The 104,477-nt window shown below is 42.1% G+C and carries 89 protein-coding genes, 5 tRNA genes and 1 pseudogene; 54 read left to right on the top strand and 41 right to left on the bottom strand.

Annotation, left to right across the window (positions count from 1 at the left end):
* Positions 1-2,690: HYR-like domain-containing protein (locus BUC10_RS15515; RefSeq protein ID WP_222843733.1), on the bottom strand; the 2,690-nt coding region annotated here is incomplete at its 3' end.
* A 449-nt stretch (positions 2,691-3,139) separates the two neighbouring features.
* On the opposite strand from BUC10_RS15515, the gene BUC10_RS15520 reads away from it, so the two are divergent.
* Positions 3,140-3,688 (top strand): ClpP family protease, encoded by a 549-nt coding sequence (locus BUC10_RS15520; protein WP_073181324.1) that lies wholly within the window; start codon positions 3,140-3,142, stop codon positions 3,686-3,688.
* A 237-nt stretch (positions 3,689-3,925) separates the two neighbouring features.
* Here BUC10_RS15520 and BUC10_RS15525 read toward each other — a convergent pair whose 3' ends face one another.
* Both BUC10_RS15525 and BUC10_RS15530 read right to left on the bottom strand, forming a co-directional pair.
* Entirely contained in the window at positions 3,926-4,705 is a 780-nt protein-coding gene (locus tag BUC10_RS15525; protein ID WP_073181326.1) for a zinc ribbon domain-containing protein, read from the bottom strand.
* 3 nt (positions 4,706-4,708) lie between these two features.
* Complete coding sequence (locus BUC10_RS15530) at positions 4,709-5,803, bottom strand: Nif3-like dinuclear metal center hexameric protein (RefSeq protein ID WP_073181328.1); 1,095 nt, start codon at positions 5,801-5,803, stop codon at positions 4,709-4,711.
* A gap of 102 nt (positions 5,804-5,905) precedes the next feature.
* Here BUC10_RS15530 and lpxK point away from each other — a divergent pair, with 102 nt between their 5' ends.
* Entirely contained in the window at positions 5,906-6,847 is a 942-nt protein-coding gene (gene lpxK, locus BUC10_RS15535) for a tetraacyldisaccharide 4'-kinase (protein WP_245812841.1), read from the top strand.
* Here the strand turns inward: lpxK and BUC10_RS15540 are convergent.
* The 9 genes from BUC10_RS15540 to BUC10_RS15580 form a co-directional block, all read right to left on the bottom strand.
* Positions 6,844-8,970 carry a tetratricopeptide repeat-containing hybrid sensor histidine kinase/response regulator gene (locus tag BUC10_RS15540; protein ID WP_245812842.1) on the bottom strand — a complete coding sequence of 709 codons (2,127 nt, stop codon included), beginning with the start codon at positions 8,968-8,970 and terminating at the stop codon, positions 6,844-6,846. The two genes, lpxK and BUC10_RS15540, sit on opposite strands and share 4 nt — an antisense overlap.
* A gap of 92 nt (positions 8,971-9,062) precedes the next feature.
* Positions 9,063-10,073: a type I glyceraldehyde-3-phosphate dehydrogenase gene (gene gap / locus BUC10_RS15545; RefSeq protein ID WP_073181332.1), complete on the bottom strand. Its 1,011-nt coding sequence runs from the start codon at positions 10,071-10,073 to the stop codon at positions 9,063-9,065.
* 27 nt (positions 10,074-10,100) lie between these two features.
* Positions 10,101-10,976, bottom strand: coding sequence for a lipoyl synthase (gene lipA, locus BUC10_RS15550; protein WP_073181334.1), 876 nt, complete (start codon positions 10,974-10,976; stop codon positions 10,101-10,103).
* Between the two features lie 61 nt (positions 10,977-11,037).
* Positions 11,038-11,598: an RNA polymerase sigma factor gene (locus BUC10_RS15555; protein WP_073181336.1), complete on the bottom strand. Its 561-nt coding sequence runs from the start codon at positions 11,596-11,598 to the stop codon at positions 11,038-11,040.
* A 38-nt stretch (positions 11,599-11,636) separates the two neighbouring features.
* On the bottom strand, positions 11,637-11,846 hold the full coding sequence (locus BUC10_RS15560) for a membrane or secreted protein (protein WP_073181341.1): 210 nt from the start codon (positions 11,844-11,846) through the stop codon (positions 11,637-11,639).
* Positions 11,847-11,917: 71 nt separating this feature from the next.
* The gene (locus tag BUC10_RS15565; protein WP_073181343.1) at positions 11,918-12,676 is read right to left on the bottom strand and encodes an anti-sigma factor domain-containing protein; all 759 of its coding nucleotides are present in this window, start codon (positions 12,674-12,676) and stop codon (positions 11,918-11,920) included.
* Entirely contained in the window at positions 12,673-13,239 is a 567-nt protein-coding gene (locus tag BUC10_RS15570) for an RNA polymerase sigma factor (protein ID WP_073181350.1), read from the bottom strand. The genes BUC10_RS15565 and BUC10_RS15570 overlap by 4 nt, the downstream gene beginning before the upstream one ends.
* Before the next feature lie 195 nt (positions 13,240-13,434).
* Positions 13,435-14,448 carry a UDP-N-acetylmuramate dehydrogenase gene (gene murB / locus BUC10_RS15575; protein ID WP_073181351.1) on the bottom strand — a complete coding sequence of 338 codons (1,014 nt, stop codon included), beginning with the start codon at positions 14,446-14,448 and terminating at the stop codon, positions 13,435-13,437.
* On the bottom strand, positions 14,445-15,638 hold the full coding sequence (locus BUC10_RS15580; protein ID WP_073181352.1) for a pyridoxal phosphate-dependent aminotransferase: 1,194 nt from the start codon (positions 15,636-15,638) through the stop codon (positions 14,445-14,447). The genes murB and BUC10_RS15580 overlap by 4 nt, the downstream gene beginning before the upstream one ends.
* 150 nt (positions 15,639-15,788) lie before the next feature.
* Between BUC10_RS15580 and BUC10_RS15585 the strand changes: the two genes are divergently transcribed.
* A complete protein-coding gene (locus BUC10_RS15585) occupies positions 15,789-17,123 on the top strand; it encodes an aspartyl protease family protein (protein WP_313786120.1) in 1,335 nt (444 codons plus the stop codon).
* A 50-nt stretch (positions 17,124-17,173) separates the two neighbouring features.
* Here BUC10_RS15585 and BUC10_RS15590 read toward each other — a convergent pair whose 3' ends face one another.
* Positions 17,174-17,563: a DUF1573 domain-containing protein gene (locus BUC10_RS15590; RefSeq protein WP_084732686.1), complete on the bottom strand. Its 390-nt coding sequence runs from the start codon at positions 17,561-17,563 to the stop codon at positions 17,174-17,176.
* Positions 17,564-17,759: 196 nt separating this feature from the next.
* Here BUC10_RS15590 and BUC10_RS15595 point away from each other — a divergent pair, with 196 nt between their 5' ends.
* On the top strand, positions 17,760-20,384 hold the full coding sequence (locus BUC10_RS15595) for a valine--tRNA ligase (protein WP_073181354.1): 2,625 nt from the start codon (positions 17,760-17,762) through the stop codon (positions 20,382-20,384).
* Positions 20,385-20,464: 80 nt separating this feature from the next.
* Here BUC10_RS15595 and BUC10_RS15600 read toward each other — a convergent pair whose 3' ends face one another.
* The gene (locus BUC10_RS15600; RefSeq protein ID WP_073181355.1) at positions 20,465-22,852 is read right to left on the bottom strand and encodes a TonB-dependent receptor; all 2,388 of its coding nucleotides are present in this window, start codon (positions 22,850-22,852) and stop codon (positions 20,465-20,467) included.
* A 210-nt stretch (positions 22,853-23,062) separates the two neighbouring features.
* Between BUC10_RS15600 and BUC10_RS15605 the strand changes: the two genes are divergently transcribed.
* The 11 genes from BUC10_RS15605 to BUC10_RS15655 all read left to right on the top strand — a co-directional run bounded on the left by BUC10_RS15605 (position 23,063) and on the right by BUC10_RS15655 (position 36,606).
* Positions 23,063-24,061, top strand: coding sequence for a sensor histidine kinase (locus tag BUC10_RS15605; RefSeq protein WP_084732687.1), 999 nt, complete (start codon positions 23,063-23,065; stop codon positions 24,059-24,061).
* 4 nt (positions 24,062-24,065) lie between these two features.
* Positions 24,066-24,758 carry a LytR/AlgR family response regulator transcription factor gene (locus BUC10_RS15610; protein WP_073181507.1) on the top strand — a complete coding sequence of 231 codons (693 nt, stop codon included), beginning with the start codon at positions 24,066-24,068 and terminating at the stop codon, positions 24,756-24,758.
* An 80-nt stretch (positions 24,759-24,838) separates the two neighbouring features.
* Positions 24,839-26,227 (top strand): Gfo/Idh/MocA family protein, encoded by a 1,389-nt coding sequence (locus BUC10_RS15615; protein WP_073181358.1) that lies wholly within the window; start codon positions 24,839-24,841, stop codon positions 26,225-26,227.
* A gap of 17 nt (positions 26,228-26,244) precedes the next feature.
* The gene (locus BUC10_RS15620; protein WP_073181359.1) at positions 26,245-27,303 is read left to right on the top strand and encodes a mevalonate kinase family protein; all 1,059 of its coding nucleotides are present in this window, start codon (positions 26,245-26,247) and stop codon (positions 27,301-27,303) included.
* A gap of 5 nt (positions 27,304-27,308) precedes the next feature.
* A complete protein-coding gene (locus tag BUC10_RS15625) occupies positions 27,309-28,151 on the top strand; it encodes a sugar phosphate nucleotidyltransferase (protein ID WP_073181360.1) in 843 nt (280 codons plus the stop codon).
* A 161-nt stretch (positions 28,152-28,312) separates the two neighbouring features.
* Positions 28,313-28,723 carry a YybH family protein gene (locus BUC10_RS15630; protein ID WP_165614921.1) on the top strand — a complete coding sequence of 137 codons (411 nt, stop codon included), beginning with the start codon at positions 28,313-28,315 and terminating at the stop codon, positions 28,721-28,723.
* Between the two features lie 4 nt (positions 28,724-28,727).
* Positions 28,728-29,597: an RNA polymerase sigma factor gene (locus BUC10_RS15635; protein ID WP_073181368.1), complete on the top strand. Its 870-nt coding sequence runs from the start codon at positions 28,728-28,730 to the stop codon at positions 29,595-29,597.
* A 111-nt stretch (positions 29,598-29,708) separates the two neighbouring features.
* A complete protein-coding gene (locus BUC10_RS15640) occupies positions 29,709-32,000 on the top strand; it encodes an FdhF/YdeP family oxidoreductase (RefSeq protein WP_073181509.1) in 2,292 nt (763 codons plus the stop codon).
* A gap of 31 nt (positions 32,001-32,031) precedes the next feature.
* Positions 32,032-33,303, top strand: coding sequence for a sterol desaturase family protein (locus tag BUC10_RS15645; protein WP_073181370.1), 1,272 nt, complete (start codon positions 32,032-32,034; stop codon positions 33,301-33,303).
* Between the two features lie 168 nt (positions 33,304-33,471).
* A complete protein-coding gene (locus tag BUC10_RS15650; protein WP_073181386.1) occupies positions 33,472-34,128 on the top strand; it encodes a Crp/Fnr family transcriptional regulator in 657 nt (218 codons plus the stop codon).
* A 102-nt stretch (positions 34,129-34,230) separates the two neighbouring features.
* Positions 34,231-36,606 (top strand): spondin domain-containing protein, encoded by a 2,376-nt coding sequence (locus BUC10_RS15655; protein ID WP_073181388.1) that lies wholly within the window; start codon positions 34,231-34,233, stop codon positions 36,604-36,606.
* 69 nt (positions 36,607-36,675) lie between these two features.
* On the opposite strand, the gene BUC10_RS15660 is transcribed toward BUC10_RS15655, so the two are convergent.
* Genes BUC10_RS15660 through rsfS form a run of 6 tightly spaced genes read right to left on the bottom strand, consistent with a single transcriptional unit; the run spans position 36,676 to position 41,373 of the window.
* Positions 36,676-36,936, bottom strand: a complete 261-nt coding sequence (locus tag BUC10_RS15660) for an acyl-CoA-binding protein (RefSeq protein WP_073181390.1) — start codon at positions 36,934-36,936, stop codon at positions 36,676-36,678.
* Positions 36,929-37,594: a phosphatidylserine decarboxylase family protein gene (locus tag BUC10_RS15665; protein ID WP_073181392.1), complete on the bottom strand. Its 666-nt coding sequence runs from the start codon at positions 37,592-37,594 to the stop codon at positions 36,929-36,931. The genes BUC10_RS15660 and BUC10_RS15665 overlap by 8 nt, the downstream gene beginning before the upstream one ends.
* Entirely contained in the window at positions 37,584-38,387 is an 804-nt protein-coding gene (locus BUC10_RS15670) for a phosphatidate cytidylyltransferase (protein ID WP_073181394.1), read from the bottom strand. Before BUC10_RS15670 ends, BUC10_RS15665 begins: the two co-directional genes overlap by 11 nt.
* Positions 38,388-38,391: 4 nt before the next feature.
* The gene (locus BUC10_RS15675) at positions 38,392-39,000 is read right to left on the bottom strand and encodes an LUD domain-containing protein (RefSeq protein WP_073181395.1); all 609 of its coding nucleotides are present in this window, start codon (positions 38,998-39,000) and stop codon (positions 38,392-38,394) included.
* Between the two features lie 45 nt (positions 39,001-39,045).
* Complete coding sequence (ftsH, locus tag BUC10_RS15680) at positions 39,046-40,989, bottom strand: ATP-dependent zinc metalloprotease FtsH (RefSeq protein WP_073181396.1); 1,944 nt, start codon at positions 40,987-40,989, stop codon at positions 39,046-39,048.
* Positions 40,990-40,995: 6 nt separating this feature from the next.
* Positions 40,996-41,373, bottom strand: a complete 378-nt coding sequence (gene rsfS / locus BUC10_RS15685) for a ribosome silencing factor (protein WP_073181397.1) — start codon at positions 41,371-41,373, stop codon at positions 40,996-40,998.
* Positions 41,374-41,454: 81 nt separating this feature from the next.
* Between rsfS and BUC10_RS15690 the strand changes: the two genes are divergently transcribed.
* Positions 41,455-42,198 carry a biotin--[acetyl-CoA-carboxylase] ligase gene (locus BUC10_RS15690; RefSeq protein ID WP_073181399.1) on the top strand — a complete coding sequence of 248 codons (744 nt, stop codon included), beginning with the start codon at positions 41,455-41,457 and terminating at the stop codon, positions 42,196-42,198.
* Position 42,199: 1 nt separating this feature from the next.
* Here the strand turns inward: BUC10_RS15690 and BUC10_RS15695 are convergent, their stop codons facing one another.
* Both BUC10_RS15695 and pyrE read right to left on the bottom strand, forming a co-directional pair.
* Positions 42,200-42,592 (bottom strand): SRPBCC family protein, encoded by a 393-nt coding sequence (locus BUC10_RS15695; protein ID WP_073181401.1) that lies wholly within the window; start codon positions 42,590-42,592, stop codon positions 42,200-42,202.
* Positions 42,593-42,602: 10 nt separating this feature from the next.
* Complete coding sequence (gene pyrE, locus BUC10_RS15700; RefSeq protein ID WP_073181403.1) at positions 42,603-43,241, bottom strand: orotate phosphoribosyltransferase; 639 nt, start codon at positions 43,239-43,241, stop codon at positions 42,603-42,605.
* 7 nt (positions 43,242-43,248) lie between these two features.
* On the opposite strand from pyrE, the gene BUC10_RS15705 reads away from it, so the two are divergent.
* Positions 43,249-43,857, top strand: a complete 609-nt coding sequence (locus tag BUC10_RS15705; RefSeq protein ID WP_073181405.1) for an NUDIX hydrolase — start codon at positions 43,249-43,251, stop codon at positions 43,855-43,857.
* Here the strand turns inward: BUC10_RS15705 and BUC10_RS15710 are convergent.
* From BUC10_RS15710 to BUC10_RS15730, 5 genes are all read right to left on the bottom strand, one after another.
* A complete protein-coding gene (locus tag BUC10_RS15710; RefSeq protein ID WP_073181408.1) occupies positions 43,838-45,640 on the bottom strand; it encodes a M14 family metallopeptidase in 1,803 nt (600 codons plus the stop codon). The two genes, BUC10_RS15705 and BUC10_RS15710, sit on opposite strands and share 20 nt — an antisense overlap.
* Positions 45,641-45,682: 42 nt before the next feature.
* Complete coding sequence (locus tag BUC10_RS15715; protein ID WP_073181410.1) at positions 45,683-46,096, bottom strand: response regulator; 414 nt, start codon at positions 46,094-46,096, stop codon at positions 45,683-45,685.
* A complete protein-coding gene (locus BUC10_RS15720; RefSeq protein ID WP_073181412.1) occupies positions 46,080-47,918 on the bottom strand; it encodes a PAS domain-containing sensor histidine kinase in 1,839 nt (612 codons plus the stop codon). The genes BUC10_RS15715 and BUC10_RS15720 overlap by 17 nt, the downstream gene beginning before the upstream one ends.
* Before the next feature lie 197 nt (positions 47,919-48,115).
* A complete protein-coding gene (gene coaD / locus BUC10_RS15725; protein ID WP_073181414.1) occupies positions 48,116-48,574 on the bottom strand; it encodes a pantetheine-phosphate adenylyltransferase in 459 nt (152 codons plus the stop codon).
* Between the two features lie 29 nt (positions 48,575-48,603).
* On the bottom strand, positions 48,604-49,578 hold the full coding sequence (locus BUC10_RS15730; RefSeq protein ID WP_073181416.1) for a D-alanine--D-alanine ligase: 975 nt from the start codon (positions 49,576-49,578) through the stop codon (positions 48,604-48,606).
* 79 nt (positions 49,579-49,657) lie between these two features.
* Between BUC10_RS15730 and BUC10_RS15735 the strand changes: the two genes are divergently transcribed.
* The 5 genes from BUC10_RS15735 to BUC10_RS15755 all read left to right on the top strand — a co-directional run bounded on the left by BUC10_RS15735 (position 49,658) and on the right by BUC10_RS15755 (position 55,603).
* Positions 49,658-50,245, top strand: coding sequence for a PASTA domain-containing protein (locus BUC10_RS15735; protein ID WP_073181418.1), 588 nt, complete (start codon positions 49,658-49,660; stop codon positions 50,243-50,245).
* A gap of 2 nt (positions 50,246-50,247) precedes the next feature.
* Complete coding sequence (locus BUC10_RS15740; protein ID WP_073181420.1) at positions 50,248-51,276, top strand: RluA family pseudouridine synthase; 1,029 nt, start codon at positions 50,248-50,250, stop codon at positions 51,274-51,276.
* 88 nt (positions 51,277-51,364) lie between these two features.
* Positions 51,365-52,126, top strand: a complete 762-nt coding sequence (gene yaaA, locus BUC10_RS15745; protein ID WP_073181422.1) for a peroxide stress protein YaaA — start codon at positions 51,365-51,367, stop codon at positions 52,124-52,126.
* Positions 52,127-52,297: 171 nt separating this feature from the next.
* Positions 52,298-54,844 carry a phosphoenolpyruvate carboxylase gene (locus BUC10_RS15750; protein WP_073181424.1) on the top strand — a complete coding sequence of 849 codons (2,547 nt, stop codon included), beginning with the start codon at positions 52,298-52,300 and terminating at the stop codon, positions 54,842-54,844.
* A gap of 57 nt (positions 54,845-54,901) precedes the next feature.
* Complete coding sequence (locus BUC10_RS15755) at positions 54,902-55,603, top strand: uracil-DNA glycosylase family protein (RefSeq protein WP_073181511.1); 702 nt, start codon at positions 54,902-54,904, stop codon at positions 55,601-55,603.
* Here the strand turns inward: BUC10_RS15755 and BUC10_RS15760 are convergent.
* The 12 genes from BUC10_RS15760 to BUC10_RS15815 form a co-directional block, all read right to left on the bottom strand.
* A complete protein-coding gene (locus tag BUC10_RS15760) occupies positions 55,600-56,022 on the bottom strand; it encodes a LytR/AlgR family response regulator transcription factor (RefSeq protein WP_073181427.1) in 423 nt (140 codons plus the stop codon). The two genes, BUC10_RS15755 and BUC10_RS15760, sit on opposite strands and share 4 nt — an antisense overlap.
* Before the next feature lie 159 nt (positions 56,023-56,181).
* On the bottom strand, positions 56,182-57,678 hold the full coding sequence (locus BUC10_RS15765) for a M20/M25/M40 family metallo-hydrolase (protein WP_073181429.1): 1,497 nt from the start codon (positions 57,676-57,678) through the stop codon (positions 56,182-56,184).
* Positions 57,679-57,708: 30 nt separating this feature from the next.
* Positions 57,709-58,476 carry a tryptophan synthase subunit alpha gene (gene trpA / locus BUC10_RS15770; RefSeq protein ID WP_073181430.1) on the bottom strand — a complete coding sequence of 256 codons (768 nt, stop codon included), beginning with the start codon at positions 58,474-58,476 and terminating at the stop codon, positions 57,709-57,711.
* Between the two features lie 43 nt (positions 58,477-58,519).
* Entirely contained in the window at positions 58,520-59,701 is a 1,182-nt protein-coding gene (gene trpB / locus BUC10_RS15775; protein ID WP_073181432.1) for a tryptophan synthase subunit beta, read from the bottom strand.
* Positions 59,702-59,703: 2 nt separating this feature from the next.
* Complete coding sequence (locus BUC10_RS15780) at positions 59,704-60,330, bottom strand: phosphoribosylanthranilate isomerase (protein ID WP_073181434.1); 627 nt, start codon at positions 60,328-60,330, stop codon at positions 59,704-59,706.
* Positions 60,327-61,112 (bottom strand): indole-3-glycerol phosphate synthase TrpC, encoded by a 786-nt coding sequence (gene trpC / locus BUC10_RS15785; protein WP_073181436.1) that lies wholly within the window; start codon positions 61,110-61,112, stop codon positions 60,327-60,329. The genes BUC10_RS15780 and trpC overlap by 4 nt, the downstream gene beginning before the upstream one ends.
* A 46-nt stretch (positions 61,113-61,158) precedes the next feature.
* Positions 61,159-62,154, bottom strand: coding sequence for an anthranilate phosphoribosyltransferase (trpD, locus tag BUC10_RS15790; protein WP_073181438.1), 996 nt, complete (start codon positions 62,152-62,154; stop codon positions 61,159-61,161).
* Positions 62,155-62,238: 84 nt separating this feature from the next.
* Complete coding sequence (locus tag BUC10_RS15795; RefSeq protein WP_073181440.1) at positions 62,239-62,805, bottom strand: anthranilate synthase component II; 567 nt, start codon at positions 62,803-62,805, stop codon at positions 62,239-62,241.
* Position 62,806: 1 nt separating this feature from the next.
* Positions 62,807-64,204: an anthranilate synthase component I family protein gene (locus tag BUC10_RS15800; RefSeq protein WP_073181442.1), complete on the bottom strand. Its 1,398-nt coding sequence runs from the start codon at positions 64,202-64,204 to the stop codon at positions 62,807-62,809.
* Between the two features lie 235 nt (positions 64,205-64,439).
* Entirely contained in the window at positions 64,440-65,012 is a 573-nt protein-coding gene (locus tag BUC10_RS15805; protein ID WP_185116264.1) for a YceI family protein, read from the bottom strand.
* 31 nt (positions 65,013-65,043) lie between these two features.
* Positions 65,044-65,676, bottom strand: a complete 633-nt coding sequence (locus BUC10_RS15810) for an NAD(P)H-dependent oxidoreductase (protein ID WP_073181446.1) — start codon at positions 65,674-65,676, stop codon at positions 65,044-65,046.
* A gap of 1 nt (position 65,677) precedes the next feature.
* Complete coding sequence (locus tag BUC10_RS15815) at positions 65,678-66,124, bottom strand: MarR family winged helix-turn-helix transcriptional regulator (RefSeq protein ID WP_073181448.1); 447 nt, start codon at positions 66,122-66,124, stop codon at positions 65,678-65,680.
* Positions 66,125-66,257: 133 nt separating this feature from the next.
* Between BUC10_RS15815 and BUC10_RS15820 the strand changes: the two genes are divergently transcribed.
* The 27 genes from BUC10_RS15820 to BUC10_RS15950 all read left to right on the top strand — a co-directional run bounded on the left by BUC10_RS15820 (position 66,258) and on the right by BUC10_RS15950 (position 89,618).
* Positions 66,258-66,815: a TlpA disulfide reductase family protein gene (locus BUC10_RS15820; protein ID WP_073181450.1), complete on the top strand. Its 558-nt coding sequence runs from the start codon at positions 66,258-66,260 to the stop codon at positions 66,813-66,815.
* Positions 66,816-66,821: 6 nt separating this feature from the next.
* Positions 66,822-67,439, top strand: a complete 618-nt coding sequence (locus BUC10_RS15825) for a thioredoxin family protein (RefSeq protein ID WP_073181452.1) — start codon at positions 66,822-66,824, stop codon at positions 67,437-67,439.
* Between the two features lie 74 nt (positions 67,440-67,513).
* Positions 67,514-67,828: a rhodanese-like domain-containing protein gene (locus BUC10_RS15830; RefSeq protein WP_073181513.1), complete on the top strand. Its 315-nt coding sequence runs from the start codon at positions 67,514-67,516 to the stop codon at positions 67,826-67,828.
* Positions 67,829-67,990: 162 nt separating this feature from the next.
* Complete coding sequence (locus BUC10_RS15835; RefSeq protein ID WP_073181454.1) at positions 67,991-69,271, top strand: DUF2851 family protein; 1,281 nt, start codon at positions 67,991-67,993, stop codon at positions 69,269-69,271.
* 8 nt (positions 69,272-69,279) lie between these two features.
* On the top strand, positions 69,280-69,507 hold the full coding sequence (locus BUC10_RS18000) for a PspC domain-containing protein (protein WP_073181456.1): 228 nt from the start codon (positions 69,280-69,282) through the stop codon (positions 69,505-69,507).
* A 1-nt stretch (position 69,508) separates the two neighbouring features.
* Positions 69,509-70,516: a potassium channel family protein gene (locus BUC10_RS15845; protein WP_073181458.1), complete on the top strand. Its 1,008-nt coding sequence runs from the start codon at positions 69,509-69,511 to the stop codon at positions 70,514-70,516.
* An 86-nt stretch (positions 70,517-70,602) separates the two neighbouring features.
* Entirely contained in the window at positions 70,603-72,210 is a 1,608-nt protein-coding gene (locus BUC10_RS15850; protein WP_073181460.1) for an alanine/glycine:cation symporter family protein, read from the top strand.
* Between the two features lie 19 nt (positions 72,211-72,229).
* Positions 72,230-73,078, top strand: coding sequence for a ComEA family DNA-binding protein (locus BUC10_RS15855; RefSeq protein ID WP_073181462.1), 849 nt, complete (start codon positions 72,230-72,232; stop codon positions 73,076-73,078).
* Positions 73,079-73,116: 38 nt separating this feature from the next.
* Positions 73,117-74,256: an acyl-CoA dehydrogenase family protein gene (locus tag BUC10_RS15860; protein ID WP_073181515.1), complete on the top strand. Its 1,140-nt coding sequence runs from the start codon at positions 73,117-73,119 to the stop codon at positions 74,254-74,256.
* A gap of 69 nt (positions 74,257-74,325) precedes the next feature.
* A complete protein-coding gene (rpsU, locus tag BUC10_RS15865; protein WP_073181465.1) occupies positions 74,326-74,520 on the top strand; it encodes a 30S ribosomal protein S21 in 195 nt (64 codons plus the stop codon).
* 93 nt (positions 74,521-74,613) lie between these two features.
* The gene (locus tag BUC10_RS15870) at positions 74,614-75,504 is read left to right on the top strand and encodes a tyrosine-type recombinase/integrase (RefSeq protein ID WP_073181467.1); all 891 of its coding nucleotides are present in this window, start codon (positions 74,614-74,616) and stop codon (positions 75,502-75,504) included.
* 57 nt (positions 75,505-75,561) lie between these two features.
* A complete protein-coding gene (hpf, locus tag BUC10_RS15875) occupies positions 75,562-75,864 on the top strand; it encodes a ribosome hibernation-promoting factor, HPF/YfiA family (RefSeq protein ID WP_073181469.1) in 303 nt (100 codons plus the stop codon).
* A gap of 101 nt (positions 75,865-75,965) precedes the next feature.
* Positions 75,966-76,039, top strand: a tRNA-Thr gene (locus BUC10_RS15880).
* Between the two features lie 22 nt (positions 76,040-76,061).
* Positions 76,062-76,144, top strand: a tRNA-Tyr gene (locus tag BUC10_RS15885).
* Between the two features lie 81 nt (positions 76,145-76,225).
* A tRNA-Gly gene (locus BUC10_RS15890) sits at positions 76,226-76,298 on the top strand.
* A gap of 168 nt (positions 76,299-76,466) precedes the next feature.
* Positions 76,467-76,538: transfer RNA gene (locus tag BUC10_RS15895), tRNA-Thr, on the top strand.
* A 48-nt stretch (positions 76,539-76,586) separates the two neighbouring features.
* Positions 76,587-77,774 (top strand): elongation factor Tu, encoded by a 1,188-nt coding sequence (gene tuf / locus BUC10_RS15900; RefSeq protein ID WP_073181471.1) that lies wholly within the window; start codon positions 76,587-76,589, stop codon positions 77,772-77,774.
* Positions 77,775-77,844: 70 nt separating this feature from the next.
* Positions 77,845-77,917: transfer RNA gene (locus BUC10_RS15905), tRNA-Trp, on the top strand.
* A gap of 20 nt (positions 77,918-77,937) precedes the next feature.
* Complete coding sequence (gene secE, locus BUC10_RS15910; RefSeq protein ID WP_073181473.1) at positions 77,938-78,126, top strand: preprotein translocase subunit SecE; 189 nt, start codon at positions 77,938-77,940, stop codon at positions 78,124-78,126.
* 6 nt (positions 78,127-78,132) lie between these two features.
* Entirely contained in the window at positions 78,133-78,684 is a 552-nt protein-coding gene (nusG, locus tag BUC10_RS15915; RefSeq protein ID WP_073181475.1) for a transcription termination/antitermination protein NusG, read from the top strand.
* Between the two features lie 151 nt (positions 78,685-78,835).
* Positions 78,836-79,273 carry a 50S ribosomal protein L11 gene (rplK, locus tag BUC10_RS15920; RefSeq protein ID WP_073181477.1) on the top strand — a complete coding sequence of 146 codons (438 nt, stop codon included), beginning with the start codon at positions 78,836-78,838 and terminating at the stop codon, positions 79,271-79,273.
* Positions 79,274-79,291: 18 nt separating this feature from the next.
* Complete coding sequence (gene rplA, locus BUC10_RS15925; RefSeq protein WP_073181479.1) at positions 79,292-79,984, top strand: 50S ribosomal protein L1; 693 nt, start codon at positions 79,292-79,294, stop codon at positions 79,982-79,984.
* 22 nt (positions 79,985-80,006) lie between these two features.
* Positions 80,007-80,525: a 50S ribosomal protein L10 gene (gene rplJ / locus BUC10_RS15930; RefSeq protein ID WP_073181481.1), complete on the top strand. Its 519-nt coding sequence runs from the start codon at positions 80,007-80,009 to the stop codon at positions 80,523-80,525.
* A 54-nt stretch (positions 80,526-80,579) separates the two neighbouring features.
* On the top strand, positions 80,580-80,963 hold the full coding sequence (gene rplL, locus BUC10_RS15935; RefSeq protein WP_073181483.1) for a 50S ribosomal protein L7/L12: 384 nt from the start codon (positions 80,580-80,582) through the stop codon (positions 80,961-80,963).
* Between the two features lie 128 nt (positions 80,964-81,091).
* Positions 81,092-84,901 carry a DNA-directed RNA polymerase subunit beta gene (gene rpoB / locus BUC10_RS15940; protein WP_073181485.1) on the top strand — a complete coding sequence of 1,270 codons (3,810 nt, stop codon included), beginning with the start codon at positions 81,092-81,094 and terminating at the stop codon, positions 84,899-84,901.
* A 44-nt stretch (positions 84,902-84,945) separates the two neighbouring features.
* Positions 84,946-89,244 carry a DNA-directed RNA polymerase subunit beta' gene (gene rpoC / locus BUC10_RS15945; RefSeq protein ID WP_073181487.1) on the top strand — a complete coding sequence of 1,433 codons (4,299 nt, stop codon included), beginning with the start codon at positions 84,946-84,948 and terminating at the stop codon, positions 89,242-89,244.
* Positions 89,245-89,303: 59 nt separating this feature from the next.
* Positions 89,304-89,618: a DUF3467 domain-containing protein gene (locus tag BUC10_RS15950; RefSeq protein ID WP_073181489.1), complete on the top strand. Its 315-nt coding sequence runs from the start codon at positions 89,304-89,306 to the stop codon at positions 89,616-89,618.
* 52 nt (positions 89,619-89,670) lie between these two features.
* On the opposite strand, the gene BUC10_RS15955 is transcribed toward BUC10_RS15950, so the two are convergent.
* Both BUC10_RS15955 and BUC10_RS15960 read right to left on the bottom strand, forming a co-directional pair.
* Positions 89,671-90,102 (bottom strand): hypothetical protein, encoded by a 432-nt coding sequence (locus tag BUC10_RS15955; RefSeq protein WP_073181491.1) that lies wholly within the window; start codon positions 90,100-90,102, stop codon positions 89,671-89,673.
* Positions 90,103-90,203: 101 nt separating this feature from the next.
* On the bottom strand, positions 90,204-91,796 hold the full coding sequence (locus BUC10_RS15960; RefSeq protein WP_073181493.1) for a peptide chain release factor 3: 1,593 nt from the start codon (positions 91,794-91,796) through the stop codon (positions 90,204-90,206).
* A gap of 399 nt (positions 91,797-92,195) precedes the next feature.
* Here BUC10_RS15960 and BUC10_RS15965 point away from each other — a divergent pair, with 399 nt between their 5' ends.
* From BUC10_RS15965 to BUC10_RS15985, 5 genes and pseudogenes are all read left to right on the top strand, one after another.
* The gene (locus BUC10_RS15965; protein ID WP_073181495.1) at positions 92,196-96,128 is read left to right on the top strand and encodes a T9SS type B sorting domain-containing protein; all 3,933 of its coding nucleotides are present in this window, start codon (positions 92,196-92,198) and stop codon (positions 96,126-96,128) included.
* A gap of 14 nt (positions 96,129-96,142) precedes the next feature.
* Positions 96,143-97,093, top strand: a complete 951-nt coding sequence (locus tag BUC10_RS15970; protein WP_073181497.1) for a PorP/SprF family type IX secretion system membrane protein — start codon at positions 96,143-96,145, stop codon at positions 97,091-97,093.
* A gap of 11 nt (positions 97,094-97,104) precedes the next feature.
* The gene (locus BUC10_RS15975) at positions 97,105-99,060 is read left to right on the top strand and encodes an OmpA family protein (RefSeq protein ID WP_073181499.1); all 1,956 of its coding nucleotides are present in this window, start codon (positions 97,105-97,107) and stop codon (positions 99,058-99,060) included.
* A gap of 262 nt (positions 99,061-99,322) precedes the next feature.
* Positions 99,323-103,510, top strand: coding sequence for a proprotein convertase P-domain-containing protein (locus tag BUC10_RS15980; RefSeq protein ID WP_073181501.1), 4,188 nt, complete (start codon positions 99,323-99,325; stop codon positions 103,508-103,510).
* A gap of 443 nt (positions 103,511-103,953) precedes the next feature.
* Positions 103,954-104,477 (top strand): annotated as a pseudogene (locus tag BUC10_RS15985) (hypothetical protein); the annotation flags it as partial.

Below are 104,477 nucleotides of genomic sequence, written 5' to 3' on the forward strand. Positions count from 1 at the left end.
CTGACCCCGTTGCCGGCGCCCCCGTCGTTGTCGTTTATGGTTACCTCTCCAGAATTATCATTAATTGCCGGAGTGTTTACAGCCGATGATAGTTGAACAGTAAAGGCTTCAGTGGTTTCAATAATAGTATCATCGTTAATTGCTACCGAAACAGTTATAGTTTCTCCATGTGTTCCATTGAAGTTCAGATTACCTGAAAGCTGGTTGTAATCCTGAGATTCGACAGCAGTACCATCAGCAGTATTGTGATTTACGGTAAAACCGCCTGTAACTTGTCCAACATGGAATATTTCCAATACCGCATTTCCGGCGGCTTCATCAACGGTGACATCGTTAATGTACAATCCTACCGGGTCACCATTTTCGGTTACAAAAATGTTTTGGGTATGATCTATCGAGTTCCCAGCACAATCCGAAGCGGTCCAGGTTCTAACAATAGTATAAGTTGTACTTGTATTGTCACCTATATAAGTTTCAGATAAACCTACTGAAGCAGCAGGGTCACAATTATCATTAGCGGTTAACACTTCCGTACTTGGAATGGCATCGTAGGCCGCTACTGTATCACCCGGAAGTGATTCCACAAAAGTTGGTGCAGTATTGTCTACCACCGTAATCGTTTGAATATGCTCTGTAAGGTGACCAGCACAGTCCTCTACTGACCATGTTCTTGTAATGGTATAATCAGATGGGCATGCATCGTTATCTGTAATTTGCTCATCAAAAGTTACCGATAGATTTGTGTCACAATTGTCATCAGCCGTCAACACAGCTGCGGCTGGGATATCATCACATTCCACGGTTATATCGGAGGGCAATGCCTCAACAAAGTTGGGTGCTGTGGTGTCTTCAACAGTAATTACTTGGGTAAAGATATCGCTTGTTCTACCGCATGCATCTGTAAATGTCCATGTATTGGTATAGGTTCCTTCACCAGGACAGCTAGGATTTGCTACAAAACTACCCGAAACCTTGTTCAGAGTAAAATTGCAAAATTCTGTAGTTGGTTCCAAAGCTTGGGCAGCATTCAAGGCATCTGTATCATCACAGGAAACGGTGGTATCCAAACCGTTTGCTGCGGTTGACCAATTCACCTGATCAGGTTGATTGATAGCCACAACCGTTGGGTCGAAATTACCAATACCACAACTATCCAAGGTACCTGAACTCTGAGCTACAACAGGATTGGTATTGGTTACTCCACTGAAAGTAGCCGTTGCCTGCATCGCAAAGTTTGTGGAACAAGCTGATTCCAAAAAGAAACATTGGTCCTTTACTTGAACGTTAAAATCCAATGTATAAAGTGGATCCCCGACATCCGTATTGCCGTCAGGCACGAAAAACCGTAATTCTCTAGTCGTTGTATTAAAATTGTAAGTTACCCCGGAAGGCAATGTTTCAGTATCTACAAAATCCACCTCTTGTGGAAGGGTGGTGTAAATTTCAAGATTTTGGATGTCATCATTTCCAGAGTTTTCAACGCTCAAGGTCATTTGAACGTTATCGCCGGGATTGAAGCCAGTTCCAGATGTGGAAGAGGTAAAGTTTAGAGCACCTAGACTAGGTTCATAAACTTCCACACTCAACCCTAAAAGGTAGAGCCCGTAACTCTCTTTGTCTGATGTTATTTTAAATCGAGCAGAGGTCTGATTGTTATCAATAAATTTATTTCCTGTGTTTTGTAGATCAAAGACAGCGGCGTCAAAACCGAGCGTATTGGTACTTGCAGGATTTCTATTAGTGTAGTCCGCATTGTTCAGCGTAATTCTACTGTTGAAGAAGTTGTTTGAATCCCTCAAAGTGGTGGAAAGGTTGGACCAAGTGCTATTGGTGTCAAAAATCTGTAATTGGTCTCCATCTATATCTCGGTCTCCTTCAAAAGAACCTAAAATAATGTCGGCGTTTACATTTCCAGTGGGCACGGTTTGGAAGCCGTTAAAATCAAATTCCACTTCCCCTTCGGTCTTTGTAATATGCACATAACCATCAAAGAGGGTTACATTTTTACCGATGAGACTCGGATTTTCGTAAACAAAAACAATTTGCCATCCACCCGAGGTACCAGTATGGGAACCGGAATGGGAGTATAAATCTCCTTCGGTGGCCTTAACATTGGCAATTTGAAATTTTCCAAAAGGATTTGACAGACCAACTACATCCGTAGTGATATCCTTTACACAGATGTAAGGGTCATTTACAAAGTGCTCGTCCCTACCCCTGTAAATAACTTCATCCGCGGTCACTGTGTTATAGGAAGATTGTCCCGGCATCATCAACTTCACCTGGTTGTAGTTCCAAACAGGCTCGGTTCCTCCGTTCCCGGTATCGGCATTAGTATCATATTCTTTGTCCGCGGCCGCCCAATACAGTAATACTTTTTTAAAGTTCAAACAGCTTAGGCCTGGTTCCGGATTGGAAAAATTGGCACTACTTGAATTAAAAGTTGAATTATCAAAGTCGATATCTACAAAAACATTATTGGAAAAATCGTGGTTTCCGCCCTCCCCGGTATATGCGTTGGTAGCGTGCCTAGAAAGCACATTGTTGGCAATAATGGTAACATCACCTTTAATGGTCTCTGAATACCTTGGAGTAAATGCCTTTTTTACTTGTGCCCCTGCCGTTAGTGAAAACAATAGTGTAACGGACACAAAAATCGACTGGAGTGTTAAAGTAGTTTTGCTCTTCATAGGCTTAAATTTGGGACGACCTGTGGTCGGATTCACTTAAACATTATGAAATGCCTTGCCTGAAGGATTAAAAAATAGAATTGAAATGGAAATCGCTAGAGGTCAAGGTTTTCTTGGTTTAGATTGGAATTATTCTGATTTGGGTTTATAATTCTAATGCCAAAGAAATGACGGAAAGCATGGATCGGAAAAGTTACACGATATAGCTACAGCTTAAATCGATGTACGGTCCCTTTTCCGATGAGCGGACAAATTCATAGATAACTGTGAATCAGTGAATTAAAATGATGTTTTCATCGTTGAATGACCCAAAATCTTCGACCAAGAGTTACCTTTTTTAACTTCAATTCCAATTTTATGTCCTTTGCCAGCGCTTTTGATCTGGATAAAAAAGGGCAACTGTTCTTATCTAGAATTTGATTAATTTTGAAACTTTCAACAAATAAAGAATGAGTTCAAAAAAAGGTAAAGTTCAAGAGTTGATCCAAGAAAAGTTATTGGACGAGCGAAAAGTATTTTTATGGGGAATGGTAGATGATGATTCTGCCAAACATGTTATTGATCGCTTGCTCTATCTGGATTTACAAAACAACGATGAAATCCAACTTATAATTAATAGTCCTGGAGGCTATGTCACTTCTGGATTTGCGATATACGACACCATCAAACAAATCAAAAGTCCTGTTTCTACAGTATGCTCAGGTTTGGCAGCTTCAATGGGGTCCATTTTGTTATCTGTAGGGGAGAAGGGGAGACGCTTTATTCAACCTCACGCAAGAGTAATGATTCATCAACCCAGTGGCGGAGCCCAAGGTCAGGCCTCAAATATTGAGATTCAGGCCAAGGAAATTATTAAGACCAAAGAATTGGGTGCTAAAATTTTGGCTGATAATTGTGGACAGGATTTTGACAAGATCATGAAAGATTTTGACCGTGATTATTGGATGGGTGCCGAAGAATCCGTGAAATATGGTATTGTAGACGGGATCTTGGAGTAATTCAGGTATTCGTTTAAAAAGGAAAAAGTCCTTCGCAAAGTATTGTGAAGGACTTTTTGTTATATATGGACGCCTAAGCGGAATATTTATCTTATATACGACAATTTTGGTGCCAAAAGTTTACAGGCGAATACAAAAAATGCGTTAAATTTTACTTAATTGTCGACTTTGGAGGTCTGGTTAGTAGAAATAAAAAAGCCACCAAAAGGTGGCTTTACTTTTTATTTGGAACCAAGTTTAGATTTTGGTAAACATTTCTTGCATTCTTGCCTGCTCTTCCTCAGCTAAAAGAGGATCTACCAATATACGTCCACTATGTTCGTCGGTAATGATTTTCTTCCTTGAGGCAATCTCTACTTGGACCTGAGGTGGAATGGTGAAAAATGAACCTCCCGAAGCTCCGCGTTCTACAGGAACCACGGCCAAGCCATTTTTCACATTGTGTCGGATGCGTTTGTAAGCTTGAATCAAACGTTCCTCAATTTTGTCTTCAAATTCCTCTGATTTTTTCAAAAGGGCCTTTTCTTCTTTTTCGGTCTCTGCCAAAATAGCGTCCAACTCTCCCTTTTTATGCTTAAGATGGCCTTCTCTTTCGGAAAGTTTTTCCTTGGTTTCGGCAATCACCTCTTTTTTCTGCTCTATTTGGGCTTTGAATTCCTTTATGTTCTTCTCAGCCAGTTGAATTTCCAATTCCTGAAATTCTACTTCCTTGCTCAAAGAATTAAATTCCCTGCTGTTCCTAACATTCTTTTGCTGCTCTGCATACTTTTTAATGAGCGTTTTGGACTCTTCAATAAGATTTTTCTTTGCAGCAATTTCAAAATTGATGGTTTCCACATCAGTTTTTAGCTTGTCTGTGCGGGTTTTAAGACCAAGAACCTCATCTTCCAAGTCCTGAACCTCAAGAGGTAGCTCTCCTCTAACATTGCGTATTTCATCAACTCTGGAATCAATAAGCTGTAGGTCATATAACGCCCTTAGTTTTTCTTCCACAGTGCTTTCACTTTTATTCGCCATAAATTATAAATACTTGATGGGATTTGTAATGCTCTCCGATAAAGAGATTGCAAAATTAGGAATTTTTTTGATAAGATAATCAACCAATAAATCTTTTGTAAACTGCTCAGTTTCAAAGTGCCCAATATCCGCTATTACGAGTTGTTTTTCGGCCTGATAAAACTCATGGTATTTGATGTCTGCGGTGATTAAAACATCGGCCCCTGCTTTTTTGGCGGCGCTAATGGCAAAAGCTCCACTTCCCCCCAACACGGCTACATTCAAAACTTTTTTGCCCAAAAACTCGGAATGCCTGATAACCGATGCATTCATTTTATCCTTTACATGAAGCAAGAAACTTTGTTCATCGAGGGATTCGGGCAAAGCACCGATCATACCCATCCCAATATCCTGATTTGTATTGTGCAGTGTAGTTATTTCATAAGCGACTTCCTCATAAGGGTGGTTGCTTAAAAGCGCGTTTAGGATGGCCTTTTCCCTTTCGAATGAATAAATAACATGGATTTGGGCCTCATTTTCATAGTGGGTCGAACCCTTTTGCCCCAAGGCGGGATTGGAGTCTTCCCCTGGCATAAAACTGCCTACGCCTTCGGTACTAAAGCTGCAATTGCTATAATTGCCCACATCACCCGCGCCAGCGTCAAAAAGTGCTTTTTTTACAGATTCTACCTTCTTAAGCGGTACATAAGTGATCAATTTTTTAATGGTACCGGACTTTGGGATTAGTATTTTGGGGTTTTGAATGCCCAAGACTTCGCAAATTTTGGCATTTACTCCCATTTTACTGTTATCCAGGGCCGTATGCATGCTGTAGATCGCAATATTGTTGGTGACGGCCTTTAAGATCACACGTTCTACATAGGTGCTTCCCGTTATTTTTTTGAGTCCCTTAAATATGATAGGGTGGAAGCTTACAATGAGGTTATGCCCTTTTTGGATGGCCTCGTCAACCACATTTTCCAAGGTATCCAAGGTTACCAAAACCCCGCTAACCTCCTGTTTTGGATTACCCACCAATAAGCCAACGTTGTCAAAATCTTCAGCGTGGGAGAGTGGTGCCAGTTCTTCCAGTATATCTGTTATTTCCTTTACGGTCATTTGGTCTTTATTAAGTAGGCTAAAGATAAAATATTATATTTTCGCCCTATGCTTCAGCTGCTTCGGAAAATTGCGTTTCCTTTCTCTTTAATTTATACCCTTATGGTATACCTTAGAAATTTTCTATACGATATTGGTTTTTTTAGTTCCAGGAGCTTTAACACCCCTACTGTTTGTATTGGTAATTTAAGTGTTGGAGGTACTGGCAAGACTCCTATGATTGAGTATTTGGTTCGCCTTTTGAAAGGTAATAAGGTAGCCGTCCTGAGTAGGGGGTATCGCCGGAAGTCCAAAGGTTTTCTTTTGGCCGAACCTTCATCAGCCGTGGCTGATTTGGGAGACGAACCCTATCAACTTTATAGAAAGTTTCCCCATCTGCATGTGGCAGTGGATGCGGACCGACGGAATGGCATTTCCCAGTTGCAAAAGCTAGTGGAACCGGATATTATTTTACTTGACGATGCCTTTCAGCATAGAAAGGTGAAATCGACCTATGCAATCCTATTGACCACTTATGATAAGTTATATGTAGATGATTGGTACCTTCCCACAGGGAACCTGAGGGATAGTAAACGCGAATCCAGGCGAGCAGATTTGATAATTGTTACCAAATGCCCACATCAGCTTTCAGCTAAAGAAAAGGCCGATATTAAGCTAAAACTAAAACCTAGAAAACATCAAAAACTTCTTTTTAGCCATTTGGAATATGGAAATCTCAAAAGTCCCGAAGGAACTGAAGGCAATCTGGAGCAGTTAAAACATCGGGAAGTAGCTCTCGTTACAGGTATTGCCAATCCCAGACCATTGGTGGACTACCTAAAAGCAAATGGACTGGTGTTTAAGCACCATGAGCATCCGGACCATCACAATTTTACAGAACAGCAGATTAAAAATCTCAAGCGTTATGAAGTTGTCCTAACTACAGAGAAAGACTTTGTACGATTACAGGGAAAGTTAGATAATATATTGTATTTGGAAATTGCACATGCCTTTTCGGAAAGCGACCTTAAAGTGTTGGAAGATGGATTAAAGGCCCTGTTCTAAACCAATCCCTCCATTTTTTTTCGGAAGATGTTTTCTCCTATTTTTTGATAGAAAACTTCAGGTTTAAACGGCTTGGTGACAACATCGTTACAACCTGCTTCGTAAAAGCTGTCCAAACTATCGTCCAAAGAAATTGCAGTAAGGGCTATGATTGGAATTTCTTGATCAAACTTACGAATCTGGCGGGTAGCTTCCTCGCCGCTGATACCGGGCATGTGAATGTCCATTAATATGGCACTGTAGGTGTTGGCCCTTGCCAAATCGATGGCCTCATTACCATTATTGGCAATGTCACATGTAATTTCCTTTTTGGTCAACATTTTCTTTGTGATGACCTGATTGATTTTGTTATCCTCCACAACTAAAACATGCAGGCCTTTGAAATCGAATTCTTCTGGATTGAGTTCAAAAGCGACCTCATTCAGAGCATTGGAATCGCATTTCAAATCCAATTCAAAGAAGAACGAGCTTCCATGTCCCAGTTCACTTTCCAAATGAATTTTGCTTCCGAACAACCCAAGTAAACTCTTCACGATAGTAAGGCCTAGACCGGTACCGCCATATTCTCGGTTGATTTGTATGGAACCTTGTTCAAAACTGTCAAAAATGTTTTTCTGCTGGTCTTCGGAAATTCCAATACCGTTATCCTTGACTTCAAAGTAGAGTTTAACCTCATCTTCTTCCTTTTTGAGCATTTTTGCAATGACCTCAACCTTACCATCTTTAGTGAATTTTAGGGCATTGCCCACCAAATTCATGAAAATCTGGGAAATCTTGATGGGGTCACCTAACAGTTGGCTTGGAATATTGGGATCGTAGTCCAGAATTAGCTTGCTGTTGTTCTCATTGGCGTTTTGCTGTAACGAATCCACCACATCGGTAAGTACTTTTTGCAATTTGAACTCGATGTTCAGAGGTTCCAACTTATCCGCATCTATTTTATTGATTTGAAGAATGTCATTGATGAAATTCAACAAATAATCCCCTGAAAATTTCAGGGATTTTAAATGTTCTTTTTGGTGATCCGCCGGGTTTTCTTCCAACAGCAAATGGGTGAGTCCGGTCACGGCGTATAGCGGAGTTCTTAACTCGTGGGTAACCGTTGAAAGGAAATTGGTCTTGGCTTCCATTGCCGATACTGCGGAATCCCTTGCCAGCTCCAACTCTTTATTCTTGGTGTACAGGAGATCGTTTGTCTTTAATTTGATTTGGTTGTTTCGGAAAAGTGAAACCGCCAATAACGAAATTATTGTTAAAAATGCGGAGGTTAAAATCAAGGTGATTTCCGAACGACTCTTGGATTCGCTCAACTCTTCATTTTTTGCGGTGAGCTTGTTGATTTCCGTCATTTGATGCTCAAACCGCATTTTGTCCGCCGTTTTGGTCTCTAGGGTAACCTTCTCAATATTAAAAATGGAATCCTTGAGCTGTTCTAAGGTTTTATGGTAGACCAGCGCCTGATTATAGTCCCCAGTGCGCTCATAGATATTGGAAAGTCTTTCATTGGATGCTTTGATCTCCTTAAAATAACCATGCTTATCAGCTAGTTCCAAGGCGGCTTGGGAATGAATAATACCTTCCTCCAGGTCATCCAGCTCCAAACTGATTTTGGCCAATTGCAGATTTGCTTTGGTAGCCAGGTAGGCCCTTTCCTTATCATCAGAATTTACAATAAGGGCATGCAGGTTTTTGATAGCATCCTCATACTTTTCAATATTGGTGAAAATATAGGCTTCCAGCAGCAGAATATTGTTGCCCAGATTTCTATTATTGCTCAATTTTCTGGATTCTTCCAGTAGTTTAAGCGATTGAAAGTTGTTGCCTTCGTCAAAGCGAAGGGCGGCGTCCAAATAATTATGGAAGGCCGAACCATAGGAATAGCTAAGGTCTTTCAGCAAAATACTTGCTCGGTCCCAATAAAAAAGTGTGGTTTCCCGATCTCCTTCCTCCAAATATAATCGGGCATATTGGTGGTATGTATCCAGCAGCAGCTTGGCATCCTCATTGTTTTCAGCTATCTCTGCTGCCTGGGCCAAAGTCTCCAGGGCTTTATCAATCTTATTTTGATGGCGGTAGACGGTGAATTCATCAAAAATGGACTGTACTTTGGCGGTGGAGCTCACATCTTTTTGACCAAAAGAAATTTGGATGCAAAATAAGATGCACCAAAACACGCATCTTGGAAAGCCAAGACGCCCATATTTGAGATTCGAGGTCAAACGTAGTTTTTGTTTATAAGCAAAGCTATTAAATCGATAATTCTGGAACAATACCCAGTTTCATTGTCGTACCACCCGATAATTTTCACCATTCTGCCAATAACGGAGGTCATTAAAGAATCAAACGTACAAGAATAACAACTATTGTTTATATCGATGGAAACAATGGGGTCTTCGGTGAAATAAAGTACATTTTTAAGTTCATTATTGGCGTAATGTTTAAAAGTACTGTTTATTTCTTCAATTGAGGTGTCTTTTTTAACATTGAAGGTAATATCGGTAAGCGAACCATTGGGTACGGGCACCCGTATACCACATCCGCCTATCACATCGGACAGATCAGGAAAAATTTTGGTCAGGGCCTTTGCAGCCCCTGTGGTAGTGGGAATAATGGACTGTCCTGCGGCTCTTGATCTCCTTAAGTCTCTATGAGGGCGGTCATGCAGGCTTTGGTCCGATGTGTACGAATGGACCGTTGTGATATAGGCCTGCTCAATTCCGCAAAGCTCCTTGACCACTTTAATCATAGGTGCGGCGTTGTTTGTGGTGCATGAGGCGTTGGAGATAATATGATCTTCAGCCTCAATTATGGATTCATTTACCCCCAAAACCACGGTTTTAATTTCGTCTTCCAGCGGCGGAACGGACAAAATAACCTTTTTTGCCCCATTTTTAAGGTGGTGACTCAATTCATCTTTGGTTTTAAACTTGCCAGATGCCTCCACCACGACATCTATCTGGTGCTTGCTCCAATCTATTTTTTCCGGATGGTTGTGATTGGTTACCACCACTTCGTTTTCACCAAAGCATATCTTATTGTCCCTTGCAAAGATATTTGCCTCCAAGGTACCGTGAATGCTGTCATACTTTAATAAATGGGCCAAGGTGCGTGCATCGGCCAAATCGTTAATGGCTACCACATTGATGTGCGGATGGACTTGAAGCAACCTGAAAAGGGTCCTTCCAATACGTCCAAAACCATTGATTCCAACGTTTATACTTTTCATTAAAGAAGCTGTGAGGGGAATTTGTGCTTAGTGAATATGCTTATGAGCCTTGTAGGACGACCTTACCAAAGCTCCGCTCTCTACGTGTCTAAAGCCCATTTTTAAACCAATTTCCTCATATTTTTTAAACTGTTCCGGTAAAATGAACTCTTTGACAGACAGGTGTTTTTTGGAGGGTTGTAGGTATTGCCCAATGGTAACAACGTCCACATCTACATTTCTCAAATCCTCCATAGTTTGGAGCACTTCTTCTTCCAACTCTCCCAAACCAAGCATAATCCCAGATTTGGTGCGGTTGGCACCATTTTTCTTCAGGTATTCAAGGACTCCCAGGCTACGTTCATATTTCGCTTGAATTCGAACTTCTCTGGTCAATCGCTTTACCGTTTCCATATTGTGTGAAATCACTTCCGGGGCAGCTTGTAATATGCGGTCTAAGTGGGTTTCAACTCCTTGGAAGTCAGGAATTAGGGTTTCAAGTGTGGTTTCAGGGTTCATCCTTCGGATGGCCTTGACCGTTTCTGCCCAAATAATGGAACCCATATCTTTAAGGTCATCGCGATCCACAGAGGTAACCACCGCATGTTTAATGCCCATAATTTTAATGGAACGTGCTACTTTTTCCGGTTCTGCCCAGTCAACACTCTCAGGTCTACCTGTTTTTACGCCGCAAAAACCACAAGATCGGGTACAGATGTTTCCCAAAATCATAAATGTGGCCGTTCCTTCTCCCCAACATTCACCCATATTGGGGCAACTTCCCGAAGTACAGATCGTATGCAGGTCATACTTGTCCACCAACCCTCTGAGTTGGGTGTACTTCTTGCCTGTTGGCAACTTGACCCTAAGCCATTTTGGCTTTCCTTTTGGTGGGAGAACGTTTTCTACAGCTGCTGTGCCCATAAACAAAATTTGAGGTACAAAGATACGAAACTGGGCAGGAAACCTACACCATCGAAAAGGGCTAGTGTTTCTGAATGATCTCTGCCAAAAGCTTCTTGGCTCTGAGGAGTTTAACCTTGATATTGTTTACTGGCTCATTGAGTTCCCTTGCTATTTCTGCATAGCTCAACTCATTAAAATACCTAAGATTAATGACCTTTTGGTATGGAGGCTTTAGTTTTTTGATATCACGAAGTAGGTTGGCTAGGTTCTGTTCCGTAATCAATTGATCTTCGACCGATGGGGTTTCATCCAGAACTTTTTTTACCTCATCTCCGCTGCTCTCCATTTCATCCAGTAAACTGCGCTTTCTTTTACGAATAAGATCTACATGAAGATTTTTGGAAATGGTTATCAGCCAAGTCTTGAACTCATAGGCCTCATCGTAGGAACCAATTTTATCAAAAGCCTTGGAGAAGGTACGGATGGTGATGTCCTCTGCATCGTTTTCATTTTTGGTGCGGGCCAATTGAAAGGCATAGACTTCGTTCCAAAAAGTATCTAGAAGTAGGCTAAAGGCAATCTGGTTGCCCACTTTTGCCTTTTGGATATTTTCTTTAATGGATTGCTCCGTTTTATTCAAAAACCTTCATTTTTAAGGGAATATGGTTCCGCCTAGGTTTACTGAAGTTCGGGGATGGAATCTTTTTTGCATTCTTGTTCACTAGGCAGCTTGCCACAAAACCCGCAGGCCTCTCCCTCTTGGTTCAAGTATGGATTTTGACTTGCGCAAGTACCTGCAAACTTGCCATCTTTTTTTGACCAAATTTTAATGGCTATACCAGCAAATGCGAGTCCTAAAAGACCTATGGTCAACAATGCTAACTTCATGCTTCAGCTTTTGTGCAAAGGTACAAAATACCCTCTAAAGCATATGAAGGTTCGCTATTTTTATAAGAAGTTTAGTAGTTGATGTTGGCTACAATGTTTTGCACTGTAGGGGCACTGTTTCCACCTTCAGGCTCAATAGTGATATACCCAATGGCATTCTCGGCATAGGGGAGGGCCAACAGCTTGTCTTTGTCGTCAAACTCTTTGATTACCCCTAGGTTTACCAATTCTCCATTGACTTCCGCCCACATTTGGAAACATTTGTTTTCGGGAAGTTCGGGAACATTGCTCACGTTGATGTAAGACAATTTCTTCACGGGATTGATGTAGGCGATGGCTTTAAGCTCTTTTCCTTCTTTCTTGCCCATTAAGTTATACCTTTTGGTAGCCGGATTGTTGAGCACAATAAATTGATTTCGAACATCCTCCAACTGATTTTTCATGTTTTCCTCCAGATACTTTATCTGGTTGGTCACATAGGTATTTTCCTTTTGAAGGCTTTGGTTCTGATTCCAGAAGAAATAGGAAGATCCGGCAAAGGCCATAATGGCTATACAGGCTGCAACAGCATACCTATAGAACCTTCGATTTGTCGTCCTTTCTTTCTTGGCACTATGTAAAATGATTTCTTTAAGCCCTTCAGGTGTCTTGCGCGCATACATTTTGGCGAAAGCTTCCAAATTGTCCTGGAGCTGATTATAGGTTTCCCTTACTTCCGGATACATCGCAATATAGCGCTCCGCCTTAAGCGCTTCTTCCTTGGTGGTATCGCCCACAAGGTATTTTTCCAGAATATCGGAATCTAAAAAGTTGTGTATTTTTTCTTTCATGTCAGCAAATTTATCAGTAGCAGCAGGGTCATTGAAGTCCCATAGATTTTTCCAAGTTCCCTAAGGCCGATTTTAAGTCTTGATTTGATCGTACCCAACGGAATATCCAGTTCATCGCTGGCTTCCTGTTGTGTCATCCCTTCAAAAAATAGGGCCTCTAACACAATTTTGTACTTAGGTTCAATCTTGTCCAGATTCTCTTGGACATCCATAAATTCGGGCCTTATGCCGCTTACTCCTAGATTATATACGTCTGAAACATCAATTTGGACTTCTTTATCGGCTTTATTGTTTATGCTCCTTAGTTTGTCAATGGCCGTATTTCTGGTAATTCTAAAGAGCCATGTAAATAGTTTAGCTTTTGAAGCATCATAGGAATCCGCTTTTTTCCAGATTTTGACAAAACTCTCCTGGAGTACATCTTGGGCCAAATCCTCATCCTTAACCACTTTGTAGGCCACACCGAAGAGCGTATCACCATAGTTGTCGTACAGTAACGAAATGGCTTTATCGTCCTTTTCGGCAAGTAATGACACGATATGTCTTTCAATAAGTGTACTCATACTAGGTTGTTTGGTAAAACTTTCGGGGGCGAAAATCTAAAATAAACTTTATCACGTATATACAGTAACGCTAAGTTAGAAAAACGATTATTGGCCTGCGTTAAAATATAGGATAAAGACATTATACATATATAAGTATTTAAAATTTGGTTAGTTTGGTTTGGTATAACCCCTGTTTTCACTTTGATGCAGGGGTTATTTTATGATATTAACTTCAGGTGTAATCTTGATTTTAAAGGTATTCAAAACCTCTTCCTGTATCTTTTCAGCCAACTCAAGGATTTCCTGTCCAGTGACATTACCAAGGTTTACCAATACCAACGCCTGTTTTTCATGCACGCCGGCATTGCCAAATCGTTTTCCTTTAAAACCACATTGTTCAATAAGCCAACCAGCCGGAATCTTGAATCCCTCATCCGTTTTATAGCTTGGAACTTTTGGATGCGATTTTTTTAGTTTTTCGAACGTTTTTTTTGAGATTACCGGGTTTTTAAAAAAGCTTCCACTGTTCCCAATCTCTTTAGGGTCAGGTAATTTGCTTTGTCGTATGGCTATAACAGCGTCGGAAACATCCCTAATGGTGGGATATATTACATTATTTTTTTTGAGTTCTTCCTCAATGGCACCATAACCTGTATGCAACTGATGATTTCCCTTGGTAAGTTTAAAAGTTACCGAGGTAATGATGTATTTGCCTTTTCCTTCATTTTTGAAGAAAGAATCCCGATATCCAAACTTACAGGACTCTTTATCGAATGCAACCAATTCCCCACTTTCAATTTCCATAGCGGCGCAGCTCACAAAGACATCCTTTAACTCAACACCATAGGCCCCAATGTTCTGTATGGGCGCTGTTCCGGTGTTCCCAGGAATGAGCGACAGATTTTCCAACCCTCCATAACCTCGCTCCAAGGTCCACAGTACCAGTTCGTGCCAGTTTTCGCCGGCCATGACCTTTAAAATGACTTCGTCATTGGTCTCCTCAACAATTGAAATGCCCTTTAAGTTGATGTGCATTACCAAGGCATCCAAATCTTTGGTCAGCAACACATTGCTTCCACCACTCAAAATAAACTTTTCAGGATACGCCTTTAGCTCCAATACTCTTTGCAATTGTACCAAACCGTTGATTTGCACAAAGGATTTTGCCTTTACATCGATTCCGAAGGTATTATGGTGTTTTAAGGATATGTTTTCCTGAATGTTCACTGGACGTTGTACTCTTTTAAGGCTGCTGCAAGGATGTGCACTGCTTTTATTAATTGATCTTTGTGCAACACATAGGCAATTCTGATCTGATTTTTTCCCAATCCCGGGGTCGCATAGAAGCCAGCTGCTGGTGCTACCATAACGGTTTCACCATCCATTTCAAATTTTTCCAGAAGCCATTGGGCAAAATCATCCGAATTGGATACAGGTAGTTCCACTACACAGTAGAACGCTCCTTGGGGTACGGCAACCTTGACCCCTTCAATTTTCTGAAGTTCAGCTACCAATAAATCCCTTCGTTCCACATACTCCTTGCTCACGGCATCAAAATAGCTTTGGGGCGTGTCTAAAGCGGCTTCACTTGCTATTTGCGCAAAAGTGGGTGGGGATAATCTGGCTTGGGCAAATTTTAATGCGGTTTGGATGACTTCTTGATTTTTGGAAACCAAGCAGCCTATCCGTGCGCCGCACATGCTATATCTTTTCGAGACCGAATCAACCATAATCGCCCTGTCTTCCAATCCAGGTTCACGTAAAATGGAGTAATGTTCCCTACCGTCATAAGCAAATTCCCGGTATACCTCATCCGCCACCAAGAACAGATTGTGTTTTTTGACCAATTCTGCCAATTGTTGAATCTCCTCCTTACTATACAAATAACCAGTGGGGTTTCCAGGATTACAAATTAGGATGGCCTTCGTTTTTGGGGTAATAAGCTCCTCGAATTCCGCAATGGGCGGCAAGGCAAAATTACTTTCGATACTTGAAGCAATTGGTACTACCTTAACTCCAAGTGCTGTGGCAAATCCATTATAATTGGCATAAAACGGCTCCGGAATAATAATTTCATCCTCAGCATCCATTATGGTGCCCATTACAAATGATAGCGCCTCCGAACCTCCCGTGGTAACTATAATATCATCGGCACTCACGGCAATCGAATTTTTGGCATAATAGGCTGCAATCTTTTTTCGATAGGTTTCAGAGCCTTCCGTCATGCTATAAGCAAGCACTTCAATCGTATGATTGCGAACAGCGTCAAGAGCAATCTCAGGGGTTTTAATGTCAGGTTGACCAATGTTCAAATGAATGACCTTAGTACCCCTTTTTTTGGCCGCTTCGGCGTAGGGAACCAACTTTCTTATGGGCGAAGCCGGCATTTGCCTTCCTTTTTTTGATATACTGGGCATGCACAAAATTTTACGCAAAAATGGGAAAACCAATTCTTGCAAACAACTCCTTACCGTATTATTTAAACCGTTGTCGGAATGTTAAATTAGAATCATCTTTTTTCAATATTTTGTATATTTAAGAAGGATAACCCACTAGAAGCAAGTAATTTGAAGAAAATCCTCGGTTTTATTGCACTTCTTTTAATGTTGTTGCCATTTATGGTTTCGGCACAGAGCTTCAAATTGCCAAATGATCAGGAATTTCAGAAAATCAACTTTGAGCTTATCAACAACCTCATTATCATTCCTGTTGAAATCAATGGATCCAAGCTTACTTTTGTGTTGGATTCCGGTGTTAGTAAACCCATCCTCTTTAACCTTTCAGACCAGGATTCGGTGCAGATTAATAATGTGTCCGAGGTCACAATTAGGGGATTGGGAGATGGTGAGCCTATGAAAGCCCTTAGTTCTCAAGGAAACGCTTTTAAGCTGGGCAAGGCCAAAAATTATAATCAAGACCTGTATGTGGTCTTGGACAAGGATATAAATTTTTCAACTTCTTTAGGTATACCGGTACACGGAATTTTGGGATATGATTTGTTCCGGGATTTTATTGTGGAAGTCAATTACAGTGGAAGAAGCATCAAACTGCATAATCCAAGCTTGTATAAACACGTAAAGAATAGAAAATCACAAACGCTACCATTGACCATTGAACGCAAAAAGGCCTATGTGGATGGGGCGGTATTGCTCAAGGATGAGGAGGATGTCCCTGTAAAGTTATTGGTGGATACAGGCAGTAGCGATGCCCTATGGCTGTTCCATGCTCCTGAAAAGGGGTTGGAAATACCCGAAAAAAATTATGAAGATTATCTGGGTAGGGGACTTAGTGGCGACATTTTTGGAAAACGTACCAAGGTAAATGGAATCAAGATAGGGGATTTCGAGTTGAAGGATGCCAAGGCCGCCTTTCCGTATCGTGAATCGTTTGGTTCCATTCAGAACTGGGGAGATAGAAACGGAAGTGTTGGTGGTGAGATCCTGAAGCGTTTCAACATGATTTTTGACTATAGAAGGGGAACGGTTACCTTAAAAAAGAATGGAAATTTCAAAGCCCCGTTCCAATACAACCTGGCGGGAATAGAACTTCAGCATAATGGACTGCGTTATATCGCGGAAAGCATTGCGGATTTTACGGGAGTCGTACGAGATGATGATTCTACCTTTGGAAATGTTCAGATTTTACTTGAAAACAAAACCAGATTGAGTTTGGTTCCTGAAATTATCGTATCGGGGATTAGGGCGGGAAGTCCCGCGGCTGAAGCTGGTCTGCAGGAAGGTGATGTAATTCTGGCCGTTAACGGAAAACGAATCCATCGCTACAAGCTACAGGAGGTCCTTAAACTGCTCAATGAGAAAGAAGGAAAACGCATTCGAGTGCTAATAGAGCGGTACAACACGGATTTGATGTTCTCCTTTGTGCTCAAAAAGGTATTTGATTAAAAACAAAAAACCCCGGATTTCCGGGGCTTTTTTAGTATAATCTTCTTTTTTTATTTGGCACCTTCCGCCTTAACATTACCTTTAATTTTCAACACCTTGGTAGGCGTATCAGCGTTGGATGTAACCGTAATGGCCTTTCGTATAGGTCCAACTCTCTTGGTGTCGTACTTTACTTGAATCTCACCAGTTTTTCCAGGCAAAATTGGGCCATCTGGCTTTTTTGGGATGGTACACCCGCAGCTGGACTTAACATTACTGATAACCAAAGGGGCAGAACCCGTATTGGTAAATTCGAATACTCTAACACCATCACTGCCTTTTGCAATTTCACCATAGTCAATGGTCTCACTCTTAAATTCAATCTTTGCTGCAGCATCTTGGGCATAAACTCCTAAAGAAAGAAGCCCTACAAACAACATGAGTACAGTTTTTTTCATCATTTCTAGTTTTGGGTGAATTTCAAAAATAAATGTTTTCACACCTGCTTCCAAAATTCTTTTGTTATGTAATAACGTTACTTATTTTTGTTTCGTATTTCGGAATTGGCTCTCAGCCGAAGAATAGCGTTAAATTAACATTGCGACTCTCCTTCAAAAATCCAATCCGGTTCTAAAAAGACAAAAACTATACCGAAAAATGGAAATTCCATCAAAATATGAGCCCAAAAGGGTTGAAAAACAGTGGTACGATTACTGGAAAAAGCATGATTTTTTTAGTTCAAAACCCGATGATAGGGAGCCCTATACCATAGTAATACCACCGCCAAACGTAACCGGAGTCTTGCATATGGGCCATATGCTCAACAATACTATTCAGGATGTACTTATTAGAAGGGCGCGCCTTTTGGGTAAAAATGCATGTTGGGTACCAGGGTCAGATCACGCAGCCATTGCTACAGAGGCCAAAGTTGTGGCCAAACTGAAAGCAGAGGGTATTGAAAAATCAGACCTTACCCGGGAAGAATTCCTGAAACATGTTTGGGACTGGACCCATGAATATGGGGGCGTTATTTTCAAACAACTAGAGCGTTTGGGCTGTTCTTTGGACTGGAAACGCAAAAAGTTCACCATGGATGACGATATGTCAGCCTCGGTAATCAAAGTTTTTGTGGATTTATATGAAAAAGGACTGATTTACAGAGGTTACCGAATGGTCAATTGGGACCCACAAGCTAAAACGACTCTTTCGGACGAAGAGGTAATCTATGAGGAAAGACAGGGTAACCTTTACTATTTGGCCTATGCGATTGAAGGTTCAAATGAGAAAGTTACCATAGCCACCACAAGACCGGAGACGATTTTGGGAGATACTGCCATTTGTATCAATCCAAATGATGAAAGATACCGACATCTAAAAGGAAAAAAAGCCATTGTTCCTATATGCAACAGAATCATACCCATTATTGAGGATGATTATGTTGACGTAGAATTTGGAACGGGATGTTTGAAGGTCACACCGGCCCACGATGAAAATGATAAAAACCTGGGGGACAAACATAAATTGGAAGTGGTTGATATTTTCAATGAGGATGCGACCTTGAATTCATATGGATTGCATTATGAAGGAAAAGATCGGTTTGTTGTTCGTAAAGAAATCTCCAAAGAATTAGAGGAAAAGGGATATTTGGTAAAAACCGAACAGCATACCAACAAAGTTGGAACTTCGGAGCGTACCAAGGCCGTCATTGAGCCTAGGTTATCCGATCAGTGGTTCCTGAAAATGGAGGGCCTGGCAAAACCGGCCCTTGAAGGGGTTTTAAAGACAAACGATATCAAGCTTTATCCAAAAAAGTTTGAAAACACCTATCGCCATTGGATGGAAAATATACGGGATTGGAATATTTCCCGACAGCTATGGTGGGGACAGCAGATACCTGCGTATTATTATGGCGATGGCAAGGAAGATTTTGTAGTAGCTGAAACCAAGGAAGAGGCGCTTGATAAAGCCAGATCCAAAAAACCGAATACCCAGGCATCAGATTTACGCCAAGACCCCGATGTATTGGACACTTGGTTCTCTTCTTGGCTATGGCCCATCAGTGTTTTTGGGGGTATTTTGGACCCTGACAATGAAGAAATCAACTACTATTATCCAACCAGCGACTTGATTACCGGACCGGATATTCTATTTTTCTGGGTAGCTCGGATGATAATATCTGGTTACGAATACCAAGGAAAGCGACCTTTTGAGAACGTATATCTAACTGGTTTGGTAAGGGATAAACAACGTCGGAAAATGTCCAAGTCCCTTGGAAATTCCCCAGATGCCCTTCGGTTGATCGAGGATTTTGGTGCTGATGGGGTTCGCGTGGGACTTCTATTGAGTTCGCCAGCGGGTAATGACTTGTTGTTTGATGAAGCACTATGCCAGCAAGGAAAAAACTTTGCCAATAAAATATGGAATGCTTTCCGATTGGTGAAGGGCTGGGAAATAGCGGATATTCCACAACCCGAAGCGGCGAAAATTGGTGTTGAATGGTACACGGCGAGGTTCAACCAGGTTTTGGCCGAGATTGAGGATCATTTCTCAAAATACCGTATTTCAGACGCCTTAATGGCCATTTATAAGTTGGTGTGGGATGATTTCTGCTCGTGGTTACTGGAAATTGTAAAGCCTGCCTATCAAAAACCTATTGATAAAACAACGTTCGAGGCTGTAATCCACTTGTTTGAACAGAACCTTAAGATTTTGCATCCATTTATGCCGTTTCTGTCCGAAGAAGTTTGGCAGCATATTGCTAAAAGAACCCCGGAACAGGCCCTGATTGTAGCTTCCTGGCCTAAAATTGAAAGGGTGGACAGCAACTTGATCACGATTTTCGATTTTGCCACAGAGGTAATTTCAGGGGTGCGTACCATTCGAAAGGAAAAGAACATTCCCCAGAAGGAGGTCCTGGAACTTTCGGTGCTAAATAGTGAAGGAGTGAGTAGTCAAATGGATGCCATTATTACCAAGTTGGCCAATGTTTCCCAATTACAATCCGTAAAATCCAGTTTGGAGGGAGCACTTAGTTTTAGGGTAAAGAGCAATGAATATTTTATTCCGATATCTGGGGCCATTGACATAGAGGCTGAGATCAAGAAGATTACAGAAGAGTTGAACTACACCAAAGGCTTTTTGCAATCGGTTCAAAAGAAACTGAGCAACGAACGTTTTGTTAACAATGCACCGGAAAAGGTAGTGGCCATTGAAAAGAAAAAGGCTGCGGACGCCGAAGCTAAGATAGAGACCTTGGAGAAAAGCCTGGCAAGTCTGGGCTAATCGTTTGTACGGTTTAATTTGACTCTTGACTCTTGGCTCTTGGCTCTTGGCTCTTGACTCTTGACTCTTGGCTCTTGGAATTATCTCCTACGCCCCCCAGAATACTGCATGGCTTCACCTTTGCCAAAGCCGTAGCTGAATCCAAAGGCCACAAAACGACCTCTTTGGCGTCGATTGTAAATTTCAAAATCGGCTTGCGCAATCTGGTTCTCATTGATACGGGAGGCAAAAACATCACGTATGCTGAGGTTCAGAATGGCCTTGCCCTTCATCAATTTTTTACGAAGTCCCAAATCCATGAAGATGTTCTCGCTGATTTCACCTTGCACGGTTTGATACCTTGATCGGTAATTTCCAGTGGCCTCGAGATCAATTTCTGCGGGAAGTTTCAATTTGGTCATCAGTTTTGAAGACCAACGGTTCGCATTAAAATCGAAGTCAATATCCTGTAAAACACCTTCTCTTGAGAACTGACTATAGTTGAAGTCGGCGTTAAAAGTGAGCCATTTTGCCGGACTGTATTTGGTGTTGAATTCAACACCAGTAGTTGCATTGGTACCAATATTTTCTGGTCTGGTAGTATTCACATTATTTTCAAAGGAGGAAACCCTTTCAATCACATCAGTGGTATACCGATGATAAACCCCTAAGTTTAGAGCTGTTTTTCCAATAAAAAATATACCAGTTACTTCGTAGGAGTCGGTGAATTCCGGTAAAAGATCGGGATTCCCTTGACGGATATTAAAGTTATTTCGAATATTGAAAAAAGGATTTAAATCCCATAACCTAGGACGGTAAATCCGTTTAGAATATCCAGCCTGGAGCGAAACCCGCTCCGAAAACTTGTAAGATGAATGAAAGCTGGGAAATAGATTGGTGTAATCCTGTTCGTTATCCTCCCCAGTGTTGGCCAGCAGTGTATTAAGATTGGTCTGCTCCATCCGGACCCCAGCTTTTAATCCCCATTTTTCACCTTCATAGGCCCCGGTGCTATATAGACCAAGCACCTTTTGATCGTACTCAAAAATATTGGTCAGTCCAGGATCTACAACAAATGTCCCATTGATCCAATCTTGGACCTCAAAGTCGTTGCTGACATCATTGAACACATACTGCGCACCGGTTTCAAGGGTAAGGGTTTCGGAAAAGGGCTTTGTGTAATCAAGTTTGAAGGTAAATACAGATTCCTTGAAATCGGTTCGGGTGAGTTGAGCGTCATCATTATCAAGCCCGGAAATGGTGGTATCCGTAAACTCAGAGGACTGATCTTTACCAAAGAAATTGCCCAAGGCACTGAAAAGCAGCACATGATCTTCATCGCCTTTGAAATCTTTCTTATACTGAAGCTCATATTGAAATTTGGGATTTGTGGCATCCGTAATTTCAGTGCGCTCCCATTGCGAAGTCATATTGTTTCCCTCAAAGGATGAAAAATTGGTGGTGGATGGTTGATCTTCAATTTCAAGAGCGAAATTTCCAGAAAGTGTCAGAACACTCGTGGAGCTTAAATAATAATCGGTGCCAAGCACAAAATTGTAATAAGCTTCGTTGCGAAATTCCTCGCCACTTGTAAAAACAGCAGTGTCATTGATCAAATCTGAATTTCTACTTTCTATATCATTTGGAAGCTCCCGATATCCTGCACCAATTTGGGTGAAAAGATTGAGTTTTTCGGTTCTTTTATTGAGGCTTATCCCAATGCTATGGTTATTAGGAGCGCCTGTGTTTACCGATATAGAGCCATTGAGCCCTCTGCGTTCCTCCTTTTTGATAACAATATTGATAATTCCTGAAGTACCCTCCGCATCATACTTGGCTGAGGGATTGGTGATGACTTCCACCCGATCGATCATATCTGCAGTGATGGTTCCCAATGCATTACTTTCATCACTCGCAATAATGGAAGGTTTTCCATTGATAAGCACCTGCACCCCTTGACTTCCGCGTAGACTGATTTGTCCCTCAATGTTTACATTGACCGAGGGCACATTGTTGAGTACGTCCAAGGCGCTGGCGCCAGCACTACTTAGATCTTTGCCTACATTAAAAACTCTTTTGTCCAGTTTAAACTCAGTTTTGGAAACTTCCCCTTCTACCACAACTTCTTCCAATTGTTGGGCATCTTCTTGAATTTCAAGCCGGCCTAAATCGATTCTAGGACCTATGAGCGACTTGGGCCTTATAATCCGTTTCTCAAAGCCTATGAAACTAACCTCAATGAAAAAATTGGATGCTGTGGTCTCCAACGTAAACGACCCGTCTTCCAAAGTGGTGGTTCCGGAAATTGCCTTTTTTGTTTGATTATCGGCAATCATAACTGTGGCATAGGCAACCGCTTGTTGTGTGGATTTATCGACCACCTTTCCGGTAAAAGTAATTTGGGTGTTCTGCGCATGGCCTACAGAAGTAGAAAAAAAAGCCACTAAAACCAACAGGTAGTTATAATATATGGACCAATTCAATTTCATAATTTGTTTTGCTTACCCAAATATGGCATGGAATCGGAAAAAACGGGAAGCAAATTCTGTGAACAACAAGCCTTATGCCCTAATCAACAAGGTTTGGGAAAATTTAATGCAAAATGTCGTTGGAGGAAACAATATGGTTGTTCACGGCATAACTTTTTATTTCTTAACAAATATCGAATAGTTTTATACCTACTTTAAATCAATGGGGACTTGATAGCTAGAAAAGAACTCTTATTTCAGATTGCACTCCATCTACTGGTCTTTTTGTTTTATTCATACGACAGATATCATCCAGGGGTGGATTTTCACGAGGTGGTTTTTTTTCTGACCTATGTATTGGCAGCTGCCGTGATCAACTACTATCTAATGCCTAAGTTCCTCTATCAAAAAAAATATTGGGCATTCTTTGGGAGTGTTCTTCTAGTTATAGCCACCCTAATCCTGTTGGAAGAATTGGTTTTGGAACAAATCTTGTTCCCAGGAACCCGAAGGGCAAGCAGATTCCCAGGGGTTTTCTATTCCTTGGCCGAAGTAGTTCCGGTAATGGCCATCTTAAGTGGATTCAAATTTGGATGGGATGCTTTACAAAAGCAACGCCAGATAGATGAGCTGGAAACAACCGTAAAAGAAAGTGAACTTCAATTCCTTAGGTCGCAGATAAATCCCCATTTTTTATTCAACAATCTGAACAACTTATACTCCTATGCGCTGGAGAACTCACCAAAAACACCTGAAATTATTTTGGAAATGAGCGGAGTGCTCCGCTATATGCTATACGAATGCAAGGAGGATTATGTTCCGTTAAAAAAAGAAGTGGAGCAACTGGGTAACTTTATAAAATTGTCCAAATTGCAGATTGAAGAGAGGGGAAATGTTCGGTTTACCTCGGATAAGATTAAGTCAGATTATAAAATTGCCCCTCTTATCTTAATCGTTTTTATTGAGAATGCGTTCAAACATAGCCAATCTGGTCAGTCTTCCGATATAGAAATCGAGGTTGGGCTACGTCAGGATAAAAATAAGTTGGAACTTAGCTGTAGGAACAATTATAAGCCTGCAGATGGAATGGATTCCGTTGCCAAGGGCATAGGTTTGCAAAACGTAAAAAAGAGATTGCAACTTTTGTATCCCGGCAAACACAAACTGGTAATTACGGAAAAGGACAATCAATTTGTGGTGATTTTGACCATGGAACTTGAAAAAGCATAATGGAATGAACTGCGTCATTATCGAAGATCAGCCACCGGCCCAACGAATCCTGAAAAAATTTATATCGGATGTGGGCTCTCTTAACTTGGTTGGGGTATTTCCAGATGCTTTGGAAGCAATGGAATTCTTGAAATCGGAACAGGTTGAACTACTTTTCCTGGATATCCATTTGCCAAAGATTTCAGGAATTGAGTTTTTAAAGACAGTACCCAATCCTCCCAATGTAATCCTCACGACCGCTTTTTCCGAATATGCACTGGAGGGTTATGACCTTAATGTTGTAGATTACCTGTTAAAACCCTTTTCGTTTCAAAGGTTTTTAAAAGCGGTTGCCAAGGTCCCTACACAAAACAACCTTATTGAAGGAGAAGTAAAAGAAAAAACAAAAGACTATCTATACATCAAGTCCGGCCACGAGCATGTTAAGATTTGGTTGGATGCTATTCTGCACATCGATTCGGATTCCGACTATACCGAAGTGGTGACCAAGGAAAAAAAGTATTTATCACATGAGCCATTACGCCATTGGCTAGAGAATCTTCCTGAAAAACAATTTATCCGGGTGCATAAATCCCATATTGTAAATACGGAAAAGATTGAAAAGCTAGTGGGTAACCAAATCCATCTTTTAGGAGGTATTAGAATTCCCATCGGTAGGGCGTTTAAGGAGCACTTTATAAAAAACGTACTGGAATAGTATAAAAATTAACACCCCTATACTTTTTTGTGGACCTTCTTGTGTAAATTCGCGGTTCACAACCTTATCCATTACATTATATGAAAAGTATTAACAGGCGGAATTTTCTAAGGAAAACATCCTTGTCCGCTGCCGCAATTTCGTTGTTACCCCGAACGTTAAAGGCAGCCACCCTAAGACCTTCACAATCCTTATATATGGGGAACTTTGCAGCTCCCAAACTGGAAAACATTAAGGCAGCATTTATTGGTGTTGGAGCCAGAGGGGGTACCCATCTCAAATTCTTTGCAGCTTTGGAGGGAACAGAGGTGGTGGCCATATGTGATCTTTACGAGGACCTTGTGAAGGAGAAAGTTGGCTGGGTTAGGGAAGTGGCTAGTGAAGAGAGGCATAAAGATATAGCTCAATATTGGGGGGAAGAGGATAAATGGCGAACCATGTTGAAAGAGGTAAAACCTGATGTGGTTTTTATTGCAACCAATTGGTTCAATCATGCGCCAATGGCCATCGAATCAATGAAGCAAGGGGCGCACGCTTTTGTTGAGGTGCCCATTGCTGTCACCTTGGATGAAATGTGGGATATTGTGGATACTTCTGAGCGTACCCAGAAGCATTGTATGATGATGGAAAATGTGAATTATGGTCGGGATGAACTTATGTTTCTGAACATGTGCAGACAAGGAGCAATTGGTGAGATTATGCACGGGGAAGCCGCCTACATCCATGAACTTAGATTTCAGATGGAAGAGCAGGAGCGGGGGACAGGCTCTTGGCGTACCTACCACTATGCCAAAAGAAATGGAAACCTATATCCAACCCACGGTTTGGGACCTGTGGCCCAATATATGAATCTGGGTCGAACGGAGGATAACTTTGCTAGCTTGGTCTCTTTTTCAACACCAGCTCTTGGTAGGGAGGCCTACGCGAAGAAAAACTATCCACAAGACCATAAATGGAACAAACTGGACTATCAAGGCGGGGATCTAAATACTTCAATAATTAAAACGAAATTGGGGAAAACCGTTATGGTACAATGGGATGAGACCAGTCCTAGGCCCTATAGCAGACTTAATTTGATTCAAGGGACCAAAGGCACATTAACTGGTTTTCCAACCAGGGTGGCCCTAGAGGGAGGAGTGGAAGGCGTAACCAAAGATCACCATTCATGGGCACAAGATGAACAGCTGGCTGCGGTATATGAAAAATATGACCATCCCTTGTATAAAAGACTAAACCAAAAAGCCAAAGGAAGTGGTCATGGAGGCATGGATGGTATCATGGTCTATCGCATTGTTGAATGTCTTCAAAAGGGACTGCCGCTAGATCAAAATGTTTACGAAGGTTGTTATTGGAGTGCCGTTGCACCACTAAGTGAACGTTCCGTTGCTAGCGGAGGCTCCCCCCAGCCCTTTCCAGATTTTACAAGGGGCAACTGGAAAACCACAGAACCTTTACATATAATTGCCTAATTCTTTCAAATAGATTCATGATTAAGATTTCGGTGCCCGCACGCATTTGTTTTTACGGCGACCATCAGGATTACTTGGGCTTGCCAGTTATTGCTGGAGCCATTGACAGATATATTCATATTTCCGGTTCCCCTAATGAGGATGCCTGTTTTTCGATTGCACTCAACGATATTGGAAAACACATTCGCATTGATTTGGATGACCCCTTGCAAGAAATTCCAAACGGGGATTACTTTCGGTCTGCAATGTCGGTGTTGAAACAATACGGACTTAAGCTGAATAAAGGTTACAATTTGGAAGTCCAAGGCGATATCCCGGTCAACGCCGGATTATCAAGTTCTTCAGCCGTTACCGTAGCATGGATTCGGTTTTTGCTGGCTTCCCAAAAAGCGGATTTTTCCTGGGATAACAAACAAATTGGTAGATGGGCCTATGAAGCGGAAGTGATCTATTTTAAGCAGCCTGGAGGGCTAATGGATCAATATTCCATTGCCCAGGGGGGATTGCTTTATATTGAGACCAAGGAGGGAGGAACGGAGCCCTTAAATGCCAATTTGGGAAAGATGGTTGTAGCCGAGTCAGGATTGCCAAAGCAAACTTTGGATGTGCTTAAGAATGGAAGGGTTTATGGCCAAAATGCAATCTTGGCAGTGAAAGAGAAACATCCAGAATTCAATATGGATAATGCTACTGTAAAGGACTATGAGACTTATAAGCACCTGGTGCCAGAACAATATCAGGATCACTGGTATGCCGCAGTGCATAACTATAACATTACCCTCACCGCCAAAGCAGAGCTCTTAAAGTCGGAACCGGACAGCAAGATTTTGGGGTCATTGATGGACAAGCATCAAAATATACTTCAAAACCAAATCCAAAATACACCTAAGCCTATGGCTGAAATGATGGAAGCTGCTAGGGAAGCTGGTGCATTGGGGACTAAAATCATTGGTTCGGGCGGGGGTGGATGTATGGTGGCACTTGTATCAGAAGAAACTAGCCAAAGTGTAATTGAAGCTTTTTTGGAAGCTGGGGCAAAGTCAGCATATGAAGTTAATATAACCTATAACGAGTAATAGCTATGCAAAATGAGAGTTTGATCATCATGGTGGGTGGAGCTTCTTCCCGAATGAAGAGAAGTCTTCAAACCGCCAATTTGGATGAAGCAACTAAAAACGCGGCCCAGAAATTACATAAAAGCCTAATTCCCCTTGGTGATGATGGAAAGCCACTACTTTTCTATCTAATTAGGAATGCCGTTCAGGCTGGTTACAAACATGTGTACCTTATTACGAGTAAGGAAAATGAAGGTTTTAAGGATGTGGTTGGGGACCAGCAAAGCAATAACAAGTATCAAGGAATTTTGGTTCACTTCGCCATACAGGAGATTCCTGAAGGTCGTGAAAAACCTTTGGGTACTGCAGATGCATTGGAACAATGCATGGAACAATATCCAGAACTGAAATCCAAGACGTTTACGGTTTGCAATGGGGACAACCTATACGCAATCGGGGCTTTGGAAGATTTGAGACAACCTAGAAAAGCGTCCAATGCACTGATTAGTTATAGCAGTGAGGGCTTGCGTTTTTCTGATGAGCGGATTGCCAAATTTGCCTTGATGGACATTTCAAGTGAGGGCTTTTTAAAAGGAATTATCGAAAAACCGGAACAGAATCGCGTAAATGACTATCGGGATTCAACCGATGCACTTAGGGTAAGTATGAATATTTTCAGTTTTCTGGGAAGTGATATTTATCCCTACCTCAAAAACTGTCCAATACATCCAGAACGTAAGGAAAAGGAACTTCCGGTTGCTGTCCGAAATATGGTAGAAGATAACTCGGAAAGCGTTTACTGCATTCCAAGATCGGAATACATTCCTGATCTTACCAGTGCGGAAGACATCAAGCTTTTTGAGATTTAATGCTCCAATTGTTTTTCCGATTCATTATCAAACTGTAACAGTCGGGTTTTGGGAAGTGTCTAAGTCATAAAGCGAATTTTATGATTTACAAGAGACACATTTACATGGTAATGGCCCTTGGCCTAGGATTTACCACAACTATGAATTCCCAAAAACAAAAGATGATGAAAACTTCAATTTCGAAAGAGCAACAAGAAGTATTGTATGCCATTGAGTCCATGACCAAATCATTCAACGATAAAGACATTGATGGTGTAATGTCGAGTTATGAGGATGGGGCCCTGGTTATTTTTGAGCCAGAGACTCCGGTCAGGGACGTCAAAATTTTAAAGGAAATGTTCCTTGGGGCTTTCGGCATTAACCCACAATTTGCATACCCCAACGGGCATGAGGTTTTTGTGAACGGAGACGCGGCCACCCATATTGCTCCATGGGTTATGACCGGAAAGGCTCCAGATGGAACCCCTATAAGGCAAACTGGACTTTCAGTTGCCAATCTGAGAAGACAGAAAGATGGTAGATGGTTACTTATCTTTGATAACCCTCATGGTAGCTTTCTTTTGAATCAATAGCCAGATGGAGAACAAAAATCTTTCAGATTCACTTCTTATAAAAAAGGCCTTGTCTGGAGATAAGGCCTCTTTAGAGTCATTGGTGATCAAACATCAAGATTATATATACAATGTGGCCCTTACCTTTGTGGGTGACCCAAACGAAGCGGCCGATCTTACACAGGAAGTATTGATTAAAGTGATCACAAAGCTTGATTCCTTTAAAGGGGACAGTAGTTTTAAGACCTGGATGTACCGCATCGTTAAGAATCATTTTCTCAATATGAAAAGAGGGAAACATGAGATCAATCCGCCAACTTTTGAAGAATTCGGAAATGGATTGGATCAGTTGCCGGATGAATCCCTTTCCAATTACACTTTTGAAGTTGAAGAAAAACTTCTGGTCAATGAAGCCAAGATCAGTTGCATGAAAGGTATGTTGCTTTGTTTGGATAGGGAACAACGCCTTGTCTACATCATCGGGGAGCTTTTTGGGTTTCCGGATACCATTGGCGGGGCCATTATGGAAATCTCCAAGGAAAACTTTAGGATTAAGTTGCATCGAGCCAAGAAACAGCTGTACAATTTTATGAACCACAAATGTGGTCTTATCAATAAAGCCAATCCTTGTAGGTGTCATCGCAAAACCGCAGGCTTTATTAAGCTGGGATATGTGGATCCGGACAGTCTTCATTTTCAAAAAAATATGCTTAGCCAAATCAATGAGGTGGTGGAGGAAAAAGTGGATGCATACTCCAATGAGGTGCTTTCGGAATATCAAAAACTATATCGGGAACACCCTTTTCTTAAGAGTCCGGATAAAATGAAGTCCATTAAAAAATTGCTGTCAAATGAAACTATACGGACGACCTTTAATTTGAATGACCTAAACTAGAATTCGTCCGTCGTATGTTGGAATCTGTTCTAGACCTACACGGAGAGAGGTTTTTTGTTGATTTGAAACTGGGAAGCAATGCCTATCTTTAAGGATAAACCAGAAAGGAATATGGCTAAGGAAGTAAAACGCAAGATTTCAGCGATTGGTGATATAAACTTCTCTGATTTACAAGTAACAGAACCGGAGGCATATGCGGCTGGAGTGCCAGCTATAAAAGTAGCTTTGGAACATGTACGCAAAGAATCCGGACTTTTTAGATCCATTAAGACCCTGTCGCGCATGAACCAAAAAGAGGGTTTTGATTGTCCTGGTTGTGCTTGGCCAGACCCTGAAAAACCATCGAAGCTGGGCGAGTATTGTGAAAATGGTGTCAAGGCCATTGCAGAGGAAACCACCTTTGAGCGTGCAGACCGCGAATTCTTCCAAAAATATTCCGTGGAGGCCATTTCTCAATGGACGGATTTTCAAATAGGTAAAAGTGGTAGAATTACCGAACCCTTTGTCCTAAGACCTGATTCGGTTCATTATGAACCCATTTCCTGGGAAGCTGCTTTTGAATTGATCGCTGAACATTTAAGGACTTTGAACCATCCGGATGAGGCCATTTTTTATACTTCAGGACGCTCTAGCAATGAAGCGGCATTTCTTTATGGCCTATTTGCCAGAGCTTTTGGAACGAATAATATGCCGGACTGCTCCAATATGTGCCATGAATCAAGTGGCGTTGCACTCTCCCAAACACTTGGAATAGGGAAAGGCTCTGTGGTCTTGGAAGATTTTGAAGAAGCTGAGGTGGTCATGGTCATCGGACAAAACCCTGGGACCAATCATCCCCGAATGCTTTCCGCACTTCAAAAGTGCAAAGAAAAGGGAGGTAAGATCATTACAGTAAATCCACTTTCCGAAAGCGGACTGAACAGGTTTAAGAACCCTCAACAACTTAATGGTATTCTTGGAAAGGGAACCGCCTTGACGGATATTTTTCTGCAGGTTAAGATTAATCAAGACGTTTCCCTATTAAAGCTGATTATGAAACGATTGGCGAAAAGGCAAAAAACCGATAATACGGTTTTCGACTTAGATTTTATTACCGAAAAAAGCCAAGGCTACGAAGATTTTCTGGAAGACTTGAAAGGTTATAGCGAAGATGAGCTATTGGCACTTTGTGGTGTGGAATCTTCAAAAGTGGACGAGGCGGTGGAGGTTTTGGCGACTGAATCGCGCATAATTATTTGCTGGGCCATGGGGCTTACCCAACATAAAAATGGGGTTGAAAACATTAAGGAATGCGTGAATCTGCTCTTACTAAAGGGAAGCATTGGAAAGAAAGGTGCTGGAACTTGTCCCGTGAGGGGACATAGCAATGTACAGGGAGACCGTAGTGTTGGTATTATGCATTATGTGTCCAAACCCTTAAATCAGGCCTTAAAAAAGGAGTTTGGTTTTGACCCGCCAGAGAAACAGGGTATGGATACCGTTGAAGCCATTCAATCAATGCATTCCGGAAAGTCCAAGGTGTTCATAGCACTGGGGGGAAATTTTGTTTCTGCTGCCTCTGATACAGAGTATACCGCAGAAGCCCTACAACATTGCGAACTTACCGTTTCGGTAAGCACTAAATTGAACAGAACGCACCTAACAGCTGGAAAAACTTCATTGATTCTACCCACATTGGGCAGAACTGAACAAGACAATGGACGTTTTGTAACCGTGGAAAACAGTATGGGAAAGGTTCATCAGAGCAAGGGAAGGTTAAAACCAGCAAGTGATAACCTGAAAAGCGAACCCGAAATTGTGGCAAGCATGGCCACTGCATTTTTTGGGAATAGTGGCCCCATTGATTGGATGCGTTTTGGAACAGATTATGGACTTGTTCGCGAAAAAATTTCCAAGGTTTTATCCGGATATGCCGACTATTCCAAACAATCCAAAGGCTCCGGATTTTATCTACCCAATAATGCTAGGGCGGGAGACTTTTCCAAACTTCCCGGAGGGAAAGCCCAATTCTCTATCTGCAAATTGCCTGAACATAGACTTGGGGCGGATGAATTTGTACTTATGACCGTAAGGAGTCATGACCAATTCAACACTACCATTTATGGATTAAATGACCGGTATAGGGGCATTCATGGAGAACGGCGGGTGGTGTTTATGAATCCTGCTGACATGACACGGCATGGGCTTAAATCAGAGCAGGTGGTGGACCTGATCAGCAACTACAATGGTAAAGAACGAAGGGCAAGGCATTTTAAAGTGATACCTTATAACATTCCTTCAGGCAATCTATGTTCGTATTTTCCTGAGGCCAATGTTTTGGTGCCCATAGATTTATATGCAGACCAAAGTCAGACTCCAGTAAGCAAATCTATTGTGGTCAAGGTAGAGGAGTACCAAGGTTAAACATTTCACTGAATTTTATATCTTTAAAATCATGGAAACCTACGCTACCGCGCTCTTGTACGCAATCCCTTTTTTCGTTGGACTGGTTCTTTTTGAAGTGCTTTACGGGTATTTTATTAAAAATCAGATGCATAATGTAATGGATACCGTAAGCAGTTTGAGCTCTGGTTTGACCAACGTGGTAAAAGATTCGTTGGGATTGGGTGTGGTTTTGATCAGCTATCCGTACTTATTGGAGCATTTGGCCCTGACGGAGATAAAATTGACCTGGTTCGTTTGGATAGTGGCATTTTTGGCCCTAGATTTTGCGGGTTATTGGAACCATCGCCTAAGCCATAGCATCAATTTCTTCTGGAATCAACATGTAATTCACCATAGTAGCGAAGAGTTTAATTTGGCTTGTGCGTTGCGACAATCCATTTCCAATCTGCTTGTTTATTTTCCGTTTTTACTGATTCCGGCAGCCTTGCTTGGAATTCCCCATAAGGTTGTGGCCATATTGGGACCGCTACATTTATTTGCTCAATTCTGGTACCACACCAGGCATATTGGTAAAATGGGTTGGTTGGAGTATATCATTATTACGCCATCCCAACATCGAGTGCACCACGCCATAAATCCAGAATACATTGATAAAAACCTTGGACAGATTTTTAGTTTTTGGGATCGCATGTTTGGAACGTTTCAGGAAGAGTTGAAGGATGTGCCCCCACAATATGGGGTGTTGAAGCCTGCCCACACCTGGAACCCTATCCTAATTAACTTTCAACATATCTGGAGGTTGATAAAGGATGCTTGGCGTACCAAAAGTTACGTGGATAAGTTACGGATTTGGTTCATGCCCACAGGTTGGCGTCCTCAGGATGTCAAGGAAAAATACCCGGTTGACGTGATTGAAAATGTATACGACTTTAAGAAATACATGCCCGCGGCATCCAAAAGCCTAAAAGGCTATGCTATTTTTCAACTCTTGGCCAATACCTCCCTAATGCTATTCATGTTCTACAACTACAGCGAAATTGGTTTCAATGGATTATTGGGTTTTGGAGCTTTTATTTTTGCTGGAATTTATGGATATACCTCGCTTATGGATCGTTCGCAATATGCGGTTTGGATTGAAATGGCTAGAAGCACAGCGGGATTGACCCTTCTTTTTTTGTCCAATGACTGGTTTGGATTAAACGCCCATATTCACTGGGGAAGTTATCTGGTGGCGGTTTACTTTGTAATTACTTTGTTCGGGGGAATCTACTTTACGTATTTAGAGGAAGGATCCAAAAACAGGGAAAAATTGGCTATTTAATCTTCCCAAGTACCTTCTATTTTCTACCCGATATCGTAAGGTTCAAGGTGGTACCTACGTCTATAGATAAGAGGTTTTTACAATTTGGTCCGATGTGTTGCGGTATATATTCCAAGTCGGTCAAGAGTTTTCAGACCCAACCTTTTTGAACTTAAAGCGTACATTTTAATGACCAACGAAAATCACGCCTACATAAAAGATTGCTTTCCTGTTCTTGAAGAACGCCTTTTTGAGGAAATCAAGTCCTGCTGTACCTATCATGAATTTGCGAGCAGCACCTATGTTGTAAAACAAGGCGCATACTTAAACTTTCTACCTGTGGTCTTAAAAGGGCAGATAAAAATGTTCGCAGAGGAAGAGGATGTGCAATTTCTACTTTATTACATCAACTCAGGGGAATCCTGCATTCTGAGCTTTAACCATCTTTTTGACCCAAAGCCGATTCAGTTTTCGGCCATTACCGAGGAAGATACCTTGGTGATGACCCTTCCCGTGAACAAGGTCAAGGAGTGGTTCATCAAGTATCCCACCTTTGCTAGAATATTGATCAATGATTATCAACGCAATTTTGAGGACCTCCTTCGCACTACCAAGGAAATTGTCTGCTACGGGATAGAAGAACGACTGCTTAACTATCTTATTGCGAAGAGCAAGAGAACCAATAGTAGTATGGTACATCTTTCCCACTCCAAGATTGCCATGGACTTGGGAACCTCAAGGGAAGTAATCTCCAGAACCACCAAAAAGCTTGAAAAGAAAGGGATATTGTCCCAGCACAAGCGATGTATTGAGCTTTTGGATACGGAAAGTATCACGAAAATATAACGGGATTTAATAAGGTTTTAACAAAAAGCGGTGATTTTGATCACCGTTTTTCATTTGTGCTTCAGCGTAGTTTTGATCATAATTAATCTAAAAAAAGAAATTATGAAAAGAAATCTATTCAAAGCACTCCTGCTTGCAGGAATCTTGGCGTCATGTTCAGATGACGACGGAGAACTTATTGGAGAAATTCCCACGGATCCCGAGCCCGAACCCACCATTGAGGCAAACGTTAGGATCAATGAGGTGCAATACCTTGGAAATTGGGTGGAAATTGTAAATAGTGGTGAAGAAACTGTGGATCTTTCCGATTACTTTTTATGCCTTGGCCCTAACACCTATAGACGAATAGGGGATTTAACGGTGGATGGAAATTTACAACTTGCTTCTGGAGCTTATCTGGCCGTTTCCTATGAGATGCCAAACGCCACAGGTGGTTTGGGTCTTTATACTGATAATTCAGATTTTACCGATGCATCTACTTTGGCTGATTTTGTGCAGTGGGGAGCAGATGCAACCGCAAGAGAGAACGTAGCCGTCGCAGCTGGAATCTGGACTGCTGGTGAATTTGTACCTGTAATGGGAAATGCCGATTACACCATAGTTTTTGATGGTGACGGTACCGGAGCTGCAAATTGGTCCGAAACTACCACGGTAACCATTGGCGAGGACAACGTGTTGACAGTACCAGAAGAAATTAGATCTATTGTAATCAACGAAGTGCAATATGGTAGCAGGGATTTGGTCGAATTCTACAATAACGGAACTGTTGCGGTAGACCTTAGTTCCTATTGGTTGTGCCTTGGCCCTGGGACTTATGTGCAATTAGGTAATGTTACTCCTGAAAGTGGCTCAATTGAATTGGCTGCTGGCGAATTCTTAGTGGTTCCTTATCAGTTGCCAGATACAGAAGGTGGCTTGGGTCTTTATTCAAATGATGCCTTTACAAGTGCCGAAGCCATAGTAGACTTCGTGCAGTGGGGCGCTGCCGGTAGTGCAAGGGAAAATGTTGCTGTTGAGGCCGGAATATGGACTGCCGGAACCTACGTTCCCACGGTTCAGTTGGACAGCTACAGTATAGAATATGATGGAGAAGGGGATGAAGCCTCGGATTGGGCTCAGGAGGTAAACCCTTCCTTAGGTTTTGCCAATGATACTCCGGTAGAGACCACAACATTTAATGTTACCATAAGCAATGTCATCAATTACTTAAATGTACACACGTTCACTACTCCGGTGGGAGCAGGAAGCCCAGGACCATTGACTACAAATGGGGCACAATATCAAATCTCATTTAAGGCCGTACCAGGGACTAAACTAACCCCGGTAACCATGATGGGGAATAGCAATGATTGGTTCTTGGCGCCTACGGACTTGGCCGGAATTGACCTTTTTCCAAATGGAGAAGCCCTGAACGGGGTTGATATTGCAAATAAGTTATCGCTATATGACTTGGGAACAGAAGCAGATAATGATGCCGCCACATTTCCTCCAGCGGGCACCAATGTTGGTCCAGCCGATGTGAATCCGTTGGTCCGATTGGTGGATGGAAGGGATACAGGTGATATCTATATAACCGCAGTTTTGGATTATGCCAATGGGGATGGAAGTTCTGCGGGTACCTTTACGCTTACCATTACAGCAATTAACACTCCAGATGGAGGTCAACCGGCAAGTTCTACTAATGGATTTGTGGTCACTCCCGGTATTGCGGTATTACATGCACTCCCAGAGCCCTTGTTCACCTTAGGTCAAGAAGATAGGGGAGTGGGTCTTGAGCGCATAGCAGAAGATGGTATGCCAGGTGAGTTGTACAACTGGTTTATGGAAACCGGAACCAATGGTTCTCCCTTGCGTTTGGCTTCTTCCTTAAGTGTTTTCTCTCCTGGACTTGTATATGCATTTAACACCGAAAGTGATCCTTTCTTTTCTCAAGGAGGAGAAACGAATCCGCAAAGCGGATTGGAAGAGTTGGCCGAGGATGGAAACAATGCCGTGGCAGTTTCATACTTTAATGATTTAGGGTTGCCAGTTGCCGCCAGCAATGAGACTGCTCCAATAGGTCCGGGAGAATACTTGTCGTTCAGCATCGATGTTCCGCAAGGACAAGATTACAAATTGGGTATTGGTACGATGCTGGTACAGACCAACGATTGGTTTATTAGTTATAACAATAATGGTGTTGCTTTGTTCGATGAGGCAGGAACCCCATTTTCAGGAACTTCCGAAAGTGATGAGTCCTATCTTTTTGATGCCGGAACCGAAGTAGACGAGCCTGTTGGTTTTGGGATGTATCAAGCACCAAGACAATCTGTTTTGGATGACGGGCCTGCAGATGCAAATTCCACTATTCGAAGGGTAAGTGAGTTGGAAGATGTCCAGTTTGGAAAGGGAACCTATAACAACGGTCCCGGTGTGGTATACCTAAGAGATCCAAGAGGGGGATACAATCTGGTTAAGATTGATATCCAACCTCAATAAGAAGCTTATTTTGTTTTTTAATTTTGAAAGGTCGGGAACTATGTTTCCGGCTTTTCTTTTTTGGAAAACCTAGTTTCTGATTTCTGAGTTGACCAAGGCTATATAAGATTGCATTGCTTCCTCGGCACTTATGTTCTGGGCCTGAATCAAGGCATTTGCTTTAAAAGCATTTATTAACGGGGTTTTACTGCCAGGATGACGGTAGTTTTTGTTGGCTATTTTGTAGTAGGCATATAACTTGAGCAACAAATCCGCCGGAAGCGGCTCTGTATAGGAGTTAACGTATTCTACAGCCTCCCTAAATTGAGTATGTAGTTCCTCCTCATTCATCTCTTTTGGCGACCGATGCTATACAGGTTTTAGCACCAACCACTTTTTGATTGAGTTTCACCGTGATATTACAATCCAAAGGGAGCAATAAATCCACCCTTGAGCCAAATTTTATGAAACCGGCATCTTGTCCTTGGGTCACTTGTTCCCCCTCCTCGGCATAGTTCACAATCCTCCTGGCCAAAGCTCCCGCAATCTGCCGATACCCAATCTCACCAAATTTTGGGGTATGCAAAATAACCGTGGTACGTTCGTTTTCCGTGCTCGATTTTGGATGCCACGCTACCAGATATTTACCAGGATGGTATTTGGAGTAAGTTACAGTACCACTGGCCGCGTAGCGCGTAACGTGGACATTCAAAGGGGACATAAATATGGATACTTGCCTTCGTTTGCCTTTAAAATATTCAGGTTCCTCAACTTCCTCAATGACAACCACTTTGCCATCGACTGGGGCTAGAATTTCATCAAAATTTGGAGTGACCAATCGTTTTGGGTTCCTAAAGAATTGCAAAATTAATACCAGAATAACAAGACCCCCTATCTGAAGGGCAAATCGTGCCCATTCCATATCTACATAAAACTGGGCTACGAGAATAAGTGCTACAACTAAAAAAAAGGTGGTGATAATTATTTTTTGACCTTCTTTATGAAACATAGGAAAATATATTAAGTACCAAATATGCAAATGGTGCAGCGAATACAAGACTATCCAAGCGGTCCCAAATTCCACCATGTCCAGGTAAGATGGCACCACTGTCCTTTACCCCTGCAACACGTTTAAATTTGGACTCCAATAAATCTCCAAGACTTCCGGCCAAAACAATTACAAAGGCCAGGATCATCCATTGCATTACTGTTAAGCTTGTCTCATACCTTGACAAAATGTAGGCTGCAACCAATGCAAAAATAAGACCTCCAATAGAACCTTCCACAGTTTTTTTTGGAGAAACTGTCGGATAAAGTTTGGTTTTGCCAATACTTCGACCCACTAGATAGGCAAAAGTGTCATTGACCCATATCAAAATAAAGATGCCCATAATCAAAAATTGGGCAAAATTGTTTTGTTTATAGGGAATCATAGTCAGAAAAATACAACCTCCGCCCAGGTATAAAACGGCAATGACAAATTTTTGTAATTTATTGAAATCAACTGCCTTCTTGGAAAAAAGAAATACGAGCAAGGCCAAATCCACTGTTATGGTCAACAGCATTAAAAAGGTAATCAAAAACTGGTCATGGATGAGGTAGATATAAGCCCACCATAGGGCAAGAAAAGCCACATAGATATAGTATTCCTTTAGCCGAACGATACGCTTGAACTCATACAAACAGGCTAGCCCAAAAACCATAAAAAGAAAATCAAACGCATCTGAACTTAGAAACACGGTGCCCATAAGGAGTACCACATAGATAACCCCGGTAATAGAGCGCCTTAGAATTTCTTTCATGTAGTTAGTAGTCTTCTAGCAATAAAAGATATACATTTTTTGAGGCACTTCCGTAGGAAAGGAAATCATTTTTGTTTTCAGGAGTGGGTTGGAAGTGTTTTAGGGTAGTGATGTTGTTAGGGATATTCTTTCTGTATTTTTCCTTGATGACCTTTAATGCTTCGCTGATTGAGTCCACCAGCTGACTGGTCGTGGCAAAAACAATAAGGTTGGACGGAAGTTCATCCAATTTTTTTTCTTTGATTTGATTGGAGCATACCAAAATGGAACCATTGTGCGCTATTAAATGCTCACAAGTGGTAAAAAAAATGTCACTTTCCTTTTGATTTTTTGTGAATTGAATCTTTTCCGAAGCAAATCGGTTTTCCAAGCGAGGATCTAGGGTGTAGAAAAAGTGTTGTTGCCAGTCGTTCTCCGAAACAATGTTTTGAAGGGCCTCGGAAATCTCCAAATCGTCTTCGCAGTAGATGAATTTGCCCCCATTTTTTTTGAAATAAATGGTGAATTTCTCGTCAACTGGGATTTTTAGGTCGGGCATATGTTCCCCACGTGTTTCCAGGGTTTCCTTGGAAACCTTCTTGCCACCACCAAAAAGTTTGTCAAAAACTCCCATTATGGTTTAAAAATACCTATTCCCTGTAAATAATCAATAGTAAGTCTATGATTCTGCAGTTTCCAACTCTTCTTTTTCAAAGGGTCTTTTTCCAAAAATCTTTTCCAAGTCATCCTTAAAGATAACTTCTTTTTCCAACAATCGCTCGGCCAACTCGGTAAGTTTATCCTTGTTGTCGTCTAACAATTTAATGGCCCGCTGGTATTGCTCTTCTATGATTTTTGAAATTTCTTCATCTATCTTTTGGGCGGTTTCCTCGCTGTAAGGTTTTGTGAAACCGTATTCGTTCTGGCCAGAGGAATCATAATATGTTATATTCCCCAATTGATCATTAAGTCCATAAATGGTCACCATGGCTCGGGCTTGCTTGGTTACCTTTTCCAAATCGCTAAGTGCCCCTGTAGAGATTTTATCAAAAATGACCCGCTCGGCAGCTCTACCACCCATAGTGGCACACATTTCGTCCAGCATCTGTTCCGGTCGCACAATCAAACGCTCTTCCGGCAAATACCAGGCTGCGCCCAGTGATTGTCCTCTAGGTACAATGGTTACCTTGACAAGTGGGGCGGCATGCTCCAGCATCCAGCTTACGGTGGCGTGACCCGCTTCATGGAAGGCAATGGTCTTTTTTTCCTCTGGAGTAATGATTTTGTTTTTCTTCTCCAATCCGCCAACAATACGATCCACGGCATCAAGGAAATCCTGTTTGTTGACCGATTTTTTCTCTTTTCGAGCGGCAATCAACGCGGCTTCGTTACAAACGTTTGCGATATCCGCGCCCGAGAAACCTGGAGTTTGCTTGGCCAAAAAGTCCAAATCGAGGGTCTCTGCTGTCTTAATAGGTCTCAAGTGAACCTCAAATATTTCTTTACGTTCCCTTAAGTCTGGGAGGTCGACATAAATCTGTCGATCAAAACGTCCGGCCCGCATTAGAGCTTTGTCCAAGACATCGGCTCTGTTGGTGGCCGCCAAAACAATAACATTGGTATTGGTGCCAAAACCATCCATTTCTGTTAGAAGCTGGTTTAAGGTATTTTCCCTTTCATCGTTGGAACCAGTAAAGTTGTTTTTCCCACGAGCTCTACCGATGGCATCAATTTCATCAATAAAGATGATGGCTGGTGATTTGTCCTTGGCTTGTTTGAACAAATCACGTACCCGCGATGCTCCAACACCCACGAACATTTCCACAAAATCCGAACCGGATAGTGAAAAGAAAGGAACCTTGGCCTCACCAGCTACGGCCTTTGCCAGAAGTGTCTTACCGGTTCCTGGAGGTCCTACCAGTAAGGCTCCTTTAGGGATTTTACCCCCAAGGGAGGTGTATTTGTCAGGGTTCTTTAAAAACTCAACGATTTCCTGCACTTCTTCTTTGGCGCCCTCCAGTCCGGCGACATCCTTGAACGAAGTACGGGTGTCGGTCTTTTCATCGAATAGCTTGGCCTTTGATTTTCCAATGTTGAAAATCTGTCCGCCAGCACCGCCTCCGGCTCCCCCAGACATCCTGCGCATCAGGTAAATCCAGATACCTATGATCAAGGCAAATGGAAGTAGGGATAACAATAATTCACCCAATACATTGGACTCTGTGTCAAAATCAACAATGGTGTCGAGATTGTTCTCTTTCTTTATACTGGTTATTTCATCCTCAAAATTCTGGAGGTCACCATAATCCAATATGTACTGCGGAATCTTTCCAGCGGTAAAATTGAACGGCCTGTCCGCCACATTTCGGTGCACATCCTTTAGAAGGGCTTCCTCCGTTAGGAAGACCTTGGCCTGTCTGGTATTGGTAATGATTAAGATTTCTGCGATATCCCCATTTCTAAGATACTCTTGGAGTTCTGAGGTAGTGGTCTTTTCGGTACTGGAGAAGCTATTGCCTCCGAAGAACTGAAATCCTACAATTAACGCGATGACCACACCGTAGATCCACCAGGAACTAAAACGAGGTTTTTTAGGGGTATTGGTATTGTTTTCTTTTGCCATTTTTCTTTAAGAATTGTAACTGCTCTCCACCATGGTCACTTTGGCATCTCCCCAAAGTCCTTCAATGTCGTAGAATTCCCTAATATGTTTTTGAAATACATGCACCACAACGTTTACATAGTCCATGAGGACCCATTCTGCATTCTCCGCGCCCTCAACATGCCAAGGTTTATCCTGAATGGCTTTGCTGACGGTTTTTTGGATGGAGGAGACTATTGCGTTAACATGCGTATTGGAAGTACCATTGCAGATAATAAAGTAGTCACAAACGGTATTTTCGATTTCCCTTAAATCAAGTAGATTTATATCTACTCCTTTAACTTCTTCTATTCCATGTAAAATTAGGGCAATCAGCTCATCTGCACTAGCTTTCGTTTTCTGCATTCAAAAATTTTAGTTTCTACAAAGTTATATTTTTTTTGTTTTCTTAGCCCTAGATTTTAACATAACCTTGGACGCACCACATTGGGAGAACTATCACAAATAATCAAACTTGATGCCACGGACTCCACAAATCTGTATTTAAGGAATTTAATGCGTTCGCAGAAGCTTTCCGATTATACAGTTGTGGTTACCCAAAAACAAGCCAAAGGACGCGGGCAAATGGGAACTTCTTGGCAGTCGGAAGCTGGTAAGAACCTTACCTTTAGTGTCTTAAAGCTATTTAAGAGTCTGCCTTCGGCCTGCCAGTTTAATTTGAACATCTGCGTTTCCCTGGCGGTAACTGATGTTTTGAGGGAGCTAAATATCCCAGATATTAGCGTAAAATGGCCCAACGACATAATGTCAGGTTCTTCCAAGATTTGTGGAATTCTTATTGAAAATGTCCTAAAAGGTCATGTCATACCAAGTTCCGTCATAGGAATAGGACTAAATGTCAATCAAACCAATTTCATTGGATTGAATAAGGTGACTTCGCTTAAACTGCAAGTCGGTGAGAATTTTGATTTAGAGGAATTGCTTCAGCAAATTCTTGAAAAACTTAAGCTGCATTTGTCCAAAGTAGAAGAAAAAACGTTCCCCGAGCTCTTACCCTCTTATGAGGCCATGCTATTTCGCAAAGACAAGCCATCAACATTTAAAGACCAAAAGGGCAATATGTTTATGGGTTTCATCCGGGGTGTATCTCCCGAAGGGCAACTTGTTGTTGAATTGGAAGATAAGATATTCCAAACCTATGGCCTAAAAGAGGTTTCGCTCTTATATTGACCTAGATTTTATCCATATTGGTCGACAGTGTCTCCATAAAGTTGGTAATAGGCGATTTTATCATCATGGCCATCATGGCATTGAATTCGCCTTCAAAACTCAAACCTACCTCGGTTTCATTTGCTCCCAAAGCTTCAATATTGCCTGTCAAGGTAAAGGGTAATTTGTCACTTGCCGCCCCTAAAACTACTTTTTCATGAGGTAGTTGTTCCTTAAGACGAAGGACAATTTCCGGCATACCCTTAAGGGCAAACCTAAAAGTGGTATCATCCAAGACCTCAAACTTATCAATGTTTTCGGGCATTAGGGTTTCAAAATTCTTGATGTCCGTTAAAAAATCAAATACGTCCTTTGCGCTTTTTGCAACTTTTTTTTTGGGTACTTCAATATGCATTATAAGAGGTTTATTTCCATTGCTGTGGATTGGATTTCCACTCCAATAAGGTTTGAAAATGTGATGTTTTGATGTAATTGGTTTCGGATGCCTGCTCTACTAAATGATCGTAATCCGATAAAGTATGAAGGGCCACTTTTTCTTCGGCAAAATTGGTGTCAGCCAATGAAAATCCGTAGGTGAACACCGCAACCATGCCCTTCACATCCACATTTTGTGAGCGTAAGGCCCTTACTGCGTTCAGACTACTTTTTCCAGTGCTGATAAGGTCTTCAATCACGACCACACTTTGACCTGCTTCCAAATGCCCCTCTACTTGATTTTGCCTTCCATGCGATTTGGGTTCCGGTCGTACATAAACAAAAGGAAGTCCAAGGACATCCGCAACCAGAATACCAATACCTATCGCGCCGGTGGCAACCCCAGCAATCACATCAGGTTTGCCATAGAGTGTTTCTACCTGTTTAGCCATTTCTTTCCTAACAAAATCACGAATTTCGGGATAGGAGAGCATAATCCTGTTGTCACAATATATGGGAGATTTCCAACCAGAAGCCCATGTAAAAGGATTTTCTGGTTCCAACTTAATTGCATTAATTTGCAGCAGAAGTTCGGCAGTTTTTTTTGCTGTATCCTTGTTTAAAACCATTGGGCAAATGTATAAAGTTTTTGTTAATGAGTCCCCACTGATCTTAACAAATGAGCGACAGGACAATACCCATGGAAACCTCTTTTCCTTAGATGGTGATTCTATTGTTATGGCCATTGATTCTTTGGCCAAGGGACGACTTTCCGAAGCTTACATTTACCATCCAGATGAAGAAAAAATCTTGGATGTGTTTATGCACAAAATCCCCGTTGTCGTAGCTGGAGGTGGATTTGTGACCAATGCCAAGGGCAAAGTTCTTTTTATTTATAGGAATGATAAGTGGGATCTGCCCAAAGGTAAGGTGGACAAGGGGGAATCCATAGAAAAAGCTGCCATGCGGGAAGTAGAGGAGGAGACCGGGGTAAAAGACCTTATTATAGATAAATTTCTTCAAACTACTTATCATGTGTTTCGGCGAAATGGGGAATACCGTTTAAAACAAGTTCACTGGTTTGCCATGAGCACAACTTATGACGGGAAATTACAAGGACAAGAAGAGGAGGGTATTATGAAGGTCAAATGGAAGGGGCCAAAAAAAATCAGAAAGGCATTGCGAAATTCCTATCACAACATCAAAATCCTTTTTGAGGATTGGCCTACTCAGGTAAAAGAATAGCTTCTGCCCTTGAACCTTTCGCAACCCTTGCTATAGGATATCTCATATAAGGTTTTTCACGAAATTTTGAACGCTGGTAAATCCAGTCCAGTTGCGCATACCAATCTTGGGAGAAGGCTTCATCCAGTTCCTTCCGAGCCAAAAAGTTTGCCCTCATTATTGTATCCTTGTTGAGTATTTCCAAAGCAACATCCTCAAAAACATAAGGTGAAAACCCTTCCTTTTGCTGGAGTACCGTATCAAAGAAATTCCAATTAAAAAATGAGTCATCAGCCTGGGGCTCCAAGGTTTCCAATAAATACCGGGTCGCTTCTTGGTCAGCAGGGACTATCCAATCACCCTCACGCAGTTGCACTTCTTCCAAACGTTTTGCCACCTTCGTGTTATAATGCGGATAATGTCCTTCATACGGATTTTCTCGCGTGCTAAAGTTAATTATGTCATAGGTCTCCAGCTGCAGCAGTGTATCCTTGTCCACTTCAACATATTGAACGTCATTGGCCTGCAATCGTTTCATGATTCGGTGCCAACTCTTTGGAAGAACATAGGCCGCTGGTACAGTAACTGTGTCCAATGGTATAAAATGGTCATGGTAAACAGTCTCTTTTTCGAACGGTACACCACGATCGTATTTTAGGCGGGAAAGTCCAGTGACATCACTTCCCACCAATTGGGCCTCATATCCCTTAAAATTTAGCATCGAAACTTTTGTGGTGTCAACCTGCCAATTGAAATAATACTTCTCTTGTTCCCTGTTTTTCTCTATGGTTTCTTGGCGCAATTCTTTTATGGTGTCCTTGTCCTTTTCCACGATGCTGAGCATGCTCTCCATGAGTGCATAGGTGCCTTCAACTCGTTGCCTATAGGGTTTGAGCATATGGGTTTCGACCATCATGCCCAGGGTGTTCCATAAGGTGGTATATCCTGTAGAGTATCTTGGATGGTCCATAAATTGACTGAAACCAAGCTCTGGCGGGCGATTAAATACGTTGACATAAGGGGTGATGTCCCATTCCTTTTTGGCCAAAGATTCTTCAAGCCTAGGTCTTAGCTCCGTATTTAAATATTGTCCGAGTTCGCCACCCAACTTGTTATGCTGCGTAAACAAATGCGTCAGGGTATATTGGTAATCCGCCCCATTGCTTACATGATTGTCAATAAAAACATCGGGTTTTACCAAATGGAAAATCTGTGCGAAGGTATGGGCGTTTTTAGAATCCATTTTCACAAAATCCCTATTCAGGTCATAGTTCTGGGCATTGCCCCTAAAACCATATTCCAAGGGGCCGTTCTGATTGGCCCTGGTATTGGAATTTCGATACAACGCTCCACCAATATTGTAAATGGGAATGGTAACAATTACACTTTGCCTCGGGCTTTCCAGTTTCTCGGTGGCCAAATCCCGAAATAGCAGCATGGTGGCATCAATGCCATCACTTTCCCCGGGATGGATTCCATTGTTGATCAAAATAATGGCCTTATCACTGCGGACGTTCTCAAAATTAAAGTCCCCTTCAGGATTGTAAGTAACAATGTGTAAAGGGTATCCACTGTCCGTTTCCCCAATCGTCTGTATGTTGACCTCTGGGAAATCCTTGGCCAGTCTTATATAAAAATCAATAGTCTGCTCATAGGTTGCGGTCTCCTTTCCGTCAGATTCTTCAAAATGGGTAATATAGGTCTGTATTTTATCCTGGGTTGCCGTTTCACAAGAAAGGACCAGCAGCAAAGGCAATAGAAATAAAAGATATTTGAAAGCGGGGGTTTGGTTGAAAACGAACATGGCCACACTGCATTAGCAACACTAAAAATAGGAATATTATGGTTATGAGGCCAAATTGATCCTGCTAAGGTCAGTTTCTTCAATCTTATAGAGTGGTTTATTCTTAAAATTGAGGTAATGAATACACCGCAGTCTAAACTCATTCCATTTTCTATAATCCTTGGGATCAATTGAAGAGGTAATGACATTGATGATCATCCGTTTTTTGATATTTAGCGACACCAATTCTTCCAGAAATTCCCACCCATCCATGATGGGCATGTTAATGTCCAGAAAAATAACCTCCGGTACCTCAACATCCTCTGTCAGCCTATTTTGGATGCCTTCCAACGCAAGTTTTCCATTCTCAAAAGCAGTAATGTCCCTGCAGGTGGTAATGGTTTTCAACATCTTCTTAATGCCAAAAACCGTTATAGGGTCATCATCTATGATAAAAATACTATTGACCTTCTTCATTAAAATAAACGTTGAAGGTTGTTCCCTTGTTCACTTCACTGTTCACGGTAATATTGCCCCCCATGGCCTCAATCTGGTTTTTAATGATGTATAGACCAAGCCCCCTTGCATCTTTATTGGTATGAAATGTTTTGTACATCCCAAAGATTTTACCGCCATATCGTTCTAGGTCAATTCCCATACCGTTATCTGAAATACTAAATACGACTTGCTTGTCTTGTCTTTGTGCTTTCAATTCTACCAAAGGTTTCCTGTCCGGACTTCGATATTTTACGGCATTGGTTACCACATTGAGCAGAATACTTTCTAAATAAGCAGGGACGCTCATGACATTGAGATTCTTTGGTATTGAAATGTCAAATTCCACTTTGTTTTCCTCAAGAAAGGCAGAGAGATTCTGTTGCACCTTGGTAATATTTTCCAGTAGGTTCAAGGATTTCTTCTCCAGATTAACGTTAGTGCTGATATCAACCACTTCGTTTAAGTTTTCAAGGGTATCCAGCAAATTGTCAGAGGCATGAGATAACATTTTTAGGATCCGTTCTTTCTCCAGCTCTTCCTTTTCGCGAACAAGAAAGTCTAGCAGCATAGAAAAGTTGGCAGTATGAGATCTTAAGTTGTGCGAAACAATATGTGCAAAGTTGATCAGCTTTTTGTTTTGGATCGCCGTTACATTTATAAGGTTTCGAAGTTCATCTTCCTTCTGTTTCAAATTGGTGATATCCATGCTCATGCCAATAAGCCCGTTTGGCTTTCCGTTGATATCGAGTAAGGGAATTTTAGAGGTCAGAAAGTTGGTGGCCTTACCATCTTTTCGTACGCTAATAGTCTCACGGGCCAACATAGGTTCCTGGCTACGCATAACTTCCAAATCCTCATCCCGGGATATTTGTGCAATATCCTTATCGTAAAGCTCAAAATCCGTTTTTCCAATCAACTCTTCGGGTGTGGTACCTAGGTAATCGCACTCAGCTTTGTTGACCAATATTTTCCTGGAATCCTTATCTTTTATAAAAACATTTATGGGAAGATTGTCAATCAGCGTATTCAACAATTGACTACTCTCCTTAATTTTTTCTTCTGCCAGGACCTGGTCATTAATGTCCTGGAAGGTTCCAAATAGTTTTATGATTTTTCCACCCTTTTTAATGGCTTTTCCACCTGCGGTTACCCATCGTTCCTCTCCGGATTGGGTCATAATAATCAATTTATCATGAAAAGGGGTGCCATCTTCCAAGGCTTTGTGGAATAGCATTGAGATTCTATTCCGACTGTATCCGCGTTTGTAAAAATTGATGGCTTCGGCCAAAGCCGGCTGATAATCTGGATCCACCCCATGAATTTTTCGGGTTTCCTTGCACCAAGAGAGTTGTTCATCAGCAATATTGTACTCCCAGCTTCCAACTTTGGCCACTTCCGATTGAGTCTTGAGCAAGGTGTTCACCCGATCTAATTCGAGCTCTTGTTCCATGAAATTGCTGATTTCCATTGTCTGGATAATCGTGCCAATAAGATTTTCTTGCTCATCGAACCATGGCGTGAAACTGCTTTCAAACCACTGCTCTTCTTTATTCTTGGTGCGTTTATGTCTGATTACCTTTAATTCGTCGGTCGCCAGTATTTTTTTGATAGTGGCTTTGGAAGCATGTTGATGTCCCTGATAAAAATCGTAGATATCGGCACCTTGGTTTCTGTTGGATTCAAAAAGCGTGAACCAAGAGTCTGAAGCATCTAGAAAAATCAGGTTTTTATCCACCAGCGCAGTGGCCCTTGGCAGTTGTTTCAGTATATACTGATAAGGTAAGGTTTTGGTAGTATTCAAATTTCGGGGGTGATTTGGGGTTAATGGTTTTATAAGAAATTTCTCACTAAAATAATAGTAATACTATTCTTACATGAGTATTTGTTGTGAATCGGGCGAAATATGTTGTTTCCCTAAAAAAAGGTAGAGTTTGCCCTTGGAAGAGCAGTTGGCTATTGGGCCAATTGAGTGTGGTCAAATTGGGCGAAAACCGGGCCTTATTTGGATACCATTACAGTGTCTGGAACCAAGCCGGAATAATCTCCCCCATTTCGGATAACATCCCTAACGATGGAGGAACTTATATAGGATTTACCAGAGGAAGTCAAAAGAAATACTGTCTCAATTTCAGATAGCTTTCGGTTGGTGTGGGCAATGGCCTTTTCAAACTCAAAATCACCAGGGTTCCTCAGTCCTCTGAGAATAAAATCAGCGCCCACTTCCTTACAAAATTCCACCGTAAGTCCCTTATAGGTGACCACTTTGATTTTGGGTTCATCTTTAAAGGCCTCTGCGATAAATCTAGTGCGCTCTTCCAGGGAGAACATATATTTTTTATCCGCGTTGATTCCTATGGCAATAAACAATTCATCAAAAAGGGTAATGCCTCTTTTAATGATATCATAATGTCCCAAAGTAAGTGGGTCAAAGGATCCTGGAAAAATAGCACGTCTCATGAAAAGGTTTTTTTAAAAATACAGATTTTCTATCGCAACGCTTCTTCAATGGCAGAGCCAAATAGATTTTCAAGGTCTATACCTGCAGCCTGTGCCTGTTGTGGAAGAATACTTTCCGCAGTGAGACCCGGAGTGGTGTTTACTTCCAATAGATGCGGGATATCTCCAATAAAAATGAACTCACTTCGACTATATCCCTTTAGTTTTAAGGTTCGATAAATAAATTCCGCCAATTTGGAAACTTGGAGTTCTTGGTCTTTGGTGATTCTGGCCGGGGTAATTTCTTGAGATTTTCCTTGATACTTGGCTTCATAATCGAAAAAATCGTTCTCAGATACTATCTCGGTAATAGGAAGCACGGTAATCTCGTTTTTATAGGTGATAACACCCACGGATACTTCGGTTCCATCCAAAAAAGATTCTATGATTACCTCATCATCCTCTTTCAGTGCCGTTGCAATTGCCGACCTTAATTTTTCCTTTTCATAAACCTTGGTGATGCCATAACTGCTTCCTGCCCGATTGGCCTTTACAAAGCAGGGAAGTCCTACTTTACCAACAATTAGATCCTCATCCACGATTTCTCCGGCATTTAGGTAGAAGGATTCTGCGCAGGGCACATTATAAGGTTTAAGGGCACTTAGTAAATCCCTTTTGTTGAAAGTAAGGGCAGCTTGATAATGTCCACATGAGGTTTGTGGAATCTCAAGCAGCTCAAAATAGGCCTGTAAAATACCATCTTCCCCGGGTGTGCCATGAATGGCATTAAAAACGCAGTCAAACTCAATTTTGCCCTCTGGCAATGCAATGCTAAAATCGGATTTATCGACTGGAAATTCTTTTTCTTCATCATTTAGATATACCCACTTGTCCTGGGTAACAATTATGCGGTAAGGCTGGTATTTGGAACGATCCAAATTCTGGTGGACTACCGTGCCACTCTTAATGGATATTTCATACTCACTGGAGTATCCGCCCATGATGATGGCTATGTTCTTTTTCATCGGTTCGTCGAATATGGCATTGCCAAAGTAAAGAAAAAAGGACTGGCTTTCCTATATTTGCCTTGATAAGACAATGTACATGAAACATTTTCTAAACTTTTTAAGAAGCCGTGTCTTCCTCATCCAGTTAGGGTTGGCATTGGTGGCAGTTATACTGCTTTGTTTTCTCACCTTAAAGTGGCTTAAAAGCTCTACCAACCATGGAGAGTTTGTGGAAGTGCCCGATTTTTCCAAAATGTCGGTCATGGAAATGCGCAAAGCCGTTGAGGACGTAGGTCTGCGCTATCAAGTTTTGGATTCGTCCAATTACAATCCGGAATACCCCAGATTTTCAATCTTGGAACAAGACCCACCTGCCGGTAATAAGGTGAAATCGAACCGAAAAATCTATTTTACGGTAAATCCATCCGGGTACAAAAAGGTTACCGTGCCAGATATTATCCAAGTCACCCAGCGAAATGCAAGAACCATGCTCAATGCTGTGGGACTGGATGTGCAGCGTGTTACCTACATTGACGAGCTTGGCCGGGATATGGTTTACCGAATGAGGCATAAGGGGAAATACATCAAACCTGGAGATAAACTTCCGAAGACCTCGAAAATAGAACTGGTCTGCGGTAACGGTACCATTCCCGGTAGCGCTAGGATACAGGCTGATTCTCAATAGGCATGGATACTTCCGAATCCCATGATCTCTCACAGGACGAGCTTTTTGAACACCATAGATTTGTAGCTTCAAAGGGGCAGGAACCCCTTCGGGTGGATAAGTTTTTGATGAATTTCATTGAAAATGCAACTAGAAACAAAATTCAGCAAGCTGCCAAACAGGGCCAGATTTGGGTGAACGATACCATTGTAAAACAGAATTATAAGGTAAAAGCCGGGGATGAGGTTAGGGTGATGTTTGAACATCCTCCCTATGAGTTTTTACTCACTCCTGAGAACATACCCTTGGACATTGTATATGAAGACGATGCCCTTCTAGTGGTTAACAAGCCGGCAGGCATGGTAGTACACCCAGGCCATGGAAATTATTCCGGTACATTGATCAATGCGTTGGTATACCACTTTGAGAATTTACCAAAAAATAGTTCGGAACGACCAGGATTGGTGCATCGGATAGACAAAGATACCTCCGGGCTTTTGGTTATCGCCAAAACGGAATCGGCCATGACGCATTTGGCCAAGCAGTTTTTTGATAAAAGCAGTGAGCGCGAATATGTTGCCTTGGTTTGGGGAAATCTCACAGAAGACCAGGGTACGGTAGAGGGCCATATTGCGCGCAACCCAAAAAACCGTTTGCAGATGATGGTTTTCCCAGAGGGCGATCAAGGGAAGGAAGCGGTTACGCATTATAGGGTTTTGGAACGTCTTGGATATTTGACCTTGGTTTCCTGTAGGTTGGAAACAGGGAGAACCCACCAAATTAGGGTACACATGAAATACATTGGACATACCCTTTTTAACGATGAGCGATATGGAGGTGATAAAATTTTAAAGGGTACCACTTTCACTAAATACAGACAGTTTGTGGAGAACGCCTTTAAGGTGCTCCCGAGACAAGCGTTGCATGCCAAGACCTTGGGATTTGAGCATCCGGAAACTGGAGAGTTCATGCGGTTTGATTCGGAACTACCTGAGGACATGGTAGCATGTATTGAAAAATGGCGAAACTACTCAAAGCATAGCGAATCATAAGTTTCATCAATCCAAGGATTGATAACACATTGGATTACGACTACCTAAAACCATATTTCCTTCCTATTTTTACTAAAAATTACTGTCCATGAAAATTGTTATTTCTCCGGCCAAGTCACTCGATTTTGAAACAGCACTTCCCACAAGCCGATATACTGAACCCCAATTTTTGGAACAATCACAAAAACTGAATGCTGTTCTGGCAAAGAAAAAGCCAAAGGCTTTGGCAAAGTTGATGTCCATTTCAGATAAGTTGGCAGAACTTAATTGGGAACGAAACCAACAATTTTCCGTCCCATTTAACCCCGATAATGCAAGACCAGCCGTCTATGCCTTTAATGGGGATGTTTACCAAGGATTGGATGCCTATACCATTTCTGAGGATAAACTGGACAAGCTTCAGGATACACTTAGGATTCTTTCCGGCCTTTATGGTGTGCTTAAACCTTTGGATTTGATTCAACCTTATCGACTGGAAATGGGAACCCAACTTAAAGTTGCCCGCAAAAAGAACCTTTACGAATTCTGGCAAAAACAGTTGACGGCCCACCTCAATGAGGAGTTGGATGATGATGAACTTTTTATCAATTTGGCCAGTAATGAATATTTTGGAGCGATAGATCCAAAAACCCTAAAAGTTCCGGTGACCACGCCTATTTTCAAGGATTGGAAAAATGATAAGCTTAAGGTAATCAGCTTTTTCGCTAAAAAGGCACGGGGTTCCATGGTAAGATATATCTTGGATACAGAAGCCCAAACCTTGGAGGATATCAAGGGGTTCGATTATGATGGCTACACCTTTAGCGCCGCACATACCTTAAAAGAGAATGAACCTGTTTTTGTTCGCTAGGAATTTAATACTACCTTAAAAGTCAACCAATATCGGAAAGTTGCTGCAAGCTGTTAAGTTTATGGGGCTTGCCCCGTAAATTGTGATTTGCATAAATTGTATGCATCATTTCGGCATTTATGCCGAACTTAGCCTTTCGTCAAATAATAACCATTCATAACTATAAATCCTATGCAGCAGTCAAGACGTCTGGAGGAGTTTAGGAAATCCGTTACCAATAAATTCAATATATATAACAGCCTTTTTTTAAGCCTGCCTTACAGGGACATTGAAAATGTGGGAATGCTTATTCCTTTGTTACTGGATCAGTGCGAACAGGGTTTGAAGGCCGGGAGGCAACCCCAAGAAATCCTGGAAACCTTTTTTACCAATTTTGTGGAGATCAAGGATGAACGTAAACGTTTAGATTTTATGTTCAAGATTATCCAATATGTAGAGCGACAGGTGGTTTTGTACGATAGCGTTGAAGACTCTGCATTTCCGAAATTGCAGGAATACACCAATTCGCTTTCCGTTAAGGATTACTTTGAATTGGTCAACCAGACAAAGAACTGGGATAAAATTTCCAAAAACCTGTCCAGTTTTAGTGCCAGATTTGTGTTGACGGCGCATCCAACACAGTTCTATACCCCAGCTGTATTGGATATTATCACGGAGCTAAGGTCACTTATCGATAAGGATCGCATAGACAATATTGATCTGACTTTACAGCAACTGGGTCTGACCTCATTGGTAAATTCAAAAAAACCCACTCCATTGGACGAGGCCAAAAACATCATATACATTCTTAGGAATACCTATTATGATGCCATTGGGGAGCTCTTTGAATACATTAAAAGTAACATCAGGGCTGAAGATTTTAGCAATTACGATATTATTAAGCTTGGGTTTTGGCCAGGAGGGGACAGGGATGGAAATCCATTTGTGACCGCCGAGGTAACTAGGCAAGTGGCCGATGAGCTTCGACTGACCCTTATGAAATGCTACTATAACGAGTTGAAGGCCCTTCGAAAAAAATTGACCTTTAAAAGTATACAGCACGATCTTATTACGTTGAGCAATAGATTTTATAAGGCCATGTTCGATGCCAGTTCGATTATCGGTTATGATGAGATTATGGGGCATTTGGATGGTATTCGGGAAAAACTGGTCAGCAACCACCACGGACTGTACTTGAAACAATTGGATCAGTTCATCAACAAGGTGCATATTTTTAAGACCCATTTTGCCTCCTTGGATATTCGTCAGGATCATAGCAAACATAAATTGGTGGTGGAAACCGTGCTCAAAAAAGAAGGTGCCATTAAGGAGAGCTTGGATGAATTAAGTCAGGAAGAACTTGTAAGTTGGTTATTGGAAAAGAACCTTCAACTAAATCCTTCGGATTACGAGGAAGAAATAGTTAGGGATACACTGACCAACATTAAGCAGTTGGGGCACATTCAGTCCAAGAACGGAGAGGATGGCTGTAACCGCTACATCATCAGTAACTCCGAGGATATCTATTCCGTGTTTTTTGTATTTGGACTGTTCAGGTGGTGTGGTTGGCAAACAGATGAAATCACCTTTGATATTGTGCCGCTATTTGAAACCATGAAGGGTATGGAGGCTTCTGAAGCTGTGATGCAGACTTTTTTCGATACCCCAATTTATAGGTCTCATCTGGAGCGAAGAAACAACAAACATACCATCATGTTAGGATTTTCTGATGGTACCAAGGATGGAGGATATCTAAAAGCCAATTGGTCCATACTTAGGACCAAGGAAACTTTGAGCCAAGTATGCAAGAAGAACGGAATAAAAGCTATCTTTTTTGATGGTAGGGGAGGACCACCAGCCCGTGGTGGCGGGAAAACCCACCGTTTTTATGCGGCGCAGACCAATGATGTGGCCAACCATGAGATACAGATGACCATTCAGGGTCAGACCATTACCAGTACCTATGGCACCAAAGAACAGTTTATCCACAATGCGGAGCAGTTGTTGACAGCTGGATTAAGCAATGATCTATATGGCAAGGAACATGTAATCTCAACAGAACAACGGGAATTGATCGGTACCCTTTCCGAATTAAGTTTTAGCAAATATGACGCTCTAAAACAGCACGATAAATTTATCCCCTATCTGGAACATCGGAGTACATTGAAGTTCTATACCAAGGCGAACATTGGTAGTAGGCCTGGAAAACGGGGCAATAAAAAACAATTGACGCTCTCCGATTTAAGGGCAATTTCATTTGTGGGCTCCTGGAGTCAACTGAAGCAAAACGTCCCGGGATATTTTGGAATAGGAACTGCCATTCAACAACTAAAATCTGATGGAAAGCTGGATGAGGTTAAAAAACTATATCAGGAAGTTCCGTTTTTTAGGGCTCTTATGCACAACAGTATGATGTCGCTTGCCAAAACTAATTTCGACCTTACAAGCTATATGCGCGATGATAAGGAGTTTGGTGAGTTTTGGAACGTACTTTTCAACGAATACCAATTGTCCAAGGAAATGTTACTGGAGATTTCAGGACAGCATATCCTAATGGAAGACGAAGAAGTATCCAGGGAATCTGTAAAAATTAGGGAGCAAATCGTGCTGCCATTGTTGGTGATACAGCAGAATGCACTGTACCATATCACCAAAGATTCCAAATACAGGGAGCTCTATGAAAAAATCGTTACGCGATCCCTCTATGGAAATATCAATGCCAGCCGAAATTCGGCCTAAAACCTTAGTTTTGAAACAGAGTTCTTCCGTGTTAAGTTGGAAGAAGTATGTCAAGTTTTGAGCATAAAACCCTTTCTACATACCCATCCGTATGAGCCTTTTCTTTTTCACGAGGCCACCAAGCTAATTGTGGGGACCTTACCACCTCCAAGATTTACAACGGGAGAGCTGAAACCGGATGATGTGGACTTCTGTTATGGGAGTAGAAATGGTATGCTTTGGCCCATTTTGGACCGAATATTTGAGCTGGATCTAAAGTTTGAAACTACAAACGAAGCGGCGGAGCAGCGAAAACACTTCCTTCTAGCTAACAAAATAGGGGTTTGCGATATCGTGGCCAGTGCTGAACGACAAAAAATAGATGCTTCCGATTTGGGTATGGAAAATGTAAAGTTGCGAGATATGCTGGGCTATTTAAGGGACTTTCCGAATATAGACACACTATTATTTATGGGTGGAAACAGTAAGAATGGCCCAGAATATTTCTTCCGAAAGCTATTGAAGGAAGCAAAGCTTGTCTTGGAAGTGGTTTCTAATGAGGTGCCAAGAATTCATAGATTTAGTTTACCTATTTCTTCGGGAACCACTGAAAAATCAAGATGGGTTAAAACGGTTTCGTTGACAGCACCTTCGGGAGCTGCCAATAGAGCGGTTGGAAGTTTACAGCGCTACAAGGACATGAAAGACAAGAATCCAAAGTTCAACACTATGGATTTTAGGGTTATCCAATACCGACCTTTTTTCGAGGAATCAGTTTAAGCGTTGAACTCGGAGTAGGTTTCTAAAAAGGAAAATGTCTTAGTTTTTGTAAGCTGGGCTTGTTCAATTTGTGAAATCACCTTTTTAATAGCAATATCAAACCTCTTTTTGGGCATGGGCTTCATCAGAAAATCGTTTATGCCGTAGTCAAAGGCCCTTGCAGCAAATTTAGACCAAGTTGAATTTAGAATAATAGGGGGAAGAACTTCAATGCTGTCCAAGAGTTCAAAGGCATCCACATTATCCATCAATACGTCCATAAATACCATATCCGGTTTTTCGTCGTAAATCGCCTTAATTCCCTCATAGGGATTTCCATAAGCACCTAAAAGTTTCAGTTGCGGGTGATTTTTGACAAGAATTGACGTGGCCAGACGTTGAATAGAGGAATCGTCAATTACTAGAACGGTATACTTCATAGTTAAGTAGGTTTGGGACTCCTAAAATTATAAAGCTTTGACCATTAAATACATAAAGTGGGATGTATTGCCGTTAAAATAGATGAAATCCTTTTGCTTCTTATTTCACGGTCTTTGAGGGGTGCATCTGACAATGAAAACTATCGGTTAAGGGAGTTTCTAATTGACCGGGCTGGATAAAATCGAATACAATGCCTTGATACCATAGGCCAGCTGCCCAATCCTCAAATTTTCGTTGGGACTATGCTGATTATTATCCGGATTGACCATTGGAACAATAAAGGCTGGAATCTTTAGTTCGTTGATAAAAGGGGATATGGGAACGGTTCCGCCCATAATCCTAACGCGTACTACATCATCTTGAAATGCTTCGTGGAGTGTTTCCACCAGAAAGTTTCCATAAGAATTGTCCAAGTCAGTCCTAAAAGCATCAGTGACACTACCTTCATTTACGGTCACGATTTTATCATGGGCCATCCGTTCGGCTTTTGACGGAACATGGTCAATAACATGATACCCTTGTTTTGAAATATAGTCTTTGACCAATCTTTTAAGACGGTTGCCATCACTTTCAGGTACCAATCTCAGGTCTAGTTCGGCGGTGGCCAGCTCTGGGACAATGGTTCTTCGTTTTTCACCTACCCATCCCGATCCAAGACCTCTAATATTTAGGGACGGATATTGAAGTGCTTCCTGGTAGAAACCCCCGACCTTTTCGGCAGATTTGAACTGTAGATTTTCCGCGATGGTTGCATCACTATCGGGCACACTCCGTAGGACTTCGGATATTTGTTCGTTTAGAACAATACCATCGTAGTAGCCCGGGATGGTTACCCTCCCATCCGAATCCTTCATTCCGGCAAGCAGTTGAGCTAGCTGAAATCCAGGATTTGGTGCATAGTTTCCGTAATGGCCACTATGTTGGGGCTTTATCGGACCATAGGTAGTCAGTGTTAAGCTGGTAATGCCTCGGCAGCCATATACAACCGTTGGACTTCCGGAGGCGTGCATGGGGCCATCCACAATCACCAAAAAATTAGCTTCAAGGAGCTCACGGTATTGTTTTACCGCTTTAGGTAAGGGTTTACTGCTTTTTTCTTCTTCCCCATCCAAGATGACCTTAAGATTAAAAGGGATTTCCTTCCCTTCTTTTTTCAGCAGGTCAATGGTATTTAGTAGCATCACAATAGGACCCTTATCATCCGAGGTAGAACGCCCAAACAATCGCCAATTGTAATCTATGTCGTCTTTTAGTTCATCAAAGGAAATAGTCTCAAAAGTATCACCAACAGGTTTTTTGAGCACCGTGGTATACGGATTGGGCTGATCCCATTTGGAAGGATCTACCGACTGTCCATCAAAATGCATGTAGATCAATAGGGACGGTTTGGTATCCTCCATGGGCAGAGCCGCAAAGAATAAAGGAAGATTATCAGTCTCCAAAACAGCCGTATTGAACCCTCGTTCCCCAAACTTGCGTTTGAGCCAAAGGATGTTGTCATCAATAGCATCCGCATCCAGTGCATCGTTGGGAATGCTAATAAAATCCCTTAACTCCTCTATCGCATGTGCTACGTGCGATTTAACTGCGGCATCATCTTGGGAGAATGTGAAAAAGGAGACCAGTAAAACGAAAAAACAGATTGTTTTTCTCATAAAGTGCTTAGGTTAATTCCAAACTCGAAGTTAGCGAATTCCCCTTACAAACCCATCTATTTTTTCCGTTCCATGCTGGGTCAAATGCTTAATGAAGGCCGAGCCAATAATGGCTCCTTTGGCGTTTTTTGTTGCTTGGTCAAAAGTGGCTTTGTTGCTTATTCCGAATCCGACAATTTGAGGATTTTTCAAATCTAGCTCTGCAATCCGCTCAAAATATGTTTGTTGTTCATTCCCAAACCCCGTTTTGGCTCCTGTGGTACTTGCCGAACTTACCATATAGATGAACCCCTCAGATACCTTGTCTATCATCCGGATCCGTTCATCACTGGTTTGAGGGGTGATCAAAAAGACATTGATCAATCCATATTTCTTGAAAGTTTGCTCATATTCGTCTTGGTATACATCTAGGGGTAAATCAGGAAGGATAATACCGTCAATTCCAATTTCTTGGCATTTTTTGCAAAAAGCCTCAACCCCATATTGAAACACCGGGTTGAAATAGCCCATCATCACCAAGGGAATGGATACAGTTTCCCGAATGTTTTGAAGTTGTTCAAAAAGCAAATCGGTATTCATACCATTGTTTAAGGCATGGGTCGAGCTGTCTTGGATTGTTGGTCCATCAGCAAGAGGGTCACTGAACGGAAGGCCAATTTCAATCATATCCACACCGTTCTTTTCCAAATCCTCAATGATCTTCACCGTATCGGTTAGTTTCGGATACCCTGCCGTAAAGTATATGGATAATAGTTTTTTATCCTCTTTTAATTTTTGGTTGATTCTGTTTTTTATCATAACAATGTTTTGTGGATTCCTGAATTTCCAGGAAAGACAAAAATTATAATTTAAAATAGTCAATATAGTTTTGTAGGTCTTTGTCCCCTCTTCCGGAAAGGTTCATTACCACCACATCGGTTGGGTTGAACTTTCGCTGTTCCAAAATGGCAAAAGCGTGGGAGGATTCAATGGCAGGAATAATGCCTTCCATTTGACAGAGGGTAAGACCAGCGGTCATGGCCTCATCATCTGTGATGGAGATAAACTCTCCACGCCCCGACCTGAACAAGTGGGCATGCAAGGGGCCCACACCAGGGTAATCCAAACCAGCGGATATGGAATACGGTTCGGTTATCTGCCCATCTGGGGTTTGCATCAACAAGGTTTTGCTCCCATGGATAATACCAACTTTCCCAAGAGCTGAGGTGGCGGCACTCTCACCGGTATCAATTCCTTTTCCGGCTGCTTCCACCGCAATTATCCCTACTTCTGGGTTGTCCAAAAAGTGATAGTATGCGCCGGCAGCATTACTTCCACCGCCAACACAGGCAACAACGTAATCAGGGTTTTCCCTTCCTTCCTTCTCCAATAACTGGGTTTTGATTTCCTCGGAAATCACGGATTGAAATCGTGCTACCATATCTGGATAGGGATGAGGTCCCACCACAGAACCGATAATGTAGTGGGTATCTACAGGGTTGTTGATCCAATCGCGAATGGCTTCATTCGTGGCATCTTTTAGGGTCCTACTCCCTGAAAGCGCCGGTCGCACTTCTGCTCCCAACATTTTCATTCGGGCTACGTTCGGAGCTTGGCGTGCTATATCCACCTCACCCATATATACCACGCATTCAATACCCATTAGCGCGCATACGGTGGCTGTGGCCACACCATGTTGGCCCGCACCGGTTTCTGCTATGATTCGATTTTTACCAAGTTTTTTGGCCATCAGGATTTGCCCTACTGTGTTGTTGACCTTATGGGCACCGGTATGGTTGAGGTCTTCCCGCTTTAGGTAAATCTTGGTTTTGTAGCGTTCGGACATTCGCTCTGCGAAGTACAAAGGAGTGGGGCGACCCACATAATCCCGAAGTAATTGCTGGAATTCTTCCTTAAAGGAAGGTTCCTCCATGATACTAAGGTAGTTTTGTCTCAACTCCTCGGTGTTTGGGTAGAGCATTTCTGGGATGAAAGCCCCTCCAAATTCACCATAATATCCTTTTTCATTAACGTGATAACTCATGGTCAATGGTTGTTGGTTAATAGTTCTTTAAACTCACTTAATTTTTCAATGTTCTTCAATCCGGGTTCGATTTCAAACTTGCTGTTGACATCGATTACCTGGCAATATTTGGAGGCAGGGCTGTGTAAGAAGGATTTCAATTCCTCAGTGCTATCTGGTCCTATTCCTCCACTTAAAAAATAGGGTTTGGTAGATGGATAGTCTTCCAAAATAGACCAATCAAAGGTATAGCCATTACCACCAGGTAGTTTCCCCTTGGTATCAAAAAGATAATAATCACATACCGTTTCGTAAGGGGTCAAAAGTTCAAAATTGAACGAATCCTTGATGGTGAAGACCTTGATGATTTCCAGTTCGGGAAACCTGTTCTTAAGACTTTGGCACAGCTCTGGGGATTCCGCTCCATGAAGCTGGACACTTTGGAGACCGTGTTGCTCTACTTTTTGAGCGATTTCATCTATTGCAGCATCTACGAAGACACCCACTTTTTTGATGGTTGTTGGCAGGTCTGGTGTTTTTCCATGAAAGAAGCGCGAAGAAGGCTCCCAAAAAATAAAACCCATATAGTCTGGTTGCAATTCCGCTACCTCAGTTGGATTATATTTCATGCCGCAAACTTTCAGTTTCATGATGTAAGACCTTTGATGAATTCTGAAGCATGAGCTCCAGGATTGTCAGTTTTCATAAAATTCTCCCCGATTAAAAAGCCTTGATATCCATATTGTCTAAGCTCCTGAATGGCTGCAACCGAGCTGATTCCACTTTCGGAAACTTTGACAAAATCATCCGGGATTTGTGTGAAAAGGGATTTACTGGTCTCCAGACTCACCTCAAAGGTTTTAAGGTTTCTATTGTTCACTCCCAACATATCCAAACTGGGCATGATTGATTTTTGAAGCTCCTTCTCATTATGCACCTCCAAAAGCACATCCAATCCAAGATTTTTTGCGGTTTCCGATAGCGTTTTGATTTCGTCCCGGGATAAAATAGCGGCAATGAGCAAAATTACATCTGCGCCATGGGCCTTTGCCTCTAGAATCTGGTAGGCGTCAATGATGAATTCTTTCCGAAGCAAGGGGATATTGGCCACTGTTCGTGCCAATAGCAAATCATCCAAACTGCCTCCAAAATATTTTCCGTCGGTCAATACGGACATACCACAAACCCCGGCTTCCTCATACCCTTTTGCCACATCCTGCACGTTCAGTCCTTGGTTGATTACGGATTTAGACGGTGATCTTCTTTTATGCTCTGCTATGATTCCACTGGAACTTGATCGTAGCGCCTCAGCCAAGGAAGGGCTTTTTCGACCGAATAGCACCGAAGATTCCAGCTGCTTGACGGGAATCAACGATTTTCTCAGAGCAACCTCCTTGCGCTTGTCTGCTACTATTTTATCTAGAATGTTCATTTTTTTTCCAATGTCTGATGTCGGTTATTGAATGCGACCTGCACGTTCACTGTTTGCTTAATTCCTGTAATTTTTTTAGGGTTTCCAACCCCTTTCCACTTAAAAGGGATTCCTTGGCCTTTTCAAATCCGGCTTTGGGAGTGGTTTGCTCCACTGTTGCAATTGCTACGCCAGCATTGGCACATACCACGTTGTTTTGAGCTTCAGTTCCCTTTCCTCCAAGAATGTCCAAAAATATTTGGGCCGAAGTGGCAACGTCGTCCCCGCCGGTAATCTCAGATTGGGTTACCTTGCCTACACCAAAATCAGAAGGGTCCAACATACTCTCGGAACCGTTGGATATGGTTTTTGTTGCTCCAGTCAAGGAGATTTCATCATAACCATCCAAGGCATGTAGCACGGTGAAATTTTTATCCGTGTTCTGGTAGAGGTATCCGTACATTCTTGCCAGCTCCAAATTGAACACTCCGACCATCTGGTTCTTGGGGAATGCCGGATTTACCATGGGCCCCAACATATTAAAAAAGGTCTTAACTCCCAGTTCCCTTCGAATTGGAGCTACATTTTTCATGGCCGGATGAAACAATGGGGCATGAAGCACACAAATCCCTGTTTTGTCTATAGACTTTTTTAGAAAATCTGCTTCATTACTGAATTTAATGCCCAAGAACTCCATTACATTACTGCTTCCACATTTTGAGGAAACCCCATAATTACCATGCTTGGTCACCTTGATTCCTGCTCCGGCGGTGACAAATGATGCTAGGGTGGAAATATTAAAGGTGTCTTTTCCATCTCCTCCCGTTCCGCAAAGATCTATAGGATTGTATTCAGCCAAATCCACCGCAAGACAAAGTTCCAATAATGCGTCACGAAAGCCTTCCAATTCTTCAATGGTGATGCTCCGCATCATATATACCGTTAGGAATGCGGCAATCTGCGAGCTGTTATAATCGCCTTTGGCGATGTTCACCAAGATTTGCCTGGCGTCGGCCTTGGAAAGTATTTCGTGATTAATAAGTTTATTTAACGTCTCTTTCATGTTTTCCTTTTTGTAATTCCACTTTCATTGCGAAATCTATTTGTGAGATGTTTGGAATCCCGCTCTTGAGTGACTTTAATTACATCAATTATTCAACCAATTCTTTAGCATCTTTTTTCCCTCAGGGGTAAGTACGGATTCTGGATGAAATTGTACAGCGGTGACATCATAGGCTGTATGCCTTAGCGACATAACCTGCCCGTTCTCATCGACGGAGGTAGCCTCCAAACTTTCCGGTAAATCGGGGTGTACTACCCAGGAGTGATAACGTCCTACTTGAATTTGCTCTGGCATGTCTTGAAATAAAACTCCAGGTTTGGTCACGGTTATGGTGGTTGCCACCCCGTGATATACTTGATCCAAGTTAACAAGGCTTCCGCCAAAAACCTCTCCGATGGCTTGTTGACCTAGACAGACCCCAAGTATGCGTTTGTGCGGGGCGTAGGTCTGGATAATATCCTTGAGCAATCCTGCTTCATCTGGAATACCAGGGCCTGGAGAAAGTACAATTTCCTCGAAGGGTTCTACCTCTTCCAAAGTCAATTGGTCATTTCGCTTTACGGTGACCTCGCAATCCAAATCCTCTAAATAGTGCACCAAGTTGTAGGTGAAGCTATCGTAATTATCTATCATTAAAATCTTTCTGGCCATCTTAGATTGTTTCTGCGATTTCAAGTGCCTTGGTCAAGGCACCTAATTTATTATAGGTTTCCTGTAATTCTGTTGCTGGGTCCGAAGCGGCAACCAAACCGGCTCCGGCCTGGTAGTGCAATTTGTGGTTTTTACTCAAAAAGGTGCGGATCATTATCGCATGGTTAAAGTTGCCATTGAAGTCCATGAAACCTATGGCTCCACCATAATAGGCCCTGCTCGTTTTTTCATACTTTTCTATGAGCTGCATGGCCATATGCTTTGGGGCACCACTCAGGGTACCAGCAGGGAATGTATCGGCCACTACCTGCATGGTAGGACTTGTTTTTTTCTTTATGCCCGTAACTTTCGAGACCAAATGAATAACATGGGAAAAGTATTGGACCTCTCTGTAGGTTTCCACATTTACAGTGTTTCCGTTCCGACTTAGGTCGTTGCGGGCCAGATCTACCAGCATAACATGTTCGCTGTTCTCTTTTTCGTCTTGCGCCAGTTTTTTGGCTAGCTCGGCATCCTTCTCATCGTTGCCCGTACGCTTGTAGGTGCCGGCTATGGGATGAATTTCGGCCTTGCCATCCTTTACAATAAGCTGGGCCTCCGGCGAACTCCCAAATATTTTAAAATCCCCATAATCAAAATAAAACAGATACGGAGAAGGGTTAACCGAACGAAGTGCTCGGTACACATTGAATTCGTCGCCTTTGAAACCTTGGGAGAACCTACGGGATAGCACCAATTGGAAAACATCACCCCGTTGGCAATGTCTTTTGGCCAGGGCCACATGCTCCATATATTCTTCATCTTTTAGGTTGGATTGCGGTTCGCCTTCTTTGGAAAAATTATAAGTTGCAAAACTCCTCACTTGGAACAATTGGGCAATTTCGTCCACATTGCTTTCATTATTGTAACAATGAGCAAAGAGATAGGCCTCATTCTTGAAATGGTTGATTGCTATGATGTTCTGGTAGACGGCATAATAGATATCAGGGATTGCAATTGAGTTTGGTTTCGACGAAATATCCACATCTTCAAAATAGCGTACTGCATCATAGGCCATATAACCAAACAAGCCATTGTTGATGAACTTAAACTCGTTGGAAGCTACCTCAAACCGTTTTCCAAATTCATGGATAACATCCGTAACATCAGTCTGGGAATCGATTACTGTTACTTCCTTTGTGCCATCAGGAAACCGCTGCGTAATGACCTCGTCCTGAATCCTAATATCCGCTATTGGATTGCAACAGATATAGGAGAAACTGTTGTCATTGGCATGATAGTCGCTACTTTCCAATAAAATACTGTTCGGAAACTTATCCCGTACTTTTAGATACACACTGACCGGGGTAATGGTATCGGCAAGAATTTTTTTAAAATGTGATTCTAGTTTGTAGGTCATCTTAATGCTATAAATTAAAAAAGGCCTGTCGTGATGACAAGCCTCTATATGGTTATAATGGGGACTAGCTCACGATGTTCGACGTAAGTTATTCCACCACCAAGTATGTACTTTTCCTATTTTCATTACACCAAAGATAGAAAGGAAAATGTAACTTCCAAATTTTGTTTTGTGAAATTAAAAATCCCATTTGAGAAGTCTCAAACGGGATTTCCAAACACTAAACTAATTTTGATTATAGCTGCAAATCAACCACCAAATCAAATTCGTCATAAATCAATTTGTCCTTAGCGGTACCAATGATACCAGAACCATACTTTACGTCGTATTTTGTACGATCAACTTTCAAGGTGGCCGTGGCTTTACTTCCATAAATGGAAACATCAAAACTAACGGGGGCCGTAATACCCTTGATGGTTAGGTCTCCCGTAACCTTATATGAATTCTTGCCCGAAGGCTTTACCTCGGTAAAAACCAAAGTGGCGGTAGGGTTGGAGGCAGTGGAAAAGAAATCATCAGAACTCAAGTGGCCGTCCAATTTGTTTTTGTAGTCTCCTTGAAGATCCGTGGTATTGATTGTGGTCATGTCCACTACAAACTCTCCCCCGGTCAACGTATCTCCATCAAATTCAAGAGCACCGGATTTTAATGCTATGGTTCCCGTATGAGATCCAGCAACTTTGTACGCTTTCCAGGTAACAGTGCTTTCGTCCGTTTTAACGGCTTTCTTTTCCCCATCAATGGGATTTGCAAAAGATACCAGACCGAACACGGCCGTCAAGGCTAAACTTAAAATTGTCTTTTTCATGATTGTGTTTTTAATTTTTGATAATTAGGGTTTATATATGTGTAAATAATTCTTTCTTTGATTTGCGCACCTTGGCATAGTGCTGTGTCTCATCTTCTTCGGAGCGATAACCCACGGCCAACACAACGGAGGCGTTGAGGTCTTTCTCGTCCAAACCAAGAATTTCGTTGTAGGCCTCCGCCTCAAAACCTTCCATGGGACAGGTGTCTATTTTAAGTTCCGCAGCGGCTTGCATAGCATTTCCAAGAGCAATGTAAACCTGTTTCATGGCCCAGTTGTTTTTAACATCCGCAGGTAAATTCAGGAGTTTTGATTTCATAAAATCTCCATAACCTTTTAGACTTTCCTCTGGGATATTCCGTGTCTGACTTACATTTTGCACATAACCATCCAACAACTCTTCACCAAAATCCGTAGCGTTGGCAAAAACGATGAGATGGGATGCATCGGTAATTTGGGATTGCCCCCAACTAACGGGCTTCAGTTTTTCCCTAATTTCCGAATCCGTGATTACGAAAACATGATATGGTTGCAGTCCATAGGAAGAGGCAGAAAGTCTCGTGGCCTCCAAAAGCAAGTCCAAATCCTGATCTGTTATTTTCTTGGTATCGTCAAATTTTTTGGTGGCATAGCGCCACGTTCTGTTGTCTAATATACTTTCCATATTAAAATTTATCTAGTAATGAATTAAGCTGTTCCAGCTCTTTATTGGTAAAACTTTTAAGTACTTTTTTTTCGGTGTCCTGCATAACTTCGTCCAGTTGGGAAAGTATCTTTTTCCCATTATCAGTTATAATTATTTCCACTTTTCTTCTATTGTCAGGGCAAACCCTTCGATCTACAAGTCCTTTGAGAATAAGTTTGTCCACCAAACGAGTTGTGTTGCTCATTTTAGTGACCATACGCTCGTTTATGGTGGAAAGGTTTGCAGGATTGCCCTTTTGTCCTCTAAGAATTCGGAGCACATTAAATTGTTGTTCAGAAATATCGAAGGGTTTTAGGGCCGTAGAAAACTGTTCCCTAATTTTGTTGTTGACCAAGGCAAAATGAATCATGGTCCTTTGCTTTATGGGCAATTTTTTTTCGGTCTTAATTATTTCCTCTACATTCATGTCGTTACAACAATTGTATATACAAATGTATATGGATTGTATGTATGTCAACAACTTTTAACAGATAAAATTTTGTTAAAAAGAAATTGGAGCTTTGTGCTTTGGTTAATTTTAAATTCATAAATATCAGATAATGAAATACTTGATGGTTGTATGGGTGTCAACTCTCTTTATGCTGGCTTCCTGTGGAAAAAAAGCAAAGGCACAAGAAACCACCGATACTGCTAAAGTCGAAACGGAAGCTTTACAAACGGAAGCGTCGAGCGCAAAGGTCAAATTTCCAGTATATGACTTTGAAAGCTTTGAATCCATGCTACATCTACAGGATGGCAAAACCTATGTGATCAATTTTTGGGCAACCTGGTGCAAACCATGTATAGAGGAAATGCCCTATTTTGAACAGGTGAATGCGGAAAGGGCAACAGATGGGGTAGAGGTGATTTTGGTTAGTCTGGATATGCCTTCCATGTGGAAATCCCGATTGGAGCCCTTTGTGGAAAAGAAAGGGTTAAAGTCCAAAGTGGTTATTCTGGATGACCCCAAGCAGAACGATTGGATTCCGAAGATTAATGAGGATTGGGACGGCGGCATTCCAGCGACATTGATTTATAACAAGAACAAAAGGGAATTTTATGGTCATGGGTTTACCTATGACGAACTGAATACGGAACTGAACAAATTCATAAATTAGATAAGGATGGAGACAATAAAAAAACTCGGATTATTGGCATTGGTGCTGATGTTAGGTGCTTTTACGGTAAAGTCTGATACTTTGGCCGAAGGTTACGATATTGGAGATGTTGCTACGGATTTCTCCCTAAAGAATGTAGATGGTACCATGGTTTCGCTTGCAGATTACAAGGATGCCAAAGGTTTTTTGGTCATATTCACTTGTAACACCTGTCCCTATGCGGTAAAGTATGAGGACCGCATTATTGCATTGGACAACAAATACAAACCCAAGGGTGTCCCTGTCATCGCCATCAACCCGAATAACCCAAGTATAAAATCAGGTGACAGTTTTGCCAAGATGCAAGTAAGAGCTAAAGAAAAGGGATTCACCTTTCCCTACTTATTTGATGATGGGCAACAAGTTTTTCCGCAATACGGTGCTACCAAAACTCCACATGTATATCTTCTGGAAAAAACTGATGATGGAAACATTGTTCGTTATATAGGTGCTATCGATGATAATTATCAAGATGCGTCCCAAGTGGAAGAAAAGTTTGTAGAAAATGCTGTGGATGCCATGCTGGCAGGTGAGGAAATCAAAGTGACCAAGACTAGAGCCATTGGATGTGGTATAAAAGCTTAAAAAGAAGAATAAGTAGATTTAAATCCGGGGTTATGCTCCGGATTTTTATTTTTGTAGAGCTTAAATTAATAAAGATGGCAGATTTATCACAAGAAGAATGGGAAGGTCAATTGGAGAATGACTCCAACGCCTTTATTTTGGATGTTCGTACACCGGAGGAAATGGAAGAAGGTTTTATACCTGGAGCCAATAATATAGATATCTATTTGGGACAAGAGTTCATGGATGAAATTGGAAAATTGGACAAGTCTAAAAACTACTACGTCTATTGCAGATCGGGAAATAGAAGTGCCCAGGCCTGTGCTCTTATGAACAGCATTGGTATTGAAACCACATATAATCTGGAAGGTGGTTTTATGAATTGGGAGGGGGAGGTTGCCGAGTCATAATAGCTTCTCCAAAGCCTGTCGGATTGACTTTTCCCGTTCTAAGAAAGCTAGTCCGCTGTTTCTCAGTTGACACTTTTAAGCAGGGGAGCTTAGCCGACCTCAAAAACAGTTGATTTTATGACCTAGTATGGAAAATGACGATCATTTTCCTATTTTAGGGGTATGAAGGAAGACCTACTCCATTTTATATGGAGGTGCGACAAGCTTCAAGGACGACCACTTACCACTTCAACCTCCGATAATATTTTGATTGTGCATCCCGGTACCTTAAATAGGTATGCCGGGCCGGACTTTTTTAATGCAAAGATCGAGGTGGGTGGACAACTCTGGGCAGGCAATGTGGAAATGCACCTCAAATCCTCTGATTGGTATGCGCATCATCATGAGACCGATGAAAATTATACCAATGTTATTTTACATGTGGTATGGGAGGATGATGTAGCCGTGTTTGGGAAGGACGGAAAACTAATCCCAACATTGGAACTCAAAACCCATATCCAACCTACCTTATTGGGAAAGTACCAAGAGCTTTTTCAGCACTATAATCCATCCTTTATCAATTGTGAAAGGGATTTTCTTGGGTTTGACTCCTTTTTGCTGGATAATTTCATGGAACGATTGTATTTGGAGCGTCTGGAGCAAAAATCCGAATTGATCAATAATCTATTACATTCAACCAACAACGATTGGGAGGCTGTGTTTTTTGCCCTTTTGGCAAAGAGCTTCGGTACAAAAGTCAATGGGGAGTTTTTTTTACAATGCTCGGGACAGTTAAAATTCTCTATTGTGCGGAAGGTAAGTGCAGATATACATGTTCTGGAAAGCCTGTTGTTTGGTCATTTTGGTATCTTGGATGTCGAAGACTGTTCGGACAGCTATTTTCAGGAACTCAGCAATGAGTATAACTATTTGAGTAAAAAGTATGATTTACCCATCAGGATAGGAAAACCTAACTTTTTTGGTCTTAGACCTCGAAATTTCCCCACCATTCGTATCTCACAGTTGGCCTGTCTTTTGGCCACCCATCAAAACCTTTTCTCTGCTTTGATGGAAAACAGAGGTCGGGACACGGTATATAGATTATTTGATATTGCCGCCAGCACCTATTGGGATACCCATTTTACCTTTGGTAGGGCTTCAAGAAAAAGCAAAAAGAAACTTTCCAGAAGTTTTATAGACCTCTTGATGATCAACACCATCGTTCCCTTGAAATTTTGTTATGCCAAACACCTGGGTTTGGATTGGAGCGAAGATCTATTGGACATGGTGTCCGGGATAAAAGCGGAAAAGAATTCCATAGTAAAAAACTTTGCCCATCTGGGCTCCGCTAGCAAAAATGCACTGGAAAGTCAGGCAAAAATTCAATTACATACCCAATACTGTTCTAAAAATAAATGTCTTCGTTGTACCTTGGGAGCAGATTTATTGAATAGAAATACATAATTTAGGGTATGAGTTTGTTTTACAATACGCTCTATTATTTTCAAAAAAGGGGCTTCGAGGTTTGTCGGCGGATTGCCGAAAGACTTGGAATTCGTGCAAGGGTAGTGCGAACTACCTTTATATATTTAACCTTTGCCACTCTGGGCTTTGGTTTCGCCCTTTATCTGTTTATCGCGTTCTGGCTAAAAATCAAAGATTTGGTCTACACCAAAAGAACCTCTGTTTTTGACCTTTAATATGATACGACTGCTACGTTCCAAAATTTTATGGGCAATTTGTTTGATGCTGTTGGTGCTGTTGTTTGGGGTAGTGGGATACAAAATTTTATCGGACTTTTCATGGATAGAGGCCATTTACATGACCATAATCACGGTCACTACGGTAGGTTTTTCCGAAGTCAGGCCCTTGGATGCCAACGCCAAGATATTTACCGTATTTTTAATTGTAACCAGTGTATTCATTTTTGGTTTTGCCCTCTCGGTGATAACCGAATACTTGTTGGGAAGGAATTCACTTCAAATATTAAAAAGGAAAAAAGTGAAAAAAAGAATAGACAAATTGACCAACCATGTAGTGGTCTGCGGCTTTGGCCGAAATGGAATGCAGGCTGCAGAAAGACTTAGGGCTTATAACAAACCTTTTGTTATTATTGAAAGAAGCAGGGAGATCATTGAAAGGCACGAAGATGAGGTTCTGTTTGTGGAGGGCAATGCCAACGAGGATGAGGTACTCTTGGAAGCCGGAATCGATAGGGCACAATATTTGATCACCGCTGTACCGGACGATGCCGAAAACCTGTTTATCGTATTAACCGCCCGCCAGCTCAATAAGGAGCTATTCATTATTAGCAGGGCTTCGCAGGTCACTTCCCAAAAAAAGCTACAATTTGCAGGAGCGGACAAGGTCATCATGCCAGATAAGATAGGCGGCGACCACATGGCTTCCTTGGTGGTGATGCCCGATTTAATAACTTTTATGGACAAACTTTCCATTGAAGGAGAACATACCACAAACTTGGAAGAGGTGGAAATCGAGGATATTACGGACCAATTGGATTGCAATTCCATTCGCGATTTGGACCTTCGGCGAAGGACAGGATGCACCATAATTGGCTACATAGATCCAGACGGAAATTATCTTATAAATCCTGAAGCTGACCTACAGCTTCAACCCAAGGGAAAAGTTATTGTTTTGGGTCGTCCAGAGCAGATTAGAAAACTCAACCAAATGTTTCAAATAGGCTAGTTTTATAACTTTTAAATTTGATTCCGTTGAATTTTTTTAGGATATTGCCCACTTTACATCAAATTAACATACCTAACTCCAAAATTATGAAGTATAGACTTCTGTCGATTTTTACACTACTATTTCCCTTATTGACATTTTCACAAGAAACAGCCGAAGTAGGGTTGGATGAAAAAATTGACCAAGCCTTTGCGCCCGTATCGGACTTTTTCAATACGGTAATCTTTTTTGAGATTTTGGGCACGCCTTTCGTTCTGATTTTGTTAGTGGGTAGTGCATTGTTCTTCACCCTATATTTTGGATTTCCCAACATAAGACATTTTGGTACGGCCATCAATGTGGTTCGCGGAAAGTATGATGAATTGGAAGGTGCTGAAGGGCACGGTGTGGAGAAAGCGGAGGTAAATATTGTGGATGGCGATTTGCCGGACACTATTAGGGACGAAAGCCATGAGGGAGAAGTAAGCCATTTTCAAGCCTTGGCCACTGCGGTATCCGGTACCGTTGGAAATGGAAATATCGCAGGTGTGGCACTGGCCATCGCCTTGGGTGGACCTGGAGCTACCTTCTGGATGATTGTCTGCGGTTTGTTGGGTATGTCCACCAAGTTTGTGGAATGTACTCTGGGTGTGCAATACCGCGATGTGGATGAAAACGGAACCGTCTACGGCGGTCCCATGTACTATATAAGCAAAGGTCTAAAAGAACGAGGATTTAAAACCTTGGGTAAAATAGCCGCGGCTTTGTTTGCATTCTTCTGTATAGGTGGTTCTTTCGGAGGTGGAAACGCTGCCCAATCCAACCAAGCTACAATTGTGGTAAAGGAATTATTTGGATGGGAGAGCGCCATGGCTGGGACAATTATTGGAGTGGTATTGGCCATTTTGGTTGGTATCATCATCATCGGAGGAATCAAACGAATCGCTTCGGTAACAGAAAAAGTCGTACCCTTTATGGCCGTACTTTATATTTTGGCCTGTTTGTATATCATTTTTGGCAATTTTAGTTTGGTTGATGACGCCATATCCTTAATTGTAACAGAAGCTTTCAATCCTACTGCCATTGGTGTTGGAGGTGTAATCGGGGTTTTGTTGGTCGGATTCAGACGTGCAGCCTTTTCCAATGAGGCTGGAGCCGGTTCTGCTTCTATTGCCCATTCCGCGGTAAAGACCAAGTATTCTGCCTCGGAAGGATTGGTTGCCCTACTCGAGCCTTTTATCGATACGGTTGTGATTTGTACCATGACAGCCTTGGTTATTATCATTTTTAACTTCGGAGGAGTATTTGATTACGGAGGTGATGGCTCTGGGGTTGTAATGATTGATGGGATGCCTTATGAAGGTGCGGGGATTACTTCCAAAGCTTTTGCACAGTACATTCCCTATTCCAATGTATTCCTTACCATAGCCGTTGTATTGTTCGCGGTCTCTACCATGATATCATGGTCTTATTACGGTCTACAATCTTGGAAATACCTTTTTGGTAGGGGCAAGAAAACCGATTTGACATATAAATTGTTGTTTTTGACATTTGTGATCATTGGTGCAGCCGCTAGTATGGATTCCATTTGGGCGTTTTCCGATGCTATGATTTTTGCCATGGTATTCCCCAATATGGTTGGATTGTACTTCTTGTTCCCAGTGGTGAAAAAGCAATTGGGAAGATATCTCGATGCAATCAGGGCTTCCAAATAATTAATCTCCAATAACGCATATGAAATCCCACCTTAGGTTCAATAAACAGGAACGAAGTGGGATTTTCTTTTTGGTATCGCTTGTTGTGGTGCTTCAAGGCATTTACTTACTTTGGGATGGCAACCCAGTGGAAACATCTGGATTTGCCTTGAACGAAACGGAGCAAACACTGATTGACAGTCTTAAAAATGCCCAACCTTCCGAACACAAGTTGACGATGTATCCATTTAATCCCAATTACATTTCAGATTATAAGGGATACACCTTGGGAATTTCACCTGAAGAACTTGATAGATTGTTTGTCTATAGAAGGGAGGGTAAATTCGTTAATAGTAAAAAAGAGTTTCAAGCCGTTACAAAAGTTTCGGATTCCCTGTTGGCGGCAATTTCTCCCTATTTTAAATTTGCTTCAAAAAACCAACGCTATAATAAATCCTATAAGGAGAGACGGAAGTTGGAACCAACAAAGCGTGTTAAGGATATTAACAGTGCCACAGCGGAAGAACTGAAGGCTATCTATGGAATAGGAGATAAGCTTTCCGCCAGAATAATTAAGTTTAGGGACAGGCTCGGAGGATTTCTAGTAGATGACCAGGTATTGGATGTCTATGGTCTGGAACCCCAGGTGGCCCAAAGAGTACTTGACAAATTCAAAGTGCTCCAACCTCCCAAGATTTCCAAAATCAATATTAACAAGGCAACAGTTGACGAATTGTCCCGTTTGGTCTATATCAACCATGCGATGGCAAGGGAAATAGTACGCCTCAGAATGGAAAAAGGAAAAATAGAATCATTTGAAGAATTGTTTAACTTAAATGAGTTTCCGATAAACAAAATAGAAAGAATTAAATTATATTTGTCACTATAAAAACTATTGAAAATATGATTACGGATACACTGTCCATGATGAACTTTGATTATTCCGAGACACAAAAAATGGTGGCCGAATCTGCCAGGGAATTTGCCCAGCAGTACATTCAGCCCCATGTTTTGGAATGGGATGAAAACCAAACATTCCCGATCGAAGTATTTAAGAAAGCTGGCGAGTTGGGATTCATGGGAGTATTGGTTCCGGAAGAACTTGGAGGTTCAGGCCTGGGTTACCATGAATATATTGCTATTTTGGAAGAAATCTCCAAAGTGGATCCAGCTATTGGTTTGTCTGTAGCCGCCCACAATTCCTTATGTACCAATCATATTTTATCGTTTGGAAATGAGGAGCAGAAGCAGCGTTGGATACCTAAATTGGCTTCCGCTGAATGGTTGGGTGCCTGGGGACTGACGGAACACAATACGGGTTCGGATGCTGGAGGTATGAACACCACGGCAGTCAAAGATGGTGATCAATGGATATTGAACGGAGCCAAAAATTTTATCACGCACGGAAAAAGTGGTGATATTGCGGTAGTTATTGCAAGAACAGGAGAGAAGGGCGATAGTCATGGAATGACCGCTTTTGCGATTGAAAAGGGAACACCAGGTTTTACTAGTGGTAAAAAAGAAAACAAATTGGGTATGCGAGCCAGTGAAACGGCCGAGCTCATCTTTTCCGATTGTAGAATTTCGGATGACAATAGATTGGGAGAAGTCGGGGATGGATTTATTCAGTCCATGAAGGTCCTTGATGGCGGTAGAATTTCCATTGGGGCCCTATCCCTTGGAGTCGCCAAAGGAGCTTATGAGGCAGCCCTGAAATATAGCAAAGAACGTGTTCAGTTCGGCAAACCAATAAGTCATTTCCAAGGGGTGTCCTTTAAGTTGGCGGAGGCGGCCACAGAAATTGAAGCCGCAGAATTACTTTTACATAAGGCAGCTTTCCTAAAGAACGAGGGCAGGCCAGTTACCCAACTGGGAGCAATGAGCAAGATGTATGCCTCAGAAATTTGTGTGAAAATTGCCAGTGATGCGGTGCAGATTCATGGAGGATATGGCTATACCAAAGACTTTCCCGTAGAGAAGTTTTACAGGGATGCCAAGTTGTGTACCATTGGAGAGGGCACCACGGAAATTCAAAAAGTAGTTATTTCAAGAAATATCCTCAAGTAATTTGTCCAATTGGATTTAGTATCCGTATATTTGCACTCCAAAATTCTAAAAGAAAGGAGGTTGTAGCCTATGTTAATAATACCAGTAAAAGAAGGAGAAAATATCGATAGAGCTTTAAAGCGTTTCAAGCGTAAGTTTGACAAGACAGGTACTATGCGTCAATTGCGAAAAAGACAGCAGTTTACCAAGCCTTCTGTAAAACGTAGAGCTGAAATCCAAAAAGCTCAATATATACAAGGACTAAGGGACCAAGAAGAAATCTAGACCCATCCTTAATCGCATAAAAGATCCCGTTGCATTGTTCTGTAACGGGATTTTTGTTTTATACCTTTTCTTGGATTTGGGTACCTTTGGTTTATGTCCCTAGAAGCGTTCATATCGTATTTAAGTTTGGAAAAGAACTATTCGGTGCACACCATTGCAGCATATGAAAAGGACATAATCGCTTTTTCGGCGTATTGTTTGGAAGTCCATGAGTTGTGTACCATTGATCGGGTGGAATATTCTTTAGTCAGAAGTTGGATTATTGCCCTGGTGGAAGAAGGAGTGGGCAATCGAACCATCAATCGTAAAATCTCTTCACTTAGAGCCTATTTTCGATTTCTGCAAAAAACGGAACAAATCGTTGTTTCCCCATTGGCAAAACATAAAGCCTTAAAAACTAGTAAAAAGATTGAAGTGCCTTTTTCTGAGAAGGAAATGGAAAGTATCATCTCGGAAATACCTTTTAATGATGATTTTGAGGGCACTCGGGATAAGTTAATCATTGAGTTGTTGTATACCACCGGTATGCGTAGGGCTGAATTGGTACAACTTAAGTTGACCGATTTTAGTGCATCCAATGGAATTTTGAAAGTGTTGGGCAAGCGGAATAAGGAAAGGCTCTTGCCCCTTTTGGAAACAACTATCTTGCAGATAAAGAAGTACTTAGAGCTGCGTTCAAACTTGGATTTGATCGTGGACAAAGATTTTCTTTTTTTAACAAAAGGAGGACTTAAAATTTATGAAACACTTGTTTATCGCACTATAAATAAGTATTTTAGTTTGGTATCCCCTAAGGTTAAAAAAAGTCCCCATATACTAAGACATACCTTTGCAACACACTTGCTCAACAGGGGAGCTGATTTAAATTCCGTAAAGGAATTGTTGGGCCATTCCAGTTTGGCGTCCACCCAAGTGTATACACACAACAGTATTGCCGAACTGAAGAAAGTGCACCTTAAGGCCCATCCCAGAAACAAGAAATAGGATATTTCTTGTAATGTTTAACCACGTTGCCCTCGGCAGCACTAAAAACTACATTTTATGAAAGTAAATGCACAATCGGTAAATTTTGTTGCGGATACCAAGCTTATTGATTTTATTCAAAAGCGTATGGACAAGTTGGAAGTTTTTTATGATAAGGTCATAGGTTCCGATGTATATATGAAGGTTGAGAATACCAGTGCAAAAGAAAATAAGATAGTGGAGATCAAGTTATTGGTGCCCAGAGATAAAATCATTGTAAAAAAGCAATGCAAATCTTTTGAGGAAGCGGTGGATTCGGCTTGTAATTCCTTGGAACGACAATTGGTAAAAAAGAAGGAAAAAATGAGGGCGAAAGCTTGATGAAAATTTTTGCAAAATTATTTTGATTAAAAAAATAAATATATACATTTGCAGTCCGTTAGAAATAGCGGACTTTTTTTATGGAAAAAAGGCTCTAAAAAGCCGATGTAGCTCAGCTGGCTAGAGCAGCTGATTTGTAATCAGCAGGTCGTGGGTTCGAGTCCCTCCATCGGCTCGTAAGTTACTGAAAATAAGGCGGGGAGATACTCAAGCGGCCAACGAGGACAGACTGTAAATCTGTTGGTTTTCACCTTCGCAGGTTCGAATCCTGCTCTCCCCACAAAAATGTGGTCCCAGGTCGAGGGAATTGGGAAGGTTTTTTGAAATATTGAAATCAATTGAACATAAAGTTCAAAAAAATGCGGGAGTAGCTCAGTTGGTAGAGCGTCAGCCTTCCAAGCTGAATGTCGCCGGTTCGAACCCGGTCTCCCGCTCTAAAAGGATAAGGTGATTAACCTTCTGGTAGGGTGAGAAGTTTATCCCGAGCGGAGTCGAGGGAAACCCGGTCTCCCGCTCTAAGACAACATTTATTGTCATTCCTGCGAAGGCAGGAGTCTCTTCCTTTAAGAGAATGTTTAAAGGTAGTTGATTCAACACTTTACGCCGGTGTAGCTCAGGGGTAGAGCGTTTCCTTGGTAAGGAAGAGGTCACGGGTTCAAATCCCGTCATTGGCTCAAAAACGATTTGTACACTAATATAAACTAAGATTAAAATTATTTAAAATGGCAAAGGAAACTTTTGATCGTTCCAAACCGCACTTAAATATTGGTACTATTGGACACGTGGATCACGGTAAAACTACGTTGACCGCTGCTATTACTACCGTATTGGCAAATGCGGGCTTGTCAGAGCTTAGAAGCTTTGACTCTATCGATAATGCTCCTGAGGAAAAAGAAAGGGGTATTACCATAAACACTTCTCACGTTGAGTATCAAACACAAAACCGTCACTACGCACACGTTGACTGTCCTGGTCACGCGGATTACGTAAAGAACATGGTTACTGGTGCTGCTCAAATGGACGGTGCTATCTTGGTTGTTGCGGCAACTGATGGACCTATGCCACAAACTCGTGAGCACATCCTTCTTGGTCGTCAGGTAGGTATTCCAAGAATTGTTGTGTTCTTGAACAAAGTTGACATGGTTGACGATGAGGAGCTTTTAGAGCTTGTTGAAATGGAAGTAAGGGAATTACTTTCTTTCTATGAGTACGATGGTGACAACGGACCCGTAATCTCTGGTTCTGCTCTTGGTGCACTTAACGGTGAGCAAAAATGGGTGGATACTGTAATGGAGTTGATGGCTGCTGTTGATGAGTGGATCGAGCTTCCAAAAAGAGATGTTGACAAGGATTTCTTGATGCCTGTTGAAGATGTATTCACTATTACTGGTCGTGGTACGGTTGCTACAGGACGTATCGAAACTGGTGTTGCCAACACAGGTGATGCAGTTGATATCATTGGTATGGGTGCTGAGAAATTGGCTTCCACTATTACTGGTGTTGAGATGTTCCGTAAGATTTTGGATAGAGGTGAAGCTGGTGATAACGTAGGTATCCTTTTGAGAGGTATTGAAAAATCCGATATCAAAAGAGGTATGGTAATCTGTAAGCCAGGTTCCGTTAAGCCACACGCTAAGTTCAAAGCTGAGGTTTATATCCTTAAGAAAGAAGAAGGTGGTCGTCACACGCCATTCCACAACAACTACCGTCCTCAGTTCTATGTAAGAACTACAGACGTAACAGGAAACATTGGTCTTCCTGATGGAGTTGAAATGGTTATGCCTGGTGATAACTTGACCATCAACGTTGATTTGATCCAACCTATCGCCTTGAGCGTAGGTCTACGTTTCGCTATCCGCGAAGGTGGTAGAACTGTAGGTGCCGGTCAGGTTACTGAGATTCTAGATTAAATCTTTTTACAATAAATAGTACACTAAAGGGTGTTCCGCTTTTGCGGAATACCTTTCAGTGTAAATATAAACGGGTGTAGCTCAGTTGGTAGAGCACTGGTCTCCAAAACCAGGTGTCGGGAGTTCGAGTCTCTCCTCCCGTGCAGAGATAATACAAATAATTATGTTCACTTACGTTAAGGAATCCTTTGAAGAATTAAAGAGCAATGTTACGTGGCTTAACAGGGAAAGAGCTTCCAACCTTATGGTGGTTGTCGCTGTTTTTTCCATCTTGTTTGCATTGGCCACTTGGGGTGTGGATTCCCTGTTTAGCAAGTTGATCCGTTTGTATTTTGATAACGTAATAGGGTAATTGGCTATGTCTGAGGTTCTGGAGAAAAAATGGTATGTGGTAAGGGCGGTAAGTGGCCAGGAGAACAAAATCAAAGGCTATATTGAAAGCGAAGTTGAGCGTAATGGCTTTGGTGATTACCTGGAAGAAGTTCTTGTTCCAACGGAGAAGGTAGTTCAAATCCGTAACGGAAAGAAAATCAACAAAGAAAGAGTTTACTTTCCGGGATATATTATGATAAAGGCCAATTTGGGTGGTGAAATGGTGCACATCATTCGCTCCATTACCAACGTAATTGGCTTCTTGGGTGAGACCAAGGGCGGTGATCCTGTTCCGCTACGAAAAACAGAGGTAAACCGTATGCTTGGGAAAGTGGATGAGTTGGCTGTAAATACGGATAATGTAGCCATTCCTTTTGTGTTGGGTGAAACGGTAAAGGTTATTGATGGTCCTTTCAACGGGTTCAATGGAACTGTTGAGAAAATCAATGAGGAAAAGCGCAAGCTAGAGGTTATGGTGAAAATTTTCGGAAGAAAAACACCATTGGAACTGAGCTATATGCAAGTAGAGAAAGTATAGATTCAAGATGGAAAGAATCAAGATACAAGACGGTAAGTGGTCTTGATTCTTGAATCCAAAAGTCTTGACGCTCAAAAGAGAATAATAGAGCTGTTACATATATAAAGTTGTGTTGCTTCCAATTAACACACTTTCATTTTAATTAAAAACAATGGCAAAAGAAGTAGATAAGGTAGTTAAATTACAAGTTAGGGGAGGTGCTGCGAATCCATCGCCACCGGTTGGACCCGCCTTAGGTGCTGCTGGTGTTAACATTATGGAGTTCTGTAAGCAGTTTAATGCGCGTACACAGGACAAACCTGGTAAAGTTTTACCAGTTGTTATCACCGTTTACAAAGACAAATCTTTCGAGTTTGTTGTAAAAACACCACCCGCGGCAGTTCAATTGTTGGAAGCAGCTAAGATTAAAAAAGGATCTGGCGAACCTAACAGGGTTAAATCAGGTAGTGTATCCTGGGATCAGGTAAAAGCAATCGCTGAGGACAAAATGGTCGATTTGAATGCATTTACAGTGGAATCTGCAATGAGTATGGTTGCAGGTACTGCACGTTCCATGGGACTTAAAGTAGCTGGTAAAAGACCTTTTTAAAATCTAAAGCAATTTATAATGGCAAGATTGACTAAAAAGCAAAAGGAGGCCCATGCCAAGATCGATAGAAACAAACTCTATTCCTTGGATGAGGCATCAGCTTTGATAAAAGAAATAACCAATGTAAAGTTCGACGCTTCCATTGACCTTGCAGTTCGTTTGGGTGTAGACCCTAGAAAGGCAAATCAAATGGTGCGTGGCGTAGTTACTCTTCCACATGGAACAGGTAAGGACGTTAAGGTTTTGGCATTGGTAACCCCGGACAAGGAAGCAGAGGCTAAAGAAGCCGGTGCGGACTTTGTTGGGTTAGATGAATTTTTGGATAAGATTAAAGGCGGTTGGACCGATGTTGATGTGATCATCACCATGCCAAGCGTAATGGGTAAACTTGGTCCGTTAGGTAGAATCCTTGGTCCAAGAGGTTTAATGCCCAATCCAAAAACCGGTACCGTAACTATGGATGTGGCTAAGGCTGTTTCCGATGTTAAGGCGGGTAAGATTGATTTTAAAGTGGACAAAACTGGAATTGTACATGCTGCAATCGGTAAGGCCTCTTTTTCTGCGGATAAGATTGCAGGAAACGCCAAGGAGTTAATAGATACTTTGGTGAAGATGAAGCCTGCTGCGGCAAAGGGTGTTTACATGAAAAGCATCTATCTGTCCAGTACCATGAGTCCTAGTGTTCAATTAGATCCTAAAGCAGTTTCGTAGCTGGTAGCTCAATATTTTAATTATGACAAGAGAAGAAAAAGCAATCGTAATAGAAGACTTGACTTCCCAGTTGGCTGAAAACGCTAATATTTATTTAGCGGATATTTCAGGTTTGGATGCCACAACAACCTCTAATTTGAGAAGAGCTTGTTTTAAGGCAAACATTAAGCTTGCGGTAGTTAAGAACACCTTGCTTGCAAAAGCAATGGAAGCTTCTGATAAGGAATTTGGTGAACTTCCCGAAGTATTGAAAGGAAACACATCTTTGATGTTTTCCGAAACCGGGAACGCACCTGCGAAACTTATCAAAAATTTCAGAAAAAAATCAGATAAGCCTTTACTTAAGGGTGCTTTCATTGAGGAAGCGGTCTATGTAGGGGACGAAAACTTGGAGGCACTTGTTAATATCAAGTCCAAAGAGGAAGTTATTGGGGACATTATCGGATTGTTGCAATCACCAGCCAAGAATGTTATTTCTGGACTTAAATCTGGTGGCGGTAAACTGGCCGGTATCCTTAAGACCTTATCTGAAAAAGAATAATTCGCGCACAATTAACTAAGTATATTTTAAAAATTTTATTTAAACGATAGAAAAATGGCAGATTTAAAAGATTTTGCAGAACAGTTGGTTAACCTAACCGTAAAAGAGGTAAACGAGTTGGCCGACATATTAAAAGAAGAATACGGTATTGAGCCTGCTGCTGCTGCAGTAGCTGTTGCTGGTGGTGCTGCCGCTGGTGGTGGTGAAGGTGAAGCTGCTGAGGAGAAAACAGAATTTGATGTTATCCTTAAGGCTGCCGGTGGTTCCAAATTGGCCGTTGTTAAACTTGTAAAAGAGTTGACCGGTCTTGGATTGAAAGATGCTAAGGACATCGTTGACAGCGCTCCTAAAGCTGTTAAGGAAGGTATTGCCAAAGATGAGGCAGAAGGTATCAAGAAATCTTTGGAAGAAGCTGGAGCAGAAGTTGAGCTTAAATAATAGCTTTTACCATACAAATTTGGTTAAGGTCTTTCCATAATATTGGTTAGGCCTTAGCCTCTTTAATAGGAGTGTATAAAGTCATACACCACCCACAGTAATATTTCACGATCAAAATTTGTCCATTGATGTTCACAAACACTACTGAAAGAGTAAATTTCGCATCCGCTAAGAACATACCGGAATACCCGGATTTCTTGGACATTCAGATTAAATCCTTTCAAGATTTTTTCCAACTTGAAACTAAATCTGACGAAAGAGGAAATGAAGGTCTCTATAATACCTTCATGGAAAATTTCCCCATTACAGACACTAGAAACCAATTCGTACTAGAATTTCTAGATTATTTCATAGACCCTCCAAGATATTCCATCCAAGAATGTATTGAGCGAGGTCTTACCTACAGCGTTCCCTTAAAGGCTCGCTTAAAATTGTATTGTACCGACCCTGAGCATGAGGATTTTGAAACCATAGTACAGGATGTGTACTTGGGAACCATCCCATACATGACCCCTAGTGGAACTTTCGTGATCAACGGGGCCGAACGAGTGGTAGTTTCCCAATTACACCGTTCTCCGGGTGTGTTCTTCGGACAGTCGTTCCACGCAAACGGCACAAAATTGTATTCAGCTAGGGTAATTCCTTTCAAAGGTTCTTGGATTGAATTTGCAACAGATATCAATGGTGTAATGTACGCCTACATTGATAGAAAGAAAAAATTACCCGTAACCACTCTTTTCCGAGCCATCGGATTTGAAAGGGATAAGGATATCCTTGAAATCTTTGACCTTTCAGAGGAAGTAAAGGTTTCCAAGGCTGGACTTAAAAAGGTTTTGGGTAGAAAACTTGCTGCAAGGGTATTGAACACCTGGCACGAGGATTTTGTGGATGAAGATACCGGTGAGGTGGTGTCCATCGAACGTAATGAGATCATCCTAGATCGTGATACCGTTCTTGAAAAAGAGCATGTGGATGAAATCATAGACGCCGATGTGAAGACCATTCTACTTCACAAGGAAAACAACGCGCAGTCTGACTACGCCATTATCCATAATACATTGCAAAAAGACCCTACCAACTCTGAAAAAGAAGCGGTAGAGCACATCTACAGACAGTTACGTAATGCCGAACCGCCAGATGAAGAGACGGCAAGAGGTATTATCGATAAATTGTTCTTCTCCGATCAGCGCTACAATCTTGGTGAGGTTGGTCGTTACCGAATGAACAAGAAATTAGGTCTTGATATCGGAATGGACAAACAGGTTTTGACCAAGGAAGATATCATTACCATTATCAAATATTTGATCGAGCTGATCAACTCCAAAGCGGAGATTGATGATATCGATCACTTGTCCAACAGACGTGTAAGAACTGTAGGAGAGCAATTGTCTTCCCAGTTTGGTGTAGGTTTGGCGCGTATGGCACGTACCATTCGTGAGCGTATGAACGTTCGTGATAACGAGGTGTTTACCCCGATTGACCTGATCAATGCCAAGACATTGTCTTCTGTGATCAACTCGTTCTTCGGAACCAACCAGTTGTCCCAGTTCATGGACCAGACCAACCCGTTGGCAGAGATTACACATAAAAGAAGATTGTCAGCACTTGGACCAGGTGGTCTTTCCCGAGAAAGAGCTGGTTTTGAGGTACGTGATGTTCACTATACGCACTACGGAAGATTGTGTCCGATTGAAACTCCTGAAGGACCGAATATTGGTTTGATTTCTTCCCTTTCGGTGTTTGCCAAGGTAAATCCTATGGGCTTCTTGGAAACCCCATATCGTAAGGTTGAAAATGGAGTGGTTGATACCAAGGAGTTCAGATACTTGAGTGCGGAAGAAGAAGAAGGAATGAAAATTGCCCAAGCAAACATTCCTATGGATGGTAAAGGCAAGATAGAGGATGACAAGGTAATTGCCCGTGAAGAAGGGGATTTCCCAGTGGTGGATCCTTCAGAGGTTAACTACACCGATGTTGCACCGAACCAAATCGCTTCCATTTCAGCTTCTTTGATTCCGTTCTTGGAGCATGATGATGCGAACAGGGCTCTGATGGGATCAAACATGATGCGTCAGGCAGTCCCATTGTTGAGACCACAATCCCCGATTGTGGGTACTGGCTTGGAAAGACAGGTTGCCACGGATTCAAGGGTATTGATCAATGCAGAAGGTGACGGAGTTGTTGAATATGTGGATGCGCAGAAGATTACTATAAAATACAGCAGATCTGAGGAAGAGCGTTTGGTAAGCTTCGAGGAAGACTCCAAAACCTACAACTTGGTGAAGTTTAGAAAGACCAACCAAGGTACTAGCATCAACCTTAAGCCTATCGTTAGAAAAGGTGATAAGGTGAAAAGAGGTGAGGTGCTTTGTGAAGGTTATGCTACCGAAAAAGGTGAACTGGCCTTGGGTAGGAACATGAAAGTGGCCTTTATGCCTTGGAAAGGATACAACTTTGAGGATGCGATCGTGATTTCCGAAAAAGTGGTACGTGAGGATATCTTTACTTCGATTCATATTGACGAGTATGCCCTAGAGGTTAGGGATACCAAATTGGGTGCGGAGGAATTGACCAACGATATTCCAAACGTATCTGAGGAGGCTACCAAAGATTTGGACGAATATGGTATGATCCGTATTGGTGCAGAGGTTAAGCCTGGGGATATCCTAATAGGTAAGATTACTCCTAAAGGGGAATCTGACCCAACTCCAGAAGAAAAACTTTTACGTGCCATTTTTGGTGACAAAGCGGGTGATGTAAAAGATGCTTCGTTGAAGGCTTCTCCTTCTTTGAGAGGTGTGGTTATCGACAAGAAATTGTTCTCCCGTTCCATTAAGGACAAGCGCAAGCGTTCTGAAGATAAAGAGGCCATTTCCAGATTGGAGATGGACTACGAAGTGAAGTTCCAACAACTGAAGGATGTTTTGATTGAGAAATTGTTCGGCTTGATCAATGGTAAGACTTCACAAGGTGTGATCAACGACTTGGGTGAGGAAGTACTTCCGAAAGGAAAGAAATACACCATCAAAATGTTGAACGCTGTTGATGACTTTGCCCACTTGGTAGGTGGTAGCTGGACAACGGATGATAAAACCAATGCATTGGTTGCCGACTTGTTGCACAACTATAAAATCAAGTTGAATGATATTCAGGGTAACCTGAGAAGGGATAAGTTTACGATCTCGGTAGGGGATGAACTGCCTGCAGGTATCATGAAATTGGCCAAGGTATACATCGCCAAAAAGCGTAAGCTTAAGGTTGGGGATAAAATGGCAGGACGTCACGGTAACAAAGGTATTGTTGCCCGTATCGTTCGTCAAGAAGATATGCCTTTCTTGGAAGACGGAACACCTGTGGACATCGTATTGAACCCACTTGGTGTACCTTCCCGTATGAACATCGGACAGATTTACGAAACCGTTTTGGGTTGGGCCGGTCTTAAGTTGGGAAGAAAGTATGGAACTCCAATTTTTGACGGAGCTACCCTAGATCAAATCAACGCGCTTACAGATGAGGCTGGAGTACCGAGATTTGGACACACCCATCTTTATGATGGAGGTACAGGGAAACGTTTTGATCAGGCTGCGACAGTAGGTGTGATCTACATGTTGAAATTGGGCCACATGGTTGACGATAAGATGCATGCTAGATCTATTGGACCATACTCTTTGATCACACAGCAACCGTTGGGTGGTAAGGCCCAGTTTGGTGGTCAGCGTTTTGGTGAGATGGAGGTTTGGGCACTTGAGGCCTATGGAGCTTCATCAACCTTGCGTGAAATCCTGACCGTGAAGTCGGATGACGTTATCGGAAGGGCCAAGACCTATGAGTCCATTGTTAAAGGTGAGACCATGCCAGAACCTGGATTGCCAGAATCTTTCAACGTATTGATGCACGAGCTTAAAGGATTGGGCTTGGATATCAGATTGGAAGAGTAGTAAAGTTTATAAAGCATTTTTAATCATATCATCTCCATAGTATTATGGCTAGAATAAAAGATAATAACGCACCAAAAAGGTTTGATAAAATTTCCATCGGATTGGCCTCTCCGGAGTCCATTTTGGCAGAATCCCGTGGCGAGGTTTTAAAGCCTGAAACCATTAACTATAGAACGCACAAACCTGAGCGTGATGGATTGTTCTGTGAGCGTATTTTTGGTCCTGTAAAGGATTACGAATGTGCCTGTGGAAAATATAAGCGTATCCGTTATCGTGGAATTGTTTGTGATCGTTGTGGTGTAGAGGTTACGGAGAAAAAAGTACGTAGAGATCGTGTGGGACACATCAATTTGGTGGTTCCTGTGGCGCATATCTGGTATTTCCGTTCCCTTCCAAACAAAATTGGATACCTCTTGGGACTGCCTTCCAAGAAATTGGACATGATCATTTACTATGAAAGGTACGTGGTGATCCAACCTGGTCTTGCCAAAGGCCCAGAAGGTGAGGAAATCAATAAAATGGATTTCTTGACCGAAGAGGAGTATTTGAACATTTTGGAGGAATTGCCTGCTGAGAACCAATACTTGGAAGATACAGATCCTAATAAGTTCGTAGCCAAAATGGGTGCGGAATGTTTGATTGATTTGTTGTCCCGTATTGATCTACAGGAGCTTTCCTATCAATTGAGGCACAAGGCCAATACGGAAACTTCCAAGCAACGTAAAACTGAGGCCTTGAAGAGACTTCAGGTGGTTGAGGCCTTGCGTGAGTCACAAGATAATCGGGAAAATAACCCGGAGTGGATGATCATGAAAGTGATTCCTGTAATTCCACCAGAATTACGTCCATTGGTACCATTGGATGGAGGGCGTTTCGCCACTTCCGATTTGAACGATCTGTACCGAAGGGTGATTATCCGTAACAATCGTCTAAAGCGATTGATGGAAATTAAGGCACCTGAGGTAATCTTGAGAAATGAGAAGCGTATGCTTCAGGAAGCTGTGGATTCCTTGTTCGATAATACAAGAAAAGCCTCTGCAGTTAAAACAGAATCAAACAGACCATTGAAATCCCTTTCAGATTCTTTGAAAGGTAAACAAGGTCGTTTCCGTCAGAACCTTTTGGGTAAACGTGTGGATTATTCCGCCCGTTCGGTTATTGTGGTTGGACCGGAGATGAAATTGTATGAATGTGGTCTGCCAAAAGATATGGCTGCTGAATTGTACAAGCCTTTCGTAATCAGAAAACTGATAGAAAGAGGTATTGTAAAAACAGTGAAATCAGCCAAGAAGATCATAGACAAGAAAGAGCCTGTGGTTTGGGATATCCTTGAAAATGTATTGAAAGGACATCCGGTATTATTGAACCGTGCTCCCACATTGCACCGATTGGGTATTCAAGCTTTCCAGCCTAAGTTGATTGAAGGTAAGGCGATTCGCCTACACCCATTGGCCTGTACCGCATTTAACGCGGATTTTGATGGGGATCAGATGGCGGTTCACTTACCATTGGGACCAGAGGCGATTTTGGAGGCACAATTACTGATGTTGGCTTCTCAAAATATCCTAAATCCTGCAAATGGTTCACCGATTACCGTTCCTTCACAGGACATGGTTTTGGGTCTGTACTATATGACCAAGGAGCGAAAGTCTACCAAAGAGGTACCGATCAGGGGTGAAGGATTGACCTTCTACTCTGCGGAAGAGGTTGAAATCGCCTTCAATGAAGGAAAGGTAGATTTGAACGCCGGTATAAAAGTTCGCGCGAAGGATTTTAATGATGATGGCGAGCTTGTTAATCAGATCATCGAGACTACCGTAGGTCGTGTGTTGTTCAACAGTGTTGTTCCAGAACAAGCCGGATATATCAACACGGTTCTGAACAAGAAATCCCTGAGAAATATCATTGGGGATATTCTGGCAGTTACCGATGTGCCTAGAACCGCCGAGTTCTTGGATAAGATTAAAGCTATGGGTTATGATTTCGCCTTTAAAGGTGGATTGTCCTTTAGTTTGGGGGATATTATCATTCCACCAGAGAAGCATGATATGATCAATGATGCCAATGAGCAAGTTGATGGTATTATGATGAACTATAACATGGGTCTGATTACCAATAACGAACGTTACAATCAGGTAATTGACGTTTGGACCTCCACTAATGCCATGTTGACCGAATTGGCCATGAAGCGAATTCGCGAAGATCAACAGGGATTCAACTCGGTGTATATGATGTTGGATTCAGGGGCAAGGGGTTCCAAGGAACAGATTCGTCAGTTGACCGGTATGCGTGGATTGATGGCGAAGCCTAAAAAATCTACTGCCGGTGGTGGAGAGATTATCGAAAACCCGATTCTTTCCAACTTTAAGGAAGGACTTTCCATCTTGGAATATTTTATCTCTACCCACGGTGCGCGTAAAGGTCTTGCGGATACTGCTTTGAAAACGGCGGATGCAGGATACTTGACACGTCGTTTGGTAGATGTTTCCCAAGATGTGATTATCAATATCGAGGATTGTGGTACACTTCGAGGTATTGAGGTTAAGGCCTTGAAGAAAAACGAAGAAGTTGTGGAGACCTTGGGTGAGCGAATCCTAGGAAGGGTTTCTTTGCACGATGTATACAATCCGTTGACAGAGGAATTGGTATTGGCCGCTGGTCAAGAAATTTCCGAAGCTGATGTGAAGAAGGTTGAAGCTGCTCCAATTGAGAAAATTGAAGTACGTTCTGCCCTGACCTGTGAAGCCCCAAAAGGAATCTGTGCCAAATGTTATGGTAGAAACCTTGCTACCAACAAAATGGTTCAGCGAGGTGAAGCCGTAGGTGTGGTAGCTGCCCAATCAATTGGAGAACCAGGTACTCAGCTGACATTGCGTACGTTCCACGTAGGAGGTATTGCCGGTAACATTTCTGAGGACAACAAGTTGGAAGCCAAATTTGATGGTGTTGCGGAGATTGAAGATTTGCGTACCGTAGTAGGTGAAAACAGTGAGGGTGAAAAAGCCAATATTGTGATTTCACGAACTTCAGAAATCAAAGTGGTGGATGCCAACACGGGGATTACATTGAGTACCAACAACATTCCTTATGGATCGCAGTTGTTCGTTAAGAACGGTGCCAAGATTAAGAAAGGAACCGTTGTTTGTCAGTGGGATCCCTATAACGGTGTGATCGTGTCCGAATTTACTGGTCAGATTGCCTACGAGAATATTGAGCAGGGGGTTACCTATCAAGTTGAAATCGATGAACAGACCGGTTTCCAAGAAAAGGTAATTTCCGAATCCAGAAATAAAAAGCTGATTCCAACCTTGTTGATCAAAGATGGAAAAGGTGAAACCTTACGTTCGTACAACTTGCCAGTTGGTTCGCATATTATGGTGGACGATGGTGAGAAAATCAAAGAAGGTAAGATTTTGGTGAAGATTCCACGTAAGTCTGCCAAGGCAGGGGATATTACCGGTGGTCTACCAAGGGTAACCGAGCTGTTTGAAGCACGAAACCCTTCTAACCCAGCAGTAGTTTCTGAAATTGATGGTGTGGTATCTTTCGGTAAGATCAAGCGTGGTAACCGAGAAATCATTATCGAATCCAAGACGGGTGAGATCAAGAAATACTTGGTAAAACTTTCCAACCAGATTTTGGTACAGGAAAACGATTATGTCCGGGCAGGTATGCCATTGTCGGATGGATCTATTACTCCCGAAGATATTTTGGCGATCAAAGGACCATCTGCAGTACAGCAATACTTGGTGAACGAGGTTCAGGAGGTATACCGTCTGCAAGGTGTGAAAATCAATGATAAGCACTTTGAGGTTGTGGTACGTCAGATGATGCGTAAAGTTCGTATTGAAGATTCTGGTGATACTACCTTTTTGGAAAATCAATTGGTGCACAAGGATGATTTCATCCGCGAAAACGATGAGATTTTCGGAATGAAAGTGGTGGAAGAAGCAGGAGAGTCTGAAAACTTGAAAGCTGGACAGATAATTTCTGCCCGTGCATTAAGGGACGAAAACTCGGTATTGAGAAGAGCGGATAAGACTTTGGTCACAGCAAGAGATGCGGTTGCAGCTACGGCTACGCCGATCTTGCAAGGTATTACCAGAGCTTCCCTACAAACCAAATCGTTTATCTCAGCGGCATCATTCCAGGAAACTACCAAAGTATTGAACGAAGCTGCCGTAAGCGGTAAAGTAGATACCTTGGAAGGATTGAAGGAAAATGTCATTGTAGGACATAAGATTCCTGCCGGTACCGGTATGAGGGATTATGATAGTATCATTGTAGGCTCCAAAGAGGAGTATGATGAAATCATGGCTCGCAAAGAGGAATTCAAATTCTAAATTAACAAACCCTGATGGCAACATCAGGGTTTTCTTTTTTACTCAAAATTATAATGTAAATGGCTGAAAACGAAAAGAATCAGCAAAAGCAGATCAATATAGAATTGGATGAAAAGACGGCCGAAGGCACGTATTCCAATTTGGCAATCATTAACCATTCAGTGTCGGAGTTTGTGGTGGACTTCATTAGCATGATGCCGGGAGCTCCCAAGGCCAAGGTGAAAAGTAGAATAATTTTAACGCCTCAACATGCCAAAAAATTTCTCAAGGCATTGAATGACAACGTTTCCCGGTTTGAAAAAGCCCATGGAACCATTAAGGATTATGAACAACCCGCAATCCCATTGAATTTTGGGCCCACTGGAGAGGCATAAAACAAAAAACCTGACTTTTATGTCAGGTTTTTTCTTTTCAATTCGAAATTCTTTAGCTCAGCCAACCTTTTTGAACCCCTTTTTTAGAGAATAAAATAAGGAGCAAGCCGATTACCACAACAATTATGGGCATGGTATATGCATGGCTGCCATAAACTTCTCCCGCATTTTGTAGGAGCAGCCAATTTATAAACTGCAAAACAGCGGCGACCAAAGAGACTACAAAAAGAGGTTTGGCCCATTTTTTTCTTAGGAGTAGACCTATGGACGCTATGGTTCCGGAAAAAACGGCGATGGCAAAGGCTGCGGTTGCCCAAGCCGGAACACCTTCAAAGAGTTCGCGCTCGGCTTGACTCATAGCTTCCAACATTTCCACTTGATTGAACTTAATGCTTAGATAATTGTAGACACCGGAAAGATTCCATAATAGTGCCAGAACGCTTACTACCCAAAACCAAATAGGTGGTTTGTTTGAATCGGACATAAGAAAAGTTTTTATTGGTTACTGCCAATAAAGTACAAAAAAAGTAACAAAGTGTTTTCTAATCAATTGAAAACGGGATAGGTACGTCCTTGTTTACCGCTTTAAACCGTGGTGGGCTCTGAAGTAAACCTGAGCCTAACGGTTGGATATTTTTGTTGGGTCATTTGTAGGGAAAAGGCAGAATCTGCCAAAAATACCAGTTGCCCCCTCTTATCCTTAGCCAGAAACTTCTGTTTTACACGTTTAAATTCTTTGAACTCCTCGTTTTCTTCCATAGGCTCTACCCAGCAGGCCTTGTGCGCCGGAAAGTTCTCATAGGAACATTTGGCACCATATTCATGCTCCAAGCGGTATTGGATAACCTCATATTGCAGGGCCCCAACGGTTCCGATGATTTTTCTACCATTCAATTCCAAGGTAAACAGCTGCGCAACACCCTCATCCATAAGTTGGTCAATGCCTTTATAAAGTTGTTTGGCCTTCATGGGGTCGGCATTGTTGATGTATCTAAAATGTTCTGGTGAAAAACTTGGGATTCCAGTATAGCTTAGTTTTTCACCGCTGGTCAGGGTATCGCCGATCTTAAAATTTCCGGTATCATGAAGCCCAACGATATCACCGGGATAGGAAATATCCACAATCTCCTTTTTCTCAGCAAAAAAGGCGTTTGGACTGGAAAACTTCAGTTTTTTGTCTAGACGTACGTGCAGATAAGGCTTGTTGCGCTCGAAGGTGCCTGAAACAATTTTTATAAAAGCCAAGCGATCACGGTGTTTAGGGTCCATATTTGCATGGATTTTGAAAACAAACCCGGAAAAATCCTTTTCATTGGAAGCGACCAAGCGTTCCTCCGCCTTTTTGGGTCTTGGGGAAGGAGCGATGTCCACAAAACAGTCCAATAATTCGCGAACTCCAAAATTGTTCAACGCCGAACCAAAGAAGACAGGTTGTTGTGCGCCCTCTAGATAGGCTTCTTTATCAAATTCAGGATATACCCCAGTGGCAAGCTCCAAGTTGTCCCGAAGTTCCTGGGCAGAGTTTTCACCAATAATCCCTTCCAGTTCAGTACTTTCAATATCATCAAAAGCAATGGTCTCTTCAATATTCTGTTTACTATTACCGCTGAATAGATTGATGTTCTTCTCGTAAATGTTATAGATACCTTTGAAATCGTACCCCATTCCAATAGGAAAACTTAAGGGAGTTACCGAAAGGCCCAATTTTTGCTCTACCTCGTCCAAAAGGTCAAAAGCATCTTTCCCTTCACGGTCCAATTTATTGATGAAAACAATCATGGGAATGCTTCGCATCCTACAGACTTCAACCAACTTTTCGGTTTGCTCCTCAACACCTTTAGCCACATCAATTACAACAATTACGCTATCCACAGCCGTCAGTGTTCTAAAAGTATCTTCTGCAAAATCCTTGTGTCCCGGGGTGTCTAAGATATTGATTTTCTTATCGTTGTAAAGAAAGGCAAGCACTGAGGTGGCTACAGAAATTCCTCGTTGACGTTCAATTTCCATGAAATCACTGGTAGCGCTTTTCTTGATTTTGTTGTTTTTCACTGCTCCCGCCTCCTGGATGGCACCTCCAAAAAGTAAAAGTTTTTCAGTTAAGGTGGTTTTCCCCGCATCCGGATGGGAAATGATACCAAAAGTTCGTCGTCTTGCTATTTCCTGTTCAAAATCCATCAACAAAAATTTCGGCAAAAATAGGGTTTTATCACGTACTCAGGGGATTAAATTGAATGATGGAAATTGTTAATATTATTAGGACAAAAAACCCATTAATAGGATGGTAAAAATCAAAAAGTAAAGTAATTTTCCCACAGTGCAGAGAGGAGCTTTTTAGATGGGAATAATCTATTTAACAATTCCTCTCGTATAAATATAAGTGGTACATAATGACGATGAATTTGCCTTTTGTCGATTAAAATAGGTAGTGCACCCCAAATGAACTAACTATGCGCACAAAGATGGGTTGGAAAAGTTTTGCGACTTATGCCACTTGTAGATAAGAAAAGCCCCATTTTCTTACACAAACGAGAACACTTAATATGCCATGGTGATTAGTTGACCAAAACTATCATTATGGAAAATTTTACTTTCTTAAGACTTAAGAAAAAAGTTTTATATGCGCTTTGTCTAACTGCATTTGTTGTTGGACCATTATCTCTTACTTCCTTTGGTAATGTAGCCAAAATTCATTTGGATGCAGCCACATATATCACCGATACCGATGGAGATGGTGTGCCCGATTCCGAGGACATCGATATAGATGGGGATGGGATTATCAATACAGTGGAAGATCAAAATGCTGATGGAGATGATTGCTATTGGACTTATCCTACGGATACGGATGGTGATGGGGTCCCGGATTACTTGGATATTGATTCGGATGATGACGGTATTATCGATAACCTTGAAGCACAAACGACCTATGGAGATATTCCACCCTCTGGGAAAGATACAGATGGAAATGGACTGGATGATGCCTACGAGGAAACGCCTGGAAGCTGCGGTGGGCTAGTTCCCATTGATTCAGATTATGATCATGTTCCGGATTATTTAGATATTGATTCGGACAATGACGGAATTTTAGACAATGTTGAGGCTCAAACTACCTCAGGCTATATTCCTCCGAGTGGCAAAGATATAGATGGTAACGGTCTGGATGATGCCTACGAGGAGACACCGGGCAGCTGCGGAGGACTTTTACCCATAGATACAGATGGAGACCATCATAAAGATTTTAGGGATATTGACGCTGATAATGATGGTATTATTGACAATATCGAGGCCCAAGACCCAGACCATATACAACCTCCCTGTGGGATGGATAAGGATAAAAATGGTCTGGACGACCATTACGAATCTTATCCTGGAGCGGGAGAGGGGTTGACTCCTTTAAATAGTGACAACGATACCCAACCTAACTTCAGGGATATCGATTCAGATAATGATGGTATTCCGGATAATGTGGAAGGGCAGACTACTGCTGGATATATCCCACCTTCAGGAATGGACGATGATAAGGATGGATTGGACAATGCGTATGAAGGGAGTGGCGATGAAGGTATAGATCCTGAAAATACGGATAGTGAGGACCTTCCCGACTATCTGGATGACGACACCGATAATGATTTGGTCCTGGATAACAATGAAGGGAACGATTTTAACTTTGATGGGGTTCCAGATCAAACTTTTACAGGAAACGACACCGATAATGATGGCCTGGATGACGGTTACGAGGGTAGTGACGTGGACGATGGCTATGACGTGAACGATGAAATTGATGATCCTGCCAACGACCTTCCGGATACAGATGGTACCGAAGATGTGAACTACAGGGACCTGGATGACGACGGGGATGGGATTGACACGCCAGACGAGGATGCCGATGAGGACGGTGATCCCACTGATGACGACACGGACGATGATGGTACACCCGACTATCTTGACCCAGATAGCCCTGGTGAGGACACCGATGACGATGGGGTACCTGACAGCGTGGACCTTGACGATGACAACGATGGAATCCTGGATACCACGGAGGACCCAAACGTGGATGGAGATGATGACCCATTGACAAATCCTTTGGATAGCGATGGTGACGGCAGGCCGAATCATTTGGACATAGACAGCGACAATGATGGTATTCCGGATAATGTGGAGGCCCAGACTACTGCAGGCTATATACCTCCAAACAATGATGACGCAGCTACTTATGAAGCTAATCAGGGTGTGAATAGCGCCTATCTGGGAGGACTTACTCCTGAGAACACGGACGATGAAGACCTTCCAGATTATTTGGATGACGACTCCGATAACGATTTGGTACCCGATAATAATGAAGGGAACGATTTCAACTTTGATGGGGTTCCAGATCAAACTTTTACAGGAAGCGACACCGATAATGATGGTCTGGATGACGGTTACGAAGGCAGTGATGTGGACGATGGCTACGATGTGAACGATGAAATCGATGACCCGGCCAACGACCTTCCCGATACAGATGGTACGGAAGATGTCAATTATAGGGATTTTGATGATGACGGTGACGGTATTGACACTCCGGACGAGGACGAGGACGAGGACGGTGATCCTACCAATGACGATACTGACGATGATGGCACGCCAGACTATCTGGACCCTGATGGTCCCGGTGAGGACACTGACGATGATGGGGTACCGGACAGTGTTGACCTTGATGACGACAATGATGGAATCCTGGACACCACTGAGGACCCAAACTTGGATGGAGATGATGACCCGATGACCGAGGCTTTGGATAGTGATGGAGACGGGAGACCGGACCACTTGGATATAGATAGTGATAATGATGGTATTCCAGACAATGTGGAGGCCCAAACAACCGCAGGGTATATTCCACCGAACGATGATGATGCGGCCACCTATGCAGCTAACCAAGGTGTAAACAGTGCGTATTTGGGCGGACTTACTCCAGAGAATACGGATCAAGCAGATGAACTTCCAGATTACTTGGATGATGACTCGGACAACGATTTAGTCTTGGACAACAACGAGGGGAACGATTTTAATTTCGATGGAATTCCGGATCAGTCGTTTACCGGTGTGGATACGGACAACGATGGCCTTGATGACGGTTATGAGGGGAGTGACGTTAACGATGGCTATGATGTAAACGATGAAATCGATGACCCGGCCAATGACCTTCCGGATACAGATGGGACGGATGATGTGAACTATAGGGACTTTGATGACGATGGTGATGGGATTGACACTCCGGATGAGGATGAAGACGAGGATGGTGACCCCACCAATGATGATACAGATGATGACGGTACACCGGACTATCTTGATCCAGATCAAAGAAACGTAATTGATGCCGTGGACGATCAGTTTAATGCTGATGTTTCAGGAGGAGAGATTCCAAATGTAAATGTGCTGACCAATGATACTTTGGATGGCTTACCTGCCACTTTGGATGGGGTAACCATAATCTCTACTCCAACGAACGAACTTGAAATCAATCCTGATGGAAGCATTACGGTGACACCGGGAATTCCCGAAGATACGTACACCATTGAATACACTATTTGTGAAATCAATGACGAAGAGAACTGCGATAGTGCAACGGTGACCGTTGTAGTAGGTCCTGATATGGGCAATGTAATCGATGCTATGGATGATACATTTAGCACGGATTCGGATGGAGAAATTCCAGATAGTAATGTACTTTCCAATGATACTTTGGATGGGGAACAGGTTACCTTGGAAGATGTAATCCTTACCTCAACGCCCACGGAGGAGCTTAGGATCAACGATGATGGAACTATAACCGTAACCCCTGGTACTCCTGACGGTACATATACCATAGATTATACCATCTGTGAGTTGGAGGATGTTGAGAATTGCGATTCCGGAACGGTGACCATAGAAGTGGGACCTGGCATGGATAATGTCATAGATGCAGTGGATGATGCCTATACGTCAGACAGTTCAGGGGGATTGATTTTGGGCAGTGACGTACTTTCCAATGATACATTGGATGGTAACACAATTACACTCTCGGATGTAACATTGGATTCCAGCCCAACCAATGCGTTGTCCATCGGCGATGATGGCAGTGTTAGGGTGGTTCCTGGAACACCCGATGGAATCTATACCATTGAATATACCATCTGTGAGATATTAAATCCGGATAACTGTGACACAGCAGTAGTAACGGTTTCGGTGGAAAATATCGCGGTAAACCAAATGTTGACACCTAATGGCGACCTTAAAAATGACTTTTTGTTCATTCGAGGGGTACGCAGTATCAGGAGTAGCACACTGCGGATTTTCAATAGATGGGGTGTTGCGGTATATGAAGGTAAGGACTATGACAATATCAACAACGTATTCGATGGTCGATCAAGGGGAAGGTCCACGCTTAGCGTTAACGATTACCTTCCGGCAGGGGTATATTTTTATATATTTGACTACGAAACGGATGAAGGAAGTTTTACCGACTCCGAATACATTTACATAAGCAGGTAACATATTGAAGCAGAATGGTTAAAAAGCACTTTTTAATTCCGTTTTTACTTATTGGAATCACAATTCAAAGTCTTGTTGCGCAACAAGATGCGCAGTATACCCAATATATGTTCAATACATTGACGGTAAACCCTGCCTATGCTGGTTCCAGAGGGCAATTGAGTTTTGCTGGGCTGTATCGTTCCCAATGGATTGGTTTGGATGGAGCGCCTGAGACTTTTACGGTTAACCTCCACTCTCCAATTCGAAATAGCCGACTGGGATATGGCATTTCCTTGGTCAATGATAATATTGGGGATGGTGTGGTTCAAGAAACCTATTTGGATGCGGTGCTGTCATATACCATTGATGTCTCTTTGGACGCAAAGCTTTCATTTGGTCTGAAAGCTGGGGGCAATATGTTGAGCTTGGATTTTAATGGCCTTCGGAACTTTGATCAAGAGGTCGTTCAGCAAGACAATATCGATAATCAATTCTCACCCAATTTTGGATTGGGAATCTATTATCATACCGATAAATTCTATGCCGGGGTTTCCGCTCCAAATGTTTTGGAAACAGAGTATTTCGACAATAACGCCAACGATTCCAATTCGGTTAATTTTTTGGCCACGGAGCGCATAAATTTCTATTTGATTACCGGTTATGTTTTTGATCTAAATTCCGATTTGAAATTTAAACCGGCCCTATTGACAAAAGCTGTTGGCGGTGCACCTTTACAGGTTGATTTATCGGCAAGTTTTCTATATGCGGACAAATTTAGTTTCGGAGCTGCCTACAGATTGGATGCAGCGGTCAGTGCATTAGCTGGCTTTCAGGTAACGGACCAAATAATGATTGGTTTGGCCTACGACCGTGAAACCACAGAACTTGGGGGAACCCAGTTCAATGATGGTTCATTCGAAGTGTTTTTAAGATTGGAATTGCTCAAAGCTTTCCAAAGAACAGTATCGCCTCGATTCTTTTAATACAGTATACTATGCTAAAAAGAATACTTATTTTCCTAATGATTTTTTCAGGGTGCATGGCTCCAGTATTGGCCCAAGAAAATGACAAGGTAAATGAAAAACAGCAGGCGAAAGTGAAAGCCAAGGCTGATGAGCGCTACAATGAATACTCCTTTAGTCCGGCAATTGATATTTACAAAAAAGTACTTGAAAAAGGTTATGTTTCCCAAGATTTACTTAAACGATTGGGGAATTCGTATTACTTCAATGCCAAATACGAAGAAGCTGCAAATGTCTACCAAAGGCTAGCAGAAACCTATCCAGACGAAACTGAGCCCGATTACTTTTTTAGGTACGCACAGAGTTTAAAAACCCTTGGGGATTACGAGGCCTCCAAGGAAATAATGGGTAAGTTTAAGGCTATGACGGCCGTGGAAGGCTCTCGTTATGATGATGACTACCTTGCTAAAATCGAAGAAAACTCGGGACGATACGATGTCAAACCCTTTCCTTATAACAGCAAATACTCGGATTTTGCGGCCTCATATTATGAGCAAGGACTAATTTTTTCCTCCGATAGGGATACAGGGAACTTGGCGCGTTACCGACACACCTGGAATTCAAGGGATTTTTTGGATTTGTATAAGGTAAATGCGGATAGCATTTCCAATGACAATGTTGTGAAATTACCAGGTGATGTCAATACCAGACTTCATGAGTCCACTTCAGTGGTGACCAAAGATGGCACTACCATGTATTTCACCAGAAACAATTTCTTGGATGGAAAGAAATACAAAGACCAAGAAGGCGTAATTCGATTAAAGATTTATAGTGCTGAACTTATAGATGGAGAATGGACCAATGTACTGGAATTACCTTTTAACAACGATTCCTATTCCGTTGCGCACCCAGTGCTTAGTCCAGACGAAAAAAGATTGTACTTTGTATCTGATATGCCCGGTTCTGTGGGCGAATCGGATATTTTCATGACTGAGATTATTGGGGATGGAACCTACGGCCCTATCGTCAATCTTGGAAAAAACATTAATACCAGAGCTAGGGAAACCTTTCCTTATATCACCAAAGATGGGGTACTTTACTTTTCATCAGACGGGCATCAAGGCTTGGGTGGACTGGATGTATTCGCTACAAAAATAGCCTTTGGAAATTTTGATGAACCAGTGGTAAATGTGGGAAAACCAATCAATGGCAACCAAGATGATTTTGCATTTATCATAGATAATGAAAGTAAGGAAGGTTATTTTTCTTCGAATAGGGAAGGAGGCTTGGGAGAGGACGATATCTACAGTTTTGAAGAGACTAAGCCCTTGGTTTTGGATTGTATTCAAGAAGTTACGGGAACCGTTCGGGATAGAATCTCAAATGAAGTCTTGGCCGGAGCTACTGTGAAAATTATTGATGAGGAAAATAATGAAGTCTCTTCAACTCTTACAGATTCAAAGGGAAATTATGTGCTTTCTTTGGATTGTTCCAAAGGAAATTTTGTTAGGGCTTCAAGAGATGGTTACGTGCCTGCGGAAGAATATTTGAATGTTTCCTATGGAAAACCAAGAATAGTTGATTTTTATTTGGAACGCGATTTGGTAACCGGAGGTTTTGGCGACGATTTGGCAAAATTATTGCAATTGAGCACAATTTATTTCGATTTGAACAAATACAACATTCGTTCAGATGCCGAGATAGAAATCCAGAAAGTAATTGTGGCCATGGAGAAATACCCAAGTTTAAAAATAAAGGTAAATTCCCATACGGATAGCCGAGGTAATGATGCATATAACCTGTGGTTGTCACAGAAAAGAGCTCAATCCACGGTGGATTACATGGTCTCAAAAGGAATTTCGGCAGATAGGCTCCAGGGTGAGGGATACGGTGAGACCCGATTGGTAAATCAGTGCGCCAATGGAGTTCGTTGCACCAGCGACGAACATCAGCTCAATCGTAGATCCGAATTTATCATCTTTGAATAAGTGTATCGTTTGAAATTACAGAGTGTTTTTGACCTGGATTTGACAATAGCAGGTGCTTGAAACAGATTGTTATCAAAGCCTTAATCGATAAAATACTTCTTTTTTTGACCTCTTATCAAGTATGCTGACACCATAATTTACCCGCTTCACTAGGATTATGAAGGTCTAGACAACATTTTTTGGGTGCTCAGGGGCGTCACATCTATTTTTATTCAGTTGTATATCATACGGAAACGACGTATTTCCATTATCATATTGCTGAATGAAAAACCTCAATGGCAAACTTTTAGTCTTTTTTTTACTCTTTATGGGATCCCTAGGGGTTTCTGCACAGACTACAATTTGGTTTGAAGATTTTGAAAGCCCTACCGTAGCACAGGACCTTACTGGAACCGCTACGGGACCTGAGGCTACTACTTGGGCAGCAACGGGGGATACCCATGGAAACGTCAACAGAAGACTGGATGTTGAGAATTTAAGCGGGGATTTGGTAATGCACGCCAGAAATACCGATCAAACAGAGACTTGGGCCACAGCGGCGATTGATATTTCCGCATACACCACTGCACAGTTTAGTTTGGACGCTGGTTTTGCCGGTGTTGAATCTGGAGACAGTTTTACGGGCTCTTACCGAATCAATGGCGGAACCTGGATAAACTTTCAAAATACAACTACTACTGGGGTTTTATCTTCCTATTCGGTCACTGGACTGTCTGGAAATACCCTGGAAATTAGGGTGCAATTCGTTACCAATCAAAACAGCGATTCAGAATACTATTTTATTGATGACGTATTGGTGGAAGGTATTAGCGGTAGCGTCACATGTACCACGCTCTCTTCCTCTCCAAGCTCGGTAATTAATGATTTTGTTACGCTCAATTCAACCTTAAGTGGTTTTTCGTCCGGTACAATTACCGACGTGAACGTAACACTTAATATTACACATACTTGGGACTCGGATTTGGATATTTCACTAAGAAGTCCATCTGGGACCACAGTCCTTCTTACCTCGGACAATGGGGGCAGTGGGGATAATTATACAAATACGGTTTTTGATGACTCAGGGGGTACTGCAATAACAGCGGGAAGTGCGCCTTTTACGGGGACTTTTAGCCCGGAAGGCAGTCTCTCAGGTTTTAATGGGGAAGACCCTAGCGGAACCTGGACCCTGGAAGTTTTCGATGATGCAGGAGGGGATACTGGAACCTTAAACAGTTTTTCAATAGAAGTTTGTACTGCAGGATCTGTTTCTACCGATTTAGCTGTAACCAAGACGGTAGATGATAGTACGCCCGGAGAGGGATCAAACGTAGTATACACCCTGTCGGTGGTTAACAATGGTCCTGAAAATGCCACAAACGTAAGTTTGACCGATGTGCTTCCAGCTGGCGTGACCTATGTAAGCGATGATGGTGCATACAATTCAGGAACAGGGGTTTGGACCATTGGAAATTTGAACAACGGAGCAACAGCAACCTTGAACATCACAGCAAGTGTGGATGGTAGCACCGCAGGGTCAACCATAACAAATACAATTACCGCCTTTAGTGCAGACCAAACAGATAGTGATGCAACAACGGATGACCTTAGCGAGTCTATAGTACCTAGCGTGGACCAACCACCAGTACTAACGGTAACGGGAAATCAAGTGTATTGCCCAGGAACCTCTTTGCCCATCGCAGAAACGATTAGTATCTCAGATCCTGACGATACCACAACTGATGCTATTTATATTCAGATATCTTCCGGATATATCAATGGGGAAGATTTATTGACTTTGACGGGTACTCATCCCAGTATTACAGCAACTTGGGATGCTACGGAAGGTGAACTTACGTTACAGGGACCAGCTACCTTTGCAGAATTTGAAGCTGCAATTCTAGCCGTGGAATACTCTAGTAGTGCGGCCAATCCAACAGGTACCAGACAATTTTCCATTACTCCCGGAAGTGCCAACTTTTTACCACCAACAGGTCATTATTACGAATTCATATCCAGTCCTAATATTACTTGGACTGCCGCAAGGGACGCAGCTGCCTTGCGAACCTATTTTGGATTGCAAGGATATTTAGCAACGTTAACGTCACAAGCCGAAGCAGATTTTTCAGGCTCGCAGGCTACAGGAGTAGGATGGATCGGTGGTAGTGATGCCGCAACCGAAGGAGACTGGAGATGGGTTACCGGCCCGGAAGGGCTGGCTAATGGCGGTACAGGAACCCCGTTTTGGCTGGGAAATCAAACAGGGACAACTACGGCACCTGATTTTTTTGCCTTTTGGAACTCCGGGGAGCCAAATCAAGCGGGGAATGAGGATTATGCGCATATAACTGATGTTTCGGTGACTTCGTCCCCTGGATCATGGAACGATTTACCCAATACCACTTCTACCTCCGGACCTTATCAAGCCCAGGGTTATGTAGTGGAATATGGAGGAAGTGCGGGAGATCCGGTTCTGAGTATTACGGGAGTTACAACGCTAACAGTGGACAATGTAAACCCAACCGCAAGTAACCCATCACCTGTGACGGTGAATTGTTCGGCGGATATCCCTGCTGTAAACGTTGCTGATGTAACGGATGAAGCGGATAACTGTACGGCAAACCCGGCAGTAACACATATAAGTGATGTGAGTGACGGAGGCTCTAACCCCGAAATAATAACAAGGACATATCGAATTACGGACGATTCTGGGAATTCAATTGATGTCACCCAGACCATTACGGTTAGCCCAATTACAATTGATACCCAACCTTCAAACCAGACGGTAAACTTAGGAAGCAATGGTACATTTACCTCCAGTTCTACCAATGCGGACACCTACCAATGGCAGGTAAGTACCAATGGAGGAGGAAGTTTTACGGACATAAGCGATGGAGCAGAGTATTCCGGTACATCTACTCAAACATTGACGGTTTTAACGGTTAACCTGGCCAAAAGTGGGTATATCTACAGAATTATAGTTTCCAATTCAACAGGTAGTTGTGCTTCAATTACCTCTTCAGAAGCTACATTGACCGTGGCAGTGGATACGGATGGTGATGGAATTTTTGATAATGTTGATTTGGACGACGACAATGATGGTATTTTAGATGCCGTAGAGTCGCCCAAAACCGTATTATGGGTAACAAATGGCACCCCAGGTTCCGAAGAGCAAAATACAATAGACAAGCTTACCGCCTTAGGTTTTACCGTTACGGTGGTAGATGACAATGTTGGGGGAGATGCGAATAACTTTGCAGTAACCTTTGTCTACGAAGATGTTTTCAGTGGCGATGCGTTGGCTAACGTGGCCAATTTGACCACAACCTCGCAAGGGGTAATTACCAGCGAACCAGCCCTTCATGATGACATTTTAGGGGCATCTACTGGTGGAAGTGGTGGATTGACATCTGTGAACATCCTGAATAATACACATCCAATTACTTCAGGGTTGACCTTAGGGAGTTACAATATTGGTGATGCATTGTATCATGGTAGTTCATTGACCACCGGAACTGTTTTAGGACAGGATCCCAATAACAGTGAAGCTTCTATCGTAGTATGGGAACAGGGCGATGTCATGGAGGTGGGAACAGCGCCGGGTAAAAGAGCAATTGTTCCCCATGCAAACGGAAATGGTGGTTTTAATACAGCTGGTGAGGATTTGCTTGTTAGCGCGATAATATGGACTGCTGCCATCGATTCAGATGATGATGGCGTCTATGATGATTTGGATTTAGATAGTGATAACGATGGGATCTATGATGCCGTTGAAGCCGGTCATAATCAGGCTCATACCAATGGACGTCTTACTGGAGCTGTGGGAACGGATGGTGTTCCTGACAGTGCACAGGCTTCTGGCCAAGAGAATAGCGGAACGGTAAACTATACGCTGGCCGATTCAGATTCAGACGGAAACGATGATGTACTTGAGGCGGACAGTGACAACGACGGGTGCGGGGATGCTGATGAGGCTTACGCGGATACGAATGCAGATACAGATGATAATGGAACCTATGGTTCAGGTATTCCAACGGTCAACGGTGATGGTTCTGTACAAGGTGCTTCCTATCCAGTCCCTGCTGATGGAGATACGAATAGCACTTTTGATTTTCAGGAGTTGGATACTGCTCCTGCCATTACAACACAACCTGTAAATGCTACAACCTGCCCAGGTTGCGGGACTACCTTTACAGTAACAGCTACCAATGCTGATTCCTATCAATGGCAAAGATTTAATGGCTCCATTTGGGTGGATGTCACCGATGCTGGTATTTATACTGGCTCAAATACAAACACGCTAACTATTACTGCACCAACAGAATCCAATGATAATGATCAATATCGTGTGCTGGTTTACAATTCAGCTTACATCTGTAGTTTTGAGACATCTTCCACAGCCATTCTTTCCATAAGAGTAAGCTCTGTCATTACTAATAGAAGAATCACCTTTAGGGTAGACCCGGATTAAGCGTTTTAAAATAAAGAACCTATCTCCTTCGCTTTCTTGGATAATTCATTTTGAAATACTTTAAACATTAAGTATTGACTTTTATTAGGTAATATTTTGGCCTTGAAAAAGGTTCTTTTGTGAAAATTAAGTTACGTTTTTTCCTACGATTTTTCGACGGTAATTGGCACTCTTCTTGGTTTCCTCACCTGTTGATAATACTGGTTTTATCGACCAAATACAATCAAAAAACCATACCCATAATGAACTATGACCTCAAAATTTAACCACTATACAGTCGGATTTCATGCGTACACAACAAATATTTTCCCCCCCTAGAGGTAAAGGTAATTTTGTAAAGTGTAGAAGTGTTTAAAATCATGAACTACAGTTTAGCAGACGAAAAAAGCTTAGAAATAGTACAAAAAATACAATCTCGACCGATGTCTAATAACCATAACCCCATGAAAAAGAGCATCTTAGTCATAATCCTACTTTTCTTTTCAGGATTGGCCTTTTCCCAAACCACGGTAACCTTACAAGATCAATGCAATTGTGAAGTTCTTAGTGGAACAGCCGTTACAACACCAGGCGCAGTAACACCAGGAGGAGCGGATACAGGGGATATCTATGTAAACACTAATACAGGAACCATCTTTTATTGGGACGGAGATTCTTGGGAGTTGACCGCTACAGATGACCAGCAACTAACTGGTTTCACGTTTAATGGTGTTTCAAATCAGTTGACATTGAGCTTGGAAAATGGGGGGAGTGTAAATGTTGACCTAAGCAGTTTGAGTGATACTTTGACAGATACAAATACCACAATAACAAATTTTGAAATTGACGGTACCAACACCAATCTTGTAATCACGGATTCTGATACAAATACTTTTTCAGTTGCATTGGCAGATATTGCAGCATTGGTGAACACGGATGCGCAGGATCTGAGCATCAGCGGCAACGACCTTAGTTTGAGCGGTGACCC

Source organism: Flagellimonas flava (assembly GCF_900129665.1).
GTDB classification, from domain to species: Bacteria; Bacteroidota; Bacteroidia; order Flavobacteriales; family Flavobacteriaceae; genus Flagellimonas; species Flagellimonas flava.

Coding starts and splice junctions, on each gene's coding strand:
- BUC10_RS15520 (WP_073181324.1), top strand. CDS start 3,140: ATGAGTTCAAAAAAAGGTAAAGTTCAAGAGTTGATCCAAGAAAAGTTA.
- BUC10_RS15525 (WP_073181326.1), bottom strand. CDS start 4,705: ATGGCGAATAAAAGTGAAAGCACTGTGGAAGAAAAACTAAGGGCGTTA.
- BUC10_RS15530 (WP_073181328.1), bottom strand. CDS start 5,803: ATGACCGTAAAGGAAATAACAGATATACTGGAAGAACTGGCACCACTC.
- lpxK (WP_245812841.1), top strand. CDS start 5,906: ATGGTATACCTTAGAAATTTTCTATACGATATTGGTTTTTTTAGTTCC.
- gap (WP_073181332.1), bottom strand. CDS start 10,073: ATGAAAAGTATAAACGTTGGAATCAATGGTTTTGGACGTATTGGAAGG.
- lipA (WP_073181334.1), bottom strand. CDS start 10,976: ATGGGCACAGCAGCTGTAGAAAACGTTCTCCCACCAAAAGGAAAGCCA.
- BUC10_RS15560 (WP_073181341.1), bottom strand. CDS start 11,846: ATGAAGTTAGCATTGTTGACCATAGGTCTTTTAGGACTCGCATTTGCT.
- BUC10_RS15565 (WP_073181343.1), bottom strand. CDS start 12,676: ATGAAAGAAAAAATACACAACTTTTTAGATTCCGATATTCTGGAAAAA.
- BUC10_RS15570 (WP_073181350.1), bottom strand. CDS start 13,239: ATGAGTACACTTATTGAAAGACATATCGTGTCATTACTTGCCGAAAAG.
- BUC10_RS15580 (WP_073181352.1), bottom strand. CDS start 15,638: ATGCCCAGTATATCAAAAAAAGGAAGGCAAATGCCGGCTTCGCCCATA.
- BUC10_RS15590 (WP_084732686.1), bottom strand. CDS start 17,563: ATGATGAAAAAAACTGTACTCATGTTGTTTGTAGGGCTTCTTTCTTTA.
- BUC10_RS15595 (WP_073181354.1), top strand. CDS start 17,760: ATGGAAATTCCATCAAAATATGAGCCCAAAAGGGTTGAAAAACAGTGG.
- BUC10_RS15600 (WP_073181355.1), bottom strand. CDS start 22,852: ATGAAATTGAATTGGTCCATATATTATAACTACCTGTTGGTTTTAGTG.
- BUC10_RS15610 (WP_073181507.1), top strand. CDS start 24,066: ATGAACTGCGTCATTATCGAAGATCAGCCACCGGCCCAACGAATCCTG.
- BUC10_RS15615 (WP_073181358.1), top strand. CDS start 24,839: ATGAAAAGTATTAACAGGCGGAATTTTCTAAGGAAAACATCCTTGTCC.
- BUC10_RS15620 (WP_073181359.1), top strand. CDS start 26,245: ATGATTAAGATTTCGGTGCCCGCACGCATTTGTTTTTACGGCGACCAT.
- BUC10_RS15625 (WP_073181360.1), top strand. CDS start 27,309: ATGCAAAATGAGAGTTTGATCATCATGGTGGGTGGAGCTTCTTCCCGA.
- BUC10_RS15630 (WP_165614921.1), top strand. CDS start 28,313: ATGATGAAAACTTCAATTTCGAAAGAGCAACAAGAAGTATTGTATGCC.
- BUC10_RS15635 (WP_073181368.1), top strand. CDS start 28,728: ATGGAGAACAAAAATCTTTCAGATTCACTTCTTATAAAAAAGGCCTTG.
- BUC10_RS15640 (WP_073181509.1), top strand. CDS start 29,709: ATGGCTAAGGAAGTAAAACGCAAGATTTCAGCGATTGGTGATATAAAC.
- BUC10_RS15645 (WP_073181370.1), top strand. CDS start 32,032: ATGGAAACCTACGCTACCGCGCTCTTGTACGCAATCCCTTTTTTCGTT.
- BUC10_RS15650 (WP_073181386.1), top strand. CDS start 33,472: ATGACCAACGAAAATCACGCCTACATAAAAGATTGCTTTCCTGTTCTT.
- BUC10_RS15655 (WP_073181388.1), top strand. CDS start 34,231: ATGAAAAGAAATCTATTCAAAGCACTCCTGCTTGCAGGAATCTTGGCG.
- BUC10_RS15660 (WP_073181390.1), bottom strand. CDS start 36,936: ATGAATGAGGAGGAACTACATACTCAATTTAGGGAGGCTGTAGAATAC.
- BUC10_RS15665 (WP_073181392.1), bottom strand. CDS start 37,594: ATGTTTCATAAAGAAGGTCAAAAAATAATTATCACCACCTTTTTTTTA.
- BUC10_RS15670 (WP_073181394.1), bottom strand. CDS start 38,387: ATGAAAGAAATTCTAAGGCGCTCTATTACCGGGGTTATCTATGTGGTA.
- BUC10_RS15675 (WP_073181395.1), bottom strand. CDS start 39,000: ATGGGAGTTTTTGACAAACTTTTTGGTGGTGGCAAGAAGGTTTCCAAG.
- ftsH (WP_073181396.1), bottom strand. CDS start 40,989: ATGGCAAAAGAAAACAATACCAATACCCCTAAAAAACCTCGTTTTAGT.
- rsfS (WP_073181397.1), bottom strand. CDS start 41,373: ATGCAGAAAACGAAAGCTAGTGCAGATGAGCTGATTGCCCTAATTTTA.
- BUC10_RS15695 (WP_073181401.1), bottom strand. CDS start 42,592: ATGCATATTGAAGTACCCAAAAAAAAAGTTGCAAAAAGCGCAAAGGAC.
- pyrE (WP_073181403.1), bottom strand. CDS start 43,241: ATGGTTTTAAACAAGGATACAGCAAAAAAAACTGCCGAACTTCTGCTG.
- BUC10_RS15705 (WP_073181405.1), top strand. CDS start 43,249: ATGTATAAAGTTTTTGTTAATGAGTCCCCACTGATCTTAACAAATGAG.
- BUC10_RS15710 (WP_073181408.1), bottom strand. CDS start 45,640: ATGTTCGTTTTCAACCAAACCCCCGCTTTCAAATATCTTTTATTTCTA.
- BUC10_RS15715 (WP_073181410.1), bottom strand. CDS start 46,096: ATGAAGAAGGTCAATAGTATTTTTATCATAGATGATGACCCTATAACG.
- coaD (WP_073181414.1), bottom strand. CDS start 48,574: ATGAGACGTGCTATTTTTCCAGGATCCTTTGACCCACTTACTTTGGGA.
- BUC10_RS15730 (WP_073181416.1), bottom strand. CDS start 49,578: ATGAAAAAGAACATAGCCATCATCATGGGCGGATACTCCAGTGAGTAT.
- BUC10_RS15735 (WP_073181418.1), top strand. CDS start 49,658: ATGAAACATTTTCTAAACTTTTTAAGAAGCCGTGTCTTCCTCATCCAG.
- BUC10_RS15740 (WP_073181420.1), top strand. CDS start 50,248: ATGGATACTTCCGAATCCCATGATCTCTCACAGGACGAGCTTTTTGAA.
- yaaA (WP_073181422.1), top strand. CDS start 51,365: ATGAAAATTGTTATTTCTCCGGCCAAGTCACTCGATTTTGAAACAGCA.
- BUC10_RS15750 (WP_073181424.1), top strand. CDS start 52,298: ATGCAGCAGTCAAGACGTCTGGAGGAGTTTAGGAAATCCGTTACCAAT.
- BUC10_RS15760 (WP_073181427.1), bottom strand. CDS start 56,022: ATGAAGTATACCGTTCTAGTAATTGACGATTCCTCTATTCAACGTCTG.
- BUC10_RS15765 (WP_073181429.1), bottom strand. CDS start 57,678: ATGAGAAAAACAATCTGTTTTTTCGTTTTACTGGTCTCCTTTTTCACA.
- trpA (WP_073181430.1), bottom strand. CDS start 58,476: ATGATAAAAAACAGAATCAACCAAAAATTAAAAGAGGATAAAAAACTA.
- trpB (WP_073181432.1), bottom strand. CDS start 59,701: ATGAGTTATCACGTTAATGAAAAAGGATATTATGGTGAATTTGGAGGG.
- BUC10_RS15780 (WP_073181434.1), bottom strand. CDS start 60,330: ATGAAACTGAAAGTTTGCGGCATGAAATATAATCCAACTGAGGTAGCG.
- trpC (WP_073181436.1), bottom strand. CDS start 61,112: ATGAACATTCTAGATAAAATAGTAGCAGACAAGCGCAAGGAGGTTGCT.
- trpD (WP_073181438.1), bottom strand. CDS start 62,154: ATGAAAGAGACGTTAAATAAACTTATTAATCACGAAATACTTTCCAAG.
- BUC10_RS15795 (WP_073181440.1), bottom strand. CDS start 62,805: ATGGCCAGAAAGATTTTAATGATAGATAATTACGATAGCTTCACCTAC.
- BUC10_RS15800 (WP_073181442.1), bottom strand. CDS start 64,204: ATGACCTACAAACTAGAATCACATTTTAAAAAAATTCTTGCCGATACC.
- BUC10_RS15805 (WP_185116264.1), bottom strand. CDS start 65,012: ATGAAAAAGACAATTTTAAGTTTAGCCTTGACGGCCGTGTTCGGTCTG.
- BUC10_RS15810 (WP_073181446.1), bottom strand. CDS start 65,676: ATGGAAAGTATATTAGACAACAGAACGTGGCGCTATGCCACCAAAAAA.
- BUC10_RS15815 (WP_073181448.1), bottom strand. CDS start 66,124: ATGAATGTAGAGGAAATAATTAAGACCGAAAAAAAATTGCCCATAAAG.
- BUC10_RS15820 (WP_073181450.1), top strand. CDS start 66,258: ATGAAATACTTGATGGTTGTATGGGTGTCAACTCTCTTTATGCTGGCT.
- BUC10_RS15825 (WP_073181452.1), top strand. CDS start 66,822: ATGGAGACAATAAAAAAACTCGGATTATTGGCATTGGTGCTGATGTTA.
- BUC10_RS15830 (WP_073181513.1), top strand. CDS start 67,514: ATGGCAGATTTATCACAAGAAGAATGGGAAGGTCAATTGGAGAATGAC.
- BUC10_RS15835 (WP_073181454.1), top strand. CDS start 67,991: ATGAAGGAAGACCTACTCCATTTTATATGGAGGTGCGACAAGCTTCAA.
- BUC10_RS18000 (WP_073181456.1), top strand. CDS start 69,280: ATGAGTTTGTTTTACAATACGCTCTATTATTTTCAAAAAAGGGGCTTC.
- BUC10_RS15845 (WP_073181458.1), top strand. CDS start 69,509: ATGATACGACTGCTACGTTCCAAAATTTTATGGGCAATTTGTTTGATG.
- BUC10_RS15850 (WP_073181460.1), top strand. CDS start 70,603: ATGAAGTATAGACTTCTGTCGATTTTTACACTACTATTTCCCTTATTG.
- BUC10_RS15855 (WP_073181462.1), top strand. CDS start 72,230: ATGAAATCCCACCTTAGGTTCAATAAACAGGAACGAAGTGGGATTTTC.
- BUC10_RS15860 (WP_073181515.1), top strand. CDS start 73,117: ATGAACTTTGATTATTCCGAGACACAAAAAATGGTGGCCGAATCTGCC.
- rpsU (WP_073181465.1), top strand. CDS start 74,326: ATGTTAATAATACCAGTAAAAGAAGGAGAAAATATCGATAGAGCTTTA.
- BUC10_RS15870 (WP_073181467.1), top strand. CDS start 74,614: ATGTCCCTAGAAGCGTTCATATCGTATTTAAGTTTGGAAAAGAACTAT.
- hpf (WP_073181469.1), top strand. CDS start 75,562: ATGAAAGTAAATGCACAATCGGTAAATTTTGTTGCGGATACCAAGCTT.
- tuf (WP_073181471.1), top strand. CDS start 76,587: ATGGCAAAGGAAACTTTTGATCGTTCCAAACCGCACTTAAATATTGGT.
- secE (WP_073181473.1), top strand. CDS start 77,938: ATGTTCACTTACGTTAAGGAATCCTTTGAAGAATTAAAGAGCAATGTT.
- nusG (WP_073181475.1), top strand. CDS start 78,133: ATGTCTGAGGTTCTGGAGAAAAAATGGTATGTGGTAAGGGCGGTAAGT.
- rplK (WP_073181477.1), top strand. CDS start 78,836: ATGGCAAAAGAAGTAGATAAGGTAGTTAAATTACAAGTTAGGGGAGGT.
- rplA (WP_073181479.1), top strand. CDS start 79,292: ATGGCAAGATTGACTAAAAAGCAAAAGGAGGCCCATGCCAAGATCGAT.
- rplJ (WP_073181481.1), top strand. CDS start 80,007: ATGACAAGAGAAGAAAAAGCAATCGTAATAGAAGACTTGACTTCCCAG.
- rplL (WP_073181483.1), top strand. CDS start 80,580: ATGGCAGATTTAAAAGATTTTGCAGAACAGTTGGTTAACCTAACCGTA.
- rpoB (WP_073181485.1), top strand. CDS start 81,092: ATGTTCACAAACACTACTGAAAGAGTAAATTTCGCATCCGCTAAGAAC.
- rpoC (WP_073181487.1), top strand. CDS start 84,946: ATGGCTAGAATAAAAGATAATAACGCACCAAAAAGGTTTGATAAAATT.
- BUC10_RS15950 (WP_073181489.1), top strand. CDS start 89,304: ATGGCTGAAAACGAAAAGAATCAGCAAAAGCAGATCAATATAGAATTG.
- BUC10_RS15955 (WP_073181491.1), bottom strand. CDS start 90,102: ATGTCCGATTCAAACAAACCACCTATTTGGTTTTGGGTAGTAAGCGTT.
- BUC10_RS15960 (WP_073181493.1), bottom strand. CDS start 91,796: ATGGATTTTGAACAGGAAATAGCAAGACGACGAACTTTTGGTATCATT.
- BUC10_RS15965 (WP_073181495.1), top strand. CDS start 92,196: ATGGAAAATTTTACTTTCTTAAGACTTAAGAAAAAAGTTTTATATGCG.
- BUC10_RS15970 (WP_073181497.1), top strand. CDS start 96,143: ATGGTTAAAAAGCACTTTTTAATTCCGTTTTTACTTATTGGAATCACA.
- BUC10_RS15975 (WP_073181499.1), top strand. CDS start 97,105: ATGCTAAAAAGAATACTTATTTTCCTAATGATTTTTTCAGGGTGCATG.
- BUC10_RS15980 (WP_073181501.1), top strand. CDS start 99,323: ATGAAAAACCTCAATGGCAAACTTTTAGTCTTTTTTTTACTCTTTATG.